Annotated in this window: 103 protein-coding genes, 9 pseudogenes and 4 other annotated features (2 of these 116 running past the window's edge); of the genes and pseudogenes, 81 read left to right on the plus strand and 31 right to left on the minus strand. The window is 34.1% G+C overall.

Features of this window, described 5'->3' with window-relative positions; genetic code table 11:
• Nucleotides 1–440: the final stretch of an AEC family transporter gene (locus ACSG5Z_RS03025; RefSeq protein WP_262748127.1), read on the plus strand. It extends 478 nt beyond the left edge of the window; the window shows 440 of its 918 coding nt (coding positions 479–918); its start codon lies beyond the left edge, outside the window; the stop codon is at nt 438–440.
• A gap of 223 nt (nt 441–663) precedes the next feature.
• Here the strand turns inward: ACSG5Z_RS03025 and ACSG5Z_RS03030 are convergent, their stop codons facing one another.
• The 7 genes from ACSG5Z_RS03030 to ACSG5Z_RS03060 form a co-directional block, all read right to left on the minus strand.
• A complete protein-coding gene (locus tag ACSG5Z_RS03030) occupies nt 664–1,134 on the minus strand; it encodes a precorrin-2 dehydrogenase (protein WP_435710638.1) in 471 nt (156 codons plus the stop codon).
• Entirely contained in the window at nt 1,127–1,837 is a 711-nt protein-coding gene (locus tag ACSG5Z_RS03035; protein WP_435710639.1) for a sirohydrochlorin chelatase, read from the minus strand. The genes ACSG5Z_RS03030 and ACSG5Z_RS03035 overlap by 8 nt, the downstream gene beginning before the upstream one ends.
• Nucleotides 1,834–3,258 (minus strand): uroporphyrin-III C-methyltransferase, encoded by a 1,425-nt coding sequence (locus ACSG5Z_RS03040; protein WP_435710640.1) that lies wholly within the window; start codon nt 3,256–3,258, stop codon nt 1,834–1,836. Before ACSG5Z_RS03040 ends, ACSG5Z_RS03035 begins: the two co-directional genes overlap by 4 nt.
• Before the next feature lie 58 nt (nt 3,259–3,316).
• Nucleotides 3,317–3,634, minus strand: coding sequence for a nitrite reductase small subunit NirD (nirD, locus tag ACSG5Z_RS03045; protein WP_000616693.1), 318 nt, complete (start codon nt 3,632–3,634; stop codon nt 3,317–3,319).
• A 15-nt stretch (nt 3,635–3,649) separates the two neighbouring features.
• Nucleotides 3,650–6,055, minus strand: coding sequence for an NADPH-nitrite reductase large subunit (nirB, locus tag ACSG5Z_RS03050; RefSeq protein WP_435710641.1), 2,406 nt, complete (start codon nt 6,053–6,055; stop codon nt 3,650–3,652).
• Nucleotides 6,056–6,263: 208 nt separating this feature from the next.
• A complete protein-coding gene (gene ric, locus ACSG5Z_RS03055) occupies nt 6,264–6,971 on the minus strand; it encodes an iron-sulfur cluster repair di-iron protein (RefSeq protein ID WP_435710642.1) in 708 nt (235 codons plus the stop codon).
• 204 nt (nt 6,972–7,175) lie between these two features.
• Nucleotides 7,176–8,069 (minus strand): excalibur calcium-binding domain-containing protein, encoded by an 894-nt coding sequence (locus ACSG5Z_RS03060; RefSeq protein WP_435710643.1) that lies wholly within the window; start codon nt 8,067–8,069, stop codon nt 7,176–7,178.
• Between the two features lie 208 nt (nt 8,070–8,277).
• Between ACSG5Z_RS03060 and exsG the strand changes: the two genes are divergently transcribed.
• On the plus strand, nt 8,278–8,430 hold the full coding sequence (gene exsG / locus ACSG5Z_RS03065; protein ID WP_000395678.1) for an exosporium protein ExsG: 153 nt from the start codon (nt 8,278–8,280) through the stop codon (nt 8,428–8,430).
• 216 nt (nt 8,431–8,646) lie between these two features.
• Entirely contained in the window at nt 8,647–8,856 is a 210-nt protein-coding gene (locus tag ACSG5Z_RS03070; protein WP_000830261.1) for a hypothetical protein, read from the plus strand.
• 93 nt (nt 8,857–8,949) lie between these two features.
• Here ACSG5Z_RS03070 and ACSG5Z_RS03075 read toward each other — a convergent pair whose 3' ends face one another.
• Nucleotides 8,950–9,789 carry an arylamine N-acetyltransferase family protein gene (locus ACSG5Z_RS03075; RefSeq protein ID WP_435710644.1) on the minus strand — a complete coding sequence of 280 codons (840 nt, stop codon included), beginning with the start codon at nt 9,787–9,789 and terminating at the stop codon, nt 8,950–8,952.
• A gap of 550 nt (nt 9,790–10,339) precedes the next feature.
• Between ACSG5Z_RS03075 and ACSG5Z_RS03080 the strand changes: the two genes are divergently transcribed.
• Nucleotides 10,340–11,941, plus strand: a complete 1,602-nt coding sequence (locus ACSG5Z_RS03080; RefSeq protein WP_435710645.1) for a lipase family alpha/beta hydrolase — start codon at nt 10,340–10,342, stop codon at nt 11,939–11,941.
• A 185-nt stretch (nt 11,942–12,126) separates the two neighbouring features.
• Here ACSG5Z_RS03080 and ACSG5Z_RS03085 read toward each other — a convergent pair whose 3' ends face one another.
• The gene (locus tag ACSG5Z_RS03085; protein ID WP_435710646.1) at nt 12,127–12,747 is read right to left on the minus strand and encodes a preprotein translocase; all 621 of its coding nucleotides are present in this window, start codon (nt 12,745–12,747) and stop codon (nt 12,127–12,129) included.
• A 474-nt stretch (nt 12,748–13,221) separates the two neighbouring features.
• On the opposite strand from ACSG5Z_RS03085, the gene spoVS reads away from it, so the two are divergent.
• Nucleotides 13,222–13,494 carry a stage V sporulation protein SpoVS gene (spoVS, locus tag ACSG5Z_RS03090; RefSeq protein ID WP_000427790.1) on the plus strand — a complete coding sequence of 91 codons (273 nt, stop codon included), beginning with the start codon at nt 13,222–13,224 and terminating at the stop codon, nt 13,492–13,494.
• Between the two features lie 239 nt (nt 13,495–13,733).
• Here the strand turns inward: spoVS and ACSG5Z_RS03095 are convergent, their stop codons facing one another.
• Together ACSG5Z_RS03095 and ACSG5Z_RS03100 are read right to left on the minus strand one after the other, a co-directional pair.
• Nucleotides 13,734–14,870 (minus strand): site-specific integrase, encoded by a 1,137-nt coding sequence (locus ACSG5Z_RS03095; RefSeq protein WP_435710647.1) that lies wholly within the window; start codon nt 14,868–14,870, stop codon nt 13,734–13,736.
• Between the two features lie 20 nt (nt 14,871–14,890).
• Complete coding sequence (locus tag ACSG5Z_RS03100) at nt 14,891–15,409, minus strand: ImmA/IrrE family metallo-endopeptidase (protein ID WP_435710648.1); 519 nt, start codon at nt 15,407–15,409, stop codon at nt 14,891–14,893.
• 128 nt (nt 15,410–15,537) lie between these two features.
• On the opposite strand from ACSG5Z_RS03100, the gene ACSG5Z_RS03105 reads away from it, so the two are divergent.
• Nucleotides 15,538–15,840 carry a hypothetical protein gene (locus ACSG5Z_RS03105; protein ID WP_098054091.1) on the plus strand — a complete coding sequence of 101 codons (303 nt, stop codon included), beginning with the start codon at nt 15,538–15,540 and terminating at the stop codon, nt 15,838–15,840.
• A gap of 200 nt (nt 15,841–16,040) precedes the next feature.
• Here the strand turns inward: ACSG5Z_RS03105 and ACSG5Z_RS03110 are convergent, their stop codons facing one another.
• The 3 genes from ACSG5Z_RS03110 to ACSG5Z_RS03120 all read right to left on the minus strand — a co-directional run bounded on the left by ACSG5Z_RS03110 (nt 16,041) and on the right by ACSG5Z_RS03120 (nt 19,415).
• Complete coding sequence (locus ACSG5Z_RS03110; RefSeq protein WP_088063178.1) at nt 16,041–17,093, minus strand: hypothetical protein; 1,053 nt, start codon at nt 17,091–17,093, stop codon at nt 16,041–16,043.
• Nucleotides 17,080–18,879, minus strand: a complete 1,800-nt coding sequence (locus tag ACSG5Z_RS03115) for an AAA family ATPase (RefSeq protein WP_435710649.1) — start codon at nt 18,877–18,879, stop codon at nt 17,080–17,082. The genes ACSG5Z_RS03110 and ACSG5Z_RS03115 overlap by 14 nt, the downstream gene beginning before the upstream one ends.
• A 182-nt stretch (nt 18,880–19,061) precedes the next feature.
• On the minus strand, nt 19,062–19,415 hold the full coding sequence (locus tag ACSG5Z_RS03120; RefSeq protein WP_088063180.1) for a helix-turn-helix domain-containing protein: 354 nt from the start codon (nt 19,413–19,415) through the stop codon (nt 19,062–19,064).
• Nucleotides 19,416–19,560: 145 nt separating this feature from the next.
• Between ACSG5Z_RS03120 and ACSG5Z_RS03125 the strand changes: the two genes are divergently transcribed.
• The 9 genes from ACSG5Z_RS03125 (at nt 19,561) to ACSG5Z_RS03165 (ending at nt 23,564) form a co-directional block, all read left to right on the plus strand.
• On the plus strand, nt 19,561–19,761 hold the full coding sequence (locus ACSG5Z_RS03125; RefSeq protein ID WP_088063181.1) for a helix-turn-helix transcriptional regulator: 201 nt from the start codon (nt 19,561–19,563) through the stop codon (nt 19,759–19,761).
• A gap of 46 nt (nt 19,762–19,807) precedes the next feature.
• Complete coding sequence (locus tag ACSG5Z_RS03130) at nt 19,808–20,107, plus strand: helix-turn-helix domain-containing protein (RefSeq protein WP_088063182.1); 300 nt, start codon at nt 19,808–19,810, stop codon at nt 20,105–20,107.
• Nucleotides 20,108–20,174: 67 nt separating this feature from the next.
• The gene (locus tag ACSG5Z_RS03135) at nt 20,175–20,690 is read left to right on the plus strand and encodes a helix-turn-helix domain-containing protein (protein ID WP_435710650.1); all 516 of its coding nucleotides are present in this window, start codon (nt 20,175–20,177) and stop codon (nt 20,688–20,690) included.
• A 30-nt stretch (nt 20,691–20,720) separates the two neighbouring features.
• Nucleotides 20,721–20,942, plus strand: coding sequence for a hypothetical protein (locus ACSG5Z_RS03140; protein ID WP_002141496.1), 222 nt, complete (start codon nt 20,721–20,723; stop codon nt 20,940–20,942).
• 173 nt (nt 20,943–21,115) lie between these two features.
• On the plus strand, nt 21,116–21,400 hold the full coding sequence (locus tag ACSG5Z_RS03145; protein ID WP_435710651.1) for a hypothetical protein: 285 nt from the start codon (nt 21,116–21,118) through the stop codon (nt 21,398–21,400).
• 117 nt (nt 21,401–21,517) lie between these two features.
• The gene (locus ACSG5Z_RS03150) at nt 21,518–22,501 is read left to right on the plus strand and encodes a DnaD domain-containing protein (RefSeq protein ID WP_435710652.1); all 984 of its coding nucleotides are present in this window, start codon (nt 21,518–21,520) and stop codon (nt 22,499–22,501) included.
• Nucleotides 22,502–22,511: 10 nt separating this feature from the next.
• Nucleotides 22,512–22,874, plus strand: a complete 363-nt coding sequence (locus ACSG5Z_RS03155) for a hypothetical protein (RefSeq protein ID WP_001125985.1) — start codon at nt 22,512–22,514, stop codon at nt 22,872–22,874.
• Nucleotides 22,875–22,946: 72 nt separating this feature from the next.
• Nucleotides 22,947–23,138, plus strand: coding sequence for a DUF3954 domain-containing protein (locus ACSG5Z_RS03160; protein ID WP_086398571.1), 192 nt, complete (start codon nt 22,947–22,949; stop codon nt 23,136–23,138).
• Between the two features lie 36 nt (nt 23,139–23,174).
• Nucleotides 23,175–23,564: a hypothetical protein gene (locus ACSG5Z_RS03165; protein WP_435710653.1), complete on the plus strand. Its 390-nt coding sequence runs from the start codon at nt 23,175–23,177 to the stop codon at nt 23,562–23,564.
• A gap of 455 nt (nt 23,565–24,019) precedes the next feature.
• Here the strand turns inward: ACSG5Z_RS03165 and ACSG5Z_RS03170 are convergent, their stop codons facing one another.
• On the minus strand, nt 24,020–24,874 hold the full coding sequence (locus ACSG5Z_RS03170; RefSeq protein ID WP_435710654.1) for an exosporium protein D: 855 nt from the start codon (nt 24,872–24,874) through the stop codon (nt 24,020–24,022).
• 295 nt (nt 24,875–25,169) lie between these two features.
• The gene (locus ACSG5Z_RS03175) at nt 25,170–25,808 is read right to left on the minus strand and encodes an exosporium leader peptide-containing protein (RefSeq protein WP_435710655.1); all 639 of its coding nucleotides are present in this window, start codon (nt 25,806–25,808) and stop codon (nt 25,170–25,172) included.
• 1,884 nt (nt 25,809–27,692) lie between these two features.
• Here ACSG5Z_RS03175 and ACSG5Z_RS03180 point away from each other — a divergent pair.
• A complete protein-coding gene (locus ACSG5Z_RS03180; protein ID WP_435711249.1) occupies nt 27,693–27,926 on the plus strand; it encodes a DNA-entry nuclease in 234 nt (77 codons plus the stop codon).
• A 342-nt stretch (nt 27,927–28,268) separates the two neighbouring features.
• Here the strand turns inward: ACSG5Z_RS03180 and ACSG5Z_RS03185 are convergent, their stop codons facing one another.
• A complete protein-coding gene (locus tag ACSG5Z_RS03185; protein ID WP_435710656.1) occupies nt 28,269–28,733 on the minus strand; it encodes an exosporium protein D in 465 nt (154 codons plus the stop codon).
• A 1,476-nt stretch (nt 28,734–30,209) separates the two neighbouring features.
• On the opposite strand from ACSG5Z_RS03185, the gene ACSG5Z_RS03190 reads away from it, so the two are divergent.
• The 5 genes from ACSG5Z_RS03190 (at nt 30,210) to ACSG5Z_RS03210 (ending at nt 33,410) form a co-directional block, all read left to right on the plus strand.
• Nucleotides 30,210–30,866: a DUF6944 family repetitive protein gene (locus ACSG5Z_RS03190; RefSeq protein ID WP_435710657.1), complete on the plus strand. Its 657-nt coding sequence runs from the start codon at nt 30,210–30,212 to the stop codon at nt 30,864–30,866.
• Nucleotides 30,867–31,025: 159 nt separating this feature from the next.
• Nucleotides 31,026–31,196 (plus strand): hypothetical protein, encoded by a 171-nt coding sequence (locus ACSG5Z_RS03195; RefSeq protein WP_435710658.1) that lies wholly within the window; start codon nt 31,026–31,028, stop codon nt 31,194–31,196.
• 27 nt (nt 31,197–31,223) lie between these two features.
• Nucleotides 31,224–31,706 carry an ArpU family phage packaging/lysis transcriptional regulator gene (locus tag ACSG5Z_RS03200; RefSeq protein WP_435710659.1) on the plus strand — a complete coding sequence of 161 codons (483 nt, stop codon included), beginning with the start codon at nt 31,224–31,226 and terminating at the stop codon, nt 31,704–31,706.
• A complete protein-coding gene (locus ACSG5Z_RS03205) occupies nt 31,706–32,248 on the plus strand; it encodes a site-specific integrase (RefSeq protein ID WP_435710660.1) in 543 nt (180 codons plus the stop codon). The genes ACSG5Z_RS03200 and ACSG5Z_RS03205 overlap by 1 nt, the downstream gene beginning before the upstream one ends.
• A gap of 211 nt (nt 32,249–32,459) precedes the next feature.
• The gene (locus tag ACSG5Z_RS03210; RefSeq protein WP_435710661.1) at nt 32,460–33,410 is read left to right on the plus strand and encodes a nucleoside hydrolase; all 951 of its coding nucleotides are present in this window, start codon (nt 32,460–32,462) and stop codon (nt 33,408–33,410) included.
• 557 nt (nt 33,411–33,967) lie between these two features.
• Here ACSG5Z_RS03210 and ACSG5Z_RS03215 read toward each other — a convergent pair.
• The gene (locus ACSG5Z_RS03215) at nt 33,968–34,273 is read right to left on the minus strand and encodes a WGxxGxxG family protein (protein ID WP_435710662.1); all 306 of its coding nucleotides are present in this window, start codon (nt 34,271–34,273) and stop codon (nt 33,968–33,970) included.
• A 346-nt stretch (nt 34,274–34,619) separates the two neighbouring features.
• Between ACSG5Z_RS03215 and ACSG5Z_RS03220 the strand changes: the two are divergent.
• Nucleotides 34,620–35,135, plus strand: a pseudogene (locus tag ACSG5Z_RS03220) (DUF3231 family protein).
• Nucleotides 35,136–35,795: 660 nt separating this feature from the next.
• On the opposite strand, the gene ACSG5Z_RS03225 reads toward ACSG5Z_RS03220, so the two are convergent.
• Nucleotides 35,796–35,933, minus strand: a complete 138-nt coding sequence (locus tag ACSG5Z_RS03225; RefSeq protein ID WP_435710663.1) for a DUF3956 domain-containing protein — start codon at nt 35,931–35,933, stop codon at nt 35,796–35,798.
• 319 nt (nt 35,934–36,252) lie between these two features.
• On the opposite strand from ACSG5Z_RS03225, the gene ACSG5Z_RS03230 reads away from it, so the two are divergent.
• The 6 genes and pseudogenes from ACSG5Z_RS03230 (at nt 36,253) to ACSG5Z_RS03255 (ending at nt 38,410) form a co-directional block, all read left to right on the plus strand.
• Entirely contained in the window at nt 36,253–36,795 is a 543-nt protein-coding gene (locus ACSG5Z_RS03230; RefSeq protein ID WP_078186931.1) for a site-specific integrase, read from the plus strand.
• A gap of 71 nt (nt 36,796–36,866) precedes the next feature.
• Entirely contained in the window at nt 36,867–37,046 is a 180-nt protein-coding gene (locus tag ACSG5Z_RS03235; protein ID WP_002167186.1) for a hypothetical protein, read from the plus strand.
• Between the two features lie 21 nt (nt 37,047–37,067).
• Nucleotides 37,068–37,235 (plus strand): annotated as a pseudogene (locus ACSG5Z_RS03240) (phage terminase small subunit-related protein); the annotation flags it as partial.
• Between the two features lie 2 nt (nt 37,236–37,237).
• Nucleotides 37,238–37,654 (plus strand): annotated as a pseudogene (locus ACSG5Z_RS03245) (SH3 domain-containing protein); the annotation flags it as partial.
• Between the two features lie 145 nt (nt 37,655–37,799).
• Nucleotides 37,800–38,033: a hypothetical protein gene (locus tag ACSG5Z_RS03250; RefSeq protein ID WP_435711264.1), complete on the plus strand. Its 234-nt coding sequence runs from the start codon at nt 37,800–37,802 to the stop codon at nt 38,031–38,033.
• A 164-nt stretch (nt 38,034–38,197) separates the two neighbouring features.
• The gene (locus ACSG5Z_RS03255) at nt 38,198–38,410 is read left to right on the plus strand and encodes a DNA-binding protein (protein ID WP_435710664.1); all 213 of its coding nucleotides are present in this window, start codon (nt 38,198–38,200) and stop codon (nt 38,408–38,410) included.
• 186 nt (nt 38,411–38,596) lie between these two features.
• Here ACSG5Z_RS03255 and ACSG5Z_RS03260 read toward each other — a convergent pair whose 3' ends face one another.
• The gene (locus ACSG5Z_RS03260; RefSeq protein WP_435710665.1) at nt 38,597–39,076 is read right to left on the minus strand and encodes a hypothetical protein; all 480 of its coding nucleotides are present in this window, start codon (nt 39,074–39,076) and stop codon (nt 38,597–38,599) included.
• A 428-nt stretch (nt 39,077–39,504) separates the two neighbouring features.
• On the opposite strand from ACSG5Z_RS03260, the gene ACSG5Z_RS03265 reads away from it, so the two are divergent.
• The 4 genes and pseudogenes from ACSG5Z_RS03265 to ACSG5Z_RS03280 all read left to right on the plus strand — a co-directional run bounded on the left by ACSG5Z_RS03265 (nt 39,505) and on the right by ACSG5Z_RS03280 (nt 44,539).
• Entirely contained in the window at nt 39,505–41,379 is a 1,875-nt protein-coding gene (locus ACSG5Z_RS03265) for a GMC family oxidoreductase (protein ID WP_435710666.1), read from the plus strand.
• A gap of 185 nt (nt 41,380–41,564) precedes the next feature.
• A pseudogene (locus tag ACSG5Z_RS03270) lies at nt 41,565–42,960 on the plus strand (IS4 family transposase).
• Nucleotides 42,961–43,343: 383 nt separating this feature from the next.
• Nucleotides 43,344–44,417: pseudogene (locus tag ACSG5Z_RS03275) on the plus strand (response regulator aspartate phosphatase).
• On the plus strand, nt 44,414–44,539 hold the full coding sequence (locus tag ACSG5Z_RS03280) for a hypothetical protein (protein ID WP_000709202.1): 126 nt from the start codon (nt 44,414–44,416) through the stop codon (nt 44,537–44,539). The pseudogene ACSG5Z_RS03275 and the gene ACSG5Z_RS03280 overlap by 4 nt, the downstream one beginning before the upstream one ends.
• A gap of 318 nt (nt 44,540–44,857) precedes the next feature.
• On the opposite strand, the gene ACSG5Z_RS03285 is transcribed toward ACSG5Z_RS03280, so the two are convergent.
• Complete coding sequence (locus ACSG5Z_RS03285; RefSeq protein ID WP_435710667.1) at nt 44,858–45,631, minus strand: hypothetical protein; 774 nt, start codon at nt 45,629–45,631, stop codon at nt 44,858–44,860.
• 109 nt (nt 45,632–45,740) lie between these two features.
• Here ACSG5Z_RS03285 and ACSG5Z_RS03290 point away from each other — a divergent pair, with 109 nt between their 5' ends.
• From ACSG5Z_RS03290 to ACSG5Z_RS03310, 5 genes are all read left to right on the plus strand, one after another.
• Nucleotides 45,741–46,388, plus strand: a complete 648-nt coding sequence (locus ACSG5Z_RS03290; RefSeq protein WP_087982623.1) for an HD domain-containing protein — start codon at nt 45,741–45,743, stop codon at nt 46,386–46,388.
• Nucleotides 46,385–48,280: an ABC-F family ATP-binding cassette domain-containing protein gene (locus ACSG5Z_RS03295; RefSeq protein WP_087982620.1), complete on the plus strand. Its 1,896-nt coding sequence runs from the start codon at nt 46,385–46,387 to the stop codon at nt 48,278–48,280. Before ACSG5Z_RS03290 ends, ACSG5Z_RS03295 begins: the two co-directional genes overlap by 4 nt.
• Before the next feature lie 75 nt (nt 48,281–48,355).
• On the plus strand, nt 48,356–49,087 hold the full coding sequence (locus ACSG5Z_RS03300) for a Bax inhibitor-1/YccA family protein (protein ID WP_426933713.1): 732 nt from the start codon (nt 48,356–48,358) through the stop codon (nt 49,085–49,087).
• Nucleotides 49,088–49,241: 154 nt separating this feature from the next.
• Entirely contained in the window at nt 49,242–49,496 is a 255-nt protein-coding gene (locus ACSG5Z_RS03305) for a DUF4318 domain-containing protein (protein WP_000975142.1), read from the plus strand.
• Nucleotides 49,497–49,654: 158 nt separating this feature from the next.
• Entirely contained in the window at nt 49,655–49,993 is a 339-nt protein-coding gene (locus tag ACSG5Z_RS03310) for a single-stranded DNA-binding protein (RefSeq protein ID WP_048540931.1), read from the plus strand.
• Nucleotides 49,994–50,018: 25 nt separating this feature from the next.
• Here ACSG5Z_RS03310 and ACSG5Z_RS03315 read toward each other — a convergent pair whose 3' ends face one another.
• Together ACSG5Z_RS03315 and ACSG5Z_RS03320 are read right to left on the minus strand one after the other, a co-directional pair.
• Nucleotides 50,019–50,609, minus strand: coding sequence for a TetR/AcrR family transcriptional regulator (locus ACSG5Z_RS03315; RefSeq protein WP_435710668.1), 591 nt, complete (start codon nt 50,607–50,609; stop codon nt 50,019–50,021).
• 122 nt (nt 50,610–50,731) lie between these two features.
• A complete protein-coding gene (locus tag ACSG5Z_RS03320) occupies nt 50,732–51,880 on the minus strand; it encodes an FAD-dependent monooxygenase (RefSeq protein ID WP_435710669.1) in 1,149 nt (382 codons plus the stop codon).
• Between the two features lie 243 nt (nt 51,881–52,123).
• On the opposite strand from ACSG5Z_RS03320, the gene ACSG5Z_RS03325 reads away from it, so the two are divergent.
• The 9 genes and pseudogenes from ACSG5Z_RS03325 (at nt 52,124) to ACSG5Z_RS03365 (ending at nt 67,903) form a co-directional block, all read left to right on the plus strand.
• Nucleotides 52,124–53,251 (plus strand): conserved virulence factor C family protein, encoded by a 1,128-nt coding sequence (locus ACSG5Z_RS03325; RefSeq protein ID WP_087982610.1) that lies wholly within the window; start codon nt 52,124–52,126, stop codon nt 53,249–53,251.
• A gap of 3 nt (nt 53,252–53,254) precedes the next feature.
• Nucleotides 53,255–53,638, plus strand: a complete 384-nt coding sequence (locus ACSG5Z_RS03330) for a thiol-disulfide oxidoreductase DCC family protein (RefSeq protein WP_435710670.1) — start codon at nt 53,255–53,257, stop codon at nt 53,636–53,638.
• Nucleotides 53,639–53,721: 83 nt separating this feature from the next.
• Nucleotides 53,722–54,156 (plus strand): BrxA/BrxB family bacilliredoxin, encoded by a 435-nt coding sequence (locus ACSG5Z_RS03335; protein ID WP_000063705.1) that lies wholly within the window; start codon nt 53,722–53,724, stop codon nt 54,154–54,156.
• A gap of 49 nt (nt 54,157–54,205) precedes the next feature.
• Nucleotides 54,206–54,982, plus strand: coding sequence for a class I SAM-dependent methyltransferase (locus tag ACSG5Z_RS03340; RefSeq protein ID WP_435710671.1), 777 nt, complete (start codon nt 54,206–54,208; stop codon nt 54,980–54,982).
• Nucleotides 54,983–55,022: 40 nt separating this feature from the next.
• Nucleotides 55,023–55,237: a binding site (T-box leader), on the plus strand.
• A 46-nt stretch (nt 55,238–55,283) separates the two neighbouring features.
• Nucleotides 55,284–56,972 (plus strand): arginine--tRNA ligase, encoded by a 1,689-nt coding sequence (gene argS, locus ACSG5Z_RS03345; RefSeq protein WP_435710672.1) that lies wholly within the window; start codon nt 55,284–55,286, stop codon nt 56,970–56,972.
• A 133-nt stretch (nt 56,973–57,105) separates the two neighbouring features.
• Nucleotides 57,106–58,025, plus strand: a pseudogene (locus ACSG5Z_RS03350) (class I SAM-dependent methyltransferase).
• Between the two features lie 338 nt (nt 58,026–58,363).
• A complete protein-coding gene (locus ACSG5Z_RS03355; RefSeq protein WP_435710673.1) occupies nt 58,364–62,566 on the plus strand; it encodes a tetratricopeptide repeat protein in 4,203 nt (1,400 codons plus the stop codon).
• A 98-nt stretch (nt 62,567–62,664) separates the two neighbouring features.
• Nucleotides 62,665–62,903: a binding site (T-box leader), on the plus strand.
• A 54-nt stretch (nt 62,904–62,957) separates the two neighbouring features.
• Nucleotides 62,958–66,059 (plus strand): isoleucine--tRNA ligase, encoded by a 3,102-nt coding sequence (gene ileS / locus ACSG5Z_RS03360; protein WP_435710674.1) that lies wholly within the window; start codon nt 62,958–62,960, stop codon nt 66,057–66,059.
• A gap of 332 nt (nt 66,060–66,391) precedes the next feature.
• A complete protein-coding gene (locus ACSG5Z_RS03365) occupies nt 66,392–67,903 on the plus strand; it encodes a M36 family metallopeptidase (RefSeq protein ID WP_046959291.1) in 1,512 nt (503 codons plus the stop codon).
• Nucleotides 67,904–68,006: 103 nt separating this feature from the next.
• Here ACSG5Z_RS03365 and ACSG5Z_RS03370 read toward each other — a convergent pair whose 3' ends face one another.
• Nucleotides 68,007–68,489, minus strand: a complete 483-nt coding sequence (locus ACSG5Z_RS03370; protein ID WP_137013292.1) for a YozF family protein — start codon at nt 68,487–68,489, stop codon at nt 68,007–68,009.
• Nucleotides 68,490–68,734: 245 nt separating this feature from the next.
• Here ACSG5Z_RS03370 and ACSG5Z_RS03375 point away from each other — a divergent pair, with 245 nt between their 5' ends.
• The 17 genes and pseudogenes from ACSG5Z_RS03375 (at nt 68,735) to ACSG5Z_RS03455 (ending at nt 90,271) form a co-directional block, all read left to right on the plus strand.
• The gene (locus ACSG5Z_RS03375; RefSeq protein ID WP_435711250.1) at nt 68,735–70,090 is read left to right on the plus strand and encodes a UDP-N-acetylmuramoyl-tripeptide--D-alanyl-D-alanine ligase; all 1,356 of its coding nucleotides are present in this window, start codon (nt 68,735–68,737) and stop codon (nt 70,088–70,090) included.
• 66 nt (nt 70,091–70,156) lie between these two features.
• Nucleotides 70,157–70,368, plus strand: a binding site (T-box leader).
• Nucleotides 70,369–70,476: 108 nt separating this feature from the next.
• Nucleotides 70,477–71,763 (plus strand): aspartate--tRNA(Asn) ligase, encoded by a 1,287-nt coding sequence (gene aspS / locus ACSG5Z_RS03380; protein WP_088609114.1) that lies wholly within the window; start codon nt 70,477–70,479, stop codon nt 71,761–71,763.
• 195 nt (nt 71,764–71,958) lie between these two features.
• On the plus strand, nt 71,959–72,723 hold the full coding sequence (locus ACSG5Z_RS03385) for a vWA domain-containing protein (RefSeq protein WP_044792564.1): 765 nt from the start codon (nt 71,959–71,961) through the stop codon (nt 72,721–72,723).
• A 14-nt stretch (nt 72,724–72,737) separates the two neighbouring features.
• Nucleotides 72,738–73,508: a hypothetical protein gene (locus tag ACSG5Z_RS03390; RefSeq protein WP_435710675.1), complete on the plus strand. Its 771-nt coding sequence runs from the start codon at nt 72,738–72,740 to the stop codon at nt 73,506–73,508.
• A 29-nt stretch (nt 73,509–73,537) separates the two neighbouring features.
• Nucleotides 73,538–73,900: an EsaB/YukD family protein gene (locus ACSG5Z_RS03395; protein ID WP_000391141.1), complete on the plus strand. Its 363-nt coding sequence runs from the start codon at nt 73,538–73,540 to the stop codon at nt 73,898–73,900.
• Between the two features lie 31 nt (nt 73,901–73,931).
• Nucleotides 73,932–77,939, plus strand: coding sequence for a type VII secretion protein EssC (gene essC, locus ACSG5Z_RS03400; RefSeq protein WP_435710676.1), 4,008 nt, complete (start codon nt 73,932–73,934; stop codon nt 77,937–77,939).
• Between the two features lie 127 nt (nt 77,940–78,066).
• On the plus strand, nt 78,067–78,339 hold the full coding sequence (locus ACSG5Z_RS03405; protein ID WP_000136048.1) for a WXG100 family type VII secretion target: 273 nt from the start codon (nt 78,067–78,069) through the stop codon (nt 78,337–78,339).
• 83 nt (nt 78,340–78,422) lie between these two features.
• A complete protein-coding gene (locus ACSG5Z_RS03410) occupies nt 78,423–81,098 on the plus strand; it encodes a tetratricopeptide repeat protein (protein WP_087982586.1) in 2,676 nt (891 codons plus the stop codon).
• Nucleotides 81,099–81,121: 23 nt separating this feature from the next.
• Nucleotides 81,122–84,070, plus strand: a complete 2,949-nt coding sequence (locus tag ACSG5Z_RS03415; protein WP_435710677.1) for a ring-infected erythrocyte surface antigen domain-containing protein — start codon at nt 81,122–81,124, stop codon at nt 84,068–84,070.
• Nucleotides 84,071–84,234: 164 nt separating this feature from the next.
• Complete coding sequence (locus ACSG5Z_RS03420; protein ID WP_097889501.1) at nt 84,235–84,990, plus strand: DUF975 family protein; 756 nt, start codon at nt 84,235–84,237, stop codon at nt 84,988–84,990.
• 69 nt (nt 84,991–85,059) lie between these two features.
• Nucleotides 85,060–85,176: pseudogene (locus ACSG5Z_RS03425) on the plus strand (SseB family protein); the annotation flags it as partial.
• 91 nt (nt 85,177–85,267) lie between these two features.
• Nucleotides 85,268–85,924: pseudogene (locus tag ACSG5Z_RS03430) on the plus strand (hypothetical protein).
• A gap of 80 nt (nt 85,925–86,004) precedes the next feature.
• Nucleotides 86,005–86,490, plus strand: coding sequence for a deaminase domain-containing protein (locus ACSG5Z_RS03435; RefSeq protein WP_141499179.1), 486 nt, complete (start codon nt 86,005–86,007; stop codon nt 86,488–86,490).
• Between the two features lie 27 nt (nt 86,491–86,517).
• A complete protein-coding gene (locus ACSG5Z_RS03440; RefSeq protein ID WP_098082497.1) occupies nt 86,518–86,874 on the plus strand; it encodes an Imm3 family immunity protein in 357 nt (118 codons plus the stop codon).
• A gap of 473 nt (nt 86,875–87,347) precedes the next feature.
• Nucleotides 87,348–87,507 (plus strand): annotated as a pseudogene (locus ACSG5Z_RS03445) (PepSY domain-containing protein); the annotation flags it as partial.
• Nucleotides 87,508–87,613: 106 nt separating this feature from the next.
• Nucleotides 87,614–87,862: a binding site (T-box leader), on the plus strand.
• A gap of 116 nt (nt 87,863–87,978) precedes the next feature.
• The gene (locus ACSG5Z_RS03450; protein WP_435710678.1) at nt 87,979–89,319 is read left to right on the plus strand and encodes a sodium-dependent transporter; all 1,341 of its coding nucleotides are present in this window, start codon (nt 87,979–87,981) and stop codon (nt 89,317–89,319) included.
• A 37-nt stretch (nt 89,320–89,356) separates the two neighbouring features.
• On the plus strand, nt 89,357–90,271 hold the full coding sequence (locus ACSG5Z_RS03455) for an alpha/beta fold hydrolase (protein WP_435710679.1): 915 nt from the start codon (nt 89,357–89,359) through the stop codon (nt 90,269–90,271).
• A gap of 39 nt (nt 90,272–90,310) precedes the next feature.
• Here ACSG5Z_RS03455 and ACSG5Z_RS03460 read toward each other — a convergent pair whose 3' ends face one another.
• Together ACSG5Z_RS03460 and ACSG5Z_RS03465 are read right to left on the minus strand one after the other, a co-directional pair.
• Nucleotides 90,311–90,886, minus strand: a complete 576-nt coding sequence (locus ACSG5Z_RS03460) for a nucleotidyltransferase family protein (protein WP_435710680.1) — start codon at nt 90,884–90,886, stop codon at nt 90,311–90,313.
• A 24-nt stretch (nt 90,887–90,910) separates the two neighbouring features.
• Nucleotides 90,911–91,708: a lipid II flippase Amj family protein gene (locus tag ACSG5Z_RS03465; protein ID WP_087982567.1), complete on the minus strand. Its 798-nt coding sequence runs from the start codon at nt 91,706–91,708 to the stop codon at nt 90,911–90,913.
• Between the two features lie 190 nt (nt 91,709–91,898).
• Here ACSG5Z_RS03465 and ACSG5Z_RS03470 point away from each other — a divergent pair, with 190 nt between their 5' ends.
• The 6 genes from ACSG5Z_RS03470 (at nt 91,899) to ACSG5Z_RS03495 (ending at nt 97,459) form a co-directional block, all read left to right on the plus strand.
• Complete coding sequence (locus tag ACSG5Z_RS03470; RefSeq protein ID WP_435710681.1) at nt 91,899–92,564, plus strand: HAD family hydrolase; 666 nt, start codon at nt 91,899–91,901, stop codon at nt 92,562–92,564.
• 356 nt (nt 92,565–92,920) lie between these two features.
• On the plus strand, nt 92,921–94,360 hold the full coding sequence (locus tag ACSG5Z_RS03475) for a GntP family permease (protein ID WP_435710682.1): 1,440 nt from the start codon (nt 92,921–92,923) through the stop codon (nt 94,358–94,360).
• Nucleotides 94,361–94,412: 52 nt separating this feature from the next.
• Complete coding sequence (gene eutG, locus ACSG5Z_RS03480; protein ID WP_435710683.1) at nt 94,413–95,615, plus strand: alcohol dehydrogenase EutG; 1,203 nt, start codon at nt 94,413–94,415, stop codon at nt 95,613–95,615.
• A 147-nt stretch (nt 95,616–95,762) separates the two neighbouring features.
• Nucleotides 95,763–96,461, plus strand: coding sequence for an aspartate/glutamate racemase family protein (locus ACSG5Z_RS03485; protein WP_435710684.1), 699 nt, complete (start codon nt 95,763–95,765; stop codon nt 96,459–96,461).
• An 87-nt stretch (nt 96,462–96,548) separates the two neighbouring features.
• Nucleotides 96,549–97,022, plus strand: a complete 474-nt coding sequence (locus tag ACSG5Z_RS03490) for an SAM-dependent methyltransferase (RefSeq protein ID WP_087982557.1) — start codon at nt 96,549–96,551, stop codon at nt 97,020–97,022.
• Nucleotides 97,019–97,459 (plus strand): GNAT family N-acetyltransferase, encoded by a 441-nt coding sequence (locus tag ACSG5Z_RS03495; protein WP_048540883.1) that lies wholly within the window; start codon nt 97,019–97,021, stop codon nt 97,457–97,459. The genes ACSG5Z_RS03490 and ACSG5Z_RS03495 overlap by 4 nt, the downstream gene beginning before the upstream one ends.
• A 57-nt stretch (nt 97,460–97,516) precedes the next feature.
• Here the strand turns inward: ACSG5Z_RS03495 and ACSG5Z_RS03500 are convergent, their stop codons facing one another.
• Both ACSG5Z_RS03500 and ACSG5Z_RS03505 read right to left on the minus strand, forming a co-directional pair.
• The gene (locus ACSG5Z_RS03500; RefSeq protein ID WP_060488621.1) at nt 97,517–98,044 is read right to left on the minus strand and encodes an HAD-IIIA family hydrolase; all 528 of its coding nucleotides are present in this window, start codon (nt 98,042–98,044) and stop codon (nt 97,517–97,519) included.
• 29 nt (nt 98,045–98,073) lie between these two features.
• Entirely contained in the window at nt 98,074–98,505 is a 432-nt protein-coding gene (locus ACSG5Z_RS03505; RefSeq protein WP_435710685.1) for a GNAT family N-acetyltransferase, read from the minus strand.
• A 153-nt stretch (nt 98,506–98,658) separates the two neighbouring features.
• On the opposite strand from ACSG5Z_RS03505, the gene ACSG5Z_RS03510 reads away from it, so the two are divergent.
• The 5 genes from ACSG5Z_RS03510 (at nt 98,659) to ACSG5Z_RS03530 (ending at nt 103,247) form a co-directional block, all read left to right on the plus strand.
• Complete coding sequence (locus ACSG5Z_RS03510) at nt 98,659–99,369, plus strand: ABC transporter ATP-binding protein (RefSeq protein ID WP_073518496.1); 711 nt, start codon at nt 98,659–98,661, stop codon at nt 99,367–99,369.
• Nucleotides 99,362–100,561 carry an ABC transporter permease gene (locus ACSG5Z_RS03515; RefSeq protein ID WP_098156366.1) on the plus strand — a complete coding sequence of 400 codons (1,200 nt, stop codon included), beginning with the start codon at nt 99,362–99,364 and terminating at the stop codon, nt 100,559–100,561. The genes ACSG5Z_RS03510 and ACSG5Z_RS03515 overlap by 8 nt, the downstream gene beginning before the upstream one ends.
• A 283-nt stretch (nt 100,562–100,844) precedes the next feature.
• Nucleotides 100,845–101,432: a YpjP family protein gene (locus ACSG5Z_RS03520; protein ID WP_001134418.1), complete on the plus strand. Its 588-nt coding sequence runs from the start codon at nt 100,845–100,847 to the stop codon at nt 101,430–101,432.
• Nucleotides 101,433–101,537: 105 nt separating this feature from the next.
• The gene (locus ACSG5Z_RS03525; RefSeq protein WP_435710686.1) at nt 101,538–102,173 is read left to right on the plus strand and encodes an HAD family hydrolase; all 636 of its coding nucleotides are present in this window, start codon (nt 101,538–101,540) and stop codon (nt 102,171–102,173) included.
• 141 nt (nt 102,174–102,314) lie between these two features.
• Nucleotides 102,315–103,247 carry an aminoglycoside phosphotransferase family protein gene (locus ACSG5Z_RS03530; RefSeq protein WP_199695262.1) on the plus strand — a complete coding sequence of 311 codons (933 nt, stop codon included), beginning with the start codon at nt 102,315–102,317 and terminating at the stop codon, nt 103,245–103,247.
• Between the two features lie 35 nt (nt 103,248–103,282).
• Here the strand turns inward: ACSG5Z_RS03530 and ACSG5Z_RS03535 are convergent, their stop codons facing one another.
• Both ACSG5Z_RS03535 and ACSG5Z_RS03540 read right to left on the minus strand, forming a co-directional pair.
• Nucleotides 103,283–104,575: a S41 family peptidase gene (locus ACSG5Z_RS03535; protein WP_435710687.1), complete on the minus strand. Its 1,293-nt coding sequence runs from the start codon at nt 104,573–104,575 to the stop codon at nt 103,283–103,285.
• 124 nt (nt 104,576–104,699) lie between these two features.
• Nucleotides 104,700–106,157 carry a serine hydrolase gene (locus ACSG5Z_RS03540; RefSeq protein ID WP_435710688.1) on the minus strand — a complete coding sequence of 486 codons (1,458 nt, stop codon included), beginning with the start codon at nt 106,155–106,157 and terminating at the stop codon, nt 104,700–104,702.
• A gap of 184 nt (nt 106,158–106,341) precedes the next feature.
• Between ACSG5Z_RS03540 and ACSG5Z_RS03545 the strand changes: the two genes are divergently transcribed.
• From ACSG5Z_RS03545 to ACSG5Z_RS03570, 6 genes are all read left to right on the plus strand, one after another.
• On the plus strand, nt 106,342–108,924 hold the full coding sequence (locus tag ACSG5Z_RS03545; protein ID WP_435710689.1) for a family 78 glycoside hydrolase catalytic domain: 2,583 nt from the start codon (nt 106,342–106,344) through the stop codon (nt 108,922–108,924).
• Nucleotides 108,925–109,031: 107 nt separating this feature from the next.
• Nucleotides 109,032–109,988 (plus strand): thymidylate synthase, encoded by a 957-nt coding sequence (locus tag ACSG5Z_RS03550; protein ID WP_002085878.1) that lies wholly within the window; start codon nt 109,032–109,034, stop codon nt 109,986–109,988.
• A gap of 19 nt (nt 109,989–110,007) precedes the next feature.
• The gene (locus ACSG5Z_RS03555) at nt 110,008–110,496 is read left to right on the plus strand and encodes a dihydrofolate reductase (protein WP_061679531.1); all 489 of its coding nucleotides are present in this window, start codon (nt 110,008–110,010) and stop codon (nt 110,494–110,496) included.
• A gap of 155 nt (nt 110,497–110,651) precedes the next feature.
• A complete protein-coding gene (gene pbpC, locus ACSG5Z_RS03560) occupies nt 110,652–112,637 on the plus strand; it encodes a penicillin-binding protein 3 (protein WP_435710690.1) in 1,986 nt (661 codons plus the stop codon).
• Nucleotides 112,638–112,856: 219 nt separating this feature from the next.
• Nucleotides 112,857–113,492, plus strand: a complete 636-nt coding sequence (locus ACSG5Z_RS03565; protein WP_048541201.1) for an FMN-dependent NADH-azoreductase — start codon at nt 112,857–112,859, stop codon at nt 113,490–113,492.
• Between the two features lie 111 nt (nt 113,493–113,603).
• Entirely contained in the window at nt 113,604–114,323 is a 720-nt protein-coding gene (locus ACSG5Z_RS03570; protein ID WP_087982533.1) for a lysophospholipid acyltransferase family protein, read from the plus strand.
• A gap of 40 nt (nt 114,324–114,363) precedes the next feature.
• Here the strand turns inward: ACSG5Z_RS03570 and trhA are convergent, their stop codons facing one another.
• Nucleotides 114,364–115,020, minus strand: a complete 657-nt coding sequence (trhA, locus tag ACSG5Z_RS03575) for a PAQR family membrane homeostasis protein TrhA (RefSeq protein WP_000136880.1) — start codon at nt 115,018–115,020, stop codon at nt 114,364–114,366.
• 213 nt (nt 115,021–115,233) lie between these two features.
• Between trhA and ACSG5Z_RS03580 the strand changes: the two genes are divergently transcribed.
• Nucleotides 115,234–115,343, plus strand: the 5' portion of a protein-coding gene (locus ACSG5Z_RS03580; protein ID WP_000492443.1) for a twin-arginine translocase TatA/TatE family subunit. The gene runs 76 nt beyond the window's last position; the window shows 110 of its 186 coding nt (coding positions 1–110); its start codon is at nt 115,234–115,236; its stop codon lies off the right edge, out of view.

Consider the following 115,343-nt stretch of genomic DNA (forward strand, 5'->3'; position numbering starts at 1 on the left):
TTCTAAGATTGCCTGTATTTCATGCACTCATATTAGGGGTTCTCTTTCAATCTTTTACAATTCAAATACCTAATTCTATCTTTCTACCTCTTAATCAGCTTGCGAATAGTTTTGTTGCAATAGCACTCATATTGCTAGGAGCGCAATTATCCAACATTAAGCTTAATTTTTTCCATCGAGTCATAACATGGGCTTTAATTGGAAGATTATTGATGGGACCATTATTAGCACTTGCCATGATCTACCTACTAAACATTGATGGTATTGTTGCACAATCATTATTTATTGCAAGTTCTTTTCCTACTTCAAGAAATACATCAACGATTGCTATGGAGTATCAAATAGAGCCTGAATTACATGCACAAATCGTTCTATTTTCAACACTTTTCAGCATTATTACAGTAACTGTCGTTATTTATTTGTCATATATTTTGTTTTGAATATACATGCAAAAACGATTAGATTTGAGGCGGTAAATGATGGACAGAAATCCCATCAATATGAGAAGAAAACAGTCTTTGATATATTAGGTGTCGTTTACAATTGTACCATGCCTAATAATCAAGCGGCTTAATTCAAAAAAGGAACCAAAACAAAAAGAACAAACGCTTCTAAAAAACGTTTGTCCAAAGGTAATTACTATTTTAGCTAAGAAATAGATTATTATTTGTGAGTACGAGAAAGCTTTTTTATAAGTTTAGGAAATATAGATGTTAGTGCCTGCTTCAAACGCTTTGTATATGATGGATTTTTACCTGAAGTTGAAATAGTGACAACATATTCATCATGTCGGATGACACCAGGTGTGTGAAACGATGATTTTGTACCATCACTTACAACATTAACCCACTGGAAATCATGGGCGGCCTGTTTGACCATCATATTTACAGCATGTTGATTTGTAGCTGCATAAATAAGATGAGCATCTTTAATATCATCATTACTAAAAGTTTTTTGCTTCCAAGTAATATAAGGTAGTTCCTTCATTTCCTTGCAAATTTCTGGGCTGATAATGGTGACAAAAGCGCCTGTATCTTTTAATCCAGACGCTTTTCGATATGCAATTTTACCTCCACCAACTATAACAACTACTTTTTTATTTAGATTAAGCATAAGAGGGTACATGTTATACATACACACATTCCTCCATTCGTTCTAATAATGTCAATTTCATATATGTATCAAACTGAAGACAGTTACAAGTCGTGATGTGAGCATGTTTTTTTGTATGCAACTTAATTTTTTGAAGCAACAGTCCGGTAAAGAGAAGATAGGGCATGACATATACATGGGAGGCAGTCGATGTTATAGCCTTGAGCTCAGCAGTAAAAGAGGGTGCTCCTTTCGTTAAAAAGGAGCACGATACTGGCATACCGAGTTTTCGTTCGACAGCTGCTCCGATTTGTTGTAACTCATGTATCGGCTGTGGATCACTGCTACCTCTTCCTACGAGTAAAATACTACTATCTTGCATTGGCATAGTTTCACGTATTCTTTTCACTACAAGTTCCACCATATGTGGATGCGTACTAAAGGGTGGTACAACTGAAAATGTTATTTGTGGATATTTCTTTTGTAGTTGCTCTATTTCAAAAGGAATATCAAGTTTATAGTGAGTTGCTGCAAATAATAAAACAGGTACAATCATTATTTCAGTTGCGCCCTCTAGTATCGTTTCTGTAACTGCATCCGAAATGGTAGGTGTTGTTAGTTCTAGAAAAGCCATTTTTTGAATTCTTTCGTTACGTTCTTTCATAACAGATTGAATAAAGTGAATGAATTGCTCATTACCTTCTTGCAGGCGACTCCCGTGTCCAACATATACAATTCCTTTCATCGTACCACCAAATCTTTCTTCATAACCATGTCTTGTAATTGCTCATCTACATGATGAAGTCCGACTTTATTCGCATAGTGTAAAGTTGGAACGTCGGTATATGAGAAGGGAAGAGTAAGAATATCGCTAAAGCCAAGGCGTTTTATTTCTGATAGAAATGTATCAATTGAGGCACGCCCTTCAAATACAATACTATCCCATGAGAATTCAGAAAGCATACGAGAATGGACTTCATCGAAGCGATGATCAATTGTATATTCATGAGTCATCATGTATGACCCGGCACCAATTTTCTCTTGAATAAAAGCAATTCGGTTAATATTTCTGCCCAAATAAACAGTAGTATCGGAAGAGAACTCTGCTTGTTTACTTAGTAGCCCATATTGCATCAGTTTTTCTTGAGTGGCAACGTTCATATATTGCAGTTTCGCCTGTAAGGAACGAATATCTTTCTGATGTTTACTACATGATCGCATCAATATTTCTACACTTTCAGCTGAACAAAATACAAGGCGATCAACGTTAAAAATTTCATTGATTTGTTCAAGTGTTAATATGTATTCTGCTTTTTTGAAAGTAGGAATTTGATATATTTCTGCACCGGCTTCTTGTAACTTTTGCTTCATTGAACTTGTTTTATTCGTTGCGGATGCAAATAAAACTTTTTTACCATGTAATGGTTTACGTTCTTTCCAAGCGATTTGATTACGTAAGGAAACGACATCACCAACAATTGTCATGGATGGATTTGAAATATTCTCGTTTTTGACGATAGGAACAATGGTTGAAAGTGTTCCTGTGACAACGCGTTGCTTTCCGGTTGTACCCCATTCAATGACGGCTACTGGCGTATCTTTTTTCTTTTCTGCTTGTAGTAAGTTTTCACAAATTGTAGGTAAGTTTTTTATACCCATGTAGTAGGCAATTGTGTCGCTATTGTGGGATGAATTATATTTTCCATGATCGGTTAAAGGCCCTTTTGCATGCCCAGTTAATAAAGTGACGCTATTACTGTAGTTACGGTGGGTGAGGGGGATACCTGCATAGCTACTAGCGGCGATGCTAGATGTAATACCTGGTATGATTTCATATGGAACGTTCGCTGCTGCTAAAGTTTCTGCTTCTTCACCAACACGGCCGAAAATAGATGGATCTCCGCCCTTTAATCGGACAACGATTTTTCCTTCTTGTGCGAATTGAAGGAGGTGGGCGTTAATCATTTCTTGTCGCATAATATGATTCTTTGGCATTTTGCCGCAATAAATAAGTTCACATGTTTCTTTTGTATAACTAAGAAAGAAAGGGTTTAATAAACGGTCATATAAAACGATATCTGCACGCTTTAAACAATCTATCGCTTTCTTTGTAATAAGCCCTTCATCACCTGGTCCTGCACCAACTAAATATACATATCCGTTCATCATCGCACCTCTTCTATTTTTATTTAAAAGGAAGCCAGAGGAGGCTTCCTTTCGAAAATTACATGTATAAATAAATGTCACCATCAATAACTTCTACTTCGTATGTTTGAATACAGCCGTCATCAGGTTTTTGAACTTCACCTGTTAGTAATGAAATTTTCCAATCATGCAGTGGACAAAAAACGAATTCACCAGATACAATTCCTTCGGCTAATGGTCCGTTTTTATGAGGACAACGATTTTCTACAGCTCGAATATCTCCATTTGAAAGGCGGAATAGGGCGATAGACATACCTTTCATTTGCACTTCTTTACCGATTTGAATAGGAAGGTCTTCCGCACGCATAACTTTTATTTTTTCTTTCGTTTGTATCATATAGATCACAGCTCCTTATTTCACAGTTTCTACTTCATACATCGCTTTTAATGACTTCGTTTCTAGTGCTTGTCCCCACGCTTCCGTATATGTGCTACGAGCTGTTTGGAAGCGTTCATTTAGCGTAGTCACCATACTTGCATCTTGTAGTATTTCTTTTATGTGATCGAAACCTAAACGTTCTGTCCAGTAGGCAGTACGCTCTCCGTAAATACCAGTTTCACGATAATATTGCATGTAAGCTGTAGCGATGCGAAGGACATCATCTTCAGTAGGGACAATCATTACAAAATCAGCTTCGCGTACTTCTGTACCACCATTTCCACCAATATAAAGTTGGTATCCATTTTCGACACAAACAACGCCAAAATCTTTCGTCAGTACTTCCGCACAGTTACGCGGACAACCCGTTACACCCATCTTCATTTTATGGGGTGTATCTACCATTTCTAATGATTGTTCAAGGAGCATACCAAGTCCTAATGAATCTTTCGTACCGAAACGGCAGAAGAGAGAACCAACACATGATTTTACATTACGAAGCGATTTTGAATACGCATACCCCGAAGTCATATGTAAGTCAGCCCATACGTTAGGTAAATCTTGTTTTTTCACACCATATAAGCCGATTCGACTCGCACCTGTAATTTTCACAAGAGGGACGTCATATTTTTTCGCAACTTCAGCAATTTTCATTAAATCATCAGCTGTTGTAACGCCTCCGTACATACGTGGAATAACAGAAAATGTACCATCGTGCTGAATGTTACCATTCATTCTTTCATTAACGAAACGAGATGATTTATCATCTTCATATTCTTCTGGAATCGCCATCCGTAAGTAGTAATTTAAAGCAGGGCGACATTTTGAACAGCCGTCTTCATGTGCAAAACCAAGAACATTGCGTACTTCTTTTGGAGATTTTAAGCCTTTCTCGTGAATGGCGGCTACGACTTCATCACGTGATAAAGTTGTACATCCGCACATACCAGCAGACTGCGCAGAAGCATCAAAAGCATCTCCGAGTGTATGAGATAAAACTTGTTCCACAAGCGGACGACATTTACCACAAGATCCTGCGGCTTTCGTGCAGCCTTTTACTTCTTCAAAAGTAGTTAACTCTTGCTCTAAAATGGCATGAACGATTGTACCTTTCGTAACACCATTACATCCACAAATCGTGTCATCTGCACTCATTGTAGCAACGTCAAGTTCACTTTCTTCACCAGCTTTGTGAAGAAGGGAAGCGGCTGTATATTCTTGTATATCCTCTTCTTTCTTTAACATGCTAAAGAGGCGTGTGCCATCAGCTGTGTCACCATATAAAACGATACCGACAACTTTATTATCACGAATTAATACTTTTTTATAGGAACGTTTACATTCATCAAATATTGAAATTGCTTTCGTCTGATCATCTTCATAAATTTGGCCAGCAGAGAATAAATCACAACCAGCAACTTTTAATTGCGTACCGACGATACTGCCCGTATATCCATCAGTTTGTAAATTCGTTATATGTTTCGCTAATATTGCGCCTTGTTGATAAAGAGGGGCAACAAGTCCATATGCAATACCATCATGTTCTGCACATTCGCCAACTGCATAAATGGATTCATCATTTGTAAGCATATAGTCATTGACTACAATGCCTCGATTGACAATGAGACCAGCATCTCTTGCTATTTTCGTATTTGGTCGTATTCCGACAGCCATTACGATTAAATCACAATCTACAACTTCACCATCTTCAAATTGAATGCCCTCAACATAGTCTGTACCAAGAATTTTTACAGTTTTCTTTTCCATTAAAAACTTCATGCCTTGTGCTTCTAAATCTTCACGCAATAGAGAAGCTGCTTTCGTATCTAGTTGTTGCTCCATTAAGCTAGGCATTAAATGAACAACATGTACGTCCATTCCTAAGTCAATTAGACCTCTTGCGGCTTCTAAACCGAGTAACCCGCCACCAATGACAACGGCCTTTTTCTTTTCTTTAGCGGTATCTATCATAAATTGTGTATCTTCAATAGTTCGAAATCCTGTTACACCGGGAAGTGTGGAACCTTCAACAGGTAAAATAAAAGCACTAGAACCTGTTGCAATAATGAGCTTGTCATATGTAAGAGTACGATTCTTTTCTGTAATAATAATTTTTTCTTCTCGGTTAATACTTTGAACTCTTTCGTTTGTATACAAAGTTATTTCGTTTTCATCGTACCAACTATATTCATTTATAATGATATCTTGCATATTTGTTTTGCCTTGTAAAACATGAGAGAGCATAATACGGTTGTAGTTTGGATGCGGTTCATCTCCAAAAATAGTAATCTCATAGGAATCACTATCATGTTTTAATATTTCTTCCATACAGCGTATGCCAGCCATACCATTTCCGATCATAACTAAACGTTTTTTCATTTTTGTTTCCCCTTTTTATGTGAAATGTTGAACAAATGATTATATTTTTATTATAGAAAATCAAAAAAGGGGGAGATGTGATATTTATCACACTTATATAATGATTCACAAATTGTTAAAATTCGGATTTGTGTGAGGGGGGCGTGGATATTTTTCGCAAAATGAAAAAGCAGGACATAAGTATTTACACTCATGTCCTGCACTTGATTTATGCTCTCGTAGTGGCACGCGGAAATAAAATATTATTTTCTAAATGAATATGCTCAAATAAATCAGACTCTAGCGCTTCGAGGCGTTGATAAACAAGTCGATAAGTGCCGCAAGCTCCTTCTGGAGGAGTAAAGTCATTTGTCACTTTACGAAGTTCTTTTATAATATTTCCGGCGTGGCTATGTTCATTTTCCAACTCATCTACTACCTTGCTTAACTTTTCATAGTTTTCATCAGTTGGATTTTGTTCAAATTCTAAAATTAATGGAAAATCTTCCGTTTCTTCTTTAATTAAATGCTGTTCTAATTCCATTTTAAGTTCATGAAATAGCTTATGAATTTGAGCTAAATGAGGCTGATTTACTCCATGAACACGTAATACTTTCGTCACATATGGACTTAACTGCGGTAACTCTTCATTTAAATAACGATGATGCTTATGAATTACATAATCAATCAATTCACGATAAGAAGCATTTTTCCAATCAATTTCAGATTCATTTAATCGTTTCGTATTATGATAAAGTGTATTTAACTTTGTAATTACTTCAGAAGCTGGTAAATTTCTTTCATGAATTGCATCAATAAGCGGCTTATTACCACCACAACAAAAATCTATTCTATAAGATTTAAAAAGATCACTAGCTTTCGGAAATTGTGTAACAATCTCACCAACAATTGAAGTTTCAGTAAATGTATGTTCCATATGAATGCCTCCATAAAGTTTAAATGTAATATCTAAATTAAGAATAGCGATAAATGAAAAACAATGTGGTGATTGAAATCACTTATTATGTGTCTGATTTGAGAATAATAAAATGAGTTTTATAAAAGGAAGAGGGAGGGGAGGTAAATAGTTGCAATACTATGTAATAAAAAAGAAGCTTACTAGAAGCTTCTTTTTTTATTACTATTTTTCACATGCGACTCCATCATCATCACGATCAAGTTTAGAACTATAACCTGGTTGGTCTCTATATAAAGGAGCTTTCCCAGCACTTCTAACTGCGGCACAATTTGCGTAAGTTACATTACTATTGTTACTTACAGCAGGTTGTGTTTGAGCTTGCTGTGCTTTTTTCTGTTCCTCTTGTTGTTTACGAGCTTGCTCATCAGCCTGGCGTTTTTGTTCCTCTTGTTGTTTACGAGCTTGCTCATCAGCCTGACGTTTTTGCTCTTCTTGTTGTTTACGAGCTTGTTCATCAGCTAGACGTTTTTGCTCTTCTTGTTGTTTGCGAGTTTGCTCTTCGGCTTGGCGTTTTTGCTCTTCTTGTTGTTTGCGAGCTTGTTCATCGGCTAGACGTTTTTCATCCTCTTGCTTACGAGCTTGTTCATCGGCTAGACGCTTCTCATCTTCTTGCTTTTGAGTTTTCTCGTCCGCTTCTTTCTTTTTATCATCTTTTTTCTCTGCATTATTAGAAGCGACTTGTTTATTTGTTGCTGTCGTCTTTTCAGAAGAAGGAGCTGAAATACTTGATAATGCAACAAAAATGACAAATAAAATAGCAGTGATAATAAATTGTTTTTTTGCTACACCTGTCTTTTTAATTACGGATAAGATTGCTAGAACAAGGAAAAAAATAAATAAAATTAAACTTAAAGTAGCAAAAAAATCGATGACTGGGTGTTCAGATTTTGTAGTGCCCATTCCTGTTAAGAGAATTGAAATCATAAAAAGAATAACAGTAGGACGACCATATTGTTTTGCTTTTCCATTTTTCTTAAAGAATGAAATGATACATAGTATTAAAAGAATAAAAGCAATAAAAAATAAAGCTGCACCAATATTACTCAAAGTTGCCATTTTTATACCTCCATTTGTAAGATTTTCACTATTGATTATATAGGAACTTATTGGATATTACACGATTTATATAAATTTAGAAAATTAGTATTTTTAATAGATTTATAAACATTTATTTCATATATAAGGAAAAATGGATATATTCCCTGTTACATTTTTGAGGAAAATTCATAAAGTGTAATATAACGATTGAAAGGAGGGGGTTTAAATGGAATTTCAATTATTGGTAACTTGTATATTACAAGAAGGTAATGCTTTCTTTTTAGTAACGAAAGTAGACGATGTTATTACGTTAAAAGTACCGATTACTGCGGGAGTAGCAGGTTTATTCTTAGCTTTAGGTGTACCAAGATGTTCTTAATTTAAGTTTCTAGAGTAGAAGGGAAGGGATATACCTTTCTCTTCTACTCTTACATAATATGATTATGTAAACTGAAATATTGTTTTGTAATAGCACGTTTAAAATGGACATGCATATACTATAATGTTTCATTGGATGTTAGTGATGAAAAGTAGTTTTCACACGTGCATGTAGTGATGTTCATTAAGTTATGAAATTAAAGAGGTGCTATTATATATGAAAAGAAGAACATTGGATATTCCAGTTACATTGCGAAGAGAGTGGTTTTTAATAGAATTAGCCCATTTAACGAAAAAATATGGAATTGAAATTGCAACTAGCAAAATGGAAGCTGCACCGTTTTTAAGAGATCAAGTTACGGAATCAAAAATAGGATCAGGCCTCCAATATGATAAATATGATGATGAGTATATCATTGAAAATTAAAGGATACCAGCAAAAAAATTCTTTATAACAAAATATAAAATAAAGCAGATTCTAAATATGGAATCTGCTTTATTATGAAATACTTCTAGTCAACTATCCTCTTTCTAGTGTTTTTCCTACATATTTTTCTTGTGTTATTCCAAAAGATTCACGAAGAATGCGAGCATAATCTTTTGATTCTATTGGTCGTTTATTTTTTGTGCCTTTAAAGGTTTCTGTATAATTTTTATTTGTTAATGATACGTGACCATAATCAGTTAATTTACAAGTAATAGCCCCTTTATTAAAAGGCGATTCTTTATGCTCTACAATCACTTTTTGAATGTTATTCACTTTTTTCTCATTTATTGGATGTAAAGTGAAAGCATAGCCTATTTTCCATTCGTGTGAAGGTTCAGATTGCAAGAAATTTGTAGATTCCCCGTTAGCTCCTTTTCTCATTTCTAAAATGTGTGTACCTTTTCGGGTAGTTTGTTTGCGAATTCGATATTCTCCCGTTTGAGAAGAAATCACTTCTCCGTTAAAAGGGACGGGATATAGAGGTAGATGAGATGCAAAACCTGCGTCTATAACATAATCTTTATAATTATGATTTAATATGATAATGACATGACCATCATCGGGTTTCCATTTATTATCGTAAAGATCATAAACAGTACCAGCTACTTTATATACTTGAAACCCACAATCCATTAAAAAGTAATACAATAAGGAGTTTAATTCATAACAAAGACCGCCTCGTTTTTGAATTAGTAACTTTTCTACTAAGTTATTTTTTGAGATGTTTTTAATAGTACCAGCCATAATATCGAGATTTTCATAGGGGAGAATCAAGCCCATTTTCAAGAGAATTTCATCTAAATCATTAAATGTTATTTCTTTTGCAGGAATTTTTAGTCGTTTAAAAAACTCCTTTTGTAAATTGGTCATCATAAAGCATTCTCCTTTCTTTTTACAGAATTTTCTTCTGCTCACCGATAGGTTAGTACTTATAAAAGTTTAATTCAAGTCTGCGAAAATTATCATAATATATGTTTCTCGAAATATTATTTTCTATTCGGAAATTTCAGTTTAAAATTTAATGGTAGGAAAGTCTTACAGTATAAGCCTCTATTCGTTTGTTTTGTATAAAATTAAATAAAAGTACATATCTTCATTAATCTTTTTTATAACTAGGTGGTAATAAAGTGTTTTTTTCCTAAAGTTTTTTCAAGATTTGTATACTTTATATAGACAATAATGATTTAGAGATATTTGGATTTAGTACGGTTAACAATTATTGAGAAACTTTTTTATAGTGTTCTCTCAAAAGGAAGAGATAGAAACAAAGAGAATAACGTGAGTTAAGAAAGAAGGTGTACTAGTAATCTCTTGCAAATAGGGACAAGATTTTGTTTAAGTAAAAAGATTATCTAGTATTAAGAGAGAAGATAAAAAAATATTACAAAGAGCACCTTCTTTCAAAAAAAGTGGGGGGAGTAACATGCGATTGATGAGAAGATGTGTTGCCTTACTGATTGTATTTTTAATTATGGCTCCAATGATTAGCACGAATGTACGGGCAGAAGTTGTAAAAGAGCTTGGAAAGGGATTTCCTGATACAGAAGTATTTACACCTGGAGAATGGTTTTTTGGTCAAAAACCTGCTAATTATGATGAGAATAAGCCTCCAATTCTTTTTGTACAAGGAAGGAATGGGAATGCTGATAGTTGGTATAGAAAAACAGTGTATCACGATATAAATGATATGTATGACTATGCTTTGAAAGCGGGCTATCAAACAGTATTTATACAATTATATGATGCTGCTGGGAAAGGGTCAGCTAGTCAGTGGGACAACGGAAAATTGTTAGCACAAAAGTTAGAAGAAATATATAATCATTTCGGTAAAAAAGTTAATATTGTAGCACATAGTAAAGGCGGTATCGATACACAGGCTGCATTAGTAGGATATGGTGCAAATCGATTTGTAGGAAATGTTATTACGCTTGCGACGCCACATCATGGCTCAAATTTAGCGGACTTATCATATAGTTGGTGGGCAGGATGGCTTGCTTCTATTTTAGGTCAAAAAGATGATGGTACGTACTCATTACAAATGGGCGAAATGGCAAAATTTCGTTCAACGATTGATAATAATCCAGCAGCTAAATTAAACCGTTACTATACGGCTACTGGGACTAGCTGGGGACCAGTATTTTCTGCGCTATCTATGGGCGGGTTCTATTTGTCATCATACGGTTCAAATGATGGACTAGTAAATGAGTGGAGTGCTAAGTTACCGTATGGAACGCATTTATTTACAGATTCCAGATTTGATCATGATAATATACGAAAAGGATCTGCTGTTTTCTCTCGAATTGAACCATATTTACGTACATCAAATGTAGCTGTACCAGCTTTAGTAGCATCCAGCACTAGTTCAAATGAAAATATAGAACAACTAAATATAACTTCAAATCAAAACATTTTAGGAGGAGAATTGCCACAAAATCAATGGATAGAGCAAACTGTTACGGTTGATAAAAAAGCTGAAGGAATAGTTTCTATCTTAACAGCGTCTTCTGATGTAGAAGTACAAATGATGTCTCCAAAAGGAAAAATGTATACAAATAAGGATAGCGTTATTACTACTGGTGAAGGTGAATCTTTCTTTGGTGGTGCGACAATTAGAACATTTAAATTTGATAAAATGGATGTAGGAGAATGGAAAGTTAAAATGATGGCGAAGCAGTCGAAAGATGCATTTTTAATTGTAAGCGATTACAATAGTGGTGCACCATTTGTTCTCCAAATGCCTACAAAAGTTAAAGTGAATAAATCTGAGTATAAACTGAAAAAATCACCTGTGGCACCTGAAATGAAAGGGGATCTTTCTATAACAGTAAGAGTAGTTAATAAAGAAGGGAAACTAGTCTCTGAATACAATGAATTACAAAAGGGTAATAACAATACGTTTACTGGTGCTTTGAAGGACATAAAGCAACCAGGAGTATATAACGTTACGATGGATATAAAAGGGACGAATAAAGAAGGACAACCGTATAATCGTACAATTGTTAAGTCGGTTTATGTGGAGAAGTAAGAAAGAATGAGAAGTTTTTAATATAAAAAGTACCGAACTTTTGTAGTAGAAGAATTCGGTACTTTTTTCATGTTTATTAGATTAACAGAAACGTACAATGGAATTTATGTTTGATTATAGGAATCAAAAGAGCATTATTCAATAAAAAAAGATGCTGAAATAGCATCTGAATGTGAAGAGGATTATTAACTTAGTTTTATAACTGTTAATTCAACTGAATTAATACCATTATCACAAGTTGCAATACTTTGACGATTAAAACCACTATTATTTTTCAGTTGAAGAGTGGAATTAGCTGTCACTGTAACAATCGTTTCGCCAGCTAGTTGAAGACATTCGTTATTTGATGAAGTATTCATTTGGAAAGCGAAATCACCTTGACTATTAGCAAGTGGATTATTATTTAAAAATATAGTCATGACTGGAATATGTGGAAATACAGGATTTGAAGTAGTGTTAATCGTTGAAATGAAAGAAACTCTATAATCACCAGCTTGACTAAATTGTATAGTAGTAGGATTTAGTAAGGAAACTCCTCCTGCTATAGGGCCAACGTGATTAAATGGAAAAAGATCTCCGAAAGGAACAGTTATAAACTCAGTTTGCCAAAAAGTGCCGTATGCTGGACAGCTTTTTTTATGTGAATGGTCACATGAACATTTTTTATAGGAACTAGAAGAGGAGTTGCATGAACATTTTTTATAGGAACTAGAAGAGGAGTTGCATGAACATTTTTTATAGGAACTGGAAGAAGAGTTACATGAACATTTTTTATTTGAATTTGAAGAATGATAGTATGAACCCAATATATTACCTCCTATTATGAATGAAGTGTATACTCATAGTATTTTATGCTTGTCTTATATAAAAGGTGATAGATTTGGAGTATAAAGTGCTAATACGATGAAATATAGTAATAGAATAGTAGCTGTAACGATTTTGAAGAAGAAAAGGTTGATGTTTTGGTGGAAATATCAGTGGAATATCTTGAAAGATTGAAGTAAAGCGGGCACTCATATTTTACATGTGAAAGTAAAACCATTATCCTCAGTTGCAATGATGTGATCGTTTAAGTGAATGTCTATTTTGAGGTGTTTGCATATTAGAGTTTATGGTTATTATCTTTTATTTACGTAGTGGGGCAGGAAGAAGACGAAAAGTATCGAATGAATGTACATATGTAGCATTGTTTGCTTTTGGTGTGAATAGTAATAAAAGATACGTTGAAATATTTTAAACCGTAACAAAAGAGCGATTAAATAATAGAGGGAGCAACTTACATGGAAAATATATTAAAGGTATCTTCAAAATCAAAACCAAATTCAGTAGCAGGTGCAATAGCTGGTGTACTAAGAACAAGTGGCAATGTGGAAATTCAAGCGATTGGGGCAGGTTCTATAAATCAAGCGATAAAAGCAATTGCAATCGCAAGAGGATTTGTTGCTCCAAGTGGTATTGATTTGGCCTTTGTTCCAGCATTTCAAGAGGTTACTATTAATGATCAAGAAAGAACGGCGATTAAATTAATTGTAGGTCCTAGAAGGAAAAGGTAACTGCAGTAATTCAGTATTGAAATGAAATTTAACATAACAAACAAAAAGTGTCAAAAATGCTTGTATAACAGGCATTTTTGACACTTTTTTGTTTTGTGAAAATAAACATCCCTAAAACTGCTCATTCTTCTCCCAAGATTCAACGATATAGTATGAAAAACCTTATTATATCAAGGTTTATAAGTGTTGGTTTCCCTTGATGCTCACATTTTGCTCACATTAAATCTTTTCATTTTTTATCAGGTGTTTTCATTAGATTTTATTATGCTCTCGAAGTTTTCTGCTGCTTGTTGCTGCATATTCTGTGTGATGTGACTATACTTGTCTAAAGTCATTTGAATAGATGAATGCCCTAAGCGATCTTGTACGATTTTAGGATGTTCCCCAGCCTGAAGCATGAGTGTAGCGTGAGTATGTCGTAAGTCGTGTATACGAATCCGAGGAACACCAGCTTTTTTATAGTGATCATTCAAAAAGCGATGAGGAGCATCTATATGTAAGGGCGAATGTATTGTATTGCCGGTGAAAATAAATGCCTCTGCACTCAAGTGTATACCCCAGCGGAAAAATTCTTTCTTTTTATAGGAGTAGTAGGATTGTAACTTCTCTATAACAAAAGAAGAGATACTAATGCTTCTATTTGAAGACTTAGTTTTTGTAGTAGCTTTAAATAGTCCTTTTTCTGTTTTTACAAGTGATTTATTAACCAGGATACGTTTATTATCAAAGTCAATATCTTTCCACGTTAGTGCAAGTAATTCTCCGCGTCTCATACCTGTATAGATTGCGAGTAAGAAGAACATATGGTACTTAATATTTTTTTCTTTTAGATACTGGAGGAATCGATTACATTCTTCGCTAGACCATGTTTTCATCTCGCCTTGCTCTTCACGTGGTTTTTTAACCTTATTCATTATATTATCATGTATGATTTCCCATTCTACTGCATGTTTGAATATGCATCTGAAGCAGCGATGGATATTGCTGATTGTACCATTTGACAGGCCTTTTTCTTTAAGTTCAGCATAGTAGCTTTGAATCATTACGGACTTAATACTTTTAATTTTTTTATAACTAAATGGGGGAAGGATATAGAGCTTAACTAAGCTCATGTCTTTTTCATAAGATGTAATTTTTAATTCAGCTTTACGAAGAGGCTTTAACTTTTCCCATACATCTAAAACAGTTAATTGTTTGTCATCAAAATATATTCCTTTCTCTATCTCTGTAATCATCGTTGCAGCAGCATTTTGGGCTTCTTTTTTTGTTCTAAATCCACTTTTACTTTTTTGCTGGCGTTTTCCTGTTGCTGGATCTATACCGATATCTATTGTAAAAGACCACGTATTTCCACGTTTACGAAAACTTCCTTTCATATTCAATACCTCCTGAATCGTTATTTTTGAAAATTACAGTATTGTGATATTTGATTCTGTAATTTACTTGCTAATAATTGATTTTCATAATGTAAAAGTCTTTTTTTAGCAAATTGTGTTGTTACATTGAATTTTTCTGAGATTATATATGCGTTTAACTGTAGGGGAGGAAGCTTTCGTAACATAAAAGTAGGTACACAAAATTGTTGCGCGAAGTTTTTAGCCTTTGCTTCTTGATAATCCAGAAACATTTGGTGCATTAATAATTGATTACCAGAATGAAATAGGATGTGACAGGTCTCATGACCAAAATCCTCCCATTGTTCTTTCTGAGAGATACGATTATCAATAACTAAGTTAGTTATTTGATTTCTTTCCATTGCATGACTTCCAAACGGAGCAAAGTACAGCCAAATGTTTAGCTTTTTCGCAATCTCCATCATATCAATTTGCTCGGGAACAATAATAGATAAGGATTGGTACAAGTGCTGGATATAGTCTTCAAGTTGTGTTGTGTAGTAGGGTTGCGATTGAAACATATTTTCACTCCATTCATAAAATAAGAACTCACGTTCTTATTTTATAGTATAAATGAAAAAAATAGAAGAGTATTGGGGCTCCAAAAACAGTATTTCCTATAATTTTAAAGTATATTGTAGATTTATTAATGGGATTAAAAGCCTATATTAGTGTTATAGATAATGGGAAATTGGAACGATTTATGAATTCTAAAGGATGGAAAGCTTTTAACTTAATTAAAGAAGGAGCCACACTGGCACAAATAGAAAAGGGTTTTCTTCACATTTATATCTTATTTGATAAGGAAAGCTCTAATAAGAACGTTGGTGTTTCTCTTGAAATGTTCACTTCAATAATGATGGAGTTAGTAGAGGTAGAAGAGTACCTAAATGGCTTTAAATTAATGATCAAAAAATATAGTAATAAAAATAATTGTCTTCTGTTTTTATGAGAACGAATATGAGATTTAGAGATAATTTAGATGAATCTATTGAGTAGACATAAAGAAGTAGCATCAAATGTACCTTCGAAAATTAGGAGACTGGTATCAATATTGACATTTTGGAGATTTATCTGAAAAGAAAAGTGTATAAATATATAAACAATAATGGGGTGTAACTAAAAAAGCTGTCCTAAGAACAGCTTTTTTGCTTATCCTTTATTAAATTTACTTTTGAGCTCTATATTTATTATATCCCTAGTTAATTTAGATAGTATAACATTATTCATTTGATCCTCACTAGGCATGAGAAGTTGACTTAAATCATCGTCACCTTGAAATAATTTACTATATGAATTTTTCAGTTGGGTATTATATACATCGTTATAGATTCTAGATTTAACAATTAGATCTTTAACATAAGATTTATGGTATTGATAAATTTCCTCAATATGGAACAATTCAGCGTGTTTTTTATATGGATTAACCATTTCTTTTGGAATATTATTGAAATCCAATGTTATTTTGAAATCATCGGATTCGCCAGTAATAGCACTAAAATAATCAATTTCAGCTCTTTTATCTTTTTTTCCTGTAGTAAATTCACGTTTAAATGGAACTTTTCCTTCAAATTCATCTAAATATGGATTTATAAAATTTTTCAAGTCAACTTTAGTTGATCCTTTAAGGTCTGAATTACACACCTTGCAGCAAGGAATTAAGTTATAAATTGATATTGCTAAGAAAGGGTATTCGGATTTACAAAAAAAATGATCTAATACAGGTCTTGTCCGGCCAGTATCGTTTAAATATGTAAAAATATATTGACTATTACAATATGGACAAACTGATATGTTTACATTTCGAACAAAGGCATATGCCCACCACAAAGTAGAGTCTTTAACATTTCTATCTGTAAAACGATCATATTCTTTTACAAAAATTTTTTCTAAGGCTGTATTAATTGCCCGTTTTCTTTTAGCTTGCAATTTTGAGCACTCTTCTTTAAGAGTAGTAGTAGTTATTTTTGCAGTGATTTTTTTTCTGATTTTGTCTAGCTGTAGTGGTTTACCAATTACAAGGGTCTCGAAATTTTTTAAAAGAAATACAAATATTTCTTTTAAATCCGCATCATTACAATGTTCAATTGCATTATTTAGTATTGAATACAATGGAATTCTACTTTTACTTGCTCCAGATTCGGTCCCCTTACAATACGCTAAATGTTTTTGAAGAATAGAAGCATTTAATTCAATTTTTATCATCTTTTAACATCCTTAATTCATCAATTTGCTGTTGTAATTTTTCTATTTTTTCATTAATACTTAAAACATCTAACTTTATTTTATCTCCAAAAAGGTCTAAAAGTTTTCTTTTTACAATAGGTTCGCCAATAATATCAATTTGGTTTCTAATACGAGAACTGTTTTTTCTTATTTGTTCCGGGGAAGAATCTAATATTTCATCCACTAAATTGTTAATTTTATTCTGAGCGAATTTACCAACTAGTCCATCGTGCATAAAGAAAGAATTAGTTAGTAAATCATGAATATTAGCAGCAAAAGTTAATTGATTACCCTCTAAGTTTTTTACAGTACATACATTATTACCATTATCTTTTTTTAAGAAAATGACATTGTTACTAGGTAAATCAGATAAGATAAAGGGTGAATGCGTTGTTAATATTATTTGAATGTTCTTATCCTTATACATATAAGAAATAATGTCCATAAAAGTATAAAGCCAATCTTTTTGCCATTGGGGATGAAAGTATAAATCTCCTTCATCAATAAGAATTAAAGAATTACTTTTTAATTGCTCTTCTATAGAGTTGAATCTACTAAATAAGCTTAAAAATGCATATTCACCGCTACTCAATTGAGACCAATGCATTTCTATTTTAGGAAGTGAGAAGTTACAAGTCTTATATAAATCGAATAGTTGAGGGATATTAGGATCGTTTGTTTTTATATAAAATTCATTGTTATCGCGTTTGATTATTTCCCAGGAGGACAAGATAGCTATGAATTCCTGAATTGCTTCATAATTATTGTCTAAATCCTTAAGAAAACTATGAATGATTTGAGAATCTAGTTTTTTCTTTTTTAAAGCACTTTGTATGGATTTTTTAAATGAAAGATAAAATTCTTTAAAAATACCAACATTTGTATCTAGAGTTTTTAGTCCTGTTAATACATCCTTTCTTATATCCATAATTATATTCTTTTGCAATTTATAAGGGGCTTTTCCAAGCTGAGTAAATATATTTTCATAGAAAGGAGTGTAGGTATTTTCGTATACAATAGATAAAAAATCATTAGGATTCTTATAAAGACTTGTTCCATCACTGAACGTTAAAAGAGTTTTATTAAAAACGCTACTATAAAAATAGTGATGGTTCATGTGGAGTTGTATTTCTTTAGGGATATTTATTTTTTCATTCATTTTTAAATCATGTTCAAATTTTTTTGTAAACATAATTTGATTATAAATTTCTGTTTTTAGATAAAATTCATCCTGAGCTAAATTATTTGTCGATATATCAAAAGTACGTATGGATTTTTTCTTGTTATTTAAATCAGCCTTCATATCGTATACATTTGAGAAAAAAATAGCTTGAAGTGAAGATTCTGTAATATTGAGATAGTTAAAACATGTATCTTTAAATATAATAGTTGATTGTTTATGTATAATATTTTTTTCGTATATTAGTTCATCCTGTATATAAAAATCGAAATAATAATTATTTTGTTTTTTATATATGATAAAAAAATCAAAATCAATAGCATTTCTTTCTTCAATTAAGTTCATTATTGATTCTAATATTGTTGATTTACCTGTCCCATTTTCACCAACAATGCCAGTTACAGAATTAACTTTACAGCTTGTATTTAAAAAGTTTTTAGTATAAAAAAAATCTTTTATAAAGGAAAAATTTTTTTCTATTGTTAAATTTTTATCCTTTATGTCAAATAAAAATTCTCCTCCAAAATTTAAGGAAAGATTCTCTAAATATTTTTTTTGATTCATCCATAAGTATAGTATTTGCATAGCGATCTCCATTCTTTCATATTTTAATAATTTTATTATAGATATGTTATTGGAATATCTTTGTTGGATAACTGGTTAATTATGAATTCTAGTATGAATCGGTAAAGGTATATATAGTGATAAAATGAATGGGTAATAAAACAAATACACGCATATAAGCGTGTTATTGTTAATGAAAAATATTAATTTTTATTATATTTCTCATTCTGCATTATGAATGTCCAAAAACGTTTTAATTCCTCACGTTTTTCTGGAGAAGCATCTTTAATATCTTTAAACCATATATTTAGGTCAGAATCTTCAAATATAATTTCTTCTGCACGTTCTTCATAGCTAATTTTTCTTCCAAGGAGGAAATCAGTTGTTACTTCAAAATAGTTAGCAATATTATTCAGAGTGTCATAATCAGGTTGTCGCTCATTTCTTTCATACATGCCAATAGTACTTTCACTAAGTTTTAATGTTAGAGCCAACTCTTTTTGAGTTATTTTTTTTTCTTTTCTTAGTTCACGAAGTATGGTACCAAATGTTTTCATATTATCACCTGCCCATATAATAACACACTGTGTGTTATCTAATTAAGTTTTTAACAAGAAATCACACGAAAAGTGTTGACAACACGTATTGTGCGGTTTATATTGGGAGTAAATCGCACAATGCGTGTTATTGAGGAGGGAAGGTATGGAAAAGAGAAAGGTAGCAGAAAATCTAGTTAGCTTACGAAATGGAAAATCTAGAGAAAAAATTGCAGAGGAAATAGGGATTAGCGTAAGTACATTACAGATGTATGAAAATGCAAAAAGAATTCCAAAAGACAGCATCAAAGTAAAATTGGCTAATTTTTATGGTGTAACAGTTCAATCTATTTTTTTTGATTACTAACAACACGAAATGTGTGGTTTTATAGAATTTACTAAGGAGGATAATTATGATTAACTTCGACATCGAATCTTTTCGCGAAATCATCCGTGAAGAAGTAAAAAAAGCAACGGAACATCTTCAGCCAATGAAAGAATTACCACCATTTTTAACTATTACAGAATTAATGGAACTATTACATATTAAACGTACCAAAGCATCTGAATTATTAAACCGTTCTGATTTTCCAGTATGTCGTGAAGCCGGGGTTCTTATTCCTACACACCTTCTTTTTAAGTGGATGGAGAATCACACTGAATGGGTAGAAAACAATACTGAGTATTACAATCCATTTAAAGAATCCGTCTAATAACAAATTACCATAGTAAGTTGTCACAAATAAATAATGCTTTAGGTACGAATGGGGGAAGTAAATGATGTCCATAGGAAAAGAAGTTGCTATGGCACGCAAACGAAAGGGAATCACCCAAGAACAACTCTCCTTAGAAATCCCAGTGAGTCGTGAGTCACTAGCAAAATATGAAACTGAACAACGACGGTTACCAGAAGATTTACGAAAATGTATTACTGAAGGAATTGATGATCCACAGTTGTTTTTTAAAATGTGGAGTGAAGCAACAGGGCATGCAAGTATCCCGTTCTTCAATGGAGAGGATATAGACCTTCATCCTACAAGTATGAGATACATGGTTTATCAAGAGACAAATGAAGCTTTGGAACAACTCGATACAGTATGTTGGTTTAAGCCGTCACAAACTTGGTCCGAAAGTGAGAAAGAAGATTTGAAAAAGGTAATGCATGAAATCTTGGATGCTACAGGTTCAATGATGAGCCTCGTAGCGGTCCTATGTGATCAATATGGTTTTTCAATGAAAGAAATCTTTAAGTACTGGAAAGTATCATTACGAGCTAGGAAGTATATAAAAGCTTAATTTAATTATTTTATTGGGGAGGTTTAAGTTATGACGATTGATTATGCAAGTCCAACTTTAAATCAATATAAAGCTCTAATTCGTAAGGAAGCAAATTTATATGGTGATATTCGAATTGCATCAGTTTGTGGAGACTATAGGAAAGCAAAAAACTTAAAGCAAGAGAAGAAGTTGATGGAGATAAGAATTCGAATTATAGAAGCAGCGTTCGTTTTGAAAAACAAAAATAAAAAAGAAAAGACTACCGCATAGCCCGCGATAGCCAAGAAAATTAACATATGAATTATAGCATACTTCAATTTAATGCGACAAGCAATTGTGCTTGTCGTTATGATCAGAAAGATTAGTTAACTCTAACCCCTTAATATACTTTCTGGTCATAACGATGCGTACAGTATCAAATTATTAAAAATGGGGAGCAAATTATGAAAGTAGAATGTAATCGTCTGTTCGACTTAGTTCTACCAGGTGATTTTGCTTTTGCAAATGAATTACATAACTGCATGGTGACATGTATTCATAACATGTTCAATGCTGGTTCATTAGATGAAGCAGATCATTGGGAGAAGGAATTAAATAGATGCGCAAAAGAATTCAAGAGCCTTCGTAATGAAAAAGAGGATCACGATGTATCAAAGAGTTATTGTGTGGTTGTTAAAAGCCTTCAAGGGCAGGGGATCAATGCATCAGTAGTTAGTCGAAGAAAATAAAAAATCTATCACTTGGCAGAGTGATAGATTTTAGACTCTTATAGAGAGTCTTTCTAAAAATAGAATTGAATTAAGTATATCAAAGCAAATCAAGTAAAACAATGGAGGATGAATAATATGGCAGTTTATAGACCTGTTCAAGTTTCATATTGGCAAGATGCTTTCGTTTTAGATCTTACACCAGAGGAGAAATACTTCTACTTATACTTAATGACTAATAGCAAAACTTCTCAGAGTGGTATCTATGAGCTTCCACTACGAGTGATAGAAATGGATACAGGGTATAACCGTGAAACGGTTGAGAAGCTGCTAGAGCGGTTTGCTGATTACGGAAAAATTCATTACAACAAAAAGACGAAAGAAATTATGTTGATTAATTGGCTTAAATTCAATGCTATTACAAATATGAATATTGAAAAGTGTGTGTTAAAAGAAATCCAGAATATTAAGTGTGAAGATTTTTTAATTGATTTTTATGAGACATGTTTAGATTTAGAACAGCAGCAAGATTTTAAAATTCCTCGTATTAAGGAATACTTCCAAGCTCGTTTTGAGTGGCTTATAAGGGGCTTCGAAGACCCTATGAAGGAAAAAGAAGAAACAAAAACAGAAACAGAAACAAAAGAAAAAGAAGAAACAAAAACAAAAGAAGAAGCAGCAAGCTGCTCAAGAGATAAAAAAGTTGCAGAAGAAAATCCAATAGCATTTTATGAGCAAAACTTTGGAGTTCTTAAACCATTTGTGGCTGAAGGGATCAATGCGTGGATTGAAGATTTGAATGCACAGCTTGTTATCAAAGCAATGAAAATAGCTTTAGAAAAGAATGCACCTAATATGTCTTATGTACAAGGTATTTTAAGAGATTGGCATGCTAAGGGGTATAAGAGTATTACTGATGTTGAAGCTGCACAAACTCAATTCCGTAAGAAATACCAGTCTCGTGGTGGGAGAAGTAATGCTCGAAAAGAAATTGTTCCTGATTGGTTACATACACAAGATACAGAAGTGCAATCTCAGCCTGTAAAGCACGATGAAACGGATTTAGAGGGTGAACGTAAACGTTTAGAACAAGTATTAGCTAAATATAAAAAAGAGGCTTAGGAGGATTGTAATGCCAAAGCAGTTAACAATATTTGATGTTGAGCCTGTAGTAGCATTCGATACGGAGAAAGCACACATTCATCGATTAAATTCTAAAGTTCGTTTTACGGATGTAGTTGTTCAAGTGCCAAAACAAGTAAGAGCTACTGATGAATTAAAACCAACAACAGCGCCAGATGATCAGTATGAATTATTTGAGGAATATACAATTGGAATTTGGAGATTTAAGCGAGTGGAAGATAAGCAATTCGATTGGGAAGAAGCGGAGGAGCTTTGCAAGTCTGCGAGAGATAATAAAGAACCAATTTCAATACGACTTTATTTATCATTAGAACAATCATTTATTCCCGATAATGTTGTGGAATATCTATAGACAAATAAAAAAAGCTGAGATCACTCTCAACTTACTTCGACAAAGTAATTATAACATACGGGAGTGGTCTTAATGGGAATTATTAAAGAAAATCTTGTAGAAATGACAGCTGAAATAGATTTGGAAATAAACGGAATATATGTTGTTAAAAATGGTCAGGTCCAACTAATAGAACCACCCCAAGGTGGATTTGGTGAACAATCATTTGTATATCAAAGTGGAAAAGTAATTCGTATGGAAGAACGAAAAACACAGTTACTATAATCAAATTTGAATTTTATTAGAAATGGGGAATTAGAGATGCAATATACGATTGTTAAATATGATATGGAACTATGGTTCGATAAGAATAAAACAGCGGAAGTTATAAGAGTTGTAGATTGTGATTTAGCGATAAGCACTAACATTATGATAGATGGTAAAGTTTATCATGTTTGTGCGAAATATCCGCAAAACAATCTGATAGGTGTTAGAGAAATACAATTACAGTCTACGCCAGAAGAAATTGAATACGAAGAACATTTAATATGTCCCTATTGTGGAGGAAAGGATATAGATGCCTGGGAGCGTTCGCAAGACAGTGACACAATTAATTGTGGTAAATGCGGTTTTGAAATTGAGTATTCAAGAGAAGTTGAGATTACATATTCGACTAAGCCTATTAAAAGAAACAAACCTATAAAACTTTAATAAAAGCGTTATTTGAATAGAAAAGGGGCAAGCAAAGATAAAATAAGACCGCTCCTTTATAGGAACGGCCGTACAAATATCATGTGCTGGAGGTTGCTCCAAATGGCATAAGATGTTTTCTCTAAAAAGTATGGACAAGAAGTTTTACGATTATACGTAAAAACGGCAGGCAACTAATTAAGTTACCCGCCTGTCCTCAAGTGGTACGGAGGAGAGAGCTCCGTTTGGAAAGAGTACAGCCGTGGGAAATCGGCTTGCAGATAGTATGTACGATATAAAAAATATTATTCGTAAAGTGAAATATGAATGATTTTTTAATGAAAGTATTATTTTGTAGGATATTAATTAAATTGGAATTTTGTTAAGAGATGAAATGTTGAACAAATGTGAATGATTAGATGATACTAAGGTAAAAGAAAAAGAACCCTTTATAAGGATTCTTTTGGGGAGTCAATCTAACATTCACATTCGTAATCACGGTAATATTCATCGCACGAATCATTCCTATCATTGCAGCAGATACAAAATGTCTTTTTGATCAATACTTCAATGAAATTAAGGAATTCGGTATTATTTGTGAGAGTAAGGCTTTGAAAATCTTCTACTTGAAATACTCTTGTTTCATTTGTAGCAAGAGTCGCGATAATTGGTGTGGGAAATTTTCTTGTTTGAATAGTTACTTCGATGGGAAAGACATCTTCGGGAACAGATATTTGAAGTAATGTTTTATTGTGATTATTAGTGAAATCTTCAAAAACTCTTCTTGAAGTGTCAGGGGGTACGATAATAGTTAAAGGTGCATTTTCGGTTGGGTTAGTTTCTGAACCAGCTACGGTATGAGTTTCGATGAAACAGTTATCTTTTTGATAGTGAGAATTTGATTGCTCTTTATAATACTTGTTACGAGAATCATTTTGATTATTGCAGCAGATACAAAATGTTTTTTGAATGAATATACCAATGCTGCTATTGATATTAGTATTATTTGTGAGAGTAAGGCTTTGGAAGTCTTCTACTTGAAATCCCCTTGTTTCACCTGCAACTATTGTAACGGTAATTGGTATACGAGATTTTCTTGTTCGGATAGTTACTTCCATTGGTTGAGAAGTACTGAGATTACGGAATTCAAGTAATGTTTTATTATGGTTATTTGTAAAATCTTCAAAAATAGTTCTTGAAGTGTTAGCTGGTACGGTAAAAGTTAAAGGTGTATTAGAACCAGTTAATGTATGGGTTTCGATAAAACAGTTGTCTTTTTGATGGTGAGAATACGATTGTTTTTTACCATCTTTATAAAAATAATCAGCCATACTTATGTCGCTCTCCTTTCTTTGAGATATCTATATATTTTATTGAAAAAAGAATAGAGTGATTGTAAAAAATAATAAAATCCGCTCTCGTAATTAATTAAAAACGTTATTTGATATGTAAATGTAAGAGCACTTCGGGAAGTGCTCTGTAAAGACTATTCATTCTAAAAAGAAAAGAATATAAAATAATTTATGAATTTATTTTTGATTTTTTGTGTATTCTTTGTATAAAAAAATCATTGAAAACTGAAAACTAGATGCCATAATAGCACCTAGTTTTAAAGGAGTACTGGTACTAGTTTAATTTGATAATGTTTAATTCCAAAGCATTTATTCCGTTATCGCATGTACGAATATCTGTGTCGCCTACAAAGCTATTATTAATAAGTTGAAGTGTTGAGTTGGCTGGGACTGATAAAATAGTGTCCCCAATGAGTTGAGCGCAATCTACATCCTCTGGATCTAGTATTGAAAGACCGAAAGTAGCTTTGAAATTTGGAATCAGACTGTTATTTAATAGTATAGAAATGGTAGGCGAATAAGGGAATGAAAGGGCTACAGTCAAGTTAATCGAGGAAATGAAAGAAATCCGATAATCCCCAGCTTGTGTGATATTAATTGTGGTTGGATTTAACAGAGAAATTCCCCCTACCATAGGGTCAGCCTGATTAAAAGAAAAAGGGGATTCGAAAGGGACTGTAATGATTTCCGTTTGCCAAAAAGTTCCGTAAGCTACTGATAGTGATCCAGTCGGCCCAGTCGGCCCAGTAGATCCAGTAGATCCAGTGGGTCCAGTCGGCCCAGTCGGTCCAGTCGGTCCAGTAGATCCAGTAGATCCAGTGGGTCCAGTAGGTATTGTGAATGGTGGAACAGGTGGTAAAGTAGGTCCAACTAAATTAGGATTTATTGCAGCAGAAGATAAAAACTCGTCCATTATATTTTCACCTCTGAATAGTTAGTATTACTAATAGTAAATGCAAGGATAGAGAAAAGCGAAATGGACAAGTGAGAAATTAGACAATGGAATTTTCATAAAGCGTTATTTGAATAGAAAAGGGGCAAGCAAAGATAAAATAAGACCGCTCCTTTTATAGGAATGGCCGTACAAATATCATGTGCTGGAGGTCGCTCCAAATGGCATAAGATGTTTTCTCTAAAAAGTATGGACAAGAAATTTTACGATTATACGTAAAAACGGCAGGCAACTAATTAAGTTACCCGCCTGTTCTCAAGTGGTACGGAGGAGAGAGCTCCGTTTTGAAAGAGTACAGCCGTGGGAAGTCGACTTGCAGATAGTATGTACGATATAAAAAAGATTATTCGTAAAGTGAAATATGAATGATTTTTTAATGAAAGTATTATTTTGTAAATTAAGAAATAGGAGTGCTTGACCAAAGCCCCCCCATGACGCTAACAACAACACCCTATAAAAATATATGCTCGTTTTGCCTAAAAATGCTTTTTATAATGAAAATTTAAACAAAATAGTTATTGTATAACGACAAAAATTAAAGAACCTGTTAGTAATAACAGGTTCTGTGTACAAGGAGTTCAAGGAATACAAGGAAACTGGTCTAGAGAAACCTGTGTATTTCTTGGCTTAATAGTAATGTATTCAAAATAAGCAAAAAAATGAATGAAAGTTAAACAAAAGTTTTTTTATGACCAAAAATAAAATAACCCACTATTTAAAGTAGGTTATTTCGATGAGGTGTGCAAGGAATTCAAGGAAACTGGACCAGAGAAACCTGTGAAATTCCTTGTGATAATAATGTATGCAAAGGAATCAATAAGGTTGATGAATTTTAAACAAAATTCTTATTTAATAAAAAAATCGTGTACAAAAAATGTACACGATTATATAGAAACTATGTCTTGCGTGCTCATTGCATTCTATGTTTATTGTATGTAAAACGTGATACATTGCAATACATTAAAAGAGCACTCTTAAAAGTGCTCTCTAACCAAAACTAATATTGAAAAAGGATACCCAAGATATTATATGTATGTTTTTTAGATATGTGTAATTTTAAAACAAAATCTTTCGTTTACACAACAAAGCAGCTAGTTAACAAAACTAACTGCTTGTTGTACAAAAGAAACGCTGCGCTTACAGAAATAGTTTGTAACTTTAAGTTACAAAAATAGTATGAACAGGGTTAAAAATGTTATGCGGAAATGAAAGAAAATAAAATAAAAAAGAGCACCATGCATAAGTGCTCTTTAAGATAGGAGGTAACACTTTGAGCTGGATGGTTAGGTTAAAAGTATATGATGTAGAAAAGGAATAAGACCTAAAACTTATTTTTAACTCAATACAAAAGAACAGTTAACAAACGTTAACTGCTCAGCCCCTTGAAGGGCGCTCCAAGGGGCTAAGATTCGAGAACTTTTAAACTCTTGTTTAATTACATGAAAACTCCCTAAAGAGTATCTATGGAATTTTAACATTTAACTGATTATTTTTACAGGTATATATTGAAACTCGAATGTTAATAAAAGAAACCCCGTTTATTCACGGGGCTTCTAAGGGGAATTGTCAAGTAATGAAGTACTCGACTAATTAACGATATCATGAATTTTTTTGGTAAAAATACTGGTAAATATGTCCAAATGGATGAGAGCATTATTTTGAACAAAAACACTATTTGAGTAGAAAACATTAAAAAGGACCCGATTAGGGGTGCGGGTCTTTTTAATGGAACAATAGAACTTTATGGGATTACCAATACGTTACCATAAAAGGGAATTTATTTCCAGTGCATGGGTGTTGAGAAAACTTTATATAAAAACTTCATTTGAAAGGAAAGTGATCAGGATGGAAGTTCAATATGATACACAGGGCAGAATGAAGTACCATCCCGATTACCATCCGAATCACAGGAAGCCATACGCAACGAAAGAATTAGCCTACATATGTAAGTATTATGGATTCGGAAAGGTAAAAGGGATTGCTTTATCGTTAGGGAGAACAGAAACCACGATTAGGCAGATTGTAAATGTTCTGAGGAAGAATGGGATGTTTGAAAAATACAAAGCTATGGGTGAGTAATTACAATAAAAATTTCATTTTGTATGTATTTGAAACAAGAAAAGAGCACTTAATAAAGTGCTCTCGTGACGAGACTCATTTTGTAACGACTTTTTTATAGAGAAAGGAACACAGAATATTATATGAGTGCCCAGTTAATTGAGTGCCTGTTACAAATAAAAGAGCAGCTAGCAAAAGCTAACTGCTCCGTGAATAAGAAGAACACAATGGTCATTCGTATTCAACCTTGGTGTATCTATAGTATTAACATGTTTTAGAATTTTTAATAAAAAATGGGAAAATGAGGGGAGTGAAAGGAAAAAAACTTTTATATAAAGGGTTTTTTTTTTGCGATTTAATCTATTAATTGCACTCGTGGTAATATTCATCACATGAATCGTTATTATCGTTACAGCAGATACAAAATGTTTTTTGAATAAATAAACTAACTAGACTAGTAGGACCTTCCTGCTTTGTAAGAGTAAGACTTTGAAAATCTTCAACTTGAAATATTTTTGTTTGAACGGGTTGTAATGTAGTAGTAATTGGTATGCTAGATCTTCTTGTTAGAATATTTACTTGAACGGGTGCACTCATACCGACAACGAATAACTGAATTAATGTTTTATTGTGATTGTTGGTGAAATCTTCAAATACTATTTGTGGAGTGGTATCTAGGAGGTCAATAGATGTAGGTATATTTCCATTTAAATTTTCTCCTGAACCACCAATTGTATGAGTCTCAACAAAACAGTTATTTTTTTGATGGTCCGAATGTGATTGGTTTTTATAATACTTTTTACCATCTTTATAAAAGTAATCAGCCATATGAATTTAAAGCTCCCTTCTTTTAGATGTTTATATAGTTTATTTAATAAAGCGAAATAGTGCTTGTACAATATATTAAAATCCGCTCTCGTAATTACTTGGAAATGTTATTTGAAAATTAAAGAGCGCCATCCAGGGCGCTCTCTGACCAAAACTAATATTGAAAAAGAATACCACATGATATTTTATGTATGTTCTTAATAAATGTGCAGTTTTAAAAAAAGTATTTCTTTTGTACAACAAAGCAGCTAGTTAATAAAACTAACTGCTCGTTGTACAAAAGAAACGCTGCGCTTACAGAAATAGTTCGTAACTTAAAGGTACAAGAATAGTATGAACAGGGTTGAAAATATTATTCGGAAATGAAAGAAAACTAAACAAAAACTTCATTTTGTAGAAATAAGGAAACTAAAAAAGAGCACCATGCATAAGTGCTCTTTAAGATAGGAGGTAACACTTTGAGCTGGGTCTAGGTTAGAAGTATATGGTGTAAAAAAAGAAATAAGACCTAAATTTTATTATTAACTCAATATAAAAGAGCAGCTAGCAAAAGCTAACTGCTCAGCCCTCAGAGAAAGGGAGAAAGAAAATTACAGAGGTCACTGTGAATTCAAGCTGTATCAGCCCATTTATAGTATTGGACAGAATTTAGAATTTTATTCGGACAAACTAAAAAAGAGCAGTTATCATAGCTAACTGCTCTCACAAACCCTGCTACAATGGACTACTTTGGGGAAAAAGCAGCTTGTACTTAGTATTAACGAAATATTGGATTTTATTCGAGGGAATGAAAATTTGAATTACTTATAAACTCCTAATAACTAAAAGAGCAGCTAGCAAAAGCTAACTGCTCAGTCTTAAATAAAATCTAACTGGTTACAGCACATTAAAGATGGGTTATCTATAGTATGGACGGAATATTGGGTTTTATTCAGTGGGTAGATGCATTTAATGAAAGAATGTAGCCCACCATATTCCGAATAATGCAATCCAACCAATGTTAAGTAATATGTATTTTAAAATTTTCATAATTACTCCTTTTTATAGAATTGGTATGTAACTTAAAGTCACAGTTAGAGTATAAACGGAATCGGAAGAGTTATATGGGAATATAAGTTAATAAAAATTTTATTTTAAAAGAAAGTGGTGATACAAATGTATATCTGTCCAAAATGTTTAGAATGTTTTACTGATCAATATGAGCTTTTTGAACATTTTACATTATGTGGAGCGGATAATGAATCTTGAGTATTTTAATAAGTTCAAAGATGTAGTCGGTTTATAAAGTTGGTTCAGTAATATGTATAAAAGCAATATAGAATTACGTTTAACAAATGCGTATAATTCCTAAAAAAATACTTTTATAAGACATTATTATAAAAAAGGAGATGGCAAAGAGACATTTAAAATTATTAACAGTGAGATGAGTAATTGAATAGGATTATATTAATTACTTAATGCTGGGATATGTTTTAAATGGAGAACCAATTTAAAGAGATATTTGGTGCATGGGTTGCAGCAATAGGAACAATTACTTCCGCTATTGGAAGTACGCCTTTTGATTTTATAAGCAGTAGTGTAAGAAAGGATTTAAATGTTTATGGAAACGTATTACAGGCTGTTGGAAATGCTTTAGAGGCTGATGGTCAAGGAGAAGTGTCTCTTGAAAAAATCGGTAATGAAATCCAATCAATTGGTAATGTCGCTGTAATATCTGGATTGATTATTGATTTTAAAGAAGAAACACAAATTAAATTAGTGATTGCCGGGAATTGGACACAGGCTTTGGGTGGACTTACAGCATTAGCAGATGAATTTGAGGATGCATCCGATAAAGATGAATCCTTAAATATTATAGGAAACTTATTACAATCAATTGGGAATTCATTACAGGCAATAGGAGGTATTGACGAATTAAAAAGTATCAGAAATGAGAACCAGTCTAATAAAGAAGGTAATGTAAATGATGTGGAGAAAAATACAGACACTCAGGTAAAAAACGAAACTAATGAAAATGAAGAAGGAAAGTTAATAGATATTATAGGAAGTTGGGTTCAAGCAGTTGGTTCTGTAATTTCATTAATTGGACAAATACGTGAAGAGAGTGAGGAATTGGAAGGGAACGATGAATAGAGTAATTTAATAGAACAGTTAAAACAATAATTCTTTTAAAGTGAAAGCAAACAAAATATAGTCCGGCTAGAAAACTAGAGGACACCGATTCATTAAAGCGGCAATGAAAGCTGTTTTAGGGATAGGTGTCCTTTTTATTTTGAAAAGGGAGATGGGGAAATGAAGGTGCTAAGAGATCAATTGCGCGAATGGAAAAAGCAATCAAAACAAGCTAAGAAGAAAAACAAGAAAAAACGAAAAGAAAAACTAAGCACTCGTGACATGGAAGATTTAATGGGAATTCATGGTCCACGTTATGAACGTAGACGTGGAGCTTTAAGACAAAAGTAATTTAAAAATAAAAAGGAGTAGTCTTACATGACTAAACAATTATCTTTCTTACCAAAAATTGATAGAACAGCAACACAAGAGGAATTAGAAGGTGTGTTGGAAAGCGTACGTATACATAGACAGTTTGGGATGATGCGTAAAGAAATGAAAGTCACTCCTTCTTATGAAATACGTGAGCATGGTCCTACACATGCAGTCGGAAAACCGTTAGAAGATGTTGCTATAGCGAATATTCAACAAAGTAAACGAGAAGAGTGGCTTGAGAGAATGTCATTACGTATTGATCAGTTTCTAACTCGATTAGGAAATGGACGTGCAGGAAGTATTCAAAGGGATATTATTTTTAAACGTTATTTAGAAGAAGAGGATATGTGTGATTACATGGTTTATAACGAAATCGGCATGTCTGAACGTACTTATCGACGTTGGAAGTCTAAAGCGTTTTATAAACTTGCTTTTGCACTTGGATTAGAAGTTTACGAGACAGAAGAGACTGGAGGTAATGAATAATGAATTTTGTTCAGCCGATACGTAATCCAGAAGAAATACAACAAATTAAAGAATATCTAAAAGAAAAGAATGAACGCAATTATATTTTGTTTGTAATGGGAATTAATACAGGTCTGCGTATTAGTGATATTTTAAAACTGAAGGTTGGGGATTTAAATGGCAGCCATATATCAATGCGTGAAATGAAGACAGGTAAACAGAAACGTATTCAGATTACTGCAGCATTAAGAAGAGAGTTAAAGTGGTACATTGAAGATATGGAAGACTATGAGTATTTAATTAAGAGCAGACAAGGAAAGAATCGACCAATCGGAAGAAGCATGGCATATAAAATACTTAGTACCACAGCAGCAAATTTTGGTTTAGAAGAGATTGGGACACATATATTACGTAAGACATTTGGATATCATATGTACATGCAGACAAAGAACATAGCTTTGCTGATGGAGATATTCAATCATTCAAGTGAACGAGTAACGTTAAGATATATAGGAGTAAACCAAGATGCAATGGATAAAGCAATGACTAGGTTTAAAATCTAATCATTGCTTTTTTGTTCGAGAATAGCAACACATGCTTATCGACTTAAGAACAGAAACTTACGCTTGAACATAAAATCAAATTTAGATAAGCAAAGCTATTTCAAGTGAATAGAATCCACTCTTTAAGAATACATAAAAAATATATACAAGCGTAGTCTAATCACTACATCATTGGTGAAAGTAGAATTCTATAAATTTTGGAGGAAGAGATATGCAAAAAAAGGTTCTCCTGTTTACAGATTTAGGGATTGATGATGCGTTTGCTATACTGTACACCTTTTTTCGTAAAGACATTCAACTTGTAGGAATTGTGGCCGATTATGGAAATGTATCAAGAGAAAATGTAATAAGAAATATTAACTATTTAAAGTACATTGCGGGAAGAGAAGAAATACCTGTATTCCTTGGTGCTTCTGTACCGTTGACAGGTATATTGATTCAGTATTTCCCTGAGGTACATGGAAAAGTTGGATTAGGACCTATTATTCCACCTGAAATTTCATATCCAGTTTATCCTTTAAATGATATTTATCAAATTATAGAATCAAATTTAGAAGATCTTACAATTATCAATTTAGGAAGACTTTCTTCACTAGCTACGACTTTTGTATTAAATTTAGAAATAATGCGAAATGTAAGAGAATGCATTTGCATGGGGGGAGCTTTTTTCTATCCGGGTAACGTAACTGCTGTGGCCGAAGCTAATTTTTACGCAGACCCTTATGCAGCAAACTTAATTCTGCAGCATGCAAAGAACTTGACGATTATTCCTTTAAATGTGACTCAACATGCGATTGTTACACCGGAAATGGTCCAGCAAATCGATGCATTTCATCGGAATACACAGGATCTTGCAGGACTCATCATCAAACCTATGTTAGATTATTATTATAATTTCTACTTCAAGTCTAATCCTGGTATAAGTGGAAGTCCTATGCATGATTTTGTAACGGTGTGGTATTTGCTGAATCAAGAGGCTGTTAGTCTTTCAAGGGTACCCATTAAAGTAATTCCTGATCAAGGGGAAGGATTTGGTCAAAGCATTGCAGACTTTCGTTTCGCTACTAATCCAGGCTATAAAACGCATAATGTAGCTTTTCAGTTTGATTATGAATGGTTCAAGAAGGATATTATGGAAACGTTCCTAAAGAAGAGAGTGTAACAGACTTTATTAACTTCAGATAATACGGATTATATGAATGAAATATCACTGCACTTCACGTACAAGAATTCGACTTTTATAGGTTAAAATTCGTCTAGCATACAACGCTTCCGAAATGTTGGCTGTATCCTATCACTATCCAGCTAACAGAATAAAATATTCCTAATTTCTGGTACATTAAAACTTTAACTTGATGACCATGTGGTGCTACCCTATTCTATACGGTTACTCATTTTTATTGTGTTGTGTAACTCAAAAGAGAAAGTGCTATGAAGCTATTAATATCAAGGGCTGTAGCGTTTGGATTAGTTACACAAAATATAAGATATGGGTAAGTGAAGAAACGGCATAAAAAGGAAGCGTAGTTCGTCAAATGGACGTAACGCTCCATTACCATCAAGTTAAGAAATTCATTGTTTTCGATTAATAGTATCCGTTTTTATGTGATTGTTATTGATTTTGAAAAAATAAAAAATCGCCTTATTAAAGGCGATTCATATTTTATTCATTTTGTATTCTTTTAATAAATAAGTATCTTTTAAATACAATGTTCTATATTAACGTCTTTCTGGTTCTTTTTCTTTTCTTTTAAGACCAAATAAACCTGTTAGTCCTAATAAACCAAGCCACGCCCAATTATTATTTTTATCACGATTATTATTCAAATCATTTGTTGTATTCACATTTCGAGTTCTAGTATCATTATTAACTCTATTCATGTTATTGTCATTAACTCGAGTTGTAATATCACTATTATTAACTCTATTCATATTATTTCCATCGTATTCAGCATGAACATTGGTACCGAAAACCATAATAGTTAGTAATAGAGCACTTAAAATAGATGAGAATTTTTTCTTCATAGTTTTCCCCTCCTTTCATATTCAGTAATGTCTCCAGTTTCTTTAGGCAATATTCGCTTAAAAATATATAAAACCATTTGAATTGAAATTATGATAAACATCTTTAATTTTTATTATTAATAGTACTGATAATAATGGATTAAGTTAATTGAAATGTATTTATTATTTATAAGAATAAATTTTTGGTAACGGTACATTCTATGAGGGAAAATTACTATATTTGGGTAAGGTGTTCCGTATGAGTTCTAAGAACTTATTTTCTTTAATCCAGAACATGGTTAGGAAAATTTTTTCTATAGTAAGTATTGTTGCTAAAAGTCTAATTTCTTTAAGGAGGAATATTTTTATGGGTATTTTAAGTGGAAATCCACAAAATGAACCAATGCACTATGGAGAGGTCTTTGGGATTTGGAGTTACCTTGCAGCGGCACAAGGTGCAATTGCTGGATATTAAGTTCTTATTAACCACACAGGAGACGAGGATTTAAAGAAATTTTTAGAAAACCTTGTAGAGAATGATATCCAATCAGAGGTTGAAGAATTAAAAAATTTATTAAAATTAAATGGAGTTGCATTACCGCCAGCACCTCAAGAAAGACCGGTTGCATCTATTGAAACGATTCCTCCTGGTGCTCGTATTAATGATGCGGAAATTGCAGCTAAAGTTTCTATGGATCTTGCTGCTGGGCTAGTAGCATGTAGCCAAGCTATGGGACAATCCCTTCGAGAAGATGTAGGAATGATGTTTGGTCAATTTCATATAAAAAAAGCACAAGCTGGAGCTATATTACTTCGTCTGAATAAGAAAAAAGGTTGGATTATTCCGCCTCCATTACATGTTCTACAATCAGATCAAGCATAATACCTAAATAAAATTCAATCTATTCTTTATGATTGTTGCAGTGAGGTTGTCTAGGAAAATAAAGGTTATTAGTGAATTAAAATAAGTGGCAGAGTCGTGACCGCTTTTTGGCAGTAAATGTGCCGGCTGTTTTGGAATTAACGTGATATATTTGTATTGTGAGTAGTGGCGGAAAACATTGCTTATAAAATTTCTGATAACTGAAAATGGATCGTCATAACCGGTGGCGATGATTGCAGATTGGATGAACAGTTGTTTCTTAATTTTACATTCAATTGCAATTCACGTTGTATAAACGGAGAAGGGCTTTAGCTCTTCTTCCAGTTACTTAATAATGCATAAAAAGATTAGTGCAGTAACATTAGGTGATTGGAAGAAGGGTAAAACTTCATTTACCGTAATTAAAATACAAATAAATAATTGATATCAGAGCATCCATTCAGGTTCTTTTTATTTTGGAGGAGATTGTACTTTGAAAATACCATTAAAAAAATGGTGCTGGAATAAAAGTTGTGGATTTGAAGAGGCTTCTCATACGATACGTGATAGTTGTAAATGACCTAAATGTAATGGGGCAATGATGAATCAAATTGGTGCAAATGAAAGATAAGAAAAAAAGAAAAAGAGGGCTGAATCCCTCTTTTTCTTTTGATATGCTAATTAATCACAAATCGGTATTCCAAGCACTCTTAGAGCTAATGCTACTTGAAGAGAAATCTCTAATCTAGCAATCTCGATACCAGCTACTGTAAGAACTAAAAAAGGTTGGCCATTTACAAACACAACGCAACCTTCCATGGTTACGCCTCCTTTCTAGTAAACTACTACAGTATATGAATTGAATATGAATATGTAATAGTTAAATTGGTGGATTTAATAGAATTGATAGATTTACCTTGTTCTAACAAAACAAACTCAACACAAACCAAATATTGTAAAAAAGATTCAAAAAACATATAATGTAACAAATCATATATTTTGTTACATTATATTTTTGAAGAGAAACGCTGTTATAACAACGTTTATTTCTATTTTAAAAAATAACTACCATATTTTATGTAACATATTGTATAATAAAGATACATATAATGTAACATAACGTATGGAGGGGTAAGGAATGAAGTTTGTGCAACCAATTCGAGATAAGAAAAAATTAGAAGAAGTGAAAGAGGTTTTACGTCGCCAATCTTATCGTGATTTATTTTTATTTGAAATGGGAATCAATACAGGTCTAAGAATTAGTGACTTATTAAAGTTACATGTAAATGATGTGAAAGAAAGAACTCACATTGTAATTAAAGAACAGAAGACCGGAAAAGAGAAACGTTTCATTATCAATACAGCGTTAAGAGAAAAAATAAATGAGTATGTAAGTGGAATGAATGAAACAGATTGCTTATTTGCTTCTAAAAAGACAGGAAAACCGATCACGAGAATTCAAGCTTATCGAATTATGAATGCTGCGGCTGAAAAAGTAGGACTTGATGAAATTGGAACGCATACTCTTAGAAAAACTTTTGGCTATCATTATTATCAGAAGACAAAAGATGTAGTAATGCTACAAACAATCTTTAATCATTCTGCTCCATCGATTACATTACGTTATATAGGAATCCAACAAGATGAGATAGATAAATCATTAGAAGATTTCAGTTTATAAATTAGAAACCACAAAAGTAGCGATTACGCTGCTTTTTTATTTTGTAAAGCAATTAGCGTGAGGTGGTGTAAATGGAAGAAGAAACTATAAACGTTCCTACATGCTCTGTTTGTAATGAACCCTGCATGTGGACATTAAAAATGCCATTAACTATTACTCATTTTGATAAAACATATATCCGTGAAGCAAATACGGATAATGCTCATATATGCATTGAGTGTTTAGAGAAGGAAGTGCAAACAATTGGATAAGGGGGCAGGTGTTATGTAATTATGGCAAGACAACGAAGTCCAGACCGTAACAAAGCGTATGAAATATTTAAAGAACATAATGGTGATATTACGAATCGTAAAATTGCTGAATTGTTGTCTACATCCGAAAAAACTGTAAGTGAAAAAACGGTTGGCGGATGGAAATCGAAAGATGGATGGATAGACAAATTTATATCGATGGATATAATGTAAACCTTAGAAGTGGGCCATCAACAAATTACGGTATTATCCGTCAATTAAGTAAAGATGAATCCTATCAAGTATGGGGAAAACAAGGTGATTGGTTAAATCTTGGTGGTAATCAATGGATTTTTAACAATCCATCCTACATTAAATATCAAGTGGAACAAACTTCTGCTGCAAGTTCTGTAGTAGGCAAACGCGTTGTTTCTAAAGTGGACAACCTTCGCTTCTATGACGCTGCTTCTTGGTCTGATAAAGATGTAGCAGGAACAGTAGATGAAGGGCTTGGATTTACTATTGATGCTAAAGTATCCGTTAATGGTTCACCACAATACAAAGTACACAACAGTAAAGGCACAACATACTATGTTACTGCAAATGAAGCCTATGTGTATGTGAAGTAAGGAAAAGGATATGCCCAAGTTAGGGAATACCCTTTTTTTTGTTAATTCTTCGTAAAATAATGGGTATTTTTCTATAATTTAGCCTATTTTTGTCTGACGTGAGTCAAATGTATAATAAGAGTATAAAGAAAAGGAGGTGAACAAAGTGGATTGGATGAGAATCTTAGGAATGCTAACAGCGTTCATAACAATTTACGCTCAACTTTCTTCCGGTGTAAAAAAACACTTGATATTTACTACAAAATCAAGGAAGAAAAAGAAAAGAGTCGCTCCCGCCAAGAAAACGACTCTGAGTAAGACACCGCGAGAGAGGGAAACCTCTCTTGTACCTAAGATTATATCACATGACACTATATTTTATGAAAAAAGTCATTTTTAGTAACATACCAATTATTGTTATTCTAGGGTACATTTTGTATCAAATTGATTACACTAATTTACAAACATTAGATTACATCTACATCGTACTGTGTATATTTGCATTTGTAATGATGGTGTTTAATTTAGTAACTACCTATATCAAAGATAAGCAGGAGAAAAAGAATGTATAAATTTGAAACCAAAGACGACTTAATTCGTTTTATTCAAGATGAAATCGTAAATACTTCGGAAGCATTAGACATTTTAGGTTGTTCACGCCAAAACCTAAATTACATGGTTCAAACAGAAAAAGTGAAACCAATTAAAGAAATGTCACGAGATCGATTGTATTTAAAAGAGGATATATTAAAAAGCAAAGAACAAATGAGAAAGTAACCCTAGATCGAAGGGTTATTTTTTTATATATTTTTGTTAGGACGGACTAACAAAAATCAAGATATGAAATATGGGGTACCGTCAGAAAAATGCGGATTTACAACGATAAGTATTTTGATACGAATCTTATAGGACATTGCTGCTCCTGTCTGTAGAGTGACAAGCTGTCGACGTATTTCTGGCGGATCACATAAGCCAGCTTCGTTTCTCGGACGCCGGACGATTACTGGCGACGAGATTTACCGTATATACTATCTCGATTTTGTGATCCTCGGTAGTGTTATATCGAACAGGGAATGTATGGAACCCAGTGATTTCGTCAAATCGCACCTGGAAGTTGTACGGGCCAAAATATAGCAAATCTTCACCGGTCCCGAGGACAACATGGCGTTGTTTCAGGTCTGCGTGAAAGACCAACATTTGATTAAGCCCTTGGATCTCCTGCGGACCGAAGTGATGAACAGTAAGTCGCTTATAGACGCCAACAGTCACACTCTGACCTGGCTGAAGGCTTACTCCTCCATTAAATAGGATCTCTCCCTGAAATATCTGCTCATCGTCTACAGCGCGGACTATCCTGCCCAAAATAAAGCCCTTTGGCGAGACGTGCTTAGATCCATAGTTTCTTATAGTCGCGACTGCGACGTCAATAACCTTGGTTGCCATAGGCGGACTCCCCCCTAAATGTTGTGATCAAACTACACGCATTTGAATACGTTTCATTAGTATGATTTAGGGTCTTTGTCTTATTCCATAACTGAATATGAATGATGGCCAAGATTATATTCCTGAAGTTTTTTTAGGGTTGATGATGGGAAATCTGGTTTAAGACTAAAAAGGAGAGGGGTGTCAGTAAGACGTGCTTAGCGTTGTAAATCCTCATTTTTCTGATGGTACCCCATGCCCATCAAGCTAAAGAATCAAAATTCCCCAAAACGAAAATTCTATCCGTTATTGTCTATTGATAATGATGCATTATGTTAACTTTACATGTATAGAACATACATTTTTTTAATAAATAAAGACACTGGTACAAGAGACAGATTCTTTCTTACATTTAATATACTAAATGCAAAAAAGGAGCTTGATTATTTATGCCATCAAAAAATAGAAATTGTTTTAATCCTTGTGAATTTCCTTATTCATTATTTCCTTGTGCATTTCCTTGTGAATTTCCTTGTGCAGTTCCAGAGCCTATAAAACCAATAGACCCTACTAAATTTGATTATATCGTGATTGGTGCCGGAACTGCTGGAGGGGTAATTGCCAAAGAATTAACGGATGACAATAGTACTTCTGTACTAGTGCTAGAAGCAGGAACAAATATGACGAATGAGCTAAGTAACCCTAGCGTTCTTGCCGCCATTAATACAACTCGAGGTAACAGGTTTAGCTTTAATGTTACTTCTGAATTAGAATCAACTATTGCACGTACACTTATTGCAACAAATGGTCGCGCCATAGGGGGAAGTTCAGAAATTAGTGACATGTACGCCGTACGTGGGAGTAAAGAGTTGTATAACCAGTGGGCAAGTCTTGTTGGTAATCAATGGAGTTACGACAAGATTAGCTCCTTATTTGTAAAAAATGAAACCTATACAGGATCGACACAAGACCCTGATGAACGAGGATCACAAGGGCCAATCTTTATTAGGCAACAGAGTATTCCCCCTAATGGACTGATCAATACGTTAGTTCAAGCAACAAACACTGTATTGGGAACGCCGATTGCTGTGGACTATAATACCGGCATAAGGGATTGTACATTTTATAAATCGCAAATTATTCAAAAAGAAGTTAGCCCCGGTCAATTTGTCCGATCCTCAACGGCAACAGGTTATTTAAATGACCATATTGTCAGTCAAGGAAACCAGTTCCATCCAGATGAATTTGGAGTTGGTGGAAGAAATTTAGTTATTTTAGCTAAAACAACCGTTAACAAAATTTTATTTAAGAAAAAAAATGGACTGAACATTGCGGTTGGTGTTGAATTTGTCAAGGATGGTGTTTCACATAGAAAGTTTGCAAGAAAAGGCATTATCGTCTCTGCAGGATTTTTTTCCTCAGTCATTCTACAACGTTCAGGAATCGGTAAATCGGATGATTTGGCTAAAGCAGGTATACCAACATTTATAGAGAGTCCAAATGTGGGTCACAATCTTCAAATTCATGGTTATGTTGGATTAGGAGTTGAAATAGATACCTCCCAAATTCTTCCGATATTTTTTGCTGATCCCAATTTTCCACTTATCTTAGGTGCTTTCCAAGCAGAGAATCCAATGAATCTACTAGAAAGTCGTCGTCTCCAACTGATAGGGGCTCCTATCCCATTTTTTATCCCTGCTCCAGATGTGATCAGCAATGGTTGGAGTTTAGATTTAACTTTCCAAACTACTCCAAGTATCATGAGTTTTGGTATTGTAGACGTGAATACAAAAAGCAGGGGTACAGTGCTAGTGGAACATAGCGATCCAGAGGCTTATCCATCTCTTAACTTCAATCCGTTGGAAGATCCCAATGACCTAACGTATATGGTCGATCAATATAAGAGAATTTATAATATTATTGTAGAGGCTAGGGATCCACTGAAATACCCAAATAACGGAATTGGGAAAGTTGTATATCCTCCCGAAAGTATATTCCAGCTACCTGACAATGATCCCAACAAACAACAGCAGCTTGAGAATTATGTCAAAGCCTCTTACACGAACTTCTCTTTAGGCGGTCAGTGTCGGATGGGACAGACGATTCAAGAAGGGGTTGTCGATGGGTTCCTCAATGTGTTTGGTACCAAAAATCTTAAGGTTGCCGATTTGTCCATTTCGCCTATTATTCCAGATGGTCAGCCGTCCGCTGCTGCTCAGATGATCGGACTAAATGCGGTACGGTTTATAGAAGAGGATCCCTCTCCATATGTAATGACAGATAAGGAACTTGAAGATTACGAAAATGAGATTAAAATAATATAAATTAAATATTTATTCATTGGTTTTATTCTTATTTTTCGATCTAAAGATTGCGTTTTGGCTAGAATGCGGCTTGCTTTGTGGGGACGAACCCCATCGCTATCAAACTAATAAAAAGAAATATCCTCAAAATGAAAAAAATACGTTATTCTTTCTATAGAATTATAGGAAAGGATGGCGTTTTTTGTATGTCTATTTCTGTAGCTAACGAACTACAACTATTTTCACAGGAGATTCAGAGTCTTTTATCCCCAAATACCTTACAGAATCTAGCTAGAGATGTTGGGTTTGTACAGCGAACAAGTAAGTATCAAGCACAAGATTTAGTAGCTTTATGCGTATGGGTAAGCCAAAGTGTAGCAAAAACTTCCTTAACCCAGTTATGTAGTTATTTAGAAGCATCAACAGAAGTGCTTATAAGTCCTGAAGGACTAAATCAAAGATTTAACGCCGCAGCCGCGCAGTTTCTACAACAAGTATTGGCTAAACTTCTGAATCGAAAATTACCTTCATCTAGGTTGTTTTCTTCTCCCTATACTTCTATTTTTAAGAGTATTCGCATCTTAGATTCAACTGCATTTCAACTCCCGGATATATTTTCATCAATTTATCCTGGTGCGGGAGGATGCAGCCATACAGCGGGAGTAAAGATACAACTTGAGTATGATTTATTAAGTGGACAATTTCTTCATATTCATACAGGTCCAGGTAAACAACATGATAGAACCTACGGTTCTCTGTGTGCCCCAACTGTAACAGCGAATGATTTATGTATCCGAGATTTAGGTTATTTTCATTTGAAAGATCTTCAACATATACAAGATAAAAAGGCTTATTATATCTCACGTATCAAATCAAATACACGTATTTATCAAAAAAATCCAAACCCTGATTATTTTCAAGATGGCAGAATTAAGAAGAGTACAGAGTATATCCAAATAGATATGGAGGTTTTAATGAACTCTCTTCAGCCAGGACAAACATATGAAATATCCGACGCTTATGTAGGAATGACTGATAAAGTACCAACTCGTGTGATTGTTCATCGACTAACAAAAGAACAACAAAAACGATTACACGATCAAACGGTAAGAGAAAAAAAGAAAGGAATGAAGTATTCTGCTCGTAGTAAACGACTTAGCGGTATCAATGTATATATGACAGTATCTATAGGGGTATTCTTTACGTTGGCAAATCGAGATTTTATTTAAAACATGGAAATCATTCTTTCATATTCATCATTGTAAAAAGATAAAACGAGAACGATTGGAATGCCATTTGTATGGGCAACTGATTGCCATTCTACTTTGTTCTTCTACAATGTTTCAAATGCGGCAATTACTTCTTATGAAAAAGAAACGAGAACTGAGTGAATATAAGGCCATATATATGATTAAAGATTACTTTTTTCTTCTTTTCCAATCGATACAAAAAGACACCCAAGAGCTATCAAAGGTGTTACTTCGCCTGTTCAACCTCCTACAGCAAAACGGGAGAAAATCTCATCGATATGAGAAGAAAACAGTCTTTGATATATTAGGTGTCGTTTACAATTGTACCATGTCTGATAATCAAGCAGCTTAATTCAAAAAATGAAACCCGTTAGGGTTTATTTCGTATGCAAATCTTTCAATCACCTATACTTGCCCTATAAAAAAAGAAATAACCTCTACTATAATTGACGTTGTATAAGCTTAGCTTGATAGCGATGTGATGGTACCCCAATATGGGCAGTAAGACTTGTACGCTGAAGTTTGGGTGCAAACTTATACGTTACCGACCCCAATACACCCTGTATTTCAAGGGTTCTTGATACCCTAACAAATTTCAGCTGTGTAAAACTATCCGAAATTAACACTTTTTAACATGAATATTCAAAAATAAGTTTATCAAGTTGGAATATTTAAAAAATCATTTATATAAACAAGTATATCGTGGTAACATTTAACAAAAGGGGGTAGCAGTAGATGAGTGTTGACATTATTTCTAAAGAAGAAATTGCAAAATTATTAAACGACTGGTATCAAGCTATGATTTCATAACGTGTATTGCAGTCTCAGAAAATAAAAGAAGATATTGCAAATAAAATCAATAATATTAAGGAAGACCAAACAATATTAGGCTACTATGCTTTATTGAATGCACGGTATAACCTGCTAATTCGTAATATGGATAGTTCAAAAGATATTTTGGACAAAATCGAGCCATTACAAGAGCCTACAGAAACATATTTAGAGTACTATCATCATTTATTTAACGCAATTTATGCTATTAATACAGCAAACCATAGTGAAGCAAGAATTCAATTTGAAGAAGCTGAAAAGTTTTTAGAGTATATGCATGATGAAATTGAAAAAGCTGAATTTAATTATTGGCTTGCAGTTCATTACTATCACATATTGAAACCAATCTTAGCAGTTCAATTTGCTACGAAGGCGAATGAAGTATTTTCAATTAGTCCAGGGTATGAATTAAAAACTGCAGCATGTTTGAATACTTTAGGGATGGCACACATTCGCCTAAATGATTTCGAAAGTGCAGAGGAATATTTACTTTCAGCACTGGATACTTTCCAAAAATCTAATGATGAAAGTCTTATTAAACGCGTAAAGCACAATTTAGGACTTTTATATGCAAGTCAAAACATGTCAGAGTTAGCAATTAAGCATTTAGAGGATTCATTAGAAAATAACGCTAAAACTATGTTTCTTTTAGCAAGGGAACATTTTAAGTTAGGTTACAATCATATTGCTAACGAATATATTGAAAATGGCTATAAGATTAGTGACTTATGTTATCGTCATCATTTCCGAATTTTAAGAGCAGTACATAACTATGCACCGCAAGAAGAATTAGAAAATGTGGTCATGGAAGGTATTTCGTATTTTGAAAAAGAAGAATTATATGATTGGGTAAAAGAATATGCTTCTCTTTTAGGTGAAAGATTCTATGGTTCAGAAAATCACGAAAAAGCTAGCAAGTATTTGCACATCGCTTTAGATGCAGACAAAAAGAGCATAGAAAGAAGGGCGCTAAAATGAAAAAAGCAATCTTATTAATGATGATGTTATCCGCTGTTTTTACTTTTGGTCTTACTAATGTAAAAGACATACCACAAAACGAAGCAATTGAAGTGTTTATGGATCATGGAGAACATATTTAAAACCTAAGGAAGAGGGCGCTTATAGTGTCCTCTTTTTAATATCTATTATTTATATGATGAGGTTGCAGGTACGTCTTTCGGTTATTGTTTGATAAACGTAAGATGTTTCTAAAAATGTGTATACAAAGGTGTGATTTTGTACTGTATATGTTCACATATTTGCGCACATTTTGTTCACGTACTATATAAAAAAGTATGAAAATCTATAAAAATAATTATTTCAATAAAATTTGTTCTAGATATTAAAAAGTGCCAAAACCCTTGTGGTATAGGGGTTTGGCACTTTTTTATTTTTTATATTTTATCAAATAAACAACCCTAAAACTGCTCATTCTTCTCCCAAGATTCCACAATATAATGTGCAATCGTCGGGTTGAACCCTTTCCCAACTAAAAACATAATCGCAGCAACTTCTGTTAAAGCGTGTTTGTGTGATGTATGTTTTGCTTCATTTAAACCGTAATCTACCCAAGGTTTTACGAAATCTAGTACAGGTTTCTTTAAAGGTAAAAACTGTGTACCGACAACTTGTTGAATTTGTTGTTGTGTTGGTTCTGTAATTGGTCCTGGTGGTAAGATTTGCGGTTGTGTAATATCGAGTGTTGGTCCTGGTGGTAAAATTTGTGGTTGTGTTGGATCAATTGTTGGTGGTTTAGGCGGTGAGACACGCGCGTTGTAGTTTGGTTGGTACATTTGTTGTTGGTATTGTGGTTGTTGCGGCTGAGTTGCGTATGGATTTGGTTGAAATTGTTGCTCTTGATTTTGTGGTGCTACATATGGATTTTGAGGATATTCATAATTTGGACGTGAGTCGTATGGATTTTGTTGATATTCAGTTTCTTGATTTTGCGTTGTTGCATATGGATTTTGCTGATATTGTTGTTCTTGATTTTGCGGTGCTGCATATGGGTTTTGAGGATATTCATAATTAGGACGTGTGTCGTATGAGTTTTGTTGATAATTAGCTTCTTGGTTTTGCGGTGTTTCGTATGGATTTTGTTCATATTGTTGCTCTTGTTCTTCATAACGTTGTTCCTGTTGCTGAGGGTAAAATGGTTGTTGTGGATAAGGCGGTTGATTATTATAGAACATATTTATTCCTCCTCCATGATGATGCTTACCACTCAGTGTATGGGCGGACAAGAAAATATGTGATGAAAAAATGCGGGCGTGTTACAATAAGTAACTGGGTGAAGATAAAATGACAAAACAAGAAAAGATTCAAAAAACAATTACTTTTGTAAAACATATTTTAGAAAAAGATGCGAGTGGGCATGATTGGTATCATATTGAACGCGTACATAAACTGGCGATTTCTTTATCCGAGCAAGAAGGGGGAAATCGTTTTATAATTGAAATGGCAGCATTACTTCACGATGTGGCAGATGAGAAGTTAAATGAAAGTGAAGAAGCAGGAATGAAAAAAGTTTCTGATTGGTTAGAAGAGTTACATGTTGAAGAAGAGGAAAGTAAACATGTTCTTCATATCATCGCCAATATGTCTTATAAAGGTGGTCATGGCGGTAAAGTGGATTCACTTGAAGGGAAGCTTGTTCAAGATGCGGATCGCTTAGACGCTCTTGGAGCAATTGGAATAGCTCGCACATTTGCGTATGGTGGAGCGAAAGGGAGATTAATGTATGATCCAACTATTCCTCCGCGTGAAGTGATGACGAAAGATGAATATAGAAAAAATAACGATCCATCTTTAAATCATTTCTATGAAAAACTTTTAAAACTAAAAGACTTAATGAACACGAACGCAGCAAAACAAGAGGCTGAAGTTCGTCATCGTTATATGGAACAGTTTATTGAACAATTTATGAAAGAGTGGAATGCACAAATATGAAAATGTTAACTGTGGAAAACTTATCGAAATCATACGGAGAAAAACCGTTATTTGATGGATTATCATGTAGTATTACAGAAGGACAACGTGTCGGAATCATTGGTGTAAACGGTACTGGTAAATCGACATTATTAAAAATTATTGCAGGGTTAGAAACTCCTGATACAGGTGATATGACGCATTCACGTGGTTATACAATTAGTTATTTATCACAGCAACCAGAGTTTGATGAAAAACTAACAGTATTAGAACAAGTGTTCCATGGTGATACACCTTTAATTCGTCTTCTTCGTGATTATGAACAATCGTTATTAAATATCGAAAAAGATCCAAGTAATGAAAAAGTACAGGAACAATTATTTGCAGTGCAGCAACGTATGGATGCGATGAGTGCATGGGAAGCAAATGCGAATGCAAAATCGTTATTAACGAAATTAGGAATTACTGATTTTACAGCAACTGTTGGAAACCTATCTGGTGGACAAAAAAAGCGTATTGCAATGGCGCAATGTTTTATTGAAACACCTGATTTATTAATTTTGGATGAGCCTACGAACCATCTTGACCATGAGACAGTTGAATGGTTGGAAGAATATTTAGCAAGATATACTGGTGCGGTATTACTTGTAACCCATGATCGTTATTTCTTAGATCGTGTGACAAACCGCATTTTTGAATTAGACAATGGTAAACTATATAGTTACGAAGGAAACTATAGTACATTTTTAGAAGCGAAAGCACTTCGTGAAGAACAAGAAATTGCGCAAGAATCAAAACGTCAAAACTTATATCGCCGCGAACTAGCATGGATCCGCCGCGGTGCAAAAGCTCGTTCGACAAAGCAAAAAGCACGTATTCAACGATTTGATGAGTTAAAAGGTCAAGAAGGACCAGCTGCAAAACAGTCAGTTGATATTGCGCTTAGCGGGAGTCGCCTTGGCAAAAAAGTACTTGAGTTAAAAGATGTAACGAAAAAATTCGGTGATAAAACGGTATTACACAACTTTAATCATATTGTGAAACCAGGAGATCGTATCGGAATCATTGGAGCGAATGGAAGCGGAAAATCTTCTCTATTAAATATGCTTGCAGGCAAGTTAGCTCCTGATAGTGGTGAAGTTGAAGTAGGACAAACTGTAAAAGTTGCTTATTATACGCAAGAAAATGAAGAGATGAATTTAAATCAGCGTATGATTGAATACATTAAAGAGATTGCAGAAGTTATTCATACGACAGACGGAAAAGTAATTGGTGCATCTCAAATGCTAGAACGTTTCTTATTCCCGACGCACTCACATGGTACACCGCTTGGTAAACTATCTGGTGGTGAAAGAAGACGTTTATATTTATTACGTATTTTAATGGGAGAACCAAACGTACTATTACTTGATGAACCTACGAATGATCTAGATACACAAACATTAACAGTACTGGAAGATTATTTAGAAGATTTCCCAGGTGTCGTTTTAACTGTATCGCATGACCGTTACTTCTTAGATAAAGTAGTAGATGAATTGTTCATCTTTAGTGGCGGAGGCGAAGTGCGTGAATTCCTAGGTAGTTATACGGACTTTTTAGAAATGGAAAAGACGAAAGAACTTATTGAGAAGGCGGAAGTTCAAAAAGAGAAAAAAGTAGTAGAAGAAGCTCCGAAACAACAACGTAAACGTAAACTTTCATACAAAGAGCAGCGTGAATGGGAAACAATTGAAGATACAATTGCCGAACTAGAAGAGAAAATTGAGTCAATTGGAGAAGAACTTGCGAAAGTTGGATCTGACTTCACAAAGGCACAAGAATTATCTGAAGCACAGCAGAAAACAGAAGAAGAGCTAGAAAAAACGATGGAAAGATGGAGTGAACTATCAGACATCGTTGAAGGATTAAAATAAAAACAAGCTGCATATATTGAAAAGTAAAGAGAAAAACTTTACACTATTGGTAGAACCTATTTTAGGAGGGAAAAAATGAGAACATCTAATCCAATGTTGAAAAAAGAGGCATTCCGTAAAGAGGGAGCAAGCGCTTCTGCGATGACGATTGGCGGAACAGTAGGCAAAACGTTTATTATGCTTATCTTGCTACTTGCAACGTCTGTCTATTCATACATACAGATGATGCAGGGGACGATGAAGATGCCGGTATTAATTGGTGCTTTAATCGTTGCGGCAATCATCGCATTTGCGTCTATGTTCTTTCCGCGTATTTCACCTTTTGGTGCACCAATCTATGCGGCGGTAGAAGGGGTTGTATTAGGTAGTATTTCAGCGGTTTATACAATGAAATTTGGCGATTCTATCGTTTTAAATGCTGTATTACTAACAATCTCAATTCTATTTGCAATGTTAGTGTTATATGCAACGCGTGCAGTAAAGGTAACGGATAAATTCCGTACAGGCGTGATGGCAGCAACACTTGGAATTATGGTTATGTATTTAGTCGTATTTCTACTAAACATGTTTGGTGTAACTGTTCCGTACATTCACCAAGGCGGTACGATTGGTATTATTATTAGTGCAGTTGTTATCGTAGTTGCTGCATTAAACTTATTACTAGATTTCGATTTAATCGAAAATGGTGTACGTAGTCAAGCTCCGAAATATATGGAGTGGTACACTGCGATGGGACTAATGCTTACATTAGTTTGGTTATACTTAGAAATTCTTCGTTTCGTTTCTTACTTTACGAAAAATGACTAATAAAAAAATCCTGCATGAAAAATGCAGGATTTTTTTATTTTCAAAGATAGAGTGAAATTTTAATCAGTGAGGCTTATACTGCCTGTTAATGCAGGTTAATTTCGGTAATGGTATAATATGGTTGTTGGTAACTCAAATTGAAGGGGGATGGAATATGATGAAAGAGAAGAAAGGGATTATGAAAAAACTATTTTCTAAAAGTTTTTTCATAGAACTAGAAGATGCTTTAACGTATCCATCATCAGAAGTTATTATTTCCGCTATTGAAAGGTATGCGGTTGAATGTCAGGAACAATTGAATTTTGAGAGTAAAGTTAAACCGATTACTTTTTACTTAGAAAATGTAATGTATCGTGTTGAGATAAAGATGGCTCGCGGTGGATATTACATTTCCTGTAGTGAAGTATAAATTTTGAAACCTTACATGTTTAATATATGTAAGGTTTCTTTTTTTCTTTTACAGCATATAAAATAATATTTTTTACTTTAAAATATATTATTTTACGCTTTTTACCCTTCATACATTTTTCTTTACAATGAAGAAAAATATGTGAGGTGGTATAACATATGATGAATCGAGTTGTATTAATCGGTAGATTGACAAAGGAGCCAGAATTATACTACACAAAGCAAGGTGTCGCTTATGCACGAGTATGTGTTGCGGTGAATAGAGGTTTTCGAAATAGTTTAGGTGAGCAACAAGTAGATTTTATTAATTGTGTCGTTTGGAGAAAATCGGCTGAGAATGTAACTGAATATTGTAAGAAGGGGTCACTTGTTGGAATTACCGGACGTATTCATACGAGGAATTACGAAGATGATCAAGGAAAGAGAATATATATAACGGAAGTTCTGATTGAGAGCATTACATTTTTGGAGAAAAGGCGGGAGGGGGCATCACAATAAGAGGGCTTAGTAGTATAGCCCTCTATCACTTTTGATTGATACCCTCCCAAACAACATCTAATTGTTGATTGAGTATATTTTTCACGTTTATTTCATTAGCATGTAATAGTGAATGGGACATTAATGTATAAAAATAAGTACTCATAATTGTAGAGGTGATAATATGTATATCCCATTTACTGTTTAATTTTCCTGTCGCTTTTGCTTCTGCAATAATTGAAGACAAACCTTCTTGTAGTTGTTGTATGCTTTTTCCTTCATTTTCTACTAAGTAGTTAGACTTAATAATCTCAAAGACGGCATGCTGCATTAAATCACCATGTCCAGTAAAACGGTCTAGTAAGTCTCCTAGAACAAGTTTGATTCTTTCTTTTGGATGTTCCACATTTTCATATGCTTTTAAACTTTCATTCCATAGCTCAATTTGAGAATCACCTAAAAATAATAATATGTTTTCTTTTTTCGGAAAGTAGTTGAAGAAAGTTCCTTTTGCAATCCCGCATGCAGTAGTAATATCTTGAACCGTTACATTTTCGTACCCGCGTTCTTGGAAGAGTTGTACTGCTTTTAGGAATATAAGTTCTTTTAATTCTTTTTTTCTCGTTTCTCTAAGCATTTTATCTACTCCTAACACAAACAATTATATCTGTTTAATAGATAATCTTAAATAAAATCTTACTTCATGATTAAGTTTAATGTAATTGAAAGAAGGGTAGAGAATGCTGTTTCTCATTTTTGTTATAAATGAAAGTTGTATAGTTCATGTGCTTGCCTTTCAGAAATCCATTTCGGAATACGTTTCATTACTTCGTTTCTCACTATAGTTAAAGGTGTACTTTCTATTTGCGCCATTTTTCCAACTTTCCAAGCAGTATTTGAGATTTTTTCAATTCTATCTCGTCTTTTTTGTTCGTATTCTATGAATGCTTGACGATAATGGGCATTATTCTTAATACATTCAGCCAAAATAATCGCATCTTCAATTGCCTGACAAGCTCCTTGACCTAAATTAGGAGTAAGTGCATGAGCTGCATCCCCAATAAATACGATGCGCTTTTCAAAAAACTGTTTCATTGGTGTAATGTCTACAATGTCACGATGAATCATAGTAACGTCCGATGCATTATTTAAAATAGATGGGGTGGGATTGTGGTAAGTTTTGAAATGATTATATAAATCTGCTGTTGTGTAAGCTTTGTATTTTGGATCTCTAGCTTTAGCGTTTATGAGCGCATACCAGTATACTTCGTTATTGGGAAGAGGGACGATACCAAATCTACCGTTTGTTCCCCAAGTTTCAATAAAATCGTTTGTTAAAGAAAGGTTATTAGTAGGAGTTACGCCGCGCCAACACGTATATCCTGCATAACGATAATTATCGCTTTGTGTTACTTGTTTTCGAACGACAGAATGAATACCATCAGCAGCAATGAGTATATTACCAAGTGCTTCACTACCATCTTGGAATAATATTTTTAAGGCGTTTTCTTCATTTTGTTCTATTTTTGCGCATTCTTTTCCCCATTCGACAGTATCTTCTTTTAGTTCAGAAAGTAGTAATTGATGTAAATTTTTTCTATGAATGGAGTACATTTTTGGATAACATGCTGGAATGGTCAATTTATTAAAAATAGTTCCTTTTTCGGATACAAGGTTAAAGCCGTCACTTTCGTTGCCAATTTTTTTTATTCTCTCAGAAATTCCGTATGGTTCAAGTGCTTGCATCGCATTTGGGGCGATGATAATACCTGCACCAGCAACAGTAGGTTCAGTATTTTGGTCATATACTTTTACATCTAATCCTATTTTTTGTAAGGAAATTGCTGCGCAAAGTCCAGCAATACCGCCACCAATAATTATGACATTATTCATTTGATATCCCTCCAACTTAGAGTGACTTTGATCATAAAATGACCATAGTCATTTTATGAGTTAAGGTTAATCCCTTTTTCTGGTATTGTCAATTATACTTTTAACTTTAGTTTTCGAACGATTAGATGAAAATAGAATGAATGAAACTTCTAAGAAATGTAGAAAAGGAATTAGCAAAATTAAGCATCCGAGTAGGAGTATAGAGTGATAACATGTTACAATACAGCTAAGAACACGCAATAAAGGAGAGTTTTTTACGTGAAGATTAAAGCAATTGAACCGACGCCAAGTCCAAATACAATGAAAGTTATTTTGAATGAAGTATTACCATCAGGAGCGCGTAATAATTATACAAATGAAAATAAAGAACAAGCACCAATGCAAGTGCAAGAAATTTTGAAAATTGAAGGCATTAAAGGTGTATATCATGTAGCCGACTTTTTAGCAGTGGAGCGAAATGCGAAGTTTGACTGGAAAGTTTTATTACAACAAGTTCGTGCTGTTTTCGGCGAACAGGTAGTAGAAGAAAGTGAAGAACAACAACTTGCTCATTTTGGGGAAGTGAAAGTGTTTGTTCAAATGTTCTTTACAATTCCAATGCAAGTAAAGTTAACAGATGGAACATCGGAAGAACGTGTTGGTTTACCAGATCGTTTTAAAGAATCAATTATGAAAGTTCAAATGTCTGCACCAAACGTTGTGAAAGAGCGCAAATGGGTAGAACAAGGTACACGTTACGGTAATTTTGAAGAAATCGGGAAAGAAGTAGTAGAAGAGATTGTTGCTGCTTATTCAGAAGAACGTGTAAATGAAACAGTTAAAGAATTATTAAACCAGGCAGGTGCTGTTGAAGTAACGATTCAAAAGCGTGAGCCATATAAAGTAACAGTAGAGATGATGAAAGATGCTGACTGGAAAAATCGTTTTGCAGCATTAGAGCAAATGGATCCTACTGAAGAAGATATGCCAGTGTTGAAGATGGCGTTAGATGATGAAAAAGTTTCAATCCGCCGTTTAGCAACAGCGTATTTAGGTATGGTAAAAGGTGATGGGGTATTGCCGTTATTATATAAAGCGTTATTAGATCGTTCAGTAAGTGTTCGCCGTACAGCGGGCGATTGCTTATCAGACGTAGGTGATCCAGCAGCGATGTTCGTTATGATTAAATCTCTGAAAGATTCAAGTAAATTAGTACGCTGGCGTGCAGCTATGTTCTTATTTGAACTTGGAGATGAAAGTGCGATTCCTGCATTAAAAGCAGCGCAAGATGATCCGGAGTTTGAAGTAGCGATGCAAGCGCGTCTAGCATTAGAGCGTATTGAAGGTGGAGAAGAAGCAAAAGGTTCTGTATGGAAACAAATGACGGAGTCTCGTAAAGGGGAGTAATGTATGATTGTTTTCTATGATAGTTGGTGTCCGATGTGTACGGCGGTTGCAGAACGTACGAAAAAACTAGATAAAAAGGGTAAGATGCAATTTGTTTCATTTCGAGATGAAGGTGTAGTTGAGAAGTATGAACTTTCTCAAAAACTACAAAGTAAGATGGAACAAAGATTGTATATTTTAAAAAATAATAAGTGGTATGCCGGAATTCATAGCATACATGTATTAGCAAAGGCCGTTCCATCTTATTGGTTTGCCGTTCCTTTTATAAAACTATCTATCGTACTCGGATTTGGAAGTAAAGTATACGATTATATCGCTAACAATAGAAAACTTGTCCCAGCTGGACATTGCCGCGGTGGGGTTTGTGAAATCCCTACAAAAAAATGAAATCATCGTTATCTTTCTTTTGCACCTAGTAATAGAGCGTGATATGATGAATTTGGAATGAAAGTTGAAGGAGAGATTACACGATGTCAAATGCTTATGAAGAATACATGCGCCAAATGGTAATCCCAATGCGTCAAGAATTAGTGCGTTCTGGGTTTGAAGAGTTAACTACAGAAGAAGCTGTAACAGAATTTATGGAAAACACGGCAGGTACAACTTTAGTAGTTGTAAACTCAGTTTGTGGTTGTGCAGCTGGTTTAGCACGTCCATCAGCAGGTCAAGCAGTTGTTCGTGCTGAAAAACAACCAGATCATCTTGTAACTGTATTCGCAGGTCAAGATAAAGATGCTACTGCAAAAATGCGTGAATACTTCGGAGAAATTCCTCCATCTTCACCATCTATGGCATTATTAAAAGGAAAAGAAGTTGTTCACTTCATTCACCGTCATGAAATTGAAGGTGCAACTATGGACGAAATTATTACGAACTTAGAACAAGCTTTCGAAAAGAATTGCTAAAGAAGGGGGAGAGTAAATCTCCCTCTTTTCTTTATATAGAGGTGAAACAATGATCGTAACAACAGCAGGAAGAAAAAACAAAGAAATGACAGATTATGCAAACAAGGTAGCAGCAGAATTAAATCGTTCTTTCGTTAAACGTAATGACGTACCAGTACATAAACTGCATGAGCAGTATGAACAAGATGTACTTGTTGTAGGGAAAAACCGATTAGCTATTTATCCGAGAGGAACGGAAGAGTCATTTTTCTTTCATCCAAACTCAGCGATGTTTCGTGTGAAAAGGTTAATGCGCGGAGAACACGATCCGTTTGTACAAGCCGCGCAATTAGAGAGCGGAATGACAGTATTAGATTGTACGCTCGGTATGGCATCAGATAGTATTGTAGCTAGTTATATTGTTGGTGAAAGCGGAAAAGTAACGGGACTTGAAGGCAATGAGTATATGGCTTATATTATGGAAAATGGTTTAAAAACATGGTCTTCAACTGTTTCTGAAATTGATGAGGCAATGCAACGAATCGATGTGAAGCAAACGGAGCATTACGCATTTTTAACACAATGTGAAGACAATAGTTATGATGTTGTGTACCTTGATCCGATGTTTGAAGAAACTGTTATAGAATCAGATGGAATAAAAGGATTAAAACACTTCGCTTTGTATCATGATATTACTAACGAAACAATTGCAGAAGCGAAGCGTGTGGCGAGAAAGCGTGTCGTTCTGAAAGATCATTTCCGTAGTTCTAGATTTGAAAAACATAATTTTCATGTATACAAAAGAAGAAGTGCTAAGTTTCACTTTGGTGTAATTGACCCTTGCTAATTGTTTGAAAAGATGTATAATAAGCAATAATTAATTAAATATACTGTCGGTGATGAAGAGAGTAGTCTTTTTTAGAAGGAAAGCGAGCTAGGGATGGTGTGAGCCTAGTGCGGAAGGAAAAGATGAAGCGCACTTCGGAGATGCTTCTTGAACGAATAGTAGAGTAAGCCGAGGCCCCCTGTCCTCGTTATAAACGGGAAAGTGGTTCGTAATGAACAACAAGGGTGGTACCACGGGTTTAAACTCGTCTCTTTTTAGAGACGAGTTTTTTGTGTTTAAAAAAATAAGGAGGTTATATAGTATGGATTATAAAACGCAGTTTGCGGAAAGTTTATCCGATATTTTTACGAATGAATTAACGCAAAATCAAATTTTAGATTTAATCGAAACGCCGAAACAAGATGAATTCGGAGATGCGGCATTTCCATGTTTTTCACTTGCGAAGCAATATAAAAAATCACCAGCTATTATCGCAAAGGAAGTTGCAGGAAAATTAAGTGATCCATTTTTTACGAAAGTAGAGGCTGTTGGTCCTTATGTAAATGTCTTTTTTAATCGTGAGACGGTAAGTGATGATGTATTAAAAACGGTTTTAGCGGAGAAAGAAGAGTACGGTCAAAATCACTTTGGTTGTGAAAAAACGGTAGTTATCGATTATTCCTCTCCTAATATCGCGAAACCTTTTTCAATGGGGCATTTACGTTCTACAATGATTGGAAATTCACTGAAACATATTGCTGAAAAATGTGGTTATGAAGTTGTAGGAATTAATTATATTGGAGACTGGGGCACACAGTTTGGAAAGTTAATTACCGCTTATAAAAAATGGGGAAATGAAGCAGTAGTTAAAGAGGATCCAATACGTGAACTATTTAAGTTATATGTTCAATTTCATGAAGAGGTAAAAGACGATGAAGAATTAGAAGAAGATGGACGCGCTTGGTTTAAGAAATTAGAAGAAGGTAATGAAGAAGCTGTTGAGCTTTGGAATTGGTTCCGTCACGAATCCTTAAAAGAATTTTCTCGTATTTATGAACTTCTCGGTGTTGAGTTTACTAATTTTCAAGGAGAAGCCTTTTATAATAACTTAATGGAAGATTTTATTGGGATTTTAGAAGAACATGATTTGCTTGAAGAGTCAGAAGGAGCGTTAGTCGTTAATTTAGAAGAAGAGGGAATGCCGCCTTGCTTAATTAGAAAATCCGATGGTGCAACGATTTACGCAACACGTGACTTAACAGCAGCGTTATACCGTCAAAACATATATGCATTTGATAAAGCGTTATATGTAGTTGGCCCAGAACAAAGTTTACATTTTAATCAATTTTTCACTGTATTAAAAAAGCTTGGTTACAATTGGGTTGACGGCATGGAACATGTACCGTTTGGGTTCATTTTAAAAGATGGTAAGAAAATGTCGACACGTAAAGGAAGAGTTATTTTACTTGAAGAAGTACTTGAAGAAGCAATTGACCTTGCAAAACAAAATATTGAAGAGAAAAATCCAAACTTAAAACGGAAAGAAGAAGTAGCGAAGCAAGTCGGTGTTGGCGCAGTTATCTTTCACGATTTAAAAAACGAGCGTATGCATAATATCGAATTCTCATTAGAAAACATGCTGAAATTTGAAGGTGAAACAGGACCGTATGTACAGTACACACATGCACGTGCGTGCTCTATTTTAAGAAAAGAAAGTGTAGAATTTGAAACGTGTACGTTTGCATTAAAAGATGATCATAGCTGGAGCGTTGTAAAATTACTGAATAAATTCCCTCAAATAATTGAAGCAGCTTTCAACAAAAATGAGCCATCAATCATTTCAAAATATGTATTGGATGTAGCACAATCGTTTAATAAATATTACGGTAATGTTCGTATATTAGAAGAGAGCGAAGAGAAAGACAGCAGACTCGCATTAGTGTATGCTGTGACGGTTGTATTAAAAGAGGGATTACGTTTACTTGGGGTGGAGGCACCTGAGGAGATGTGAAACAAATAGGTATACGTATCATAGTAGATATGTATGCCTATTTATTTTTATAGAAAATGTGAAAGCAGAAGTTTTATTTTATTAAATCTAAATTTTTCTAGAATTGTTTCAAGTGTAGGAATGTCCTTATTAAATGGAGAATTGTAATGTCATATATAAAAAGGAGGCGTTAAACTTGGAAACATACGATTGGAACAGTAAACTAGCATATTTAAAAAACACAAGAGATTTATATTACAACGACGATTATGTAAGCTTTTTAGTAAATATGGTTTGGAAGATTACTAAGCCAGTACATATTGTTGATTATGGTTGTGGATATGGTTATTTAGGCTTAGTATTAATGCCTTTACTTTCAGAAGGATCAAAGTATACAGGCATTGATAGTGGAGAAACATTATTATCTGAAGCGAGAGAGTTGTTTCGTTTACTTCCGTATGAGACAGAATTTCTTGAGGGAGATGCTACAGAAATTGAATTGAAAGATACATACGATATAGCAATTTGTCATGCTTTCTTATTACATATGAGTTCGCCAAAAATGATGCTAAAAAAATGATACATTCAATTAAAAAGGGCGGAAAAATAATCTGTTTTGAACCACATTGGATATCAAATATGTCTTCATACTCTTTAGATGGAGAGAATCAATCGGAAATTATTAGGCTAGGTGCTTTGCAGAAGTTATTTGAAAATGACATGCAGAGAAGCGGAAAAGATGGAAATATTGGTATGAAAATACCGATGTGTTTAAGTAAACTAGGCGTAAAAAATATTGAATGTAGAGTAAGTGATAAAGTGAACTTTTTAGATTTTAATATGCACTATAATGATAAACAAAGGTTGTATCATTCATTAAAAGAAGAGGGGATTGCAGGGGATCCGGGTGATAAACAGCATTTTATAGAACGTTTAATGGCTAGAGGATTAACATATGATGATGCGCTAGCTCAATATGAAGCTGAACTCCGATTTTTTAAGGCATTTCATCTACATTCTTCTTTAGTATATGCTCCGAATATGAAAATTACATTTGGTGAAATAGTATGTTGAAAGATAGCGATTTATTGAGGATTGTCATTTTTTGTCGGTAAGTCGATATCCACCGTATAATCGCTGATATATTTTGAAAATCGTCGATATATTTAAATTATCGCCGATATAATTTCATGTACGGATTTCAGCTTCCAAAAGATAAAATCCTCATGTTACGTTATTCCATTTAATTAAACAAAATATGGAGAAAAACAATCATTTTTACTATATTTTGTTATAAATTTGAATAATATTAATTAATACCATCCATTATAAGAGATTTTAGTTGAATACCTACAATATGATGTGTAAAATCTAAGCAAGTAGCAGTACAAATAAATATTCGAGGTGAATACATGCTAGATTTTAAGCAGTTAGATGCTTGTTTGAAAGACAAGAGATTTATAGATCGATTACAGGAAATAAATAATGAAATTTCATATATAAAAGAAAAGAATACTTTATCTTATTTGAAGAGTTGGCTTGCTAGTGTTCCTTCACATAAGGAGTTTGACATATTAATACGTCTTACTGATGAAGGGCTTATGCACCAATACAGTTCATTCCTCATTCGCTACGCCTACAAAAAATTCCCAAATATGAGAACGCTCTCTTTATATTGTGATGAGTTAATTGATGAGCGGAAAATACTTGAAGTAGAACAGTTGTTAAAAGACTCATTAGAAGAGGTAAGTAAAGAAGAAATAGAAGCTGATCTTTTAGCGAAAACATATTTTACGTTAGTACGATGTTTGTTGGAAATGAAACGAAATGAAGAAGCCCTAATCTATATGCAAAAGGCAGAGGAGTACAGTTCACGTGCCGTATTTGATAAATGGGGCTACGTCTATATGCATACAGGTGAATGGGAGAAAGCAGAAGAACAATTTATAGCCGGCATGCAGCATAAAGATTGTGAAGAGCTATCTACCTATTTATTATCACAATTATATGCGAATCAAGGAGAACAAAAACGTGCATTACAGCTAATTGATGATGCGATTGTAAAGTTCCCGCAAGTACCATATTTTCATTTTGAAAAGGTAAAATATTTATTAGATTTAAGGAAGTATGAAGAAATGTTAGCGGTAATAGATAACATAAATAATCAGCTTCCTTATCATGTGTATAAAGCTTACTTTGTACATTTACGTGCAGAAGCGCTTTACAAAATGAATAAACTTGTAGATTTACAACAGTTATTAAAAGAAGAAAAAAGTTTAAAAGAGTCTTTATATCATAATTTAGAAAAAAATCCAGATGGAAAAAAGGTGCATTTACCGATAGTTCCTATTGTACAAAAGGATAATTATTGTGTTCCGACAAGTTTAGAAATGATGTTGCAGTTATGGGGAGAAAAACGTACACAAGATGAAATAGCAGAGTTTATTTTTGATATGACAGGCTCAAAGTTTTCAGATACTGTTTCTTATTTAGAAGAATTAGGTTATGAATATCGTTATTTTAAAGGGAATGAGGAAAATTATAAGAGACTGCTGGATGAAGGGATTCCTGTTTTATTAAGTATAGATATTGAGCATGCTTCACATGTACAAGTGCTATCTGGATATGATGATACGTTACAAGCTTTTTATGTTCAAGATCCGAACTTTATAGAACCAGTTATTGTGGAATATAGTAAGTTACAAGAAAAATATCGTTACACAGGTTGTTTAGCGATTACGTTTGTTCCGAAAGAAAAGAAGGAGCAATTAGCATTTTTAAATGAAGAAGAAAATCATTATTTTAAATCTATTTTTTCTCTTACGGATCATCTAGATGAACATGATAAAGAGGGGATTCATAACTTAGTACAATTTTTAAAAGAGACGAGTGATAATCCGAATACGTGGTTATATACAGTTAAGCATTTAGATGTTGAAGTAGATAATGAGTTTATTATATGTTGTATTGAAAAGTTAATGGAGAAGTTTCCGAACTCAGATTTTGTTAAATTGCATGGTGCGCAGTGCTTTATTCGCCTTCAAGAATTAGAAAAAGCCGGGCAAATGCTGACAAGTGTTGAGAAGAAAAATAATCGTGCTTTATATCATTTAATAAACGGAAGATATGCTTTTGAACAGGAAAGTTATATAGAAGCGATTTCAAGTTTTCGTTCCTCATTACAATTAGACGCAGATCAGCCGATTGCTTGGAGTTTTCTCGCTCTATCATACATGTATATCGATCAATCTGAAAAGGCGTTGCAGTTTTCTCAAGTTGCTTTAGAACGTAGTCCAGAAAGATTCACTTTAACGAATCACGGATTAATATTAATAGATTTAGAAAGATATGAAGAAGCGTATGAAATTTTTAATGACCTATTAAGAGAGAATAAAAATGAGGCACATATATGGTATGAGCGCGCGAGATGTGCGCATCATTTAGGGAAATTACATTTAGCGATAAAAGGGCTTAAAGTAGCGATTTATTTGGATAGTAATGCACCTTACATCTATACGAAACTTTCGGAAATATACGAGTCTGATTTGAAGGATGAGGAAAGTACGAAAGAAATTTTATTAAGAGGTATTGAGAATTGTGACGATAAGGCACCTCTATACGTAAAACTCGGTGACTATCATTTTCAAAATGATAGTCTGGAAGAAGCAGAAACATTGTATAATCGTGCTTTAGAAGAAAATCATGATGATGTTTATTCTCACTTTGGACTTACGCAAGTTTATATGGCGAAAGAACAATACAAGGAAGCGAAACAATATATTCTCGGTATTGAAAAACAAATTGAAAAGAGCCAAGATTTTCTTATGAATGCGGGAATGGTTCTATGGGATGCTGAGGTTGAACTTGGTGGAAATGAAGAAGGGTTTAAAGTAGCTTTGTCTAAGTTAGAGAGTGGTATAAAGCAGAGTGAATATAATGTGGCAAGTGCGTTAGATGAATATGTGAATCGAATTAAAGGAACGGTATTTGTACAAAGAGGTATAGCATTCTTAAGAACGTTACACAAAGAAAGAAAAGAAATAAGCGAATACGGTTGTTATACAGGTATTTTATATGAATCTATTGGGCAGTACGGCCAAGCGATGAAAAGGTATAATAAGGCGATAGAACAAAAGGAAACGGCATTACCGTATTACCGAATTGGTGAAATACTTATGGCATTAGGGCAATTGACGGAAGCAAAACAAGCGTATGAAACATGTTTAGAGCTTGATGAGAATTTCGTAGGTGTGCATTTACAGCTTGCAGAAATATATGAAAAAGAAGAAAATCGTTCTAAAGAACAAAGTCATATGGTTCAGGCTATGAAAGAAGAGCCGATGCATATTAATATGGAATATTTGGCACAGCTTTCAGTAGAAATGAGTCTTCAGGAAGAGTTACTGACAGCACTAGAACAATTAGCGGACGAAGCACCTGAAATATGGCGATTAGATGCGATTGCATATGTGTATGGAGCGATGGATGAAATAGATAAAGAACAAGCACAGATTGAAGAGGCACTTCAATTAGATAGTGAGCATATAGAAGTTCTATATCATTATGCCAAAGTGTTAGTGAAAAAAAGAAATGCAAAAGCAATTGAAATTGCAATGAAAGTTATACAAAAAGATGCAAATAATGAACGAATATTTGATGTGTATGTAAAAGCGATAGAACAACATAAGAAATTGTCTAACATACGAGATTTTCTTCATACATTAAAGGTGAAGAAGGCAGAAAGAAGTATGGCATTTATGTATGCTGCATCTGCGGTGACGGAAAGATGGATTGAACGTCAACAAAATGAACAGCCGAAAAAATCCATAATTACGAGAGCTTTTTATCGTATGAAAAACCGTGCGAAAGAAATTTCGATTATTACTACAATCATTGATTTGTATGAAATTTCGTTAAAGTTAAATCAAAAAAATAGTATGGCAGCGCAGCGATTTTCACTATTTTACGAGAATGTGGCGATGTATAAAGAGGCGACAGATGTATTGCAAACATCGTTAGAAAATAAATGGGATTACGATATAGCGAAGCAACTTGTAAATCTTTTCATGGCGTGTGAGGATGAAGATATGTTACGGGATGCTTCAGAATTAACGAAGCAAATGGTTCGAGAGTTACCAGATGATTATGATACGCTTCTTTTACAAGCACAAGTATTCTTTAAAATAGGAGAAGAAAGAAAAGCAGAAAAGATTACCTTACAATTAACGGAGCAAACACCGTTTGTAAGTAGAGCGTTTCTTGCTTTAGGAGAAATGTATCAAAGTCAAGAAAGGTTTGAAGAGGCAATTCATGTATTAGAAAATGCTTCTATACATCATCCAAATGAAGCAGCAATTCTTCTTTCTTTAGCATCTTCGTATCATGGTACCGGACAAACACTAAAGGCAGAAAAAATAACAAATGATGTATTAACAATAGATGCGAGTGATTTGTTAGCAAGATACGATCGCGCTTGTTATTTAGCACAGTTAAATAGAATTGAAGAGGCGAAGCAAGAGCTTGAAATTGTTCTTCGTGAGGATGAATCAGGATTCTTTGCTGAGCTTATTGAAGAAGATGAAGATTTAGCTGGAATACAAGAATTTAAGAAATAATTGTATAGGAATTGTGAAAAAGGGTATAATTAAATATATATTTCGAATTAGTTGACAATTTATTGCCCAATGGCATAAAATAGCTTTTAATAAAGTATACAAATCTGAAGACGAGAACGAGTAAAATAATGAATTGTTCCCCAGAGAGTCGGTGTATAGCTGAAAGCCGGTGTGCAGACGTTATTTGAAAATCATCTCCGAGGAGCCGAGGCTGAAATAAGTAAGCCCGGACGGATGTCTACCGTTACAAAGAACACGTATGATAGTACGTTGCTAAGTGCTATTAGCGAAGAGCTAATAGAATTAGGGTGGTAACGCGGTTAAACCCGTCCCTACTTCATGGGGACGGGTTTTTTGTGTGCTTTAAAATATTCAAAAGGAGTGATTGTAGATGAAGAAAGTAGATGTAAAAGAGTCAGCTGTAGGGAGGGAAACACGTATTCGTAAGCAGTGGAACGAGCAAAGTATTTTCGAGCAATCAATTCAGAATCGAGAAGGCGCACAGTCTTTCGTATTTTATGAAGGACCACCAACGGCGAACGGTTTACCACACGTCGGACATGCACTTGGACGGACAATTAAAGATGTAGTAGCGAGATATAAAACGATGGCTGGTTATAAAGTGCTACGAAAAGCGGGATGGGATACACACGGTTTACCTGTAGAATTAGGTGTTGAGAAGCAACTCGGTATTTCTGGTAAACATGAAATTGAAGAGTATGGAATTGAGCCATTTATTCAGAAGTGTAAAGAGAGTGTATTCACATATGAGAAGCAGTGGCGTGAATTCACTGAAAGCATCGGTTATTGGGTAGATATGGATGATCCATACGTTACGCTAGAGAATCCATATATCGAAAGTGTATGGCATATTTTAGGGACGATTCATGAAAAAGGATTATTGTACAAAGGGCATAGAGTCTCACCATACTGCCCAAGTTGTCAAACTTCACTAAGTTCACATGAGGTTGCACAAGGGTATAAAACAGTAAAAGACTTAAGTGCAACAGTTAAGTTTCAAGTGAAAGATAGTGAAAATGAATATTTCCTAGGGTGGACAACAACACCTTGGACACTTCCAGCAAATGTTGCGCTCGCTGTACATCCAAATATGGAATACGTGAAAGCGAAACAAGAAGGTCATGTATACATTGTTGCGAAAGAACGTGTACAAGATGTATTAAAAGAAGACTATGAAGTATTATCTGTTCATAAAGGTGAAGAATTAGTAAACACATCTTATATGCCGCCATTTCCAATGAAAGAAGTTACAAATGGCTATCACGTTATCGCAGCAGATTTTGTCACGGCAGATAGTGGTACAGGACTCGTTCATATCGCTCCAGCATATGGGGAGGACGATTATAGAGTCGTTCAAAGTGAAGGATTGTCATTCTTGCATGTTGTAGATGAGAAAGGTGAGTATACAGAAGCAGTACCATTTTTGAAAGGGAAATTTGTAAAAGATTGTGACGTGGATATTGTTCGTCATTTAGCGAAGGAAGGCTTACTATATCATAAAGAAAAGTATGAACATAGCTACCCACATTGCTGGCGTTGTGATTCACCACTTCTTTATTATGCAGGAGAGAGTTGGTTAATCCGAACAACTGCAATTAAAGATACATTTTTGCAAAATAACGATTCTGTTACTTGGTATCCAGACCATATGAAACATGGACGCTTTGGTAAGTTTTTAGAAAATATGGTGGACTGGAATATTAGCCGAAATAGATATTGGGGAACACCATTAAACGTATGGGAATGTGAAAGTTGCGATCATCAATTCGCACCGAAAAGCATTGCTGATTTAAGAAAGCATAGTACAAAAGAAACACCGGAAGATTTGGAATTGCATAAGCCATATGTAGATGAAGTGCAAGTTTGCTGTGAAAAATGCGGAAGTACAATGAATCGTACACCAGAAGTAATTGATGTTTGGTTTGATAGTGGTTCCATGCCATTTGCGCAATATCATTATCCATTTGAAAATAAAGAGTTATTTGAAGAACAGTTTCCAGCGGATGTTATTGCAGAAGGCATTGATCAAACACGTGGATGGTTTTATAGTTTATTAGCAGTATCAGCACTATATACAGGAAAAGTGCCTTATAAACGAGTGTTATCACTAGGGCATGTATTAGACGAAGAAGGACAGAAAATGTCTAAAAGTAAAGGGAATGCACTAGATCCAGTTGATTTAGTAAATCAGTTTGGTGCAGATGCATTAAGATGGGCGCTACTCGTTGACAGTGCTCCTTGGAATGCGAAACGTTTCTCGGAAAGAACAGTACTGGAAGCAAAGTCTAAATTTGTAGATACATTAGTCAATGTGTATAGCTTCTACGTTTTATATGCAAATTTAGATGAGTATAATCCGAAAGAAACGTATGACGCAAAGCGGACGAAATTGGATGAATGGGTATTATCAAGATTGCATAGCACAACGAAAAAAGTGAGAACAGCACTTGATGATTATCAATTTACGAATGCAGCTCGTGAAATCGCGGCGCTTGTAGATGAAGTAAGTAACTGGTATGTAAGACGATCACGTAATCGTTTCTGGGAATCTGGTATGAATGCTGAAAAAGCAGCTGCGTATGAGACACTTCATGAAGTGCTTGTGACAATTAGTAAATTAATTGCACCATTTACACCGTTTGTCGCTGAAGATATTCATTTAAATTTAACTGGAAGTAGCGTTCATTTAGAGGATTATCCAGTTGTAAATGAATCACTACTTCAGCCGAAACTAGAAGCGGAAATGGATGCTGTTTTACAAGTTGTTGAACTAGGAAGAAGTAACCGTAATCAACATTCTTTAAAAGTAAAACAGCCGTTAGCGGAACTTGTATTACTAGCGCATAATGAAAATGATATGGATTGGGAATCTTATCGTGATATCGTCATGGATGAGCTAAATGTCAAAGCGTTTCATGTTGAACTCGATGAAACGAAATACACGTCCTATCAATTAAAGTTGAACTTTAAAACAGCTGGGCCGAAGTTTGGTAAAAATGTGAATGCAATAAATGGATGGTTAAAACAATTATCAAAAGAAGAAGTACAACACTTTGTATCTACAGAAAGAGCAGTTTACGAAACTGCACCAGGAGAAGAAGTAGTTGTAACGGCTGAAGATGTAGTAGTAGAGAAAGTTGCGAAATCAGGGTTCTCTAATACGACTAACGGACAATATACAGTTATGTTAGATACGAATGTAACAGAAGAGTTGTTACAAGAAGGAGTGGCGCGTGAATTTATTCGAGCGGTTCAAGAATATCGTAAGCAGTTAAATTTACCGGTTAATTTACGAGTAGATGTTATTCTTGATACAGAGGAAGAGCTACAACGAACATTAACGAACCATAAAGATTTATTGGAAGAAAATTTACTCGTTAAGCAATTTACATTTGATCACTTAACGAATGAAGACGATGAACTATCTTTAGGTGAAGCGAAAGTTCGAATTAAATTAAGCACGGCTCATTAAAGAAAAAAGGAAGTTGGAATCATTCCAACTTCCTTTTTGTATGATGGAAATTTATCCGGCTAACTTCCTCATAATCCGTTCGATAGGTCCTCTAGTAAATGTCTTTCTTCATAGCACACTAAATAAAATACTGTAGAAATATATTTCTACAGTATTTTTCTCATTTTATACATAAATATTGAGAAAATTTCACTCAACCTAAATGGAAAGGTAATAGAATTGTTTATAGAGAATTACTCGTAGATTCAATTTTTATCCCCCCATTTTGTGGGGAATGATTGCCTAGTGGTAATGGGATAAGGTTGAGCTACTTTATTAGGGGGAGTGGTTCTATGTTTAATAAAAAAATGGTGGCAATGGCAATGACTGTGCCGTTAGTAATGGGGACGATTTCTACGGTTTCGGCATTGGAAAAACAGCAGCAAGTAAAGCTAGAAGCTTATTCGCCACAGAAAAAAGCAACTGAATATTTAAAAGAAAATGCTGCGCAGTATGGATTAAAAACAGACCTTTCAGACTTGCAATATATTTCTACAACAGAAACGTCAGTAGCTTCATATGTTAGGTTCCAGCAAGTTGTTAATGGTGCACCTGTATTTTCAAAACAAATTACAGTTACTCTTAACGGAGAGGGAAAGGGCGTACTTGCTGTTTCTGATTATCAATCCGTCAAAGGTGTGAAGGAAGTAACGACAAAAATTAGTGAAAAAGATGCAATACAAAAATCAATGGCGTATGTTGGAGAAGCAAGTGAGCAAAACTTATGGGCTCCTACAGAGAAAGAATTTGGATATATTGTTGAAGAGGGAATTGCTCGTCCAGTATATAAAGTGGTAGTCCATTCTAATAATCCATTTGGTGCATGGGAAACATTTATTGATGCGGAAAATGGGAAGTTAATTAAAAAGGTTGATATAAACCGAAAAGCTGAAGGGACAGGAAAAGTATTTTTACCTAACCCAGTTGTATCTAGCGGTAGTAAAGTAGGCTTAAAAGATAATAACGATGCAGATTCAACAGCGTTAACGAATCAATTGAAGACTGTTACGTTAAAAGGTTTAGATGGGACAGGATTTTTAATTGGAGAGTATGTAACGATTTCTTCAAAAGCAAAAACAAAATCTACAAATTTACAATTTAACTATACACGTGCAAATGATAGCTTTGAAGATGTTATGTCGTATTATCATATCGATACATTACAGCGTTACATTCAAGGGTTAGGATTTAAAAATATTAATAATCGCTCTATTAAAGTGAATGTGAATGGAACGACGGCTGATAACTCATTTTATTCTCCGACAACGAAAGCTTTAACTTTTGGTACTGGCGGAGTAGATGATGCAGAAGATGCTGGTATTATCGCACATGAATACGGGCATTCAATTCAAGATAACCAAGTGCCTGGCTTTGGTAGTTCTGCAGAAGGCGGAGCGATGGGAGAAGGATTTGGTGACTTCTTAGGTGCTACGTATGAAGATGCAGTATCGACAACAGGCTACGGAAAAGCATGTGTTGGAGAATGGGATGCGACAGCTTATTCTAGTTCAGATCCGACGTGCTTGCGCCGATTAGATACGAATAAAGTGTATCCGAAAGATGTTACAAATGAGGTACATGATGATGGAGAAATTTGGGCACAAGGTCAATATGAGATGGCACAAGCTTTTGGACGTGATGTAGCAACGAAAATTATTTTACAATCACACTGGTCATTAACACCAAACTCTAAATTCAGTGATGGAGCAAAAGCGATTAAGCAAGCGGATGCTCTTTTATATGGCGGACAACATGCTGCTGATATCGATCGTATTTGGGCAGCAAGAGGAATTAGTACGAATTAATATAAAAAGTCGTGGCGTTTATAAGCCACGACTTTTTAATTTGCTTAAGAACCGGTACTAGTAAAGTAAGCTATATGAATGCTAATGTAAATTCATCCGCATTCTAGTTGTTTTTTTCGTCTTTAAAAACAAAATGCTCTTTAAATTTTCTAGACTCAACTTTTTGACCGTTTCTCATGGAGCGGAAAGGGTGTTCTTGCCAAGTAATGATTACATCAACTTCATCAGCTTTTGTAGCAACTGGAAAATTAGCATGTTCAAATCCAGTTTTTCCACTTGCTAAGCGACTTTCCTTTCGTGAGAAAAGTTCATATTTCGTTTTCGTTTTTGGCTCGTTGCGGAATACTTCGACTTGTACGTTATATACTTCACTGTTACCAACATTTTTTACTGAAAATTGATATGTTTGAAATTCATCTTCTTTAGCTTGAAGCATATTGTTACCTATGTTCTTCGGTTCATCAATATTCACTTTCCATTGATTAGAGTTTTGGGAGATTGGTAAAGATTTTGGTGAATAGGCGTATGTTTCATTCACTGCAATTAGGCATAACAAAAGAAGAAAGAAACTAATCGCTTTTTTCATATAAACACCTCGCTATAAAATTTTTATCCCGCTATTTGCCGGGCAGTAAGACCCTCCACCTCAAAATTCAGGGAAAGCAAAGAAGTTAGGTGGGGGGGCGGGCTTACCGTAAAAGCCCGATTGGTGAGGGCTGATAATCAGTGGGGAGGAACAAAATCCCCACTGATTAAAGTTTCACTTTATCAATATGCGTAAATAAAACGGAAATTATGTAATAAAATGGAAAGGGTGATACTTTGATTCAAATGAATTTGAAAAAACTTGAAGAGGTAGTAGGCGGTGAAGGGTTACAAGAATCGTTTCATCACATAGAGATACATGGTGTCTGCATAGATTCCAAAAGCATTAAAGAAGGAAATGTATTTGTTCCAATCATTAGGGTGAAAGATGGACATGATTATGTGAAAGAGGCATTCGATAATGGAGCTGTCGCTTCCTTATGGAAAAAGTCTTACAGCACTCCGCCAAAAGGGATGCCAATTATATTTGTAGATGACACTTTGTTTGCTTTGCAACAATTGGCACAATTTTATCGGAAAGAGCTAAATGTAAAAGTAATTGGAATTACAGGTAGTAATGGCAAGACAACGGTAAAAGATATAATAAGCACGATTGTAAGTACAACTCATCGTGTGCATAAAACAAAGGGAAACTTTAATAGTCAAATCGGTTTACCATTAACTATTTTAGAAATGAAACGAGATACAGAGTTTTTAATTCTTGAAATGGGGATGAGTGAAAAAGGACAAATTCGAAACTTATCAAAAATAGCACAGCCAGATGTAGTGATCATTACAATGATTGGTCATTCTCACTTAGAGACGCTTGGATCAAAAGAAGAAATTGCGAAGGCTAAATTAGAAATTATTGATGGATTAAAAGATGAAGGATTATGTTTGTATAATGGTGATGAGCCATTGCTTTTGAAAAATAAGAATTTATCGAGTATAACTTGTAAGGCGTTTGGTGAAAAGTATACAAATGATTTGTTTCCAACAAACGTGCAATTAGATGAATATGGTGTTCATTTTAAATTAAATGATTCAAAAATACAGTACGATGTTCCCTTGCATGGAAAACATAATATTTTAAATGCGATTGTCGGAATCGCCGTAGGTCAATTTTATAATGTCCCCACAGAAAAAATACAGAAAGCATTGCGACAAGTAAATATTACTCATATGCGCTTTCAATTTTTAACTGCTAAAACAGGTTTTACAATTATTAACGATGCATGGAATGCCAGTCCCTCTTCAATGAAGGCCGCAATTGAAACGTTCCAGACATTAAATGCCTATAAGAAAAAAATGATAGTAATTGGGGATATGTTGGAGTTAGGGAAGAATGCTGAAACATATCATAGAGAAATTGGTAAAATGTTAAATCAAGAGAGCATTCAATATGTATTCACTTATGGAGAGTTAGCTGAAATTGTAGCGGAAGAAGCGAGAAAGAAATATGATATAGGAAAAGTACAGTCATTTAATAGTAAAGCCAAGATAGCAGAGGAAGTATTAAAAGTTATAACGAAAAAGGATATCATATTATTGAAAGGCTCACGTGGAATGGCTTTAGAGGAGATTGTACAAAATTGGATATGAAAGATCAAAATATATTTAAAAAGGCTTGCATTTTATAAAACAAAGAGATAGAATACTCTGTAAATATAAAAAGTGAGGATCAGGAAAAGTACATAATGCAAAGGTCTACAGAGAGCAATCGGATGCTGAGAAGATTGCGATACCGCATGATGGAAAGACACCTGTGAGTGTTGCTTTGAACGTGATAATTAGTAAAAGCAAACGGTACCTACCGTTATCAGGGCTAAGATGGTCATTATGACAATTTGGGTGGTACCGCGGAAAAATCCGTCCCTATTTATAGGGGCGGATTTTTGTATTCTTTGAAAGGAGGTGAGTGACCGTGGATGATGACGATGACAACAACAATAACGTAAATAAATATAAAATTACTGGAGGGAAATGTAATGAAGCGTTCACTCACAAAAGAATGTACGGAGCAAGGCGGCAAGGTTGTATTACTTCAAGGGTGGGTAAAAAAAATTCGTCATCTAGGTAATATTAGTTTTTTATTAATAAGAGATCGATCAGGAGTTATGCAATGTGTACTAGAAAATGAGTTAGCTGGATATAAGGTAGATGTGGAAAGTGTCGTTCAAGTAGTAGGCCAGATAGTAGAGACTTCGAAAACAGAATTAGGAGTTGAAGTGCTCGCTCACGACGTGAAAATATTAAATCGCGCAGAACCACTTCCGTTTGAAATAAATAAAAAGAAATTGCAAGTTGGCTTAGATCAACTTCTAAATGAGAGAGTATTATCATTAAGACATGAGCGAACCGCCGCGATATTTAAAGTAAAATCTACGCTCGTTCAGAGCTTTAGTGAATTTCTTATAGAGAACGATTTCACACGTGTATTTACTCCGAAAATTGTTTCACAAGGGGCAGAAGGAGGAGCAAATGTTTTTAAGCTTCCATACTTTCAAAAAGAAGCTTATTTAGCACAATCACCTCAGTTTTATAAACAAATGATGGTAGCTGGAGGATTAGAACGTGTTTTTGAAGTTGCACCTGTTTACAGAGCGGAGCATCATAATTCTTCCCGTCATTTGAATGAATATATATCGTTAGACGTAGAACTTGGATTTATTCATGATTTTTATGAAGTGATGCAACTAGAAACGGATGTTTTACGATATATGTTTCAACAAGTAGCAAAAAACTGTGAAAAAGAACTAAAACTATTACAAATAGAAGTACCTGTTATTACAGAAATACCGAAAATTACATTGTTACAAGCGCAAGAAATTTTGAAAAGTAAGTACCAGAAAGAATCGCCAATTGGGGATTTAGATACAGAAGGTGAGAAGCTATTAGGGAAATATGTGAAGGAAACATATAAGAGTGAGTTTGTTTTCATTACACATTATCCGAAAGAAGCTAGGCCGATGTATACGATGCCAAATAAAGAGAATCCATCTATTACTGATTCGTTCGACTTACTATATAAAGGACTAGAAATAACTTCAGGGGCGCAGCGAATTCATGATTACGAAATGTTACTCACTTCTTTTAAAGAAAAAGGATTACATCCAGATACGTTTCAATCTTATTTAAATACATTCCGATATGGTTGTCCCTCGCACGGTGGCTTTGGAATTGGATTAGAGAGAGTTGTATACAAACTATTGGAATTAACAAATGTACGAGAGGCGAGTGCTTTTCCGAGAGATTGTACGCGTCTTATACCGTAAGAATAACCCCCTTCTATAGTGTAGAAGGGGGTTATTCCTTTCAACACATGTTAAAAGGAATAATTTTTTGTGTGAAAATATGTAAATTATATTAAGAACATTTTATAATGAATTGAGAAAAAGAAAATTCATAAGTTATAATGAAATATGAATATAAAAAAAGTTCATATAATAATGTATGGAAGGGTATGAAACATGTTATATCAAACTCAAGCAACACAACAAACACCAGCTTATATAATTTATCTTCTTGATGTAAGCGCATCAATGAACCAAATGATGGATGCAGGCGGAGAAGAAAAAAGAAGAATTGATATTGTAACGGATGCTCTTTCTTTAGCGATTCGCCAAATGGTATTTCGTTCAACAAAAGGTAGTCGCTTGCTTCCAAGGTATAAGTTATCTATTTTAGCCTATAGCGATCATGTTTTTGATTTATTGGGTGGTGTGAAAACAATAGACGAGGTAGCAAGACTGCGTCCATTAGAAAAAATTCAAACGCATCGTTTAACTGATACAGCAAAAGCTTTCTCTGTAGTGGAGAAGTTATTGCAAAAGGAATTACCAAATTTACAAGATGGACCAGCTCCTGTTGTTTGTCATATGACAGATGGGGCATCAACTGGTGAAGATCCAGAATTAATTGTACGAAGAATTATGAATATGTCTGTACCTGATGGAAACGTACTAATTGAAAATATTTTTATTTCAGATGAAATTATGCAAGAACAAATTTCTAATATAAAGAAGTGGGAAGGGATTATGCCAAATACAGAGATTACAGATGAATATGGTGCAAAGTTGCAAAGACTTTCATCGCCTATACCTCAAAGCTATCGTGAGATGATGACGGAACATGGGTTTCATATTGCAGATGGTGCTGTGATGATGTTTCCTGGGACAAATGCGGACTTAGTATCACTTGGATTTCAAATGTCTGCTGCAACGCCGGTTCGATAGGAGGGGGGAGTAAGGTGAAATATACCCTATCGCAAAAGGAAGAAACGGTATTGCAAGAAAAGGAAACGAAACATTTTACTTATAGATATAGTTATGTAAGAGCAAAAGAAACGCAGGATTTAAACGAGAGTGGACAAGACTTTCTAGTATTTCTAGATAATGGAACTAGTTTCGTATTTGCCTTATGTGATGGTGTAGGGCTATCTTTTCATGGTGAAATTGCTGCGGAATTTCTTGGTATGAAGTTAGTAAACTTGTTTGATACATGTCAAGAAAGTGGACTGGATATTGCTACATTATTAAATGAACAGTTAAATAATTGGACAGAAGAAGCTTCAGAGGAAGTGAGTGCATTTCGATTGCCAGAAGAAACACCGTGGTTACTACGCGATGTTTTGGAAGAAAAGCGAAAAAAAGGTAGTGAAGCGATGTTTACTGGCGGGAAAATAGAACTCATTCCAAATCAAGATAAAGTACAAATAACGATAGTTACACATGGCGATTCATTTGTACAATTGTTTCAAGATAAGGAGAATTGTTCGAATGTAATGAAGTTTAAGAGAAATATAAAGAAAAGATGGTCTACACAGCGAGGCATTATTGGTGGGGAATTGGCGGTTTTTTCAAAGGCATTATCTAGACAAGAAGCTAATCGGATAGTTATTCACTCAGACGGACTTTTGCCACTTAAGCAGTATAACTTTGAGGAAGTGTTAAAAGAAATTGAGAGGGCACAGAACTCTCCGACAAGCGATGATATTTCATTTTTAGATGTTTCTTGGTAACAAACATGATGGAAAAAAGGTGAATAAACGTGGAAGAGATTATTGTGACATACATAAAACAGTCAAATGAAGAAATTGATATTGCAATTCCAAATGACGTAAAAGTGGTGCAAATTATTGAAGCGATTTTACATCATGAAAAAATAGATGAAGCATTAAGCGGAATCTATGAAATTAGAGTAGCAAAAGATAAAGAAGAGTGGCATTCTATTCGAAATGATGAAACGTTGCGCGATAATGATGTGTGGGATGGACAATATGTAATGCTACATAAAAAAGGAGCAATTATCCCTTCTTTTGAAATGATGCCAGCAGAAGAAGTTTATAATGAACCTGTTAAACAAGATATGTCTTCTAGTGAAGAAGATTATGTATGGAAAATCATTGAGTAATAGTTTTGGGATGGGGAAGGAGAAATGTTTTGTGCAAAAATCACCGTATTTTCAACGCTCTCCGCGTGTGAAAGTAGATATACCAACAGGGGATGTTATTATTCATGATCCACCGAACATACCGGAGGAGCCGAAGTTTTCAATTGAAACAATGTTACTGCCTGCAATGATGACAGTTTTAACATTGGTATTATATTTTGTAATGATGAAATTTATGAAGATGAATGCAAGTTATATGCCATTAATGATGGTTTCAAGTATTCCGATGTTGGGATCATATATAATTACAACGATGGGGCATTTCCGTAAAAAGAAAGAACATCGTCAAATGGTTGAACAATTACAAACAAGATATTTAGAGCAAATTCAAAAGCATCGAGTGGAATTAGATACATTAAAGGTTGAACAAGCAAAATATTTAATTACACAAAATCCAAGCCCATTAAAAAGTGTACAAAGAATTGAAAATCGGGAAAGTAATTTATGGGAGAGAACACCTGAAAGTCCAGACTTTTTAGATATTCGTATTGGTACAGGAGAAAGACCATTTCTTGTAGAATTGAAGGTGCCTGAACAGAAAGGTTATGAAGAAAATCCATTAGTTACAGAAGCGCAAAATGTGAAAAGGGATTTCAATACGATACCAAATGGACACATTTCCATTTCTTTGAAAAAAAACGATGTAATTGGTGTAGTTGGAAATAAAGAAGATAGACTAAACTTTATTCGAATTGTAACGACGCAAATTATGACGCATCATGCACCAAATGAAGTGAAAATAGCTGCATTTTATCATGAGAAAGAGAAAAAGCAGTGGGATTGGATGAGGTGGCTTCCTCACGTATGGGATGAACAGAGAAGTATGCGCTTTTTATCTGAAAATCAACAAGATGCACAGAAACTAGCTGAAGTACTATTTACCCCACTTAACATGCGTAGAATCTATAATTCTTCTGCGCAAGCGGATGCAAAAGTTCCTTTAATTCCGATGTATGTTTTTTTCTTATCAGCGAGAGAATTTTTAGAAGATGATCCTTTAACTCCAATGTTACTTAGAGAAGGTGAAAGCGTAGGAGCTTCTACATTTATTTTTGCGGAACAAAAGGAACGGTTACCGATGGAATGTGATCTTGTAATAAGTTTAAATGGAGAAGATGGTGAGTTAGTAGAAACGTTTTCAAGTTCAGCTGAAAATAGTGGGACAACGCGTGCTAGTTTTAAAGTAGATCGACTTTCATTCGAACGATGTGAACTAGGAGCGCGAAGCATTGCTCCAATTCGAATGAAAAGTTCTACAGCAGCCAACATTCCGAAAGTATTAACATTTTTAGACTTGTTTCAAGCTAAAAACATGGAAGAATTACAAGTGCTAGAGAGATGGAAAGAAAATCGATATCCGACTTCATTACCGGTTCCAATTGGTGTAAGAGAAGGAAGTAAACCTGTTTTTCTAAATATTCACGATAAAATAGAGAAAAAAGGGCACGGTCCGCACGGTCTAATGGCTGGTACAACTGGATCCGGAAAAAGTGAAGTGATTCAGTCTATAATAGCGGCGTTAGCGGCAACCTATCATCCTCATGAGATGGCATTTATGCTTATCGACTATAAAGGTGGTGGAATGTCAAATACATTTGCGGGATTACCGCACATTATTGCATCTATTACGAACTTAGAAGATCCAAATTTAATTGAGCGTGCCAGAATTTCATTAAAAGCAGAATTAGAGCGTCGACAAAAATTATTCATTCAGGCTGGAAATGTTCAGCATTTAGATGAATATTATGAAACAAGCTGGCGTGAAAAAGAACCTTTACCACATTTATTTATTGTTATTGATGAGTTTGCTCAAATGAAAAAGGAACAACCAGAATTTATGGACGAGCTAATTAGTGTCGCTGCAATAGGAAGGACATTAGGAGTTCATTTATTATTAGCAACTCAAAAACCTTCGGGGGTTGTAAATGACAAGATTTGGAGTAACTCGCGTTTTCGAATTTGTTTACGTGTCCAAGATGATGCGGATAGTCGTGAAATGTTAAAGATTCCAGATGCCTCTAAAATCAATGTACCAGGACGAGGGTATCTCCAAGTTGGTAGCAATGAAGTATTGGAATTATTCCAATCAGCATGGAGCGGAGCACCTTATAATCCAGATGAAGAGAAAGTTCTTGATATTGTTGATTTTACAGAAGTTAAGCTCTCGGGTGAAAGAATAAAAGTGAAAAAGCGTCCAAAACCAATGACAAATAGTCCAAAACAACTACAAGCTTTTATTCAATATGTACAGAGCGTATCAGAAAAAGAAAATATTAAAGCATTACCAGGACCTTGGCTGGATCCATTACCGGAAAAATTATTGTTAAAAGAATTTTATGCTATGGAAGATTGGACAATTGCTGAGTGGAATAAATCAAAAGAATATTTACAAGTAACAGTAGGATTAATTGATGATGTTGCAAATCAAGCGCAATTTCCGCTGAAGTTAGATTTACAAGAAGGACATTTAAATATTTATGGTATGCCAGGAACAGGAAAAACAACGATGTTACAAACAATTATTATGTCCCTAGCAGTATCTCATACACCAGAAGAAGTGAATTTTTATATTATTGATTTTGGTCGTATGTTCTTAGATTTTAGAGATTTACCTCATGTAGGCGGGGTTGTACAAGAGGACGAAAATGAAAAAATGAAACGTCTATTCGGATTTTTAAAGAAGGAAATCACGCATAGAAAAGAGAGTTTTTCTAATATCGGTGCAAAGTCATTCTCTATGTATAATCGAATGGTTGGAAAGAAAATTCCTGCTATCGTTGTAATGGTAGATGGTTATATAAGATTTAAAAATGAATTCGAAAAAGAGAATGAAGTATTAGAAATATTATTACGCGAATCAAGCACATATGGCGTGTACTTCTATTTCTCACTTAATCAAACAATTGATATGTTTGATCGTGTTCGTAATAATATACCGATGGCAATTACATTTGAATTGCAAGATAGAGCTGAATATCCTAGTTTAGTTGGTAGACCGAATTTCCCGTTAATTGAAGTTCCTACTGGCCGTGGGTTAATGAAAGGTCAACCACCGGAATTGTTCCAAGCAGCACTACCGTTTATAGGTGAAAGTGAATTAGAATACTCACAGCAATTAAAAACGATTATTCAAAAAATGGGCAGTGAATGGAATGCTGAAAAAGCAAAAGAGATTCCAATGGTTCCTAAAGAAATATTTGTAGAAGATTTAGTTGAGCAATTAGAACCAACTCAAATTTCTGCAGGAGTTGAAACAGACGATATCCGTTTGCAAAATTTTTCATTGGACGAAATGAATCATATATTTATCGGTGGAAGAATAGAAGGTGGAAAAACATCATTATTACAAACACTTCTTTTCACTACTACATACCAATACTCTCCAGAAAAGGTTGAGCTATACTTAGTAGACCTTGGTGAAAGACCTACTGGCATATTAGCTCTCGGAGATTTACCTCATGTGAAGAAGAAAGTTACAGATGATATGCAATTAAAAGAAATGTTAGATGAACTGTTAGAGCTAATAAATAATAGAGAAACAGTAGTACCTTCTATAGATCCAAACGTAACAGTGGAGTTTCCATATAAGAAAATAATCATTGCAATTGATGATATTGATCAAATGTTAACTGTATTATCTATTGATTATGAGGCGAAAAATAAAATGGAACTAATAGTTCAAAATTGTAAAAATAAAGGGATTCATTTTTTAACGGCGGCTACAACATCTAGTGTAAATAACTTTTCACATGAAAAATGGTTTGCGGAAATTAGAAAGAGAAGTATTGGTTATTTATTAGGAACGACTCACAATAACGATGTATATTTCTTTAATATGAAACTTCCACATGCTGAAATCGATCAAGAATTATTAAGTGGGGATGGATATTGCATACGTAGAAAGCCAATAAAAATAAAAGGTGCATATACACCGTTACATTTACTGCGCACGATGACAGACAAAATTAGTGTGAAATGGTCTGAATTAAAAGTGAAATAATATTAAAATAGGGTTAAATTACTATAAAATAGAATTTTTTTGCAATTTAACTCTTTTAAAATTGTATGAATATAGTTTATAATCTAATTGTTGTATCATTTATGATTTGAAAGGGGAAATTAATAAAATGACAGAAATTAAAATTAGACCAGAAGACCTTGAAAGAATTTCTAATAACTTTAATAACGCAGCTGCGGAAGCGCAAAGTCAAGTTAATAGACTTGAAGGCGATATTAAAAGTTTAGATGGTCAATGGGCTGGGTCAACACAAGCGAAATTCAGAGGGGAATTTGAAAATTCTAAACAAAAAATGCAACAATACATTCCTATTTTAGAAGGAATTTCGAGAGATCTAAAACGTATTGCTGAGAAATTCCGTAGTACAGATAACACATACTAAGAATAGAACAATTGCAAAAGATCAGGAGCTATTGTTCCTGGTCTTTTTTTTGAAAAATTGTTATACGAGAGTAAGGGGATAAAATGGGATTCCGACCAGAAGTAGGAGAAAAAATTAATCTTAATAAAGATGTTTATCGTTTTGAGAAACACCCAGCTGTAATTGGTATTGAGATGCCCTATGGTCAAGAGGGAAGACAAGGAACAGTTTATCAATTACAACAGGAAAATGGTGTAGAACGAATTGCATTAAAAGTTTTTAAGGAACGCTATCGTGAGGAAAAACATCAACTAGCATTTTTGAAACCACTTTCTTCCTTAGTGGGTCTGAAAGTATGTTCGCGCTATATCGTTACTAAAGAAGAACATACATCTGCTATCGAAAAATCAGAAGATCTTGCTAATAGTATTGTAATGCCTTGGATTGAAGGTCCAACTTGGGCTGATATTTTACAAGAACAACGAGTGTTATCAAAAGAACAATGTTTCTTTATTGCAGAAGCATTTCTTACAACACTTAAAATGATGGAGGAAAATGAAGTTGCTCATAATGATTTATCGTCTAGCAACGTACTCGTACCTTTCTTAAGTGAAAATGCAATTGAAGGTCAACACTATATCGAACTTGTTGATGTTGAGCAAATGTATGGCCCAAAAACGAAAAGACCTTCGTTATTGCCAGCAGGTTCAGCGGGTTACGCACCAATGTATTTAAAAAGTGGAGTATGGCAAAAAGAAGCCGATCGATTTGCAGGCGCTATTTTATTAGGAGAAATATTAAGTTGGTGTAGTGAAGAAGTTCGAAATAAAAAATGGACGGATGCAAGCTACTTTAAAACGGAAGAAATGCAGACAGAATGTGGAAGGTATACGTTACTTCAGCAAGTATTACATAATCAATGGAACGGGGAAATTGCAAAATTATTTAAGCAGGCATGGAGTAGTAATTCTTTCGCAGAATGCCCAAGCTTTGCACAGTGGTACGATGTATTTAATAGCGCGAGAGAAAGAATAAAAATTGATGCGGAAAGGCAGTCAGCAGAAGAACACTCTCTTTTTGTATCAAAATGTTTGGAAATTGCAAGATTATTAGAAGAGAGAGGATTTAAACAAGCGGCATTATATGAATATAAAATAATTTTCAATTCACTCAATCCATCAACAGCTCTGCAAAAAGAACTCGCATATATCATTCAAACTATGGAGAGTCAAGAGCCTGAAATAAATAATAAAATGGTCCTACAACATTATTTGGAATTAGCTACTGAATTGGAACGAGAAAACAATGCAGCATTTGCTTGTTTCGTCTATTCACGAATCGTACAATTTCCAAACATTGATCAGGCGTTAAAACAGGAAATTGAAAGCATTATTAAAGAGATAGAAGAAGAGCAAGGAACACAGTCGCAGCAAGAAGTAGCAGCTACAATTACAGTGCCAAATAGCATTCTACAGAGCCGAAAACAAACGAAAAAACAAGTGGAATATGATATAGATGATGAGATTTTAAATGCAAAAGCATCCAATCAACCACTTACAGTAGCGCATGAACAAAGTGAACCGTCACCTTTTTCTAAATGGTGGAAAAAGAATAAAAAACGGATTTTGATTATTGGCTCAACTGCAGTTGTTGTAATAGGTGGTTCGACGTTGTTTTATTTCTACACAACAAATGCTAAATATCAAAAGTTTATGGAACAAGCACGACAAGCTTATGATGATAAAAAATATACAAAAGCAGAAGAAGCTGTTGGACAGGCAATTGCTGTGAAGGGGAAAGACGAGGCATATCTCCAATTAGCAACGATTTACGTTGCTGAAGGAAAAAATAAAATTGCAATCGATTATATTACAAAACTAATAAAAGATAGAGAAATCGATAAAGAAAATAATGAAGCTGCTTATCTATTAGCTTCAGCGAATTTCCGCATTGGAAAATATCAAGAAGCAGTGCAAAATTTTGAACAAGCGCTAGCGAATAATGCAAAAGGAATTGAAGCATACAAAAAAGATGCGATGCGAGATTTAGCTGTAAGTCATATGAAAATGAAAGAATTTGAAAAAGCGGAAGATGTTATTGTCAAAATGAGTACGAAGACAAATGAAGATAAAGCAATTGTTTCGTATTTAAAAGGTCAATTATCAACCGCAACGGTACAGTTAGATAAAGCAGAATCTTTCTTTAAAGAAGCTATTATGCAAGATTCAAAGAATGCCATATATACAATTGAACTTTCAAATTTATATGTGCTTTGGAATAAAACAAATCTAATTGATAGTGCGAAGAAAGAAATGAATTATCAACAAGCATCTCACATTTTACAAGTAGCGATTCAAAAAGATATGAAAAATATTGAGTTGTTAAATCAACTAGGAATTGTGTATTACGAAGCGGGTCAATTTTATGAAACGCGAGATGGTGCAAAGAGTACTGCTGCATATCAGCAAGCGTTAGAAGCTTACAATAGAGTTGTCAGCAGTGGAACACGCGACATAAATACGCTTGTAAATATAGGGATTTTATACGATAAAGTGGGACAAGGGAATGAAGCAGAGAAGCTTTTCACAGAAGCATACGCACAAAACGATGAAAATCCACATGTGAATTTTGCATTCGGGATGTTTAAAATTAAACAGAAAAAATACGAGGAAGCAAGTCGTTTCTTAAGAAAAACAGTGCAAGCAAATGAAAATGAATCCGAAGTAAGAGCTGCGCAAGAAAAACTAACAGAAATGAAAACAAACGGTTGGATTCAATAAAGATAGGAAAAGGGGAAAAGGACATGGAGGAAAACAATAATAACTTAGGGAAAAAAGTCGCTATATCCGTAATGTCGGTAGCATTACTAGGAACATCAGGATATCTTGTGTATGACAAAGGCTTTAAGACAGCAGGAAAAGAACAAGTAAAACTAGCAAGTAATACAGAAGAGAAAAAAGATGATCGTATTACAGGGGGCGATTTACAGTCTATGTTCCCAAATTTAGTCGCTGATCCTGCAAAAAAAGATGAAAAACCCGGCGAAAAACCAACTATTAATTTAGCAGACTTAATTGGGAATAATAAATCACCAATTACGCCAGTAACATATAAACCAGATGAAGTATCGGTGGAAAAGAAAGATCCACAAATCAAATTATCGGATGCACCAACTCCACAAAAACTAGATTTACCAACTAATATGGTTGGACCTGTGGTAGAGCCAAGTAAAAATAATGATAATGCTCAATTACCTACCTCTACTGTAGAACCGCCAAAAACTAATACCGGAACAGGAGGAACCGGAACAGGAGGAACTGGAACAGGAGGAACTGAAACAGGAGGAACTGAAACAGGAGGAACTGGAACAGGAGGAACTGAAACAGGAGGAACTGGAACAGGAGGAACTGAAACAGGAGGAACTGAAACAGGAGGAACTGGAACAGGAGGAACTGGAACAGGAGGAACTGAAACAGGAGGAACTGAAACAGGAGGAACTGGAACAGGAGGAACTGAAACAGGAGGAACTGGAACAGGAGGAACTGAAACAGGAGGAACTGAAACAGAAAAACCAAAACCAAAACCAAAACCAGAACCAGAACCAGAACCAACATACCCAACAATTACAATATCACCAAAAACGGGCGATATTTTAGTTGAGTGGTACGCTGGAAATGGACAATACTACTCATCTGTCTTCTTTAATGATTTTTATACGAATCAAAAAGAACCGAAGCAAAATGCATTAAATAATTTAACGAATTATGACAGCAAAAAGGAAGACTGGACGCTTGTTAGCCAATTAAATACACCATCAAAATCGAAATCGATAGCTGAACACAAGCTAGCATTAGATAATTTAGAACAAATTCGCTCAAGTGGTGAATATTCAAATGAGAGAGTATTATTCTATTTACGTAATCAAATGAATGTGCTAAATGAATCGGTTACTACACAAGAAGAGTTACAAAATTATTTAAGTGAAAATAAGAAAGATTACATTAAATCTGTAACAGAAAAAGTTTATCAAACAGCAATAGAAGAAAAAAGAGAGTGGTCAAATACAGGGGATGTAGCATCTTTAGAACAAGCATTAAGTAAATTTTATTTAGTTACATCAGTATTTGAAAGTGTAGATCCTACATTAGTAGAAAAAGCGAATCAAGATGTAGAAGATATTTTCAACGAGCTACTACAAGAAGAATTAAAGAACCTTAATATCCAAACATCAGTAGTGATGTCTACAGCTGAAACAAAAGAAAAAGCAAGCCAAGTAAAAGAAGATACTAGCAGTAATGAAGGAAAAGCAGTAAAAGAAGATACTAGCAGTAATGAAGGAAAAGCAGTAAAAGAAGATACTAGCAGTAATGAAGGAAAAGCAGTGAAAGAAGTTACTAGCAGTAATGAAGGAAAAGTAGTTAAAGAAGAAAATGTAAGTGAAAATGAGGCAACAGCTACATCAAGTGAGAAAAATCTAAAAGATTCAATAACTGAAGGTGCCACAGATAACGATAAAACAAATAATGTAGATTCAAGTAATCAAAAAGAAAAAGTGAAATCTGACCCAGTGAAAGAAGCAATTGCTCAAATTGATGTATATTTAAATCCAGCGAATCCACATTATGAAAATGCTTTACTATTAACAAATCAGTATATTGACGGGGCAACAGGCGAACAAAAAGAAAAGTTAGAAAAGCAATTTGTTGGGGCTGTAGAGGGGCTTCGTGGACAAATAAAAGATCCTAATTTTACAGTGGAAGATGCTATAAAGAAAGCAAATTTATTAGCAAATACGGCAAGGGTAGAAAAATCTGTTCAAGACGAATCTCATCAGTTATTAATGCCGCTAATGTTTGAAAGAAAAGCAAACGAAGCTGCAAATAATGGAGAATACTATACAGCGGTATTAAATATTGCAAATGCAATTCGTACAAAACACCCATTGGAACGTTCAAGAGAAGAAATGGTTAACTATGCGAACAAATTATGGGCAGATACAGAAAATGAATGGGATAAAATGAATGGAACGACAGGATGGCAAAGTGAAGTAGGAAAAACAGTATTACCATCATACACATTACTTGCACAGTTAAAAGATATTGATAAAACGATTGGTCAAATTAGCGGTATGAATATGATTGATAATGCATCAAGAAAAATGGAGGGAATTCAACTTGTACAATTAGCAAGTGATGAAGCAAATAAAAAAGAGCAAACGAGCCTTTATAATGCTTTACATTATTATGGTCAAGCAGCTTCCCGTGGTGTGGTTGACAAAGCAGGATTTTCTAATGTTGCTAGTCTTGTAATTAAAGAAGCAAAACAGTTAGAAAAAACGCAATATAAATCAGCGTTAAACAACTATCAAATTTTATATAAAACACCAGGTATTGAAGAATTAGGAATTAAAGAGGGGGTAAAAGCGGCAATTGAGTATTTGAGTACATTTGAAGCTGCAAAGGCAAGCGGGAATAAAGATACGATTGAAGATTTAGCTTCAGCAATTGAATTAACTTATCGTTCTATGGAATTAGGATATCCAGAAGCAGATGCAAAAGAATGGATGAATACGGTAGCTCTAAAAATGTTTAATAAAGGTGCAGGATATATGTCCGCAACTGACACGAATAATGCATATAAATGTTTTGAATTTTTAAGTCGTGATAAATATGCAAATGCTATTAATGGAGAAATAACGAAACAAGCAAAAGTGGAGGTAGATAAAATTAAATCTATGAACGTTAAAAAATAATTAGATTTAACATTCGCCATCTTACCTTGAGTAAGATGGCGAAATTATTTCGTATAAGGAGTAAATATTAATGAGTTTAGTAGAATTTTAAATTTTACTAAACTCATTAATTATTCATTAAAGCCACACTATGCATAATAAAGAATTTGAAAGGTGGAAAAAAGATGATTAGCAATTTAAAAAGGGAAGCATTAGCCTCATTGAAAGGCCGATGGGGATTAGGGGTAGGTTCAACGTTTCTTAATTATCTCATTCCCGTAGCAAGTATGTATATCATTGGTATAGTAGTATTTCTAATTTTTGGTTTGTTTATAGATGTTATAGGACCTGAGAACTTTGTATATTATTCATATGGCGAACCTCAAATTAATTTTGGATTAATTTTATCTCAAATTATTGTATGGGTTATTATTTCTATTCTTTATATTGTTGTACAGAGTGTTATGAGTTACGGCTATTATACAATCACATTAGGTTTAGCGAAAAATGAATCTACCACAATAGGTGATCTGTTTGCGGGTTTCAATTCAAAGAATATATTTAGAGCTATGAAACTAGGTATCTTACAAACAATATTTATTAGCTTATGGAGTCTTTTGTTCATAGTTCCAGGTATTATTAAATTTTTCTCTTATTCTATGGCTTACTACATTATGTTAGAGGATCCAGAATGTACAGCAAGTGAGGCAATTAAAAAAAGTAAAATGATGATGAAAGGACATAAGTTAGATTTATTTATCACTTGGCTAAGTTTCATTGGATGGTTTATTTTAGGTTCATTGGTGGGAATATTTACCCTAAATCTCCCATATCTTTGGATTTCGCCATATTATACTACTACAGTATCGCATTTCTACCTAAATCTAGTAAATAGAACTAATAATACAAATGAAGTACCAGTAATCAATATTCAAAAATAACGGATTTAACATTCGCCATCTTACTTTAAGTAAGGTGGCGAAATTATTTCACATAAAGAGTGAAGTTCAATGAGTTTACTAGAAATTTGTCCATTAGATGAGGTGTTAGTGGAAGCTTTACAGAATGAAGAAAAAAGATTTCGTTTTTATGAAATATTACAGAAATCAAATTTGCACGTTGTTGCAGATGACTGGAGACTTTTAGGAAGAATACTCAAGATTTAAGGATTGAGTTTAAAATATATGAATCTTAGGTAGTTTGAATTGGAGATGTAATATGAAAGCGAATAAAGCATTTGAGCGCGTATGTAATCTAATATCTGAAAAGTATTTAGATAATGGTTGGAAATATTCTAAGTCGGGTCATTGAATGAGTAAAAAAGATAAAAATTTCATTTATAAGGTATTCTTTTATACAAGTTGGAATAATATATCTGATAAAAATGTAGTATTTTATGGTGAATGCGCAATTCTTCCTTTAAAATCTAAAGATAAAATATTTCATATTAATACACGTCAGTACAATCTACCAAGCAATCAGTTATATTGGAACATAGCAAATGAGGAAGAGTGGGAGCGGACAGTTAACGAATTCATCAATTGGTTAAATAGTGTATTTATGCCAATTGTAGAAAGGTGCACGAATGATTTGAACAACTTTGTAAAAGAGGTTGTTGAAAGGGGTTTTTATCCTCAAAAGGGTTATATGGTAGATATTAATTTTATATTAAAGCACGGGTCACGTGAATTGGCAGAGGAAGCTATCAAAAGATACTATGACAGTTTGGAAGAGTCAATAAAAAAAGAATTTAAAGATAACTATGAAAGTATGGTGTATGGTAATGAAGCAGTTAGTGCATATGGTAATAACATGATGAGGAATTACACCAATTTTAGAACTATCATAGATAATAAAATACTTGTTACTTTATAGTACATCAAATGGTTTGACTTAGTAAGCGATAATTGGTAACCCAATTATCGCTTTTGGTTTTAAATAAGGGTACGGGAAAAGTGTATCCAACGAGACAAATAGATTCAGTAACAGAAGCACATATAATTGATAGAGTGAAAGAAATAAGAGGGAATTTAACAAGTAGGTATAAGAAATCTGGTAATTTTGCTGTTGCAGAAGTGGATGTCAGTGGGATAAGTAAATCTGAATTTTATGCTCAAAGTAGCATAAATGAACTTAAAGGAAATCTTGAGCATAAGGTGCCTGATATTTCTTTACAACCTGAAAATCCAATGTTTAAAGCTACAGAAGCAGTTGGTAAAGAGGGAGAGAGTTATTTAAGGAATACAGATACGGAGTATAAAATACTAAATGATATTGCTTCTAGGCTTGGAGAGAATACACAAGCTACTGGAAAAATTAAGTTATTTACAGAATTGGATATTTGCGACAGTTGCAGTAAAGTCATAGCAGAGTTTGCTACTAAATATAAAAATATTGAATTAGAAGTCATACACAACAATGGTAATAGAATTATTCCTTAAATTTAATTTTTTTGGAGGGGAAGACTGATGAAAGACTGGGAGTATAATGAATTATTTGATGCGATTCAGGAGACATATGAAGAGTTGTTAGATGAAGACAGGGGATATAGGTATGCTATAGCAAAACTAGCGGGTGAATTTGATAACTTAGGTAAGATAGAAGATGTTATTGTTGATACTGCTATTGGAGAAATTGCAATCGGCCATGAGAAAGTTTTTGTTGGGCGCATTGAAGGTATAACAAAGAGATTAAGCATGTTTAATCCACAAGAAGCAGGAGATGAATTAACTTTAGAAGAAATAAAAGACTTATCGAGAAGAATAAATAAAGTAATAGAAGGACTAAAAAATGTAGAGGTTGATTATAATCCTTCAGCAGAATAAAGGTTAGTGTTTTAGAAAAAGAAATAATTGTTTGAAAGTAAGTACTTCATGATGGCTGTACCATCATAGAGTATTATGTGCAATGATAGAATAGGAAAAGAAGTACTAGCTTAGGCGAGATGACATTTTACTGGGCGATGAATATAAACACATGGAATGTATATGAAATTAATGAACTCGTATAAACTCGTAAGTATTAACGTAGTAGTTGTTATGACTTATAAAAGGTGTCATGCTGTTATTATAAAACTTACAAATTTAATGCTACTTAAAAACATATGAACTTAAAGCACTTGATTGTCAACTAAAGGCAACGAGTGCTTTTTTGTTTTAGCGTAGAAATAAGTTGGTACACGTATAATTAAATGTATTAAGTGTTAATTTAATAGACTGAAATGGCTTTTTACAGTGTATGACGATAGTAGAGGGAAACATAAAGGGGTGTATTATGTTTTGAAGTCATCGTAAAGTACGTTTTAACGGTTGATGTAAGAGTACATCCAATAACAGGTGGATTCGTCTACTACAGCGGTAAATAACGCTATTCAACAAAAAGAGTCTTCACAACAACAAGATGACAATAATCAAGAAGAAGGTACTAATGATCACGGTGATGATAATGATGATGGATAACGAAAATAAAAAAGGTTTCTCAACAAATTTTAATATATCCCTTGACAGTTACAAATATAACCGATATACTTCATATTAATTTCAAAAGAAAATATATTCTAAATATTAAAATGTGTTGAATAGGAGTAGTAAGGTCGTGTATTTGTACAGAGAGCTATGGGTTGGTGTGACATAGTCAAATGACATCCTGAACTCGCCTAGGAGCAGTAAGGTGGAACGGAATCACATTCTTAGTAAATCTTAACGGTTAACCTTCGATATTAGGTTTGTAATCAAACGATTACTACTAAGGTGGATTCATAATGGAATCAATAAGGGTGGTACCGCGTTAAGTAAATGGCTTAGCGTCTCTTTATATAGAGACGTTGAGCCATTTTTTTATTTTATGGAAATAGAAATGGAGGGTTTATTCGGATTGGTTTACAAAATTTAATTATTTATATAAAGTAATTTAACTAGGAGGAAAATAAGATGAAACAGACGGAGCAATGGACTTCGAAATTAGGTTTTATAATGGCTGCAGCAGGATCAGCAATTGGACTTGGCGCAATATGGAAGTTTCCTTATATCGCTGGGAAGAGTGGGGGAGGGGCATTCTTTTTAATCTTTATATTATTTACTGTATTAATTGGATTACCACTACTTATAGCTGAATTTATGATTGGGCGCAGTACACAGAAACAAGCAGTTGGAGCATTTAAAAGCATCGCACCTAATACAGGATGGCACTGGATTGGACGCCTTGGCGTTGGAACATGTTTTATACTACTTTCGTTTTATAGTGTTGTAGGTGGATGGGTATTAATTTATTTATTCAGAGGAATAACGGGACAACTTATTACTCCGGGACAAAATTATGGAGCGTTATTTACTGAAACAATTGGAAATCCCGCTTGGGCGATTATGGGACATTTCGCTTTTATGTTCATTACGATTTGGGTTGTATCAAAGGGTGTACAAAATGGAATTGAAAAAGCAAGTAAATATATGTTGCCAGCATTGTTTGTTTTATTTGTTGCTCTTATTATTCGTTCATTAACACTTGATAATGCAATACAAGGTGTGAAGTTTTTCTTACAACCAGATTTTTCAAAGATTACTTCAGAAAGTATTTTATTCGCGATGGGACAATCATTTTTTGCGATTAGTATCGGGATTTCGATTATGGTTACCTATAGCTCGTATTTAAATAAAAAAGAAAGTTTACCAAAATCAGCAGTTACAATTGTTGGATTGAATTTATTTGTTTCATTATTTGCAGGTCTTGCTATCTTTCCGGCCGTATTTTCATTAGGAATGGAGCCGACAGAAGGACCTGGATTACTATTTATCGTATTACCATCTGTATTTAGTCAAATTCCATTCGGTGGGTTGTTCTTAACAGTATTTCTTGCACTATTTACATTTGCAACATTAACATCGGCATTTTCTCTACTAGAGACAGTTGTTTCAGCATTAGCAAATGGTGAACAAGAAAAAAGAACGAAATTATCATGGATAATCGGTTTCGGCATTTTCTTAGTAGGTATACCATCCGCGTTATCATTTGGAGTATGGAGTGATATTACGATTTTCGGAAAGAGTATTTTTGATGCAGTAGACTTCTTATCTAGTAATATACTAATGCCACTTGGTGCACTATTTATTAGTATTTTCGTTTCATTCAAAATGGAAAAGAAGGTACTAGAAGCAGAGTTTTTTGTAGGTGGAAATTATGGAAAGAAAGTATTTATTTGTTGGGCGTTTTTACTTCGATTTATAGCACCACTTGCAATAATCATCGTCTTTTTAAATGTAATAGGGATTATTTAAAATTAAATGTTATAATATTCAGTAAAAAAAGAAGGTGATGGTCATAAAAGCGAATTTGATAGAAGTAGGAAAATATATGAATATTAGAGGGGAAAAACTATACGTTGAAACGCATGGAAATCCTAAAAATAAACCAGTCCTATACTTGCATGGTGGACCAGGAGAAAGTTGTTATGATTTTTCATTTCATCAAGCGGAACGTTTAAAAGATTCTTTATATGTAATAATGATAGATCAAAGAGGTGTTTGTCGCTCAGAAGAAATTACTGAGGACGAAGCTTTTGGATTAAATGATTTGATTGAAGACTGTGAGGAACTAAAAAAAGTATTACAAATTGAGAAATGGTCTGTCATTGGACATTCTTTCGGTGGATATTTAGCATTGTTATATGCGTCGATATATCCAAGTTCAATAGAGAAAATCATATTTGAAGCGCCAACTTTCGATTTTGCATTAACAAGTAGAGCTTTGTTACAAAAGACAGGGCATTTATTAAAAAAGTATGGAAAAGAAGAAGTAGCAGAAGAGTCTATCGCTTATTCATCTAGCAATGCTAATTCAGAAGAGTTGCTAGAAGCTTATATAAGAATAAGCAATGAATTAGAAGAAAATAGAATGGAGATTTACAATTATAAGGAAGATGTGACAGACGAGAGTTTGTATAGTGATGAAGAGTGGGAAGTATTTTCAAATCGCTCCAAAATTCATTTTGATAGATTAAAAATAGAAGGAGCAGTTCATACTTCATTATTACAAAAAATAAAAGATATACAAAATCCAATGTTATTAATTGTAGGAAAACATGATGCAGTAACGTGTGAAAAACAAATTGAAATATTTAATAAAGATGCTCAAAATGGGGATTGTATTGTATTCGAAGAGAGTGGTCATACACCGCATTATGAAGAAGCAGATCGATTTGCGGAAATAGTCATTCAGTTTTTGAAATAAAATAGAAAGGGAGCTTCGTATAATGAGAAGCTCCCTTTTTTAGATTTTAGGATAAGTGATTGCAATGTTAGGCCATATGTTTTGCCATTTCTTTTTATTAACTCTAGTGTTGTACATATGTAATCGCTCTTTTGTTTCAAGAAAATGAGCTGTTGGCCTCACTTGTAAGGAAAGTACATCTTCAATACCGCATGGGGCCGTTAATATGACGTTGTTTAATTCATCAAGTGTAACTCCTAAAGCAGTTGCTGTTTCAGGAAATTTAGAAATAGCATCAACAGAAGAAGAATACGGTGGCATATTATTCACTACATGCATACGAGCTTGATTTTTTACCGACCAAGGTATAGAAGCATCCATATTTACCAGTGCTTTCTCTAGTGATTGCTCATATACCTCATCTGTATGTAATTGATCAAAATAAATGACATCAATATCTGGTGTAGCCGTTCGTATTTCGTAGTCATGTAAACTATCCCAAATTTTAGAGCGAACAAATCCGGCGCAAATCCACCAATCTGGTAGCTCTAGTGATTTTGCCATTTGTAATATATCCATCATCCATTCGTCGTTTTCTATTAAGCGAATTATATCTTGCTCTGTTTTTATATTCATTGATAAATCTACCTTTCTAGTAAATTAATGCATCAGTTCAATAATCCATAAAATCCAGTAAGCACCTGGTACAAATAGTAGCTGTGCTAATAATGTACCGAGAAGTCTAGATATCATTAGCCAACCATACATTTTACTCATAGATTCAACGCCATTTTCTGATTGTAAAGCACGTTCTGTTAAAAGTGCAATACGTGGATCAAGTAACACTGTTAATAAAATAGTAGCGAAACCATTCACAAGTCCAGAAGCTGTACTTGCATTTGTTGCATAATCTGGATTTAAAAAAGAAGCGTAAAGGGCTGAAAGAACACCAGCTGTATAAATTGCAGTAGCAAACATGTTAATAAGCATAATACGTTTTGGAATACCACCAATACGTAGTCTATGAATCATTTCTAATTTTGGAAATCGTACATATTTTTTTGTATACTTTAATTTTTGAATGTTATTTGTTTTCATCATTCGAATGAAAGAACCGTCTGTTTCAAAGTTTCGAATGACATATCCAAATAGTTTTGTCAAAGTTGGATACAGAATAATCGCAAGCAGTGTACCGACAGAGGCAGATAATAGAACGAGCCGTATAATATGCTCTAAATCAATAGAAGAATCTAGTTTTGCTTCATCGACAATCCCGCCAATTAAAAAGGCTTGTAGTAAGTTAGATGTTCTTGAAATAAGCAGTACCATCCCTACGACGGATAAGGCAACGACAATCTTTTTTAAACGAACACCGGCTAATCGAATACTATAAGAACTTGTTTCGACTGCGTGGATAATAATTGTGAAAGCCAGAATAAATATTAAGGTAATTGACATTTAGTTCACCAGTTTCTATTTAGTTAATTGTAACTTTTTTACTTTATCATATCTATTACATTTTGTAACTGAACGTATGTGACATAGAAGAAGAAATTTCCGAAAAGATAAATAATGGTAGTATAGTAAAAGGTAGGCATGAAAAAGCCTTCTATATAATATGTAAAGTAAATAGGAGCGGGGATTAAATTTGTACATAACATTTCTATTTGACCTAGATGGAACATTGACGGATCCGAAAGAAGGAATTATAAATTCAGTATTATATGCATTAAAAAAGGTTGGAATTGAAGAATTACATGTAAGCGAGTTAGATTCATTTATTGGTCCACCCATCCAGCAATCATTCATAGAGAGATACAATATGAATGAAGGAGAAGTAGAACGCGCTGTTTTTTATTTCAGAGAATATTTAAAGCAGCGTGGATTGTTAGAAAATAAGGTATACGATGGTATTCCAAATCTTTTAAAACAATTAAAAGATACCAGAAATCGTTTATTTATAGCAAATTCAAAACCTACTGTATTTGCAAAACAAGTACTAGATCATTTCCAACTAACGAATTATTTCGAAGGTATAATTGGAAGTAATTTAGATGGTACGAGAATAAAAAAAGAAGAAATCATTGCTCATATTTTACAAACAAATGAGGGCCTAAATAAAGAAGAAATTGTTATGATTGGAGATAGAAAGCACGATATAATCGGTGCGAATAATAATGAAATTGCTTCAATCGGCGTTTTATACGGTTATGGTAGTAAAACAGAATTGATTGAAGTTGGTGCAACTCATATAGTAAATGATGTAAAAGAACTACATCATTTTTGTGTAGACAATAGTTTGATAAAGCAGTAAATATAGAGACTAGCAATCCCTTTATAACGTATGACGATGAATTCGTTTATCCCGCGTTAACGGACAGTAAAACTCCCACCTCAAAATTCAGTTGGAGCAAAGAAGTTAGGTGGGGATCAACTGTCCGTAAACGTCCGATTGGTTCAACTAATAATCAGTGGGGGATGAACAAAACCCCCACTGATTAAAGTTTCACTTTATGTTTAAAGGGATTTTTCATATGTAATCGAATACTTATAATTAGACATTTTTAGCATGAAAAATTTGTATGAATAAGAGGAGGGATGTCAGAAATAAAAGATTAGTAGAAGTTTATCAATAAAAGTTTGAATTTTCAGTTTAAAGGAGGGGTATGATTGGAGCTAGTTATTATATTATTAGCACTTAGTTTACTTATGTTTGTAGCATATAGAGGGTTTTCTGTTATTTTATTTGCACCGATATTTGCATTATTTGCCGTATTTTTGACAGAGCCTAGTTTTGTATTACCTTTCTTTTCGAATATCTTTATGGAGAAAATGGTAGGGTTTATTAAACTATATTTCCCTGTATTTTTACTTGGGGCAATATTTGGGAAAGTAGTAGAAATGTCAGGAATTGCAGACTCGATTGCAAAGACAATTATAGAGTTAGTTGGTGAAAAACGTACAATTTTAGCGATTGTATTAATGGGTGCTATTTTAACGTATAGTGGCGTTAGTGTGTACGTAGTAGTGTTTGCTGTATATCCGTTCGCAGCTAAGCTGTTTCAACAAGCGAATATTCCGAAGCGTTTAATCCCTGGAACGATTGTACTTGGAGCGGTCACGTTTACGATGGATGCGCTACCTGGATCACCACAAATTCAAAACGTAATACCTACAACATTTTTTAAAACGGACATTTATGCTGCACCGATACTGGGTATTGTAGGGGCAATTTTTGTACTGACGTTAGGATTACTATATTTAGAGAGTAGACGTAAGAAGGCGAAGGCGGCAGGAGAAGGGTATTTTGGTTTTAACGATGGGGATACTGAAATGGCAGCTTCTTTGCAAGTAGAACAAAAAGATATGCCGGTGCTTAAAAGCATTGAAATTACAAGAGTTCAGCAAGTGATTGCTTTTATACCACTTATTTTAGTAGGTGTAATGAATAAAGTTTTTACTATTATGATACCGAAGTGGTATCCAGATGGTTTTGATTTTTCTGAAATTGGTATGAAAGCATTTGGAAAAGTAGAATTAAGTGCAGTAGTTGGAATCTGGTCAGTAGAATTAGCACTTATTATAGGCATTGTAACAACGTTATTATTATATTGGAAACGAGTAGTAACAGGATTTCAAGCTGGATTGAATACAAGTATTGGTGGAGCGTTACTTGCAACGATGAATACAGGTGCTGAGTTTGGATTCGGTGGTGTCATCGCAGCACTTCCAGGTTTCGCGATTATGAGAGACGGCATTTCTGCCACATTCACAAATCCTCTAGTGAATGGAGCTGTAACGACGAATATTTTAGCTGGAATTACAGGCTCTGCATCAGGAGGAATGGGAATTGTTTTAAGTGCGATGGGAGATAAGTTTATTGCAGCGGCCAATCAATTTGATATTCCATTAGAAGTAATGCACCGTATCGTGTCAATGGCATCGGGAGGAATGGATACATTACCACATAACGGAGCTATTATTACTATTCTTACAGTAACAGGTTTAACACATAAACAGTCATATAAAGATATTTTTGCCATTACAGTTTTGAAAACGGTTGCCGTATTTTTAGTAATTGCATTCTATACTGCAACAGGAATTTATTAAGTCGATATTTTATAAACTAAAACATTAATTAGGGTAAGAAGGGGTGGAGTACTTGCAAGAAGTTGCTGAGTTTCGTATGCCGAAGTCCGTATTATATGGAAGAAATTCGCTTGAAAAGCTGGGGGAACAATCTAAGAAGTTGGGGAAAAGAGCGTTTATAGTCACGGATACAATTATGGAGAATTTAGGATATGTTGAGAGGTGTATACAACAATTAAATACGAAAGGTATTACTGTTAGTACATATAATAAAGTAAATGCTGAGCCTACAAATATACACGTGTTAGAAGCGTTAACACTTTGTAAAGAAGGAAAGTGTGATTTTATTATTGGTATTGGTGGTGGAAGTTGTATTGATGTAGCGAAAGCAGTTGCGGTGTTATATACAAATGGTGGAGAAGTGGAAGATTATGTCCAAAAAGATATGGAAATAGACAACGATCCGCTACCACTAATTGCAATCCCAACAACTTCTGGTACTGGATCGGAAGTAACAAGTGTAGCAGTAATTACGAATAAACGAACAGATGTAAAAATGATGATGAAGCATCCAAATTTCACACCGCAAGTAGCGATTATTGACCCAATATTAACGCGTTCGGTACCATCTCATATTACAGCAGCAACAGGGATAGATGCATTATGTCATGCAGTCGAAGCATATATTTCTAAAGTTTCACAATCACTTACCGATGTACTTGCACTTTCCGCTATTGAAAGTATTATGAAATATTTACGTATTGCATATGAGGATGGAGAGAATATGGAGGCAAGAGAAGCGATGATGATTGCTTCCTTACAAGCTGGAATCGCATTTTCCAATGCATCTGTTACGCTAGTTCATGGAATGTCAAGGCCGGTAGGAGCGTTATTTCATGTACCACATGGTATATCGAATGCAATACTATTACCTACAGTTTTACAATATACAAAAATTAGTGCAGTAAAAAGACTAGCGGATATTGGACGTTGTTTAAATAAAGATTTGTATTCCTATTGTGATGAAGAAGTAGCCGACTACACGCTGAGGGAAATAAAAAAACTTTGTTTTGATCTTCGTATTCCAAATTTAAAAGAATACGGAATTGGTGAAGTTGAATTTGAAACAGCTATTTCTAAAATGGCATCAGATGCAATTGAAAGTGGAAGTCCAGCAAATAATCCACGTGTGCCATCATATGATGAAATTAAACAGTTGTATCGAGAATGTTTTCATTATCAATATGAAGATTTTATAAAAACATCAGAAAAATAATTTCAGAATATTCTTATAAAATTTCCTTGGAAATAGTTAAAACAAGACTTTATATTATAAACGTAAAGTCTTGTTTTATTGTGTATAATATACATAATAAACTATTGTGATTAGTTTTAAAAAACAGTATAAGGTGGGTTGTGTGTAATGAAAACAATAGGTTTAATTGGTGGTATGAGTTGGGAATCAACTTCTGAATATTATCGAATCATAAATGAAGAAATAAAAGAGAGATTGGGAGGATTACATTCAGCAAAATGTATGATTAATAGTGTGGACTTTGAAGAGATTGAACGATTCCAGTCTAACGGAGATTGGAATGGAGCAGGAGAAATATTAGGAAATGCGGCATATTCGTTACAGAGGGGAGGAGCAGATTTTATAATTATTTGCACAAATACAATGCATAAAGTAGTTGAGAAAATAAAGGAGAATATTCATATTCCAGTCTTACATATCGCTGATGCAACTGCGAAAGAAATTAAAAGGAAAGATATTCAAAAGGTTGGTTTACTTGGAACTAAATATACAATGGAGCAAGACTTTTATAAATTACGCATAGAAGAGAATCTTATAAAAGTAATGGTTCCATCAGAAAAGGATAGAGAAAAGATAAACGAAGTAATATATACAGAATTATGTTTAGGAAAGATAACATCTCAATCTAGAGAGTATTATAAAAGAGTTATAGAAGAGCTAGTACAAGAAGGGGCCCAAGGAATTATATTAGGTTGTACAGAAATAGGATTATTAATAAAGCAGGAAGACGTATCAGTTCCGATATTCGACACAACTTATATACATGCAGTTGAAGCAGTTAATTTCGCTTTACGAAATAGAGCATAATTATATTATGTAACCTAGTTCGCGTTTGTGGAAAACATTCTGAAAATACTTTATAATGTAAGTGGTTACATTTAAGGGGGAATGCGTATGTTTTCAGTTCAACCAATCGCATTTGTACATAATGAAAGAAAGGAAATAAAAGATGATGAGTGGGGAGAAGTAAGATCCTATATTACTTTAACTGAAATATATACTGAGGAAAGTATACAAGGGATTGAAGATTTTTCTCATATTGAAGTTGTTTTTTATTTTCATAAAGTAACTGATGAACAAATTCAATATTTTGCTAGACATCCTAGAAATAATAATGATTATCCTAAAGTAGGCATTTTTGCACAGCGCGGGAAAAATCGTCCGAATCGCATAGGAGCAACAATTGTAAAGGTGATCAAAAGAGAAGGTAAATCAATTATTGTTGAGGGGTTAGATGCTATTGATGGCACACCTATATTGGATATAAAGCCGATAATGAAAGAGTTTATGCCGAAAGAAGAAATTGTACAGCCTAAATGGGCAACGGATATAATGAGACAGTATTGGAAGGGGAATGGAGTAAAATGAGAATATATGAGGCAACAATTGCAGATTTAGATGGACTAGCATCAGTTTTTAATAACTATCGTATGTTTTATAGACAAGATTCCGATTTAGAAGGAGCAAAAGTATTTTTGCGAAGTCGAATCGAGAGAAAAGAATCCGTTATTTTTGTGGCAGTTGAAGACGGCGAATATATTGGCTTCACACAATTATATCCATCATTTTCTTCCATTTCGATGAAAGAATTATGGATTTTAAATGATTTATTTGTACAAGCAACTAAGCGCGGAGCGGGAACAGGTAAAAAATTATTAGAAGCTGCTAAAGAATTTGCATTAGAAAATGGTGCAAAAGGTGTAAAATTACAAACGGAGATTGATAATTTATCAGCACAGCGATTATATGCTGAAAATGGTTATTTGAGAGATAATCGTTATTTCCATTATGAATTAACGTTTTAAAAAAATATAAGATTAAAAGAGACGTTTTCATTGTGAAAACGTCTCTTTTAATTTGTATTATTGTTGATTTAAAATCCAATTTGTAGCATCTTCAAAGTTTTCTGCAATGTAGTTTGGTTCAATATGTGCCCATTTGTCTCGGTACGTATGTAAAGCATCATATCCAGCGCCTGTTCGAACTAATATCGTTGTCGCATGTACTGTTGCGCCTGCAACGATATCAGTCCAGCGATCACCAATTACAGCGCATTTTTTTAAATCAAGCCCATGTTTTTCAGCTGCTTGCAGCAGCATACCTGTACCTGGTTTACGGCATTCACAACCATCACCGTGTTTATGAGGACATACGTATATATCATCAAAACCGAAGTCTTCTAATTCTTGTGCAAAATCAGCTACAGTTGCTATTCCATCTGCGATACCTGGTTGATTTGTGAAAGAGAAAATTTTTATATTTTGAGCTTTTAGTTTTTGCAGAGCTGCTTTTGTGAAAGGAAATAATGTAAAAGAGCCTGGATAATGTATTGTAGTGTCACCACCAATTGTACCGTCACGATCAATAAAAATAGCTTCGATGTTTGTCATAGTTATAGTCCTTTCCATTTATAAGTAGTTTAAAAATGTTTCACAAATCGATATCCATTCACTTCATATCCTAATTTTTTGTAAAAAGGATGTGCTTCTAATCTTTTTATTCCACTGACTAGCCATGTGCCTATACAATTATGTGTCTTTGCTAATTGCTCAGCATAATCCATTAATACTTGCCCAATGCCTTTTCGTCGTATTTTAGAATCAACGCTAATAATTGAAATTTCCCCATAACGAGTTACATCTTCTAAATTTTCACGAATACGAAACCCAAGTAATCCACATATGGTTTCTTCTTCCTCATAAACATATAAAAAATCAAAGGGACTCATTTGTACGAATTGCAATCGGTTGTTCATATCTTCATACGAAATAGAGGAACCTTTTAATTCTGTTGTTAAAGAACAAAGTGCATCTATATCGTCTATCGTAGCTTCACGAATTTGAAAAGACATATTATCCACTCCAATTAAATGTAATCAAACATTAAATATTCTGTTAAAAAGTATGTATTCCTGCTATGAAAATAAATATTTTATAATGATATATAGATGGTTATATGTTATTCTTTTCCTTGATTGTATTGGAAATGGAAAGAAGGGGAATGTATGTTAGAAGTGAATATTCGCTCTGCCGGATATGATATAGGGGAAAAGACAATTCATGATATTGCCTTTTCAATTGAAAAAGGTGAATTAGTTGCACTTATTGGTGCGAATGGTGCCGGGAAGAGTACGACGATTAAAACGATGCTCGGTTTACTTGTAAATATGAATGGTGAAATATCATTTGGTGAAAAGAAAAATCCTTATGCATACGTGCCGGAACACCCGACATATTATGATTATTTGACGCTTTGGGAACATATCGAACTATTAATGGCTGCTCGCGAGAACGAAGTAGGAAGCTGGGAAAGAAAAGCAGAAGAGTTATTACATATGTTTCGAATGGATAAACATAAACATGAGTATTTATCAAAGTTTTCAAAAGGTATGAAACAAAAATCGATGCTCATTTTGGCATTTTTAACTGAACCAGATTTTTATATCATTGATGAACCTTTTATCGGTTTAGATCCAGTAGCTACGAAAGAGTTTTTAAGTTATTTATATAAAGAAAAAGAACGTGGCGCAGGTATATTACTTTGTACTCACGTATTAGACACAGCTGAAAGAATTTGTGAGAGATTTTTACTCATTTCACAAGGTACATTAGTCGCAGATGGAAATCTAGAATCTATCCAAGCGTTAGCAGAAATGCCAGGGAGTTCATTATTAGACTGCTTTGATGTAATCGTAAGGCGTGAACAGCATGATTAAACAACAATTTTATAAAAGATTGCGTCATGAACTGAGGCGTAAATGGAAGTCCATACGTTCTATAACTGATTGGACAGTTGCGCTATATATTATTATTCCAGCACTTATATTTATGGGGATTTATTATCGTTCACTATGGATAGAAGAATTATCGATGGGAGAGACAGTTTATTTCGGATTAGGTCTATTCGCATTTTATGTGATTACATATTCAAGAGGAGTTCGTTCATTTTTTGAACAAGCAGATAGTTTATTTTTAATTTCGTATCCCGCTCACATGCAAAAGTTAATCCAGTATGGTATGACATATACGTTTATTCGAATAGCTATAACGAATGTAATAGTAGTAGTTACTATGTTACCAGTGTTGATGAAAAGTATCGGAGTGACGAAAATACAAGTCGTATTATTTTGGCTATTTTTTACTGTATTTCGATTTCTGTTGTCGTTATTAACGAGATTTATTCATGTACGTGTGGGGAAACGATGGCTACTATGGATTATAAAAAATGTAATTTTTTCTATAAGTTTAACCTTTTTTGGATTGAGTCTGTTTCTTATTTATACAAATCCAGTTTATTCTATACTAAGTATCGGTCTAGCAGTTTTTCTAATTATCGGGTTGATAAAAGAAAAATTGAATTATAAAAATTGCTTTTTTAAAGAAGTTGAGAAAGAGAAAGAAGAAAGTATGCGCTGGACGAGTGGGATTATGCAAGTTGGTGGTCATACAGCTAAACCGAGTAGTTCGAATAAAAAACCGTGGATGTTTCCGCGTTCTAAAAAGTTTTTAGGGAAGAAAAAGGAATCTCGTATTGTTGAATCCTTTTTAAAAGAATTTTTCCGTACAAGTAGTGCACGAATATTTTATATTCAAATTGTATGTATAAGCACCGTCAGTATTATTATGAGTCCGAGGTGGATTGCAGCTATTATTCTTGCATTTGCTTTAGTTGGAATTTCTCGTTATGCGCGCGATTATTGGAATGAATTTACGAAAAAAATGTTTCTCCATCTATATTGTGATGAAGGAAAATTATTATTGTTAAGATGGAAGGCCGATCGCTATTTATTACTTCCAGTACTGCTTTTGTATGGAATAGTTATACTTTCTCATTTTTATTTATTACTAGCTGTAATTGCCGGGATTATTTTTATAGTATGGATTGGTTGGATTGTATTTTTACCGTAGAAAAAGAGCCGAAAAATGGCTCTTTTTTTAATCTGTTACACATTGATAAAGAAAATATACCAAAACGAGTATGCTTGCGGCGGAATACATGACATCTAAAGTCATCGGATTGCCTCCTCATTGTTGTTGTATTTATATTGTATGAAATCTTACAATTTCATATTCAAGTGAAAAATATGTGAACGTTAACAAAATTGTAAAGTGCAAAAATTACAATCATTTTGTATAATAGAAGGAACAACCGTTATATAAAATATAATGAGTGAAAGGGGAGGGAACATACATGCCAAATTGGTTTAGAAAAACCTTAGTCGCATTAATTACCGTATTTACATTTGGTTTAGTGACGCCTCCTTCCATATTGCTTGATAATGCCAAAGCTGCGGACAAGCCTACGAGCACAGCTGGGCAACAAAATTTGGAGAGTACGTCCTATACATATGAAGAAACGAATGACAGGTTAACCACTGATACTTTTATTACGTACGCAATGCAAGAAGCAGAGAAGCAGTCGATGCAAAAGTTTGGCACTAAAATTGGTCCAGTAATTGAAGATGAGTTTAAAGATGTAATATTACCGAAAATTGAAGAGGCAATTGCTGAGCTTGCAAGTGATGTGCCAGAGGAGTCATTGCAATCATTAGCGATTTCTCAAAGACCAGCTGGCGGAAATAATGAAAAGATTTTTCATGTGTATGACACGAAATCAGGAAATGACTTATTGCGATTTCATGTAAGAAGAGATCATCCACCGCAAGATGGTTATTATTTTAATTTCCACTATCACCGTTTTGATGATGGGTACTCAGGACACCATGAATTAGGGAATATTTATTGGAATACGAATATACCGCCAAAGTGGCTTTCTTAAAAAGAACAAGAGAAAATCTTGTTCTTTTTTATGTATATAGAAGGTTTAGACAACTACGGTGTTGAATAAGATAGGTTTAGAAAAAGAAGCAAAGGGAGTATGGGGATGCAAAAATATATTGTTTTTGACTTTGATGGCACATTAGTAGATTCACAAAATATATTTGTACCAATTTATAATCAAATTGCTGAAAAGCACGGATATAAAACGGTAAGGGAAGATGAAATTGAGTATTTACGTAAATTAACGATGCCAGAGAGATGTAAACAACTTGATGTACCATTGTATAAACTACCGATATTAGCGCTGGAGTTTTATAAATTGTATCAACCCGCTATAAAAGATCTTATTTTGTTTCATGGGATGAAGGATGTATTAGATGAACTGCATAAAAAAGGATACGGAATTGCCGTTATATCTTCTAACTCAGAAGAGCATATTCGGGCATTTTTACACAATAATGATATAGAAAATATACAAGAGGTATATTGTTCTAAAAATTTGTTCGGTAAAGATAAAATGATAAAAAGATTTTTAAAATCGAAAAAAATAACAGAGAAAGATATGTTATACGTCGGTGACGAACAGCGAGACGTAGCAGCGTGTAAAAAGGCTGGGGTGAATGTAATATGGGTATCTTGGGGATATGATGTTATTGAAACAGTGAAAAAAGATGCACCAGATTACATGGTCAATACACCAATGGAAATTGTGCAAATAGTACAAGGGGTATATTCTTAATATGAATACACTTCAATCAGCTATTCATCATATTGAATTTTGGGTATCGGATTTAGAGGAGTCCATTTCTTTTTAAGATCCGAATGGGTTTATTGTAGAAGTAGCGTATACACCAAATGTAGAAATGTAAGGGGAATAAAAATGAAAACAATTACAGCATGGCAAAACAATATACAGATAGTAAAAGATGCAGTTAACATTGAAGAAATTTCTAAAGGTTTCTCACCTGATAAGAAATATATCATTACGAAAGCGAATAATGAAAAATATTTATTACGGACAGGCGATATAAAAGAGTATGAAAGAAAGAAAATAGAGTTTCAAATTTTAAATGAAATGCAAAAACGTAGTGTGCAAGCTCAAAAACCAATTGAAATGGGTTTATTGGCAGAGGAAGACTTATGCTATGGTATTTTTTCATATTTAGAAGGGGAAGATGCGAAGAAACTATTGCCTACATATACACCAAAAGAACAATATGATATTGGTATAGAAGCAGGAAAAGATTTAGCAAAAATGCATACATATGAAGCTCCTAAGGATATCCTTCCATGGTATGAAAGAGCAATGGAAAAACATCGAAAATATGTAGAGGCATATAAAACATGTGGAATAAAAATAAAAAATGATGATAAAATCATAAAGTTTATAGACGAAAATGGAATATATTTAAAGAACCGCCCAAATCGATTTCAACACGATGATTTTCATTTAGAAAATATAATTGTACGTGATGCGAAATATGTAGGTGTTGTTGATTTTAATGGTTATGATTGGGGTGACCCACTTCATGATTTCGTAAAAATTGCACTATTTGCAAGAGACATTAGTATTCCGTATTCAATCGGACAAATAGAAGGCTACTTCAATGGGGGAATACCAGAGGAGTTCTGGAACTTATATGCGTTGTACGTTGGCATGACAGTTTTCTCATCAGTTGTGTGGTCCTTACGAGCAGCACCACATATGTTAGAGGATACGTTAGAGCGTCTTACTATCGTTTTAGAAGATCATAAAGACTTTGAGTCATTAAAGCCAATTTGGTTTCAACCAGAGAAGATTAAGATGAAATAGAAAAGGTAGGTGTGATTCACATCTACCTTTATTTTTTACCATTCTTCGTTTTGAAGCAGTTGTAATGCTAATTTTAAATCAACATCTTCTTGTATATGTTCCGGAGTCCACGGGATATGTATATGCGGCTGTATACCAATTCCGGATATTCCTTCGCCTTTATCTATAATAGAGAGCCGTGAAGTAGGGTAGTAAAGTGCGAATGTATCAGCCCATTCCATTACCGCTAAATTAGAATAATCATTTAAACCAGCAGTAGGACGACCTATTACTTTTACTTTCAATGATTTTTTTGCAACTTCTACAAAAGAATCACCAGAACTTCCACATGTAACATCTGTTAATATAACTACTCTATTAGGTGATTTTCTCCCGTGTATTTTTAATGATTGAAGTTCTTTTGGTAACTCAGAAGTATCAAATGTAACGAATCCTTTTTTATAATTCTTTTTTAAATCTTGAATAAATATATCAGTGAATAATTTGGAAAGTTCGTCTAAAGAATCGTAATCTTCCATTTTGATGTCTTTCATACGTAAATGAAAGTTTCGTTCTGTATGATTTAATTGCATTGTATCTGAAGAATCTAAAAGGGAGATCTCTTTGTCTTCGAATAAGTAAGGAAGTAATTTAAAAAATGCATCATCACTTCCACCACGATTCAAACGCACATCAATAATTAAGTTCGGAAAAGAATTAAGCTCATTTTTGTGTGAGTCTAATAATTTATTAATCGCTTCAGTATTTGCGAAATCAGTCAAAGTAATTAAGAGTGTGTCTTTATTATGCTGTTTAAATGAATAAATAGGCGTGTATTCATTTTGTTTATACTTTTGTAAAGTAATGGTTTTGATTACGCCATCTTCATTTATAAGTGTACCAGTTGATGATTGTAATAAAACATAATCCCATTTTTCACGTTCATATGTATTCGCATTTAAATATTTCCTATATTTTATTATTAACTCAGGGATTTTCATATTATCTAATGCTAGAATAGACTGCCCTTTTTTCACTCTTATTTCTTGTGAAGTGGATGTAATATATAGGCGGTCTTCGTATCTTTTCACTTGGAAGCCAGCACTGTTAAGTGGTTGATTGTTAGAGTTCATTTTGAAAAACATATGATTATCTTTAAAGTCTAGTAAGTAATCACGTACAATTTCAGTAAATTGTATTGGTGTTAGTGCTCCTTGTTTCTCTAGTTTCTCGACTGTCTCGACTGTCTGTAAATATGTAGTAGGATCGTCCCATCCTTTCTTATCTATACAACCTGAATAATCGTGATGAGTGATCGAAACAATTTCTTTGAAAATTTCTGTATACACAGCTTTTCCTCCTGATAATTTAATTAGTTGAATAATAGAATTCTGTATCCTTTACGTAGTATCCTTTTTTTGCATAGAGAAAAGGGGAATAGAGGGAAGTGTTATCTTCCCTCTATTAAAATATTTATTTAATTTTCTTAAATACAAGCGGCTGCGTACTTAACATAGCTGGTACATGTAACTGAAGGGATGGGAATTCACCACTTACATTCATTTCATAAGCAAATAATAAACTCATTTTCATTTGGAATAAATCAACTTTTGCAGAGAAGATGTCGTAATGATGATGAGCTAATTGAATATCCATCTCCATAAATTGTACATATAACGAATCATCTCGTTTGTATACTTGTAATGTTCCATATGCAGGATGCTCGAAAGTACCGGTATAATCCTCTAACTTGTGAGAAGGTGTAGTCCCTTTAATTTGTTCAGGAATGGATTCAGTTGCTTCTTTCATCATTTCCTTCATTTTTTCAGTATCTTCTACAGCACGTTTATGCCAATCAATGGATTCTAATTCAAGTAGTTCGTCATAAATTTGATTAGCGAGATAAGTAGGTAGTAATGTGCCTCCAGCATTCGTTAAAATAACAAGGCCTATGTTTTCTGTTGGTATGAATGAAACAAGTGCTGAAAACCCATCAATATTACCGCCATGATGAATTACCTTATTACCACGGTAAGCGCTAATAAACCAACCAAGACCGTAACTATTTAATGGAGATTCCGGAAGTGATAAAACTGGTTGATCTGGAATGGAATTATGTGGTGTATACATTTGTTGTAATAATTCAGAGGAGATTAATTCATGATCTCCAAATTTCCCTTCGTTTAAGTGAAGAAGGACCCAATTTGCCATATCTTCAATTGTAGAATTAATACACCCAGCTGCGCCGACTGTATCGATGTTATGGAATGGAACTTCTTTTAGTTTACCGTCATTTTCAACGTAAGGTAATGCATAATCATCTGTATTTTGTGAGTTTGTAACAGAGAAGTTTGTTTGATCCATATTTAAAGGCTCTAAAATATGTTCTGCAACATATTGTTCCCATGTTTGATTCGTAATGTTTTCTACAATATAACTAATTGTCGCATACATTAAGTTGTTATAAAGAAATGCTGTACGAAACGGAGCATCAAGTGGTAAATATTTTATTTTTTCAACGAGATCTTTTCGAGATAAGGAAGAGCTATACCAAAGAGCCTCATGACGGCTTACACCAGTTCGATGAGAAGCTAAATCTCGTCCGGTAACTTGTGAGCTAGCAAGTAGTTCAGATAAAGAGAAGTTAGGTATATAAGTCTGGACAGGTGTATCCCAATTAAACTTATTTTGTTGTGCTAACAAGCTTAATGAAAGTGTACCAAAAGCTTTCGTTGAGGAACCGATTGCGAACCGAGTATTCGGTGTAACAGCCTCTTTTGTCTCTATATTACGATAGCCAAATCCTTCTGAAATAATGACTTCACCATCTTTTATAACAGCTATAGCAGTGCCAGGAACATTTAAATCCTTCATCATTTTTTCAACCGTTGTTTGTAAAGAAGTCATAACAGGAGTTTCAATTTTAGACATACTTCTAACCTCCAAATATAAATTTTATCCTACCGCACTATACTTTCGGTAATAGAAAATGAAAACCTTTATAAATTTGGAAAGTTAATAATTTTGTAAGAATGAATAAAGTTATTATTTATTTAGAATTTTAATTTTATTATAATTAATTTAAATTAAGATACAGAAAAGATGGTGAAGAAGTGTGCTAACAATAAAGAGAGTGCTTTGCGACAATAAAAAAAATCCGATAGGTATAGATTCAAAAGTTGTTAAAATGAGTTGGCTGCTTGAGTCGAGTAACCGAAATGTAAAACAACTTGCTTATCAATTGCAGGTTGCGAAAGATAGAGATTTTGAAATTATAATGTTTGATTCGCGAAAAGTAGAAACAGATCAAAGTTTACATATACCAGTCAATTCATTTTCATACAGAGCGGAAACGCGTTATTTTTATCGGGTAAAGGTATGGGATAATTACGGAGAAGAATCATCGTGGTCAGAAGTAGCATTTTGGGAGACTGGATTACAAGGGCAAGATAACTGGAGCGGGAACTGGATTGCCGCGAAAAAAGAACGAGCGCAAGTTATGTCCTTTAATAAAAATTTTACTATTAAAAAAGTAGTTAAAAAAGCGCGTTTATATATCACAAGTTTAGAATTATACGAGGCTTCTATAAATGGAGAGCGCATTGGAGATTGTTATTTTACCCCTGGATGGACAAGTTATGATAAGAGAGTACTGTATCAAACGTATGATATAACGCATTTATTAAAGGGTGAGCACAATACTATTTCGGTTCTGCTAGGTAATGGATGGTATAAGGGACCACTTACCATGCATCATGTACGTAATTATTACGGTAGAAGACGTGTGATAATTGCTCAAGTACATATAACGTATGAAGATGGAACGAAAGAAAAAATTGTAACAGACGAAACATGGAAGGTAACTCCAAGCCCAATTTTGTATTCAGAAATTTATGAAGGGGAGGTTTACGACGCTAGGATAGAAGAAAGTAGGCAAGGGCTAGAAGATGTTGAAGTAATTGAGCATTCCAAACAAATAATTGTTGCGCAAGAAAACGAAGCAATTCGTAAAATGAAAATTATTAAACCGATTTCTATTTCAAAACTATCGAATCACGAATGGCTCATTGATATGGGGCAAAATATGGTAGGTTGGGTTCAATTTACAGTCCGTCATGTTTATATTGGCCAAAAGATAGAATTGCATCATGCTGAAATATTGAATAAAGACGGTAGTTTTTACACCGGAAATCTCCGAAAGGCAAAACAAAAAATAGTGTATATAGCAAAAGGAGAAGAAGAGGAAAGGTTTGAACCTCATTTTACATATCAAGGCTTTAGGTATGTGAAAATAAGTGGATTAACCCAGCCGCCTCAAATAGCAGATTTTGAAGGGGTTGTATTACATACGGATATGGAAAAAGCGACTGAATTTAAAACGTCTAATCCATTAATCAATCAACTTCATCATAATGTGGAATGGTCTCAAAGAGGGAACTTTTTTGATGTGCCAACAGATTGTCCGCAGCGAGATGATCGACTTGGATGGACCGGGGATGCACAAATGTTCATTGGGATAGCTACGCAAATTATGAATGTACAATTATTCTTTAAAAAGTGGCTCCAAGATTTATCATTAGATCAAAATGTTAATGGAGCTGTGCCTTTAGTTATTCCAGATGCTTTTGGGAAAAGAGCGGATTTTGATTTACATACTTCTGGTGGTTGGGGCGATGCAGCAATTATATGCCCGTGGGTTCATTATTTACATTACGGAGATGTATCGATTTTAAAAGAACAATATGACAGTATGAAGAAGTATATAGATTACATACGTTCACAAGGTGAGAACGAGTATTTATGGGATACAGGCTATCATTTAGGGGATTGGCTCGCATTAGATACGAAACCAGATGTATATGAAGGCGGAACAGACAAGCATTTTATTGCGACAGCTTATTATGCCTATTCTACATCGCTTTTACGAAGGATTGCTGAGATTTTAGGTGAAAATACAGATGCTAAATTATATGCAGAGTTACATGGGAATATTGTTCAAGCATTTCAAAATGAATTCGTTACACCAAATGGTAGGTTAATTTCAAATACACAAACAGCCCACATATTAGTACTTCTTTTTGAACTAGTGAAAGATGATGTGAATGAGAAAGTATTTAATCGCTTAATTGAGCTATTAAAAGAAAATAAAAATCATTTAACAACAGGTTTTATAGGAACACCGTATTTGAATTTAATATTAAGCAAGTTTAACCGGCATGACCTTGCTTGTAAGCTTCTATTTTATGAAGATTATCCATCATGGTTATACCAAGTGAAAAAAGGTGCCACAACGATTTGGGAACATTGGGATGGCGTGAAAGAGGATGGAACACTTTGGAATGATAGCATGAATTCTTATAATCATTACGCATATGGCTCTATTGTTGAATGGATATACCGATATATTATTGGATTAGAAATGGATGAGACAAAACCTGCATATAAACATTTTTATGTACAACCACATTTTGATTCGAATATAGAATGGGTTAAAGTAAAACGTGAGACAGCTTATGGAGAAATTAAGATTGAGTGGCGGGTAGAAAAGGAACAAGCCTTTTTATATATTTCTGTACCACCTAATACAAGCGCTACATTACGGATAGACGAAACAAATTGGAAAGCTGAACATGACGTTGGAAGGCATTTAGGATCAGGTGATTATAAATTTACATTTTGTAAAAATATATTGAAGTAGAATTCTGTTTATATAGAAATATATTTTTATTCATTAGGATTATTTAATTCACTGTTTTTCATGTTATGATAAATTTCATATAAGATTGAAAGAAGGTTTTACTACATATGAAACATGCTGAATATGAATACTTAAATTTATGCCGCCATGTAATGGAGCATGGTACGAAGAAAGAAGATCGTACAGGGACAGGCACTGTATCTGTATTTGGATATCAAATGCGTTTTGATCTAAGTAAAGGTTTTCCTTTATTAACGACAAAGAGAGTGCCGTTTCGCCTTGTAGCAAGTGAACTGCTTTGGTTTATGAAAGGTGATACAAATATTCGTTATTTATTGCAGCATAATAATAATATTTGGAATGAATGGGCATTTAAGAGCTGGGTAGAAAGCGATGAGTATACTGGTCCTGATATGACTGATTTCGGTCTTCGCTCACAACAAGATGAGGAATTTAAAGTGCAGTACGATGAGCAAATGGAATTGTTTAAAAAGAACGTTTTAGAAGATGATGATTTCTCGAATAAATATGGTTATTTAGGAGATGTATACGGAAAGCAGTGGCGTGCCTGGAAAACGACAGCTGGTGAGACGCTTGATCAATTAAAAGATGTAATTGAAATGATTAAAAAAACGCCAGACTCCCGTCGCCTAATTGTTTCTGCCTGGAATCCTGAAGATGTACCAAGTATGGCATTACCACCTTGTCATACGCTATTCCAGTTTTATGTAGCGGATGGCAAACTTTCTTGTCAGTTATATCAAAGAAGTGGTGACATATTCCTTGGAATTCCATTTAACATTGCAAGTTACTCACTACTAACACATTTAATTGCACATGAATGCGGACTTGAAGTGGGAGAATTTGTTCATACAATTGGAGATGCACACATTTATACGAATCATTTTGAGCAAGTGGAAAAGCAATTGGCACGTGAACCACGTCCGTTCCCAAAACTTACATTAAATCCAGATGTGAAATCTGTGTTTGATTTTGAAATGGAAGATTTAACGATTGAAGGATATGATCCACACCCAGCAATTAAAGCACCGGTTGCAGTGTAATTGTAGAGGAGATGAAAAGATGATAGTTTCATTTATGGTCGCAATGGACGAGAATAGAGTAATTGGTAAAGATAATAATTTACCTTGGCGTTTACCGAGTGAATTACAATATGTAAAGAAAACAACGATGGGTCATTCGCTTATTATGGGAAGAAAAAACTATGAAGCGATTGGTAGACCACTGCCTGGAAGACGTAATATCATTGTAACTCGTAATGAAGGGTATCATGTTGAAGGTTGTGAAGTAGCACATTCTGTAGAAGAAGTGTTTGAGCTATGCAAAAATGAAGAAGAGATCTTTATTTTTGGCGGAGCGCAAATTTATGATCTCTTTTTACCATACGTAGACAAGTTATATATAACAAAAATTCATCATGCATTTGAAGGAGATACATTCTTCCCAGAAATCGATATGGCAAATTGGAAAGAAATTTTTGTTGAAAAAGGGTTAACGGATGAAAAAAATCCGTATACGTACTATTATCATGTATATGAAAAGCAACAATAATAATAGAGGTTGATGTGAATATTCGCATCAATCTTTTTATTTGTATCCATCAATATAGGTTTATAGATGAGATTCGATAGTGCTATAATGAATGGTAGCATGTAAAAATGCTAATATTTTCTAAAGTATTGATGTAGAAAGAGGAGGAGAATCGATTGAGAAAGATATGGGGGATTCTTTTTCTTTGCTTAACATTCATGTTAGTTGGATGTGGTAAAGAAGAAAAACCACAAGAAGCGTTTGATACATATGCAAAAGCATGGAATAAACAAAAATTTGCAGAAATGTATGATCAATTATCAGAAAAGGCAAAAAAAGATATTTCAAAGAAAGATTTCACTGAGAAATATGAAAAAATTTATGCTGGCATTGAAGTGAAAGATTTAAAAGTAGCAACAGGGGAAGTAAAAGAAGATAAAAAAGATGAAGGTCCTGTTCCTTTTAAAGTAAGTATGGATACAGTTGGCGGTAAAATCACTTTTGGTCATGAAGCAAAAATGGTGAAAGAAAAAGATGGAGATAAAGAATCTTGGAAAATAGATTGGACTCCTGATTTTATCTTCCCAGGGATGACAAAAGATAGTAAAGTGCGCATGCAAACGACAGAGCCAAAACGTGGAGAAATATATGACCGCAATGGTAAATATCTTGCGGTAAATGGTAAAGCTTCTGAAATCGGATTGATTCCTGAACAGTTAGGGGATGCTGCTCCGCAAACGAAAGAAACGGTAGCGAAGTTGCTAAATATGTCTGTAGAAGAAATTGATCAAAAACTAGCAGCTAAATGGGTAAAACCAAATTACCTTGTACCAATGGGAATATTGCCTGAAGGAGCAACACAAAATACGTACATAGATTTACCGGGTGTTGCAACAAAACCAGTCAATATTCGTTCATATCCATTAGGAGAAGAAGCAGCACATCTTACTGGCTATATTGGAAAAGTGAATGCTGAAGATTTAAAAACGCTACAAAAAAAAGGCTATCAAGCAGATGATCCAGTAGGTAAAGCTGGTTTAGAGCAAGTACTGGAAGAAAAGCTACGCGGTAAAAAAGGCGGCCGTGTCTTCATAGAAGATGCACAAGGAAAAGAAATTAAAAATTTAGCAAAAACAGATGCTGTTGATGGAGAAAATGTAACTTTAACGATTGACAGTGCAGTTCAAAGCGAAATTTATAATGAAATGAAAAATGAGGTAGGGTCAAGTGCAGCAATTAATCCAAAGACTGGAGAAACACTTGCACTAGTGAGCACACCAGCTTATAACCCAAATACCCTTACAAGAGGGGCGTCAAAAGCGCAACGTGATGCGGTATATAATGATCCGAAAAAACCGATGACGAATCGATTTACACAATTATCAGTTCCAGGATCTGTATTTAAGCCGATTACAGCTGCAATCGGTCTTGAAACGAAAACAATTGATCCAAAAGAAGAGTTAAAAATTGAAGGATTAAAATGGACGAAAGATTCTTCTTGGGGTAATTATTATGTAACACGTGTAAAAGATGCAAATCCAATTGATTTTGATAAGGCAATGAAATACTCGGATAATATTTATTTCGCACAAGAGGCTTTGAAAATCGGAAAAGATAAATTTATGAGTGAAGCGAAAAAGTTCGGATTCGATGAGAAATTACCAATTGAATATGGATTCCCAGCTTCTAAAATTGCAAATGGTGGTATTAAAAATGATATTCAAATGGCAGACACAGGTTATGGACAAGGGCAAGTATTAATGACGCCACTCCATCTAGCGTTAACGTACGCACCAATTGTTAATGATGGAAACATACCTTCTCCATATATTATTAAAACAGATAAGCAACCGAAAGTTTGGAAAGAGAATGTCATTTCAAAAGGAAATCAGGATATATTAAAAACTGCTATGACGAAAGTAATTAATGATCCAGATGGTACTGGGAAAATTGCTAAAATTGATGGAATGACTCTTGCTGGAAAAACAGGTACAGCGGAATTAAAAGTATCAAAAGAGGCCGAAGGAAAAGAACTAGGCTGGTTCGCTGCATTTGATTTAAATTCACCAGATATGGTCATTACAATGATGATTGAAGATGTAAAAGGTAGAGGCGGAAGTAATATTCCAGCTGAAAAAGTGAAACATGTGTTTCAAAAATAGAAAATGATGAAGACTATCTCCATGGAATGTGGAGGTAGTTTTTTGTTTCACCAAAAACATATTGAAAAGATAGTGTTTATTAACTTACGAAAAAAAAGTAGCTATTTTTTATTGACATTGAACATAACTTTTTGTATCATACTTACATAAGGTAAGTTATTTACTTTCGAATTATAAATCTCAAATTAAAGATAAGATGTGTAAAAGGGAGAGAATACAATGACAAAAGTACTATTTATTACAGCAAATCCAAATTCAGCAGAAGGTTCTTTCGGAATGGCAGTAGGAGAAGCTTTCATCGAAGCTTATAAAAACGAACATCCACAAGACGAAGTTGTAACAATTGATTTATTCAACACTACAGTACCAGCAATCGATGCGGATGTATTTGCTGCTTGGGGTAAATTTGCAGCAGGTGAAGGCTTTGAAACTTTAACTGAAGTTCAACAACAAAAAGTTGCAGCAATGAACACAAACTTAGAAACATTTATGCATGCGGATCGTTATGTATTCGTAACTCCAATGTGGAACTTTAGCTATCCACCAGTAGTAAAAGCATACTTAGATAACTTAGCAATCGCAGGTAAAACATTCAAGTATACTGAAAATGGCCCAGTTGGCTTATTAGAAGGCAAAAAAGCACTTCACATTCAAGCAACAGGTGGCGTTTATTCTGAAGGAGCATACGCAGCTGTAGACTTCGGCCGCAATCACTTAAAAACAGTATTAGGATTCATTGGTGTAAATGAAACTGAATACATTGCAGTTGAAGGTATGAATGCAAACCCTGAAAAAGCACCAGAAATTAAAGAAGCAGCAATTGCTAATGCTCGTGAATTAGCAAAACGTTTCTAATATAGAATACTTAAAAATGTCCAAGCACTTGCTGTTTGGACATTTTTTCTTCTTTTTCCTTCGTTTGTCTAGTATAATGAAGGTCGGAATGATAATAGGTGGGGGTTCTGTATGATTCAAACGTTTTTTAAAATCTTTTATTTAATTTTAATCGTAATTGCGATTACACCGAGAATGTGGCGTCTGAAAAGACAAGTAAATACGATGTCGCCACAAGAAAAAGATAATGTTGTGTATAAAACGACAAATTGGTTTGGTAAGAAAATGGTACGTGTAGCTGGTGGGACAGTTGAAGTAAAGGGACTGGAAAATGTTCCAAAAGATAAGCCGGTACTAGTTGTAAGTAATCATCAGAGTAATATGGATATTCCTGTTTTACTAGGTTACTTAAATAAACCAATTGGATTTGTTTCAAAAGCAGAGATTAAGAAGTTTCCAGTTGTACCAACTTGGATGGAACTTATGAATTGTGTATTTATGGTTCGTAATGATCGTCGTCAATCTCTTCAAGCGATTAAAGATGGAATTGGGCTGTTAAAGAACGGGCATTCAATCGTAATCTTCCCAGAAGGGACGAGAAGTAAGGGTGGCGAAATTGGAGAGTTTAAGGCTGGGAGTTTTCACCTTGCAGTAAAATCTGGTGTAGCAATCTTACCTGTAACATTAGATGGGACATATAAAATGTTTGAAGCGAATGGAAACCGTATGAAACCAGCTCATGCAACAGTAACAATTTCTAAGCCGATTACAGCTGAAGAGTATGCGAATATGGATATTAAAGAATTAACGAAGCATACACAGGATGTTATCGCATCACAATTACATAAGTAATAAAAAAAGGTTTCAGCTTAATATAAGCTGAAACCTTTTTTTATGCTGTAGGTAAGACATAAAAGAGTACGCAGAAGAACATCATCGCACTACCACCTAAAACGAAAAGATGCCAAATGGCATGATTGAAAGGTAACTTTTCCCAAAGGAAGAATATAGCCCCTACAGAATATAAAATTCCGCCTGCTAAAAGTAGTGAAAAACCATGTCCAGTTAGATTTTCATAAAGTGGTTTAATAGCAACGATTATGAGCCATCCCATTATGATATAACATAATGTTGATGCCTTAATAAAGCGACGTACAAAGAAAATTTTGAAGATGATACCTCCGAGTGCTAGTGTCCATATAATAGCGAGTAACGTCCAGCCTAATGGTCCGCGAAGCGTAATAAGTAAAAAAGGAGTATATGTGCCAGCGATTAATAAATAAATGGCTGAGTGATCTAGTATAGTAAATAATTTTTCTACTTTTGGATGATGAATGCTATGTAACAAGGTCGAAAACAAGTACAGTAAAAACATGCTTACACCATAAACCGTAAATGCAACTACAGCAGATGCGGTACCATGCTTAGAGGCATGAATAATTAATATAATTAAGGCAGGGATGCTTAAAATGGCACCGATACCATGTGTAATTGCATTTGCAATTTCTTCTTTCACAAAATGTGTCATTCGTGTCATTTTTTCAGTCATAATGCAAATCCTTTCTACTATCATAAAATAATATGTCACTTCCCTTACCATATCATACACAAGGGCAATAGAAAATGAAATTTGTATAATTGATTATATTTTTGAATTTTTTTGACAAAAGGCAATGGATTTGTTGACGTTTTCAAACTTTTTTGACAAAATGAAATTATGCAATAGTAGGACAAGGAATCTACTAATAAAGGGGATGGAGAAATGTTTTCAAATATTGGCTTTCCAGGATTAATTTTAATTTTAGTAGCTGTACTCATTTTGTTTGGGCCGAAAAAATTGCCGGAAATCGGAAAGGCTTTAGGGGAAACGTT

Origin of the sequence: Bacillus pretiosus (genome assembly GCF_051294775.1) — a bacterium.
Lineage (GTDB): Bacteria > Bacillota > Bacilli > Bacillales > Bacillaceae_G > Bacillus_A > Bacillus_A wiedmannii.

Coding starts and splice junctions, on each gene's coding strand:
- ACSG5Z_RS03120 (WP_088063180.1), bottom strand. CDS start 19,415: ATGAAAACATTTGGTACCATACTTCGTGAACTAAGAAAAGAAAAAAAA.
- ACSG5Z_RS03035 (WP_435710639.1), bottom strand. CDS start 1,837: ATGAAAGGAATTGTATATGTTGGACACGGGAGTCGCCTGCAAGAAGGT.
- ACSG5Z_RS03530 (WP_199695262.1), top strand. CDS start 102,315: ATGAAAACAATTACAGCATGGCAAAACAATATACAGATAGTAAAAGAT.
- ACSG5Z_RS03075 (WP_435710644.1), bottom strand. CDS start 9,789: ATGATGACCAATTTACAAAAGGAGTTTTTTAAACGACTAAAAATTCCT.
- ACSG5Z_RS03160 (WP_086398571.1), top strand. CDS start 22,947: ATGGGAATTATTAAAGAAAATCTTGTAGAAATGACAGCTGAAATAGAT.
- ACSG5Z_RS03195 (WP_435710658.1), top strand. CDS start 31,026: ATGAAGGTGCTAAGAGATCAATTGCGCGAATGGAAAAAGCAATCAAAA.
- ACSG5Z_RS03370 (WP_137013292.1), bottom strand. CDS start 68,489: ATGAAAAAAGCGATTAGTTTCTTTCTTCTTTTGTTATGCCTAATTGCA.
- ACSG5Z_RS03205 (WP_435710660.1), top strand. CDS start 31,706: ATGAATTTTGTTCAGCCGATACGTAATCCAGAAGAAATACAACAAATT.
- ACSG5Z_RS03185 (WP_435710656.1), bottom strand. CDS start 28,733: ATGGCTGATTACTTTTATAAAGATGGTAAAAAGTATTATAAAAACCAA.
- ACSG5Z_RS03115 (WP_435710649.1), bottom strand. CDS start 18,879: ATGCAAATACTATACTTATGGATGAATCAAAAAAAATATTTAGAGAAT.
- ACSG5Z_RS03415 (WP_435710677.1), top strand. CDS start 81,122: ATGGAGGAAAACAATAATAACTTAGGGAAAAAAGTCGCTATATCCGTA.
- ACSG5Z_RS03155 (WP_001125985.1), top strand. CDS start 22,512: ATGCCAAAGCAGTTAACAATATTTGATGTTGAGCCTGTAGTAGCATTC.
- ACSG5Z_RS03505 (WP_435710685.1), bottom strand. CDS start 98,505: ATGTCTTTTCAAATTCGTGAAGCTACGATAGACGATATAGATGCACTT.
- ACSG5Z_RS03405 (WP_000136048.1), top strand. CDS start 78,067: ATGACAGAAATTAAAATTAGACCAGAAGACCTTGAAAGAATTTCTAAT.
- ACSG5Z_RS03340 (WP_435710671.1), top strand. CDS start 54,206: ATGATCGTAACAACAGCAGGAAGAAAAAACAAAGAAATGACAGATTAT.
- ACSG5Z_RS03150 (WP_435710652.1), top strand. CDS start 21,518: ATGGCAGTTTATAGACCTGTTCAAGTTTCATATTGGCAAGATGCTTTC.
- ACSG5Z_RS03510 (WP_073518496.1), top strand. CDS start 98,659: ATGTTAGAAGTGAATATTCGCTCTGCCGGATATGATATAGGGGAAAAG.
- ACSG5Z_RS03550 (WP_002085878.1), top strand. CDS start 109,032: ATGAAACATGCTGAATATGAATACTTAAATTTATGCCGCCATGTAATG.
- ACSG5Z_RS03030 (WP_435710638.1), bottom strand. CDS start 1,134: ATGTATAACATGTACCCTCTTATGCTTAATCTAAATAAAAAAGTAGTT.
- ACSG5Z_RS03255 (WP_435710664.1), top strand. CDS start 38,198: ATGTATAAATTTGAAACCAAAGACGACTTAATTCGTTTTATTCAAGAT.
- ACSG5Z_RS03565 (WP_048541201.1), top strand. CDS start 112,857: ATGACAAAAGTACTATTTATTACAGCAAATCCAAATTCAGCAGAAGGT.
- ACSG5Z_RS03450 (WP_435710678.1), top strand. CDS start 87,979: ATGAAACAGACGGAGCAATGGACTTCGAAATTAGGTTTTATAATGGCT.
- ACSG5Z_RS03290 (WP_087982623.1), top strand. CDS start 45,741: ATGACAAAACAAGAAAAGATTCAAAAAACAATTACTTTTGTAAAACAT.
- ACSG5Z_RS03095 (WP_435710647.1), bottom strand. CDS start 14,870: ATGAAAGGAAGTTTTCGTAAACGTGGAAATACGTGGTCTTTTACAATA.
- ACSG5Z_RS03165 (WP_435710653.1), top strand. CDS start 23,175: ATGCAATATACGATTGTTAAATATGATATGGAACTATGGTTCGATAAG.
- ACSG5Z_RS03225 (WP_435710663.1), bottom strand. CDS start 35,933: ATGGAAGGTTGCGTTGTGTTTGTAAATGGCCAACCTTTTTTAGTTCTT.
- ric (WP_435710642.1), bottom strand. CDS start 6,971: ATGGAACATACATTTACTGAAACTTCAATTGTTGGTGAGATTGTTACA.
- ACSG5Z_RS03440 (WP_098082497.1), top strand. CDS start 86,518: ATGAAAGACTGGGAGTATAATGAATTATTTGATGCGATTCAGGAGACA.
- ACSG5Z_RS03540 (WP_435710688.1), bottom strand. CDS start 106,157: ATGTCTAAAATTGAAACTCCTGTTATGACTTCTTTACAAACAACGGTT.
- ACSG5Z_RS03265 (WP_435710666.1), top strand. CDS start 39,505: ATGCCATCAAAAAATAGAAATTGTTTTAATCCTTGTGAATTTCCTTAT.
- ileS (WP_435710674.1), top strand. CDS start 62,958: ATGAAGAAAGTAGATGTAAAAGAGTCAGCTGTAGGGAGGGAAACACGT.
- ACSG5Z_RS03355 (WP_435710673.1), top strand. CDS start 58,364: ATGCTAGATTTTAAGCAGTTAGATGCTTGTTTGAAAGACAAGAGATTT.
- ACSG5Z_RS03145 (WP_435710651.1), top strand. CDS start 21,116: ATGAAAGTAGAATGTAATCGTCTGTTCGACTTAGTTCTACCAGGTGAT.
- ACSG5Z_RS03305 (WP_000975142.1), top strand. CDS start 49,242: ATGATGAAAGAGAAGAAAGGGATTATGAAAAAACTATTTTCTAAAAGT.
- ACSG5Z_RS03170 (WP_435710654.1), bottom strand. CDS start 24,874: ATGGCTGATTATTTTTATAAAGATGGTAAAAAACAATCGTATTCTCAC.
- exsG (WP_000395678.1), top strand. CDS start 8,278: ATGGAATTTCAATTATTGGTAACTTGTATATTACAAGAAGGTAATGCT.
- ACSG5Z_RS03365 (WP_046959291.1), top strand. CDS start 66,392: ATGTTTAATAAAAAAATGGTGGCAATGGCAATGACTGTGCCGTTAGTA.
- ACSG5Z_RS03070 (WP_000830261.1), top strand. CDS start 8,647: ATGAAAAGAAGAACATTGGATATTCCAGTTACATTGCGAAGAGAGTGG.
- trhA (WP_000136880.1), bottom strand. CDS start 115,020: ATGACTGAAAAAATGACACGAATGACACATTTTGTGAAAGAAGAAATT.
- ACSG5Z_RS03525 (WP_435710686.1), top strand. CDS start 101,538: ATGCAAAAATATATTGTTTTTGACTTTGATGGCACATTAGTAGATTCA.
- ACSG5Z_RS03260 (WP_435710665.1), bottom strand. CDS start 39,076: ATGGCAACCAAGGTTATTGACGTCGCAGTCGCGACTATAAGAAACTAT.
- ACSG5Z_RS03300 (WP_426933713.1), top strand. CDS start 48,356: ATGAGAACATCTAATCCAATGTTGAAAAAAGAGGCATTCCGTAAAGAG.
- ACSG5Z_RS03500 (WP_060488621.1), bottom strand. CDS start 98,044: ATGACAAACATCGAAGCTATTTTTATTGATCGTGACGGTACAATTGGT.
- ACSG5Z_RS03285 (WP_435710667.1), bottom strand. CDS start 45,631: ATGTTCTATAATAATCAACCGCCTTATCCACAACAACCATTTTACCCT.
- ACSG5Z_RS03335 (WP_000063705.1), top strand. CDS start 53,722: ATGTCAAATGCTTATGAAGAATACATGCGCCAAATGGTAATCCCAATG.
- ACSG5Z_RS03230 (WP_078186931.1), top strand. CDS start 36,253: ATGAAGTTTGTGCAACCAATTCGAGATAAGAAAAAATTAGAAGAAGTG.
- ACSG5Z_RS03410 (WP_087982586.1), top strand. CDS start 78,423: ATGGGATTCCGACCAGAAGTAGGAGAAAAAATTAATCTTAATAAAGAT.
- ACSG5Z_RS03060 (WP_435710643.1), bottom strand. CDS start 8,069: ATGGCAACTTTGAGTAATATTGGTGCAGCTTTATTTTTTATTGCTTTT.
- ACSG5Z_RS03100 (WP_435710648.1), bottom strand. CDS start 15,409: ATGTTTCAATCGCAACCCTACTACACAACACAACTTGAAGACTATATC.
- ACSG5Z_RS03330 (WP_435710670.1), top strand. CDS start 53,255: ATGATTGTTTTCTATGATAGTTGGTGTCCGATGTGTACGGCGGTTGCA.
- ACSG5Z_RS03555 (WP_061679531.1), top strand. CDS start 110,008: ATGATAGTTTCATTTATGGTCGCAATGGACGAGAATAGAGTAATTGGT.
- ACSG5Z_RS03135 (WP_435710650.1), top strand. CDS start 20,175: ATGTCCATAGGAAAAGAAGTTGCTATGGCACGCAAACGAAAGGGAATC.
- nirD (WP_000616693.1), bottom strand. CDS start 3,634: ATGATACAAACGAAAGAAAAAATAAAAGTTATGCGTGCGGAAGACCTT.
- ACSG5Z_RS03515 (WP_098156366.1), top strand. CDS start 99,362: ATGATTAAACAACAATTTTATAAAAGATTGCGTCATGAACTGAGGCGT.
- ACSG5Z_RS03180 (WP_435711249.1), top strand. CDS start 27,693: ATGGAAGTTCAATATGATACACAGGGCAGAATGAAGTACCATCCCGAT.
- ACSG5Z_RS03140 (WP_002141496.1), top strand. CDS start 20,721: ATGACGATTGATTATGCAAGTCCAACTTTAAATCAATATAAAGCTCTA.
- ACSG5Z_RS03385 (WP_044792564.1), top strand. CDS start 71,959: ATGTTATATCAAACTCAAGCAACACAACAAACACCAGCTTATATAATT.
- ACSG5Z_RS03420 (WP_097889501.1), top strand. CDS start 84,235: ATGATTAGCAATTTAAAAAGGGAAGCATTAGCCTCATTGAAAGGCCGA.
- ACSG5Z_RS03125 (WP_088063181.1), top strand. CDS start 19,561: ATGGAAAAGAGAAAGGTAGCAGAAAATCTAGTTAGCTTACGAAATGGA.
- ACSG5Z_RS03080 (WP_435710645.1), top strand. CDS start 10,340: ATGCGATTGATGAGAAGATGTGTTGCCTTACTGATTGTATTTTTAATT.
- ACSG5Z_RS03105 (WP_098054091.1), top strand. CDS start 15,538: ATGGGATTAAAAGCCTATATTAGTGTTATAGATAATGGGAAATTGGAA.
- ACSG5Z_RS03460 (WP_435710680.1), bottom strand. CDS start 90,886: ATGAATATAAAAACAGAGCAAGATATAATTCGCTTAATAGAAAACGAC.
- ACSG5Z_RS03315 (WP_435710668.1), bottom strand. CDS start 50,609: ATGCTTAGAGAAACGAGAAAAAAAGAATTAAAAGAACTTATATTCCTA.
- ACSG5Z_RS03485 (WP_435710684.1), top strand. CDS start 95,763: ATGAAAACAATAGGTTTAATTGGTGGTATGAGTTGGGAATCAACTTCT.
- ACSG5Z_RS03280 (WP_000709202.1), top strand. CDS start 44,414: ATGAAAAAAGCAATCTTATTAATGATGATGTTATCCGCTGTTTTTACT.
- ACSG5Z_RS03110 (WP_088063178.1), bottom strand. CDS start 17,093: ATGATAAAAATTGAATTAAATGCTTCTATTCTTCAAAAACATTTAGCG.
- ACSG5Z_RS03465 (WP_087982567.1), bottom strand. CDS start 91,708: ATGTCAATTACCTTAATATTTATTCTGGCTTTCACAATTATTATCCAC.
- ACSG5Z_RS03210 (WP_435710661.1), top strand. CDS start 32,460: ATGCAAAAAAAGGTTCTCCTGTTTACAGATTTAGGGATTGATGATGCG.
- ACSG5Z_RS03310 (WP_048540931.1), top strand. CDS start 49,655: ATGATGAATCGAGTTGTATTAATCGGTAGATTGACAAAGGAGCCAGAA.
- spoVS (WP_000427790.1), top strand. CDS start 13,222: ATGGAAAATATATTAAAGGTATCTTCAAAATCAAAACCAAATTCAGTA.
- ACSG5Z_RS03520 (WP_001134418.1), top strand. CDS start 100,845: ATGCCAAATTGGTTTAGAAAAACCTTAGTCGCATTAATTACCGTATTT.
- nirB (WP_435710641.1), bottom strand. CDS start 6,055: ATGAAAAAACGTTTAGTTATGATCGGAAATGGTATGGCTGGCATACGC.
- ACSG5Z_RS03200 (WP_435710659.1), top strand. CDS start 31,224: ATGACTAAACAATTATCTTTCTTACCAAAAATTGATAGAACAGCAACA.
- ACSG5Z_RS03040 (WP_435710640.1), bottom strand. CDS start 3,258: ATGAACGGATATGTATATTTAGTTGGTGCAGGACCAGGTGATGAAGGG.
- ACSG5Z_RS03495 (WP_048540883.1), top strand. CDS start 97,019: ATGAGAATATATGAGGCAACAATTGCAGATTTAGATGGACTAGCATCA.
- ACSG5Z_RS03570 (WP_087982533.1), top strand. CDS start 113,604: ATGATTCAAACGTTTTTTAAAATCTTTTATTTAATTTTAATCGTAATT.
- ACSG5Z_RS03295 (WP_087982620.1), top strand. CDS start 46,385: ATGAAAATGTTAACTGTGGAAAACTTATCGAAATCATACGGAGAAAAA.
- ACSG5Z_RS03455 (WP_435710679.1), top strand. CDS start 89,357: ATGGTCATAAAAGCGAATTTGATAGAAGTAGGAAAATATATGAATATT.
- ACSG5Z_RS03215 (WP_435710662.1), bottom strand. CDS start 34,273: ATGAAGAAAAAATTCTCATCTATTTTAAGTGCTCTATTACTAACTATT.
- ACSG5Z_RS03190 (WP_435710657.1), top strand. CDS start 30,210: ATGGAGAACCAATTTAAAGAGATATTTGGTGCATGGGTTGCAGCAATA.
- ACSG5Z_RS03130 (WP_088063182.1), top strand. CDS start 19,808: ATGATTAACTTCGACATCGAATCTTTTCGCGAAATCATCCGTGAAGAA.
- aspS (WP_088609114.1), top strand. CDS start 70,477: ATGAAGCGTTCACTCACAAAAGAATGTACGGAGCAAGGCGGCAAGGTT.
- ACSG5Z_RS03375 (WP_435711250.1), top strand. CDS start 68,735: ATGAATTTGAAAAAACTTGAAGAGGTAGTAGGCGGTGAAGGGTTACAA.
- argS (WP_435710672.1), top strand. CDS start 55,284: ATGGATTATAAAACGCAGTTTGCGGAAAGTTTATCCGATATTTTTACG.
- ACSG5Z_RS03175 (WP_435710655.1), bottom strand. CDS start 25,808: ATGGACGAGTTTTTATCTTCTGCTGCAATAAATCCTAATTTAGTTGGA.
- ACSG5Z_RS03235 (WP_002167186.1), top strand. CDS start 36,867: ATGGAAGAAGAAACTATAAACGTTCCTACATGCTCTGTTTGTAATGAA.
- ACSG5Z_RS03490 (WP_087982557.1), top strand. CDS start 96,549: ATGTTTTCAGTTCAACCAATCGCATTTGTACATAATGAAAGAAAGGAA.